Genomic DNA, 84,716 nt, shown 5'->3' with positions numbered 1-84,716 from the left:
AATAGTTGATGTGTTTAAAGTGATTTTTATTTTTTCTTATCAGTTGTTTCTTTTTTTAATGGTGGCGTCGCTGTTAGATAGCAAGGTGTCGTAAAGGAGATGGTGGGGCGATGTGCGATCTAAGTGGCATGTTGGTGGGTGTTAACGTCGTATGTTTAATGTCTGCTCACTTGGTTATCTGAGTGGATAGAGAGCAAAGAAGATCAACATTACATGTTAGATAGTTCACCCAGAGAGCTTCTTCATATCAAAAGTGACCAAAACTCGCGAGGTGATAAATAAATGCTGATCTTGAAAGGCGGTTTGATGTGGCAAGCCGCCCTAATAGATAAAGTAATATAGTTAATTGTTTGCCTGCCGTGACAGGATTTCAACAAAACGCTGGCGTGCCGGTGCAGGCAGGTTGTCGGGCAGATCCTCTTCCGTCGCGGTGGTATCGCCGACTTGAATCAGCATCACCATGCCCATGGTGTAATGTGGCGAGCACTTAATGCCCCAAATGCCCTCGGCATTCAGTGTTACCTCAATCTCTTCGTTAATATTGCCTACAAATGCCTCGCCGCCTTCGGGGATCATGCCGTCAATGGTGGCCGCATTATGCCCCGGGGCGGTGGCTAGAAATTTCACCGTATCGCCAGGTTGAACAATAAGATAGTCCGGTGCGAAAGGCATTGGCCCGGTATCATTGCGGTTCAGCATCTCAACGGTATGTGTGTTGGCTAGAGCCGCCAGCGGTAGCAGACCAAGCAGAACAATAAGTCGTTGCATCATTTTCATAGTGAGTAAGCCCATACATTAATGAGTAAGAAGCGCGCCCTTGGGGCACGCTCAATGTGGCGGCGCAATGCCTCACGGTGATAGGTCAAATTCCGCTAACTGGTTGGCGAGTGCTTCCAGCGCAAAGATCGCTCGAACCGAGGGGTCCATCGCATGGGCATCAATCTCAATAATGCGGCCTTGTTGCACGGCTTCGGTCATGCTGGTGACAGGGTCTGACGCAAGATACGCCCGCTTGGCGGCAATGTCGTCGGCTGGGAACCGACGGCGATCCATTCTGGCGGCAGCAATAAACGTGGGATCACTTCTAACAATGGTTTCCCAACCGACGGTGGGCCACTCCTCTTCTGATGTCACGACGTTAGCGATGCCCAGCTTCGACATCATCCAGCCGGGCACGCTATTAACACCTGCCACGTAAGGGTCGATGCCCAGGTCGGCGGAGGAGTACCAAAACACGCCGGTAGTATCGTCCGGTAAATCAAGAGCCGCCGATTTTTCGATGGCCGCAGCTTCACGCGCCTTCAGTTCGGTTATCAGCTCGTCACCGCGTTCGGCAACATCAAACATCTGCGCAAGCGTCGCGATGCTGTTGTAAAGCAGTTCGGTATCAAACAGCGTTGTGCGGGCGCCGTCCATGCTCTGGTGGTTGCTTTTGCCAATACACTCCGTGGGCATGGTCCAGCTGGGAATGCCCACATCGGCAAACATCTCAGGCGTACCGACCACGCCTGCGGGTCCAATCATCCACTCATAGGCAGATATCACCAGGTCGGGCTTGGTAGCCACCACGCTTTCGTAGCTTGGTGCATCATCCGCCAACCGTTCGACATTAGCGTCAATGTCAGCAAACTCCTCCAGTACCGGGTTAATCCAGAGTGCGGTGCCAGCAACCGTATCTTCAAGGCCCAGCATGTAAAGGATCTCGGTGGGCGCTTGGCCGATACTCACTACCCGCTCAGGGGGCGATTCTAGTGTGATCTCGTGCCCGCAGCTTTCAAGCGTCAAGGGGTAATCGGTGGCGGCATTGGCGGTTTGCCCAAGCCAAAGGCTGGCGACAGCCGCCGTGGTTAATCTCAACATCATGTACACTCCCGTGCATGATGAGCAGGCCGCTGGCGTGTAGCTGGCTAAGTAGCCAGCCGAGCCGACCCGCTCGATGAAGGTTAGGGTGTCGGCAGGTCTCCTGACTGACGGGTCGTCGCTAGCTCACCTTCCCAGACATAGCGTCCAGTGGCATTGTCGAGCATCGCTCGCCGCCTACAGTTGCGGGGGCAGTTCCGTTTCGCGGCCAGGCCACGGCGGATTCTCTATTAGGTTCTCGAAAGAACACCGACGTGGCTATTCTAGGGGGTAACGATGAGGCTTAACATGGTTAAAATTAGCCTGGGATCACCTCTTTCTGGTTGCGATAAGCGCGTGGCGTACCTAACTTGAGGGGAAACTTCCAGGAGCAAGGATGCCATGGCTAGCTACCCCGCCTCATCAGTATTTGATACCCAACGCTCGCTGTGGGCAGCCATTCTGATGGGAATTGGTGTCATGGCCGCTGTCGATGAAATCGTCTTCCACCAACTGCTTCAATGGCACCATTTTTTCGATTTCTCCACACCTGCGTTTGGGATTCTCTCGGACGGTTTGCTGCATGCCTTTGAACTCCTTGCCATCGTGGTTGGGGTGTTTATGCTGCTTGATCTTTCCCAGCGCAAACGGTTGTCGATCCCATGGGCTCAAGCGGGCTTCTTTCTGGGGATGGGCGGGTTTCAGCTTTTCGATGGTGTTATTAACCACAAGATTTTACGCCTGCACCAGATTCGCTATGGGGTTGATCCGCTGATGTATGACGTGGTGTGGAATGGCGCGGCGATAGGATTATTGTTGGTAGGCGTCTGGCTGCTTTTTCGCGCCAAGCATTTGGCGCGTCGTTAAGCATGCAGGCTCACGATCACGCCGCTCATGGGTCGATGCTTGATTGGCTGCCCGTGGCACTGATCGTTCTACTTACGCTGGCGTATCTTCTGGCCGCTTATGCCCAGCGGCAACAAACAGCCGGATGGAGCGTTTGGCGAAGTATCTTTTTTAGCCTGGGTAGTCTGCTGATAGCTATCGCCGTGGCGCCCCCTTTAATGGCTTGGGCGCACCATGATCTAGTGGGCCACATGGTTTTGCATCTATTAATTGGTATGTTTGCACCGCTCGCTTGGGTACTGGCGGCCCCTGTTACGTTACTGCTACGCGCCTTGCCTCAGGCGGGCGGAAGACGAGTCGTCGCTTTGCTACACAGCCGGTTTGTGCGCTTTGTTTCACACCCGGTTAGCGCACTTGTGCTCAATATCGGCGGTATGTACGTGCTCTATTTAACGCCGCTTTATGCGCTATCTCTCCATCACCCGATAGTGCATGTTGTCATACACCTGCACTTTCTTTTGGCCGGGTACCTGTTCTGCTGGACGATTCTGGCCGAGCCTGATGTGTCGCCCCATCGGCTGAGCCTGCTTTTTCGGATGGGCGTACTGTTTGCGTCTATTGCCACTCATAGCCTGTTGGGCAAGCTGATGTACGGCTACGGTTGGCCTCGTGGTACTGGCCATTCGCTTGAGGAAGTACAGGCCGCCGCCCAATGGATGTATTACGGCGGCGACCTGGCGGAAGTGCTGCTGGCCGTGGTGTTGTTAACGCTTTGGTTGCGCACGCCCGTTGAGCGGCGTGAGGGTTTATTGTCAGGCGCTAGGATTGGTTAATACTATGGTTTTAAAGGCTTAGACTTAGGGGGTGCAGTACTCCTCACCAAGTGCTTCTCTTCCCGCATCTAATAGCATTGTACTAATCATTTCAGCATCTTGAGATCCGAACACGCGCCCACCTGTTTGTTCGGCGATGCAGTTTGATAATCCGCTGTTCGAAATATCCACAACGTTAATTTTGAGCCTGGGCTGTTGGCGGGCAATTTCTTGAGCAATAGCGCATTGGTCCTGACCACAGCCATCATCGCCATCAACAAACGCTAAAATAACCGCATCACGCTCTTTGCCATCAACGATATTGGCGGCCTGTAATAAGCTTGCTCCTAGTGGTGTACCGTCATTAGCCAGCAATCGATTAACACCCTTTATGAGCTGTGGGCGTTGCTCTGCAGAGAACATGCCTTGCATAACCGTAGCGTCACACCCTTGATAGGTGATCAGTCCAATATCGACACTGGGGTCAATCGCCTGCACTAAGTCGGTGAAGGCTCCTTGAGCGACAGTGAGACGTGAGGGACTGGCAATTATTTGCTGCATACGTGGATCATTGATCTGAAACTCACGCAGGGCATCGGGCATGTTGAAAAACCACAATTCATCTTCCCTGGACGTTTGAATATTCAGGTTCATGGAACCGGAAGTATCAAAGATAGCTACGAATTCTGGTGGGGGGGTGTTGTCGCTATAGCAGACAAGAGGGATTGTTTCGTCTTCGCTTGGTTGCCAAGGAAGAGAAAACGGTCCCCATCGATTAAAGGCAAGCCACAAGCCAAGCAGTATTAGCCCAACCATAAGCGGTAAGAGTAATAACGGTAATAGCAAGTGATAGCGCCGCCTTGGAGGATCTGCTGGTCGTGCCATTACAGGTTGATTGATTGGCGTTGAGGACGTAACAGGACCTGCCATCGACTGCACGGGTACCCAGTGAACTAAAAGCGGTTCGCCATTTACTGAGTACAGATTTTCGGTGCTGGGCCCCGAGGGCAACTGCCTTAACTCACTCGCAGCTGCGTTGTCTCGTTTTTCCAGTTCAGTGATCAGGTTGCTTAAAGCCAATAAGCGTTGATCAAGACGCTCTTTCAGCTTCTGCTGGTCACTGAGTGGAAGCTCTTTAAAGTGATGGGATTGTCCCGGTAACTCCGTCCACCACTCCAGACTATCGGAATTTCCCGGGCGAGGCGTGGCAAATAAGTTGCCTATGCTAGGAGGGCTGTAGCGATGGACGAGCCTCTGCAACCGCTGTGGTTGCAGAGGGTCTGCCAAAGCAAGCCCTTCCTCACGCAGAATACGCTGCATGGAGGCCCTCCAGCGAGGAGGCCGCTATCTTTTGAATCATCACGGTGCATAGCCCAGGCTTTGTTGAAGTCTGTCTACTTGCTCTTGCAAAGCTTTAAGCCGTGCTTGTCGTTCAGCGAAACTCTCCTCTTCTGCACCAGACGTTGCTAAGTCCGCGTTATTCTGCTGCGCTAACGCGTTCAGTTGATGCTGTAGCCCTAACTGATCTTGAGAGCGGCTCTGTAAGCGCACCATTAAGTGTTCAATCGTACGCTCAAGTTCATATTGTTGCTGATTAGTCACGCGTAGCTCATCTCGTGTAGCACGTTGCTGCTCTGCAATTTGCCGCTGGATATCACGAAACAGTGCATTTTCTTCTTTATCAAGCTGCACTTGCTGCTCGCCAGCATCGATACGTGACCGATAGCCGCCGCCAGCATCACAAGATAGCTTGGTGAGAAGACTGGCTTCTTGGCTGGGGTCACAAGCTTGCGGAGAAGTGGCACAGCCATTAAGTAGTATCAGGCCGCAAGCGACAGCCATAAGTTGAAACTTCATCATAGTGTCTTCTTACCCCAGAGTGATCGCAGAACGCATGCTGTAGAGATCATCGACTTCTTGTTGCAGCGCTAGTACCTGCTGATTCATTACGGCAATGTCTTGCTCAACCTGCTGAATTTCAGAAGAGCTTGCTTCTTGACGCTCTAACTGGGCCACTTCTTCATATTCGGTCACTGTTTTTTGCATGTTTCGAATATCGCGTCGTAGGATCTCGATATTACTGTCGATACCGGCTAAATCGTTTTGAGCCATTTCCTGGTTTATACGTTGCTCAGCCATTTCCTGCTCTAATCGTTCGATACGTTGGCGGTCTTCGGCCATAACTTGACGGGCCGTTTCTGTGCGGGCGATAACTTTCTGAGTATCTTGCTGAATATCTTTGCTCATCATCTGTAAGCGCTCTGCTGATGAAGCATATTCATTACGCCGCTGGTCTAAATAGTAGTTAGCACCCATGGCGACGCCACAGGCACTGATGCCTGCAATAATGGCACACTGAGCTTGGTTGCTAGAGCCACTGAGCATACATCCTATAACGCCAACAGCTGCACCTGCTGCGCAGGCTTGAAAACCAGATTTATTGAAAAACTGAGCATCGTTGCCTTGCGTTAAGCGTGGATCTGCTGATTGGTTGTCAGAACTGTTGAATAAGCTACTACCGGTGCTGGCGCAACCAGATAGAGCAAGTGTGCTTGCTATTGCTGAGCCAACGAGCAGCTTCTTAAAATAAGTGGTGTAGAGCGACATGTGTTGTTCCCTTGCGTTGTTTAATAGTGGTTATTATTTTGCCATGGCTTTACAGTTCTCAAGCCAAGCCCCGGCGGTAATGCTCTGATTGTTTAAAAACTGTTGCTGATGCCCCCAGTAAGTTTGAAGATAGGGTTCAAGCTCGCTTAACTGAGCGTTAAGGGAGAGAATTTCGCTAAATACTTGCACTTGTTCTGCTAGAGAATCGGAACTATATAGAGTGGCGGATTCCACCAAACTGCTTGCGTAATAACGGCTAAGACCTTGAAGGCGCTGTTCTTGATCCTCCAGGCGGGTTTGCCGCATTCCGCAACTGGCATCAGGGTTGTCGTTTTCACAGTTAACCCGATAGTTATCCGCCAGAAAATCATAAAAAACGCCATCGTCTTCTAACTTGGTGCATAGAAAAGCACCCAAGTTGAGGCTGGCACGAATTGCCTGGTTGCGTGCTTCTTCACGACGTTGGTTGCTGGCACGCAACTGGCGCTCTAGTGACTGAAGTTCTTCTTGTAAAGCATCATCTTGTACGCCAGAGGCCAGGGCGGCCAACTGGACTGCCGTATCCGGCGTGCCATCTTCTTCCTCTCCCAGTCCAAGCGCTGCCCACTGCTCTTCGATCTCTGCGATACGCTCTCGGGAGGTAAGTGTCGGTGCTACGACAGCCAGGCGCATGCCGGTAGCACGGCCGCGGGATTGGCCTTCACCATCATAGTACGGCTCTTCACTACGTAAGGCCGTGCGAATGTCTTCACGAGGGCTTAAATAATTGCCACCGCGCACGATAACGCCACCTGCTTGGCCATGCTGGCGGTCAAGCTTGTTAAGTCGGAAGGGTTCAAACATCATTTCACTGGCGTTACCCAGTATGTCATGTAGGCCTAATGGATTAGGGGCCAATAGGCCTGTTAGCTGGAGTCGTCCATTGGAAGACTGAGCGCCTGAAAACCATTCGTAAGCATTAATTCCTTCTGGCATGAGATAACGAGAATCACGATACTCCGCCGTACTTACTTCAAGACCGCCACGTGCAGCGAACTCCCATTCAGTTTCTGTGGGTAAACGCACGAAACCTAACGCACTGTCTTCCTGAGGAAGTGCATCCACCGCATTGTCACGCAGCCACAGGTTGTAAGTATCGCCAACCTGCATGGCATCAAACCAACTAATGCCTACTTTGGGAAGACGCTTACGATTAGAGAGGCCTGGGCATGTGTTTTCCATTAGGGCTTCGTACTGTAGTTCGGTTAGCTCGTACTTGGCCATTAGGTAGTACCGGGAGGTAGCTCCTTGGTCGTCTATAAAGCTACCCGAAATATGTGCTGGACGGCTTTGCTCCACGTAACCCCATCCTGTGCCGTCTTGCCCTACTTGAACGGGAAAGTCATCGAGTGGTTTGCTGACGGGCACATGTACCTGGCGAAACGTCATTGCACCACCGCACGGCATTGGAAGCACCACATCCCCACTCGAAGGGGCTGGGTTGTAGAGTCTTTCAGGCCATTGCTCCGCTTGGGCAATACTGGAAACGCTAAGTCCGGACAATAATAAGATAAGGCAACGTTCAAGCTTCACGTAGACTCTCCGCTGGTTGAATTCCGTAGGCACGTATCACGCCGACCATGACGACCAATAGCCCTACCGAAAAAGCGAGTATTAAAGCGATCACGGCATGGAGGGGGGTAATATGGCTCACAACGCCTGAGGCTAAATGGCTCGTGGCGAGGGCACGGTTAAAAACGACGGAACCCAGCGCAAATAGGCCCAGCCCTGCCACAAAAGCGATTAGCGTTAACACGCTCACTTGAGCGGCTATATAGGTGGCGATAGCCGGGCGTTGAAAACCAAGCAAGCGTAAAACAGCATACTCACGGCGTTTTCGATCAATGTTGGCTAAAAAAGCACCACTCATGGAGGCCATGCATCCAATAATCGCTGTTACGGCAATAACACCGAAAACGAGTTCTAGAACTCTATTGATGGTGCGTACATTTTCAATATCAGCAAGCTGGCTTGCAGTATCAATACGCTGGTTCTCCAACCACTCCACTAATCCCTGTACTGAATCGCCATCCTTGGCGTAAACACGCGCCCGGGCGTATCTCAATGGGTAATCATCTCGCGCTAAGCCATTATTTATGCCTAAAAGGGGACTTGCTTGACCGTCTCGAAAGTGTTCCAACTCAATAAGCAGTGAAAGATCCACAAAAGCAGCCGGACGCGAAAAGCGGGCAGGCTCTAGTACACCCGCAATTTCTACGTTCAGGTGACCACGCTCAAGCTGTTCATCAAGCCTTCTGTTAACCGCTAAAGTAAGAGATTCGCCCTCGATGACGTCAAGGCGCCTGGCCGCTGACTCACTTAAGATGATGCGTGCCCCTTCAGGGTAGCGATCCAGGGTGTTTAGCAACGGGTCGCCAGGTGCCGAAGGAATCAATTCGATGCCCTCCAGGAAGTGCTGACGATCCTTCAGCAAATTGGCTTGAGTATTCAGTGAGCGTGTTTGCCCAATAGCGAACCCTACCTCGGGATGTTCGCGCAGTTTCGTCATCCAGTGATCGTCATAACTACCGCTTGTCAGCATGCGCACTTCGAGGTTTCGTGGGTCATCAAGTAGCTCGCTTTGAAGCTGGCTAACAACGCCATGTTTGAGTCCGAAAAGCAGCAACAGCGGCGCAATCACTGCTACTAAAGCGGCCGCGATACATAACGATACTTGGCGATCATGCCAAAGATCCTGCAACGCTAAACGAGTAATGAGAAAAAATCGGTTACTGCGCGAAGGCAAAACAACACCCCTCTGGCGTTAAGGAGGCTGCCAGTCTTGGCAGTTTGAACTGATCAACCAGCGTGTAGTCATGGGAGACCACGAGTGCAGCCATATCGAGCTCTTTCACAAGCGATACCATAAGGTCAAAAAGCTGAGCCCCTGCGTATGGATCAAGAGCTGCCGTGGGTTCATCGGCCAGTAATACCTGCGGCTCATGTGCCATCGCTCGCACGAAAGCAGTGCGCTGGCGCTCTCCAATGGAAAGCGCACTAGGGCGTTTATCCAACAGAGCGTCCAGGCGCAGCTTGGCACAGGCATGCTGAATGCGTTCACTACTAGCGGGTAGGCCCAATAAGCGCCGGGGGAGCGTAATATTGTCGCGTACGCTCAAGTACGGCAGCAGCCCACCGTTCTGTAGTAAGAAGCCAATGTCTTTCGAGCGAATGCTGGCCAGGGTGTTTTCGTTCCTGTTATGCAGCAAGGCGGCCACGTCGGTCTTTGCCTTCCCAAGCGAATAGCTTTGCAGCGTGCTGGGAGCGAGCAAAAGCCCTATTGCTTCTAGCAGGGTGCTTTTACCACAGCCGCTAGGGCCGACAATTGCCGCTACTTGTCCCGAGATGAGAGCAAGTTCTGGCAAATAGACTTCGTGACGCTCATCGCCCTCACCACGTGCCACACGTAATTCCTTTAGATTCAGCACAGGCTTAAGGCATCATTTCTAGTGGAATCGGATAGACATCATCTCTAGGGTCGGCGCCTTCAGCGAGAGATACCCACCTATCAACGTCTTCGTTATAGCGCTGGTAATGACGTAGTTTAGTGGCGAGGCGTCTGATAAAGCGTTCTTGCTGCAAACCATCCCAACTCAGCCAGGTTTCTTCATCAAGATTAAGCACTTCGCTTTGATAGGGGAGGTCGTCAAGGTACTCGCCCATAAGTCCTAATTCGCTTAAGTGCTGCCCTTCGCTTTGCTGTACTTGATTAGGATCCGCACCCATTGCTGCAGCCACAGAGCGGAGCCGATCAAACATGTCGGTCGGCGAAATAAGCCCAGCATTTGCTGCGTTAAGAATTTCACTGACCACGTCACTCAAATCGCTAAGCTGCCCTTTGGTAAGCAGTACGCGCACGTCGATGGTTGGCACATGTTGAGCAATGAGATCTCGGTCGCTAATCCATGCTTCAAATACGGGTGGAGCTTGGCTTCCCGTTACTTGGCCAAGGTAAGCAAGGCGCATTGCATGGCCAATGACCTGCATATCATCCATCAAACGTTGCTCACTTGGGTCTTCAGTGGGCTCGGCGTTTAAAGCGCTACCGATGGCCTCATCGCCTAAATATGCCGCTTGAACCTGGTCCGTAATCGCGGAGGCTAAAGCATCAACACGCTGTCCAAAAAGTGTTACATCGCCTGTATTAACAGGGTAATAGAGTGAGGTGCCCGTGCCTGCGAACGTAGAGAGGTTGCTGTATTGTGCTTCAGCTTTAGCATGGTCCCCGTTGCTCTCGCCGCCAGGGGTTTTTAAATGCAAGGTATAGACTGCAATACCTTGACGGGCGGCTTCCAGACGAACCTGGTCTGCACTAAACCCTGTCGACGAGCGCTCGCTATCACTGTCAATTGCACTGGCGTCAGTGATTAAAACAATGTAGCGCGCGCCAAAATTACTCCACTCAATCTCTTCGACTGCCTGCATGATGCCCGCATAAGCATCTTCCTCCCAGCCAACGGTAGAAACCTGGGCTTCGCTGAGGCTTGCCACCCGGGCCATAAAATCGTTGCCGCTTTCAATATCAGCAGGATTAGCGAACATACGGGTGACATACTCAATGCCGGGTGCTGCGTCTACGCTGTCGCGATAGGAAACCAGGCCAAATTTTACCTGGTCTGTGAGCTGTTGGTCCTCAATCCTCTGGTATATACGCTCAACGGCTTCACGGGTACGCTCAATGTAGGGTCCCATGGAAGAGGTGGAGTCAATGACAAATACAACACCGGCATTAAACTCACGTAACTGCGCTGAAGGATCCTTCTGGGTATCATCCTGCTGGCCTTCTTCAGCCGCCTCACTGACAGAAGCAACACGCAGCAAGCGTGTCATAAAGCCAGCCTCAGTCATGATCTCTTCGCCTTCAAGAATAGGCAGTAAATAAAACTGTTCTTGAAGATCGACAAAGTACTCAGGCTCTTGGGCGACGATCCCCGAAGCCTCACCATCACGGCGTAGCTGAGCACGTAAGGGAGCTACTTTTCCGGAAGGCTCAAAGTCGTCAAAAATTTGCATCAGTCCGTCACGTTCTTTAAAGAACATCAGACGTTCACGATTAGCAGGATTGGTAAATGACAGTGTGAGCTGCATTTTCCAATCGACCGTACAGGATTCAGGCAGCCAGCCAATGGCGCTGCCATAACTATCGGGGCCCACCTTTAGCCAGTTTTCGCCACTCTTCTCGCTCAACTGATACACATAAAAACGGCTAAAGGCAGGTTGGAGCTCGCCCCCTGCACCGCCTGCATCTTGCACGAGGTGACAGCCTGGCGTTGTCAAAACGCGTTGGTAAAGTGTTTCCTTTCCTTCTTGTAATAAAGGTCGGTCGTCAGCGAGCGCTTGAGTAGCTGCCAACATGCCTACCGTCAGGCTCAGCAGTATCCTGTGCAGTGTCATGGCTGAAGTTCCTCAAGTCGCTGATTAGCTTCTGGATTTGTGGCGTCAATGCCTTGGGCGGTCTCGTACCAGAAGATAGCGGTTTCAGCATCCGCTTCTGGGAAGCAGGTACTGGATGCATGCTGTTCAGGATCAAATTGGCGGGCATAGCCAAGCGCGGCGTCAATATCGCCATTAAGCGCCTCATGGGCGTAAAGACGACGTGCTATGCCGCAACGCTCATTCGCTAGCGCGTCGTCAATCACGCTCAGCATGACGTCAGAATCAATCCCAGCAGAGGTGCAGCTCTGAATAAACTCAAGTTCGCCCTGTTCGGTCATACGCTGAAGAGAGCAGGGAGCGGCAATCCCTTCTGCCGGGCCCTCTTCACCGACCGGAGCTATTTCAGCTTCAGGTTCAGATTCAGGTTCAGGTTCAGGTTCTGGGGCAGCAGGCTCTTCTTCCAACGGCTGTTCAGGCTGACTTTCCTCCTGCTCTGCTTCGCTGGCAGCGTCTGAAGGCGCATTGCGCATCGCTAGGCCGAACCAGGCGGCGGCTGCAAGAAGTGCCAAAAGCACAATAGCCAGTACTATCCAAAGCCATCGCTTATTGCCCTTTTTTGCTGTCTGGGGCGCTTCTGGCGCTGGCGTTGTAACCTCGGCGGGTGATGGCTCAACCGGTATGGGGTCAGGCTCTGGTTCGGGTTCTGGCGCCGCCGGTGAATGTAGGGCCGCTCCTGCGGCTAATGAGGGCGTACTGCCACTGGCGCCGGATGGCATCAGGTCACGGGCTAGCTTTAAACGTGCGCGCCCCAACTCCGTGCCATCAGCAGCGTAAAACCGAACCATATTGGTGGCATGCGGATTTTCGATTAGTGGGTCAACGATCTGCTCATCGACCACAGCCGTCGAGTGGCCGTCCGCATTGGTTTGCAGCGTTGGCAGCGTGAATTTAAAAGAGTGGCTTCCCCACTTTCCATCGGCTTGTAAAAAGTGTTCATCCTGGTTGCGCTGAATGTCTACCGACAGACCTTCGCTCGGAGGAGTGCCACCGATCATTACTAGCTGGGCATAACCGGGTTTAAGATCAGACAGGGGGCGAAGCTCAACTTTACGCATACGCCTTCTCCTTGGTAGTGAATAACGCAAGTACCTCACCGAGGCGCTCATTCTGCTCAATGGTGATTTCGCGACCGCCGCTATGCCCGGCATTTTCTTGAGTCATGAGATAAAGTCCGGATAGCCAGTTGCCAAAATACACCTGCGCTTGATTGACGGGCTGGTCAGGTAGTTGCGGTAATTCGCCGTTGGGTAGGTGGTCACGCTGATAGCCAAATAGGGGACCTTTTCTACCCACAAGGCTTGCAGGCCGCTGATCCACAGGAAGGTAGTGAAAACCGAGCCAGGCAATGAAATCACGCAGCACGAGCTGGGCCGTCAATACTTGCCGTGACACGAGCCGATCCCGGCGGGCGCCGCTTTGAATGCGTTGCAGCAGGGCTTCTTGCAGTTTCTCTTGTACCTTTGACCGGCTGGCACCTGTAATCAGTTCATCGGCCAATAGCTTCATCAAATCACGATCCAGCCCCAGCATGCGTAACAGCCCTTGGCGCTGGGGAAACTCACGCAAGTGACCTACCCAGGCGTGATAGACGGCCTTGGCAAAGCGGTGATCAGCACTTTGCAGCACGGGCGCTCTTGGTGCCTGGGCGGGTATATCGGTTGGTTCGCCAGGACTGTCGCCAAAAGGAAGCGCTCCAAAGTCAGCTTCCAGGCCAGCACTACTGCTGCCATATAGCCCACCATTGTCGACGCTAGCGTCGTCGTCATCTTCTGTGGATGATGACAGGCTGTCTTCGCTGTCACTGAGGTAGAGGTCGCGAACGGTTTCGTCGGGCAGTTCCAGGTGATATTGCAGCTCTCCCATTGATTGCCAGCGCACCTGAAGCTCTTTCCAGAAACGGCCTGCAATGGCGCGCTTCTGCTCTACTTCACCATCGGCGTCATTGAAGTGCCAAGTAGCAAGACGATCCGTGACCAGCGTACGATATGTTTCCTTGAGCTGGCTTTCGATCCGGCCTAATTTGTACTCCAAGCCTGCAATGCGGCCCAGGTAGTCGCCAACGTGGGCCATGCCACCATCATCTAGCGTCAGCATTGCTTGCCAGGCATCGGCGGGTTGCTGAACGTGCTGCTGTACCGTCGGGCTTTCAATGAAGGTATTTTGCATGCTTGCCAAGGCTGCTTGTGTTGCTTCGTTTATGGCAACTTCCCGGCCTTCTTCACTTACCAGGAACGGCACAGGCAAACGCGGTTTGCGCACCAAGAAAGTATTATTAAACGCTTGGCCGGGTGACCACTCCTGCATCCACTCAAAGCTTCCGAAACGCTCCAGCATGGTCATTTTGATCAGACCTTCCCAGCCTTCACGCAACTGGCTTTCGGTTTGTTGCAACGCGCCGGAAATACGCTTATCGAACATGGTGAGCGCCCAGATCAGCCCAGGATCGCGCTGGCCGCGTTCGGCGGCTGTTTCGCCTTGGGTTTTTTCGATCCAGCGGGTTAAGACCGGGCCAACGCTTGTCACATCGCTCTGCTTGTCTGAACTTGTACAGACCACCAAGCCGTTCATTTCCTGGCTGTCCGTGTAGCGCTCGAACAGGTAGGCCACCTTGCCACGCAGCAAGAGTTGAGAAAGGCCTTCCTGGCTTCCTGATTCACCAATATTACGTAGGCTTAAACGGCCGCGATAACCGGGGAAGTCCAGCAGGTCCACCTGCTCTACCCGCGGGTCACGGGTAGGCTCGATCAGAGGAAAGGTCAGTTCCGCCGTGAGTGCTGCGAGTTGGGCAACCGATAAACTAACCGGCGCGGCCAGGGTATCGCCAATTGAGGGGCAAACCTCAAGCGTATAATCCTTTGCGGTACCCAGGCGCTCCAGTATGTCGACGTTCATGATGCTGTCGCGCTGACTAAAGCCGCCTCCATCGCTCACTACCAGGCAGCGAAGCGGGGCATAAACGCGAGCGGCGTGGCCCAAGGCATCCAGGGTCTGGGCGAGTTGGCGATAAAGGTGGGTAAGTTCGGGTTGTTCGCCCCATAAAATGGAGAACAGCTCAGCCCGTTGGTGGCTGGTAAGTTGCGGGGCAAGCTTGACTACCTGCGGCCAGTAGCGGGCGTTGAGTTTGCTGACGGATTTAGGAAAGCTCGCCTGTAGGTAGTCCCAAAGCTCTACCACATTTTCGGGCGTTACACCTTTCGGCGTTATCCCTGATTGGCGCTTTTCATCAGATTCAGCAGCGTAAAGCGACAGCAGGCGCGCGACTTTGCTTTCATCAATTTCGTAAACGTCTTCGCGTTCGTGGTCGAAGTCGTTGAACCAGGCATTCGCCAATACTTTCGCTACTTCCACTTCGCTGAACAGCTTGAGTTCAACCGGGAATTCGCTGGGGCCGGAGCTTGCCGTGCGGCTAAATCGTGTGACCAGGCCGGTCGCTTCCTTACCACCACCGACAGGGTTGATGTGTTCGATAAAGTCTAAACGAGCCGAGCCATAACGCGTTTCCAATTTGCCGTTTTCGCCAGCCGCCAGTGCGGATATAAGATACGACTTACCCGCTTGAGAGAGCCCAAAAAAGCCGACGGTCATTGGTGTCGTGGCGGCATGCGATAAGCTTTTCGCAAGGTTACGGGATCGATAAAGGGCAAGCCCCAGCGTGTCTGCTTCACTGTCGAGGCTGGGGGCGCTTTGGCGCACTGAGTCAATCCACTCCAGGGCTTCACCTGCGCCCTGATAAAAGGACTTCCAGCCTTCGCTGAGCTGTTTCTGTTCTGGCGTCAGCTGTCCTGGTGACAACTGTTCGGGTGTCAACTGGTTCATGTGCGTTTTACGCTCCCGCTGTCCAGCCAGTAGTTGGTATCGCCCAGTCCGGCATCATTAAGTGTATTGAGCTGCAGCTTCAGGTCACGTGAGCTAAAGCTGCCTTCACCGCTCGTTTCAACGCTGGCGATCTTCAGGCGATCACTGATCAGGCTGCCTTTGCTGGCCCGTTCATCCACCGCTAAACGTACCTTCAATATGAAAGCGTGGCCCGTATTGGCTTTGGCTTTTTCGAACTTCTCCGTCCCGGTCGGGGTAAACGTCAGCGTATAGAGCGGAGACGCTGACCAACGCTGAGCGGCTAGCTGGCGAAAGCCGATTCGAAGTGCACCGCGCATTTCGATTGCGGGCGTTTCCCCTGTTTCATCTTCTTGCAGATGAATCATGGTGCCGTCTTCGGAGGTTGTTATATCGCGATAGGTGATATCGGCATCAGGGATCGTATTATTGTTATCAATCAAACCAATATGACGAATCGTTGAATAGGGTTTCAGCTTCGCAGCATCGAAAAAGAAGTTGGACAGATCATGGCGGGTGCACAGTGAGCACAACATCGCGCCTACGGAAGCCGTGGTTTTAGGATCGTCTATACGGCCGTTGCGATGGAAGGGGTACCAACTGCCTGTGCGGTAACCCTGCAGTGGCAGGATGCGCCCCGGTGGTAGTGGCAGCATTTTGCGCAAATAGGCTTGGACACCCGGTAAACGTGATGGGCGGCCGGTAATCAAGAGCATGTCGCACTGATATTGGAAAACCACTTCACACAGCGATGCCAGGGTTTTGCAGATGTTGAAGCGATCTTGCAAAAAGGCACGATGAACGTCCAGCAAGTTGAACGTAAGCGGAATGCTCATCAAATCAAACGTAAGGTCCATGCCCAGCTCGTGCCTTAGTGCCGTTTCGACATAACGGTGCACCGATGTGCTTACCTTGTGCTCGCCTAAGCGTTCACCGTAGGTGAGTGTCTCTGAGCCACAAGGCTGCTCGGGGTTAAAGCTTTCATAGGCCTCAAGTAGCGCTAGGCCGAGCGGGGTGAAAACCTGCAGGTTAAGCTGTTGGCGTAGAACCTGATTCTGGGCATTAGCGTTGTCCTGCCCGCATAGTTGCGACATCATCGAGTCAGGCGATGCTACTCCTGCCTGCTTGAGCGCGGCCTCAAAACTGGGAAGTACGAACAGCTGAATGACATCAAGCAGGATGTCATCTCCGGCGATGCGGAAACCGTCACGAAAGCGCTGCTGTGGTACGACGGAGACATTACTGCCTCCGCTCGTTGATCCACTGCGGTCAAGATGGTAGTCGGTAATGACCAGGTCCGTGGTGCCGCCACCAATATCAATAGTGGCAAGGCTGACCTGCTCACGATGGGGTTTATCAGGGCGTGCAAGCGTTGCGAAGAACTCTTCTGGATGCCCGGCAAAGTTCTCCTTGATTTCCGTATAGAGGTAAACCAACTGGCCGCAGGAGGCTTCGTCCCACTCTACACGCAAGCTCGGCATCGGGACGCGTAAGGTGCCGTCAGCTTCTGCTTCAAACGGATTACTCTCTTCTTCACCGTGATCCCAGCCCAGGCTTTTCCAGATCAGGGCAACCGCTTGCTCAAGCCGTGATACCAGCAGGCTGCGTTCTGCCTGTGGCAGCGCTGGAGGCACTGTCAGGGTGATAGAGCGTAGCTGGCGAGGGCGGTTGGTATGCCCTTGCCGGGCACGCTGAGCGGGGCTGTTCATCTGCATCAATGCTTGTGCCAGCACTTCTGACAGCATGAAGGTCATCAGCGAGCTGCGCGAGTAGTGCGGCTTGAAGACAGGTAGCTGATCTTCTTCATCCAGCGTGTAGAGCGCATCCCCCAGCTCGTTAATCAGATGAGAGAAGGGGGCGGCGGTGGCATGTGGCTCCGTGTCGGTACGCACATACGCACTGTTAAAGCGCCAACCGTGGTGATATGTCTCATCGTCCCACAGGTAACGTTTGGGGCTGGATAGACCTGTGGAGCCTTCGGTGCCCCGCCGCCGTCCGGCCAAACGTCCTGCTTCCACGCCAACCCGGGCGATGGTAGGCCATAAGAAAGCGTCATGACGGCCACTCTTGACGGATAAGTGGTCTTTGCCAAAAAAGGTCTGTGAGAATTCAATACGACTATCAAACGGGTCTCTATAAACCCGCTCAGGATCGACAAGGTCACGCAGCTCAAGCACATAGTTGTGTCTCAGCCCCATGCCCGACTGGCCGTGATCTTCTATCAGAATCCCGCACGTACGCGAGTTGCCGACATCGAGCACTAGGTCGACGGGAATTACCCCTTCTTTCTGGGCGATAACCTTGATGTCAGGAATATGAACGCGTTTGCCCTGCTTGCTGTGCTCTTCTTCGATAGGCTGGCGCAGCAGGCTAAGTACGTTCAGGTAATGTGCAAAATGCTGGCACTCTTCAAGAGCGTCACGCATTTCCTGGCTATCAAGCTTGGGATTGGCTTCGCGGAAAAGCTCTTCAAGCCATTCTCTTACCCAGGATTGGTCAAGAAACCAGCGCATGTTCGACGTGCTGGTGGCCAGGCGGAAGTTGGTGCCTGAGTTGACGTCATCCGTCGTTGGGCAAAGGTATGCGGTGTTATCACGACGCGGCAGCGTTTGTGTATCAAAGGCTAACGTCAGGCGATGAGTATGGCCGTCGATATCGGGCTCATCCAAGGCCGTCAAGCGCATGCGGGCCCAGTTGGCAGGGCCTTCATCAAACTTGCTTGGCGGCCGAAAACGGAAAAAGGGGAGCGGGAGCCAGGCTTTATCCAACTGCTCAAGACTTGTCGACATCGCCATGTCGAATTGAGGGCGTTTAACGATTTCAAACTCGCCAGGCTCTACTTCATGAAATAAAGAGCCATCTTCTTCATTAACCAGCAGGCGAGTCAGCATCTTGTCCGTAGTGGCCAGATACATGAACTCCCCAGCTGGCTCCTTGCGAGGCTCCAGTGTTAAACCAAAGTCCAGGAACTGAACGCCGGAGTGGCTAACCAGAGTTGCCACCTCTTCGAAATTAATAATCTCAGGTAACATAATCCGTTTACCGTCCTATTCGCTGGCTTTCTGAAGCCGCATGGGAAAAGGTTCATCGTCATAGCTGGCTGCGCAGTCGGCCATTTCGCCCTCGTTTTGATGGCACTCTACGCGCGGCATTTCGTAATTACTGCCGTCTTCACAGCGAGCACGCTCTTGGGCTTCAACCTGGAGTTCACCACTTTGCATCACGGCAGTCACAGGACCTGAACACATCACACCAGCCTGCCCACCGCGGCGAATAAACATCTGTCCTTCGCCTTGGTTGAATGCGTAGCGTACTTGAAGAGGCTGACCACTCTGGCTATCCATTACGCCTGCGCCTTGCCAATTACCGTCGAGAAAAGCAGCTGTTCCATCTGGCGTGTTGGCAGGAAGGTTTAGTGGCTCAGGGAGGGCTGTTGGGCTCTGGGCTGTATTGGCTCTGCCTGCTGGCGGCTCTGTGGCACTGGGTGATAACGCGTTGACGGGCAGCTCACTGACAGGTGGCAATGGCTCAGAAAGCGCTAAATCCATATTTGATTGAGATGGCATCGTGTTTGCCAAGCTGTTATCAGATAACGCTATAGCAGGCGTTCCAGTTGAGCTTCCCTGGGCTGGCATGCTGGCTCCAGCGTTTAACCCAAAAACGCCATTTGGCAGCGCAAGATTTTTAGGGCCGATACTAAAAGGCCAAGTATTCAAGCCCTGCGAGGGCAGTTGAGGAACAGCAAAAGAAGGCGTTTGGACCGTCGGTAGACTTAGCTCAACCTTGGGTTCTAGCGGCGGTGTAGAACAGCGTTTCAATCCCAGCAGCAACAGCAAGCCTAAAAGTAAAGCCAAGGGCAATAGCCACCATAAACGGCGCCACCAAGGGCGCGGTTTCACAGCAGTGGGCTCATTGCTAGGCACGGCAGCCGCTAGTGGAGCTAGAGGCGGGGATATGGGCGCAGGAGCCTGTGCTGGCTCAGTCTCGGGATAGAGGCACTGCAAAGGATTAGCGTGCCGGTCGGCTTCAGGATGTATAAAGCCCCAAAAGGTGAGTACCGGAGTGCCGTCCACCAAATAAACATGGTTTTCATCTGGGAAGTGACAAGACCATTTGACTAAGCGTGCGAATACTTCGTGGTCACCGCCCTGGCCGTCACCGGGCATTTCGACAGCTTGAATCTCTTTTTTAAAAGATTCCAACTGAATACGCGCGTCCTCTCGTTCACCTTCAGTAGCATTCTTCCAAGGCACTACGTCACCGGGGATGCCACTGTACCAATCGACGCCTTCTCCCTGCTGGTCGCGTTGTGGTATAGCAAGGTGGCGCTCTTTTCCTTTTAGGCGGCGTGCAATAGTTTTACGTAATTGAAGCGCAGAGTGAAAAACCGGCTGCCCCGTCTCGCCAAGGGCGCGATATTGGTCTGTCTTACCGCTATGCAGCAACAGAGATGTCATGCCTATACCTTACTTTGAGGAACCACTCATTGACTGGTTCAGATAAGCCAGCGTTAAAAAAGTGGTTTCAATAAAGCAAGATCAAAAGAAGCTTGGCATGGAAGTGAAGTTGAATTTTTCAAAACCAGCGTTCCCTAACGAATTTTAATCGATTTGATTAGTTTTCTAAGCATCTTAACAAGGTTAATTTAGTAAAAAAAGGAAAGTTAGATTGGCAAGCGAGATGCTTTCTAAAAAGCCTGTTAATAGCGGATTTTAGATAGGATTTTTTTCGGGAAGGAAAACGCTGAAACGTGCACCAAAATCTCTTTTGCGTCATGTTTTTGAAACAAATTTTTAAGAGCCTTGGATTGGAAATAGACCATAAAATTCGCCCTTCTTGAGGACCATGAAGGGCGATAGTTCTTTATATCAACTTTTAGCAGTAAGTCGGTCGACATACCGCCACATACCGGTGTGCCGGTGCACGGTGCAAATGCGGGGTCGAGCCTATCAATACCTGCGCGGCCGAAAAACTGCACTTAAGCCAGTTAGCGCTCAGCCATGCACTAAAGCGGCTTCGCGAGGCGCTGACTAGCGAGTACTTACGAGTTAGTGAATAAAGCGAACATAAATATAACCCAGTGACAGAAGCGCCAGGGTAGCGATTGCTAGCCAGCTCCAGGCATTAATCAGGCGTGAAGGGCGCTGGGACACCGGCACGGTTGAGCCGTTTGCCGTCAGGTGGTTGAGGGTAGCCAGCACCGGGCTTATCAAAAACGCCACGACCATGACAAAGTCCATAAACAGCCGGAAGCTGCCCATCAAGGTATACAGAATCACCACGGCCAGTAGTGATAAGCCCACCATGCATATAAAAAATGCGCGGCTGCCCTCAATCGTACGGCTCTCTTCCGTGGCGCCTTCCGGGCGTGTAAACGTATAGTAAGAGGCCGTGATCATGCGTGGAAAGCCATCCAGCACGGTCAGCAGTGTGGTGAGCATGACGGTAAACGCGGAAATACCCACGACCACGCCGCTCCACTCGCCCAAGGTGTTGGTATAAAGGCCAATCACTTGGCTTGCGAAAGCGACGGCACCATCGGCGGGCGTTATTGCCTGGCTGTGCATCACGCCAGCGCCCATTACGACAAAACAGGCCGCCAGAACGGCCGCGCCGATATAGCCGATATTGAAGTCGATTTTTTCGGCGGCAGTGCCGCTGCGCACGCCCTGATTTTTATTACGCGCCTCTGACCACAGTGAGTTCATCACCGCGAGCGTAATGTCAGACGGCATCAAGCCAAGCACCGCTACCAGGGTAATAAAGGTGGCTGTACTAAAAAGCGGAGAGACGGCTGTCGCGGGGTAGAAGGTCCAGTCGACCAGGGGCACGGCCACCAGGGCAGCCAACAGGGTGGTGACGCTTAAGATGACAATAAAGACTTTATTGACCCAATCAAGTAGCTTGTAACCGCCTGCAAATGTCAGTACGCAGCACAGGGCAATCAGTATCACGGCGATGGCTGGCGGGCTTAACGTCATAGGCACGATACTGCCGGCAAGACCTGCCGTGGTAATCGCAATGGCGGCAATAATAATCGCCGAGACAGGTATTTGGACCAGCGCAAACAGCGCCACCACGGATTTACCAAAGGTCTGGCGGTAGCCCTCAACCAGCGACTTGCCTGTGACGCTGACATAAAATGGCCCGAAGAAAAAAGACGGATACTTAAGCAGTATGGCAAGTAAAATAAAGACCAGTAAGCCGATGCCATACTCCGCCCCAGCACGCGTTGATTGAACAACGTGAGACGTGCCAATGGCTGCCCCCGCAAATAAAAAGCCGGGGCCAAGCGCGGCCAGGTATTTGGCATACATGGATGTGACCGGAGGAGAAGCCGTCAGCGTGCTGGATTCTTGAGGGGGCATGGTGGGCTCCTTGTGAGCGAGATTTTATTGAAATGTCATTATTGTTTTAAGCGATTCTGATCGCGGGCCGCTATGTTAGCTCAGTCTTTGATGGCTTTCATGCGCTATGCGCTGTATGACGCTACTCACGTATAGCAAAATCATTAAGGTTAGCTAAATGGCGAAGGCGTCACGCGAGCCGGGTTTGCTTGCGCTGGGTCAGCCTTTAAGCTGATATGTATTTATCGTAACGTTCTGAGTCTGTACTGAAACGGCAGTGCAAGGCAGAATTCAAAAACGCACAGATGGCGAGCAGGACATTCGTTAACCAGACGTCAGGCTGTTAGAGTAATAAAACGTTTAAGAGGCGCGCTACTATGCTGACTGTTTTCATTTATTTTATGATTTTTATAGGTGTCACGGCCGCTTTATACCAGGTGTATGAGGTTAACTATAATATTAACTTTGCCAACGACTTGAAGCTCTCAAGCGGCGATAAAGAGCGCTTAAGCGAGCTTTCGCATAAAGCATTGTTGGCGAAACAAGCAGTCGGGTCAGCCGACTTTGACCAGGCGGTCGCTCAAACATTTGGGCCTCAGATGGATCATCACATGGCGCTCCTGGCGTTTACTGAGGAAAAAGCGGGCACCTATGCCATTCCACTTCTGCGCCGCAGGGAGCAGCTTGATGTCAGCGGCGAGTTACGTGTGCGGCATTTATCATTGTGTAAAACCCGGCTACCCACATGGGACACCCGCGTGCTGATGATTTCACTGGTGATTGTGAACAGCATGCTGGCGCAGTTCCTGGGGGGAATGAGCATCTATACGCTGTTATACCCTGTTGCATCGCCCGCCTTTACCTGGCTGAATGAACCTGTGGTGCTGATGCTATTAACTTTCGTGCTGATCGCCATCTCTCACGGCATTTCCCGGCTTGATATGTATCTACACGACCTGTATCAAATTGGAAAGCTGGCCCGGTTAACATCGGCAGACAATCGTCATCTGCATAGCCAAAAGGCGTAAGTCGCTAAAACGAGCGTCTGAAAATGGGCATCTGACACCTGACAAGCAGCGCCTAACAAGATGCCAGCATTGCTCTTAGCTGTTCGCCCAAAAACGCCATGGCCTCTTCGCTGCGCGGTGTCCACGGGTGGCCATAGCTTAAGCGGGCGCAGTTCTGATACCCCTGCGTGGCAGAGAAAATAGGCCCAGGTGCAATGCTGATCCCGTTTGCCAGGGCTATTTGAAACAGGCGCAGTGAGTCCACCGGCTTGGGAAATTCAAACCACAGAAAGTATCCGCCCGCAGGGCGTGTTGCGCGGGTATCCTCGGGAAAGTAGCGTGCCGCCGCCGAGAGCATACGGGCTTGCTGAAATTCCAGCGCCAGGCGCAGCTTGCGCAAATGGCGGTCGTAGCCGCCGTGCTGAAGGTAATCTGCAATGGCTACCTGAGCGGGCACCGAGGGTGAAATTGTCGTCATCAGTTTCAGCCGGGAAATGCTTTCGGCGTAGCGCCCTCCGGCTACCCAGCCGACCCGATAGCCGGGCGCCAGGCACTTTGAAAACGACCCGCAGTGAATCACCAGCCCTTCATCATCAAAGTGCTTAACCGGCACGGGGGGCTTGGCGCCAAAATAGAGCTCGGCATACACATCATCTTCGATCAGCGGTACCTGATGCTGCTTCAACAGCCCATACAGCGCCTGCTTTTTGGCCGTACTCAAGCTCGCCCCAAGCGGGTTTTGCAAATGGCTCATCAGCCAGCAGGCTTTAATTGGGTACTTGGCAAGGCTGTCTGCCAGCTTGTCCAGGTCGATTCCTTCCCGTGGATGAACAGGAATCTCGACCGCCCGTAACTTCAAACGCTCCAATACCTGAAGGCTTGCGTAAAAGGCCGGGGACTCGATGGCGACAAGGTCACCAGGTTCAGTCACGCACTGAAACCCCAGGTTGAGGGCTTCCATGGCGCCATTGGTAATCACCAATTCCTGAGGCGGTAGGTGTACGCCTGCCAGCCGATAACGCAGGGCGATCTGGCGGCGCAGTGCCGTATCGCCTGCAGTCATATCGGTGATGATGGCGTTGGGAGAAAGCTCGCGCAGCCCTTTGGCCATGCTGCGCGCCAGGCGGGGAAGCGGAAACAGCTCAGGGCTTGGAAAGGCCGAGCCAAAAGGCACCGTATCGACATTTTGAAGCGACCCCAGCACTGAAAAAACCAGTTCACTTACCGCAATGTCGGCCGTTTCAGGGTGGCCCAAGGTCATTTCGGGCTCGTTGAGAAACTGCTGCGCCTGTTCGCGGACAAAGTAGCCCGAGCGTGGCCGCGACACGATTAGCCCCTGCTTCTCCATTAGGTAGTACGCTTGAAACACCGTCGATGGGCTAATGGCGTAGTGGCGGCTGGCCTGACGAACTGAGGGCACGCGTTCCCCCGGCGCCAGCACACCACTGCGGATCAGTTCGGATATTTCCTCGGCAAAGCGTTCGTAGCGTTTCATGTTCTTCCGCCGCTAAAAGCAGGCCAAGAGGATACGCGAACGGCGGTAAAAAACCGATGGCCAAGCGCTACATCTGGCTGATAATCAGTGCCGCGTTGACGCCACCAAACCCAAACCCATTGCACAGCACATGCGGGGAGGGCTGGGTGCGCGTTGTTAGCGGGATAAAGTCCAGATCCTGCATATCTTCATCGCAGTGCGTCAGGTTAAGTGTGGGCGGCAGCTGGCCCGTCGTGGCAGAAAGCGCTGAAAATATACTCTCAACACCGCCCGCCGCCCCCAGCAAATGGCCCGTTGCCGATTTGGTGGAAGAGATCGGAATGTGTGGCAGTTTGCTACCAAACACACGCCGTAAGGCGGCAATTTCTGCCCGGTCGCCCACGGGCGTGGAGGTGGCGTGAGCATTGATATAGCCAATCTCATCCGCGTTAAGCCCCGCCATTTTCAGCGCCGAATGAATCGCCGCGGCGGCGCCGTTACCGTCCTCTGGCCCGGCAGTAATATGGTAGGCATCGGCACTGGTGCCGTAGCCGCTAATGACGGCCAGCGGCGTGGCGCCGCGCGCTTGTGCATGTTCAAGTGTTTCAATCACCAGCAGGCCCGCACCTTCGCCCATCACAAAACCGTTGCGGGTGCTGTCGAAGGGACGCGATGCACTTTCAGGCTGTTCATGCTCGGTGGAAAGCGCTTTGAGCGCGTTGAAGCTCGCTAATGATAGTGGATCAATACACGCCTCGGCGCCGCCTACTAACGCCACGTCGGCTTCACCGCTACGGATTAGACGCATGCCGTCGCCAATCGCTTGCAGGCCCGCCGCACACGCCGTCACCGGGCAGCCCAAAGGCCCTTGAAAGCCATAGCGAATCGACAGGTTGCCCGCCGCCATATTGGCTAGAAACGCGGGTACAGTAAACGGCGACACCCGACGGTAACCTTTCTGCTGTAGCGTTTGCTGGGCCTCGGTAATCGTGGGGAACCCGCCAATGCCGGAACCGATAATGGTCGCCGTGGCGCGGCGTTGTGCTTCGTCCGTTGGCTGCCAGCCAGCCTGCTCAAGCGCCTCTTTTGCCGCTGCCATGGCGTAAAGGCTGAACAGGTCCAGCTTGCGGCGCTCTTTGGCATCTGCGATACCATCCAGACAAAGCCCTGCCTGCGGGTCATCAGTTGAGTGGGCAACCGCACCGGCAATTTTGATAGGCGTTTGAGCGGTATCAAAGCGGGTAATCTGGCGAATCCCTGAACGGCCTTGCAGCAGAGTGTCCCAACTTGTCTTGACGTTGCATCCCAGCGGGCTGACCATGCCCATGCCGGTGATAACAATAGGTGAGTGCATAGCGGCTCCTCAGTGCTTTAAATACGGCTACGCTAGCAGTACGCATTATATGATCAAGATAATATTTAGCAGGATTATTTAGCCAAACAATTTAGCCGAACGATTTAGCAGTACATAACGAGGTCAACATGCCTTATCCCAAAAGCCATAAGGCGAAAACCCGAGAGCGTATCCTGGCGTCAGCCACTGAACTGTTCAGCCGATACGGCTTTAATAAAGTCTCCATCGGTCAGGTCATGAAGCTGGCTAGAATGACCCACGGGGCTTTTTATTCCCACTTCGCCTCCAAAGAGGCGTTGTATGATGCCTCGGTGCGTAAAACGCTGGATGGCAGCCGGGCGGCACGCTTGGTAAAAGGGCCGCTCTCCTTGCAGCACCTAACGGAGCTGGTCTCTAACTACTGGAATCTCCAGGAGCTTGAGCGTAAGCAACAGCCAGGGCCGGAAGCGGTGCTGTTTAATGAAATAGGCAGCGAGAAAGCCGAGATTCGTACCATGTTTGAGGCGTCTTACCTGCGGATGAAAAAGATGCTTGAAATGCGCTTGCTTGCCCTGAGTAAGCTAAAAAAACTCCCCTTTGCCCACGACCGCGAAGTGATTGCCGATAAGTCGCGGGTTATTCTGGCCGCGCTGGTGGGGGCCGTGGCCATTGCCAAAAGCCTACCCGGTGAGGAAGAGCGTCAGCATGTGTTATTGGCGACCCAGCGCCAGATTTTGCTAATGCTGGGAGTAAGTGAAACGGAAGCAGAAGGGATGCTGCAACGCGTGATGTCGGCCTAGGCCCGCCAGTGGGCAGGGAGAGTCTCGGTGAGAAACTGCTGAAACGCCAGGACCTTGGGCGTTAATTCACGCCGATGCCGGACACAAAGATAAAACTCTAGTGGGTCAACCTCCAGGGGCTCATCAGCCGCAAACGGCGGCGTAAACAGTGCGACGAGCTTGCCCTGCGCAATTAACGGTTCTGCAATAAACGCCGCTAACCGTGTGATGCCGCCACCTTCAATGGCCATCTGGGCCAGTGCATCAATGTCGTCGCTGATCATACGTGCCTTCACCGGCACATCGAAACGTATGCCGTTGCGTACCGCACCCCAGCCGAGATAGCGCCCATCCAAAGGAAACCGAAATATCAGGCAGCCGTGCTCCAACTCCTTTCACAAAGCTCTCGATGCCACGTAACGCAACCATAAGCCATACCTTAATCTTTAGCGATATTCGTAACATTAACTTACGGCTGTACTTATCGTGAGCGTGCTTCTGAATTTTTCCAAGCCACTGTAGAGTGCACAAACACGTTTGATAGATAAGGTAATTAACCCATGACAACCCGCCGCTACCCAGAACAGCGCCTGCTTGCAGCGCGCAAGCTGCACCCACGTTTTACGCCGATCATATTTGCATTATACATGTCGACGATTATGGCATTCTTAATGACCCTGGTTATTACCGCGGTTAGTGCGGGGGTGAGTCACCACTATTTCAGCCAGGTATGGCACGCCTACCGGGTGGCCATGCCCAGCGCCTTTGTGTGTATTTTGGTAGTACGCCCACTGGTTGCCCGTCTTGTACAGCTTACGATCAGGTCGCATTGAGGTAATTATACCGTTTGATTTTTGCGCATACTGCTCCTGCCGGTGACGATGTTTGGAAAAGCTCATGCCATGCATACATCAAAGGTTGAATGGCTTTATTAAAACGCAACATGAGAACCTGTAACGTTTTATAAAGATGTGGTGGTCGAAATCAACCGCCGTCAAGCGGGCTGTACTTGGCATCAAAACAAACCATGACAGCTTATTGTCGGCTTTCAAACCGTAGGGAGTACTCGTGTGAGAATAGGCGCACCTAAGGAAACGAGTCGGGGAGAAGCACGTGTGGCGCTTACCCCTGAAAGCGCAAAGCAGATCCAAAAGCTGGGCCACGAGTGTCTGATTGAAACAGGCGCTGGTCTTGCGGCGGGCTTTAATGACAACGCTTATCGTGATGCTGGCGTTACCGTAGTGGATAGTGCTGACGCTCTTTGGCAGGGCGCTGAGGTGGTCATTAAAGTCCGCGAGCCTTCTGATGAAGAAGCGGCACGACTACGAGAAGGACAAACGCTGATTGCGTTTTTCTGGCCCGCTCAAAACGAAGCGCTGCTTGAGAAGTGCCGTGCCCAAGGTGCCACCGTGATCGCCATGGACATGGTGCCGCGTATCTCGCGGGCCCAGAAGATGGACGCGCTCTCCTCCATGGCCAATATCGCCGGTTACCGCGCGGTAATAGAGGCAGGCAATAATTTTGGCCGCTTCTTTACCGGCCAGGTAACTGCTGCGGGCAAAGTGCCTCCGGCTAAGGTGCTGGTAATTGGCGCAGGCGTTGCCGGGCTTGCGGCCATTGGTACCGCCACCAGCCTGGGTGCTGTGGTGCGTGCCTTTGATGTGCGTCCGGAAGTCTCCGAGCAGATCGAGTCGATGGGAGCTGAGTTCCTGTTCCTGGATTTTGAAGACAGCGAAGACAGCCAGGATGGCTCGGCAAGCGGCGGTTATGCCTCGCCCTCAAGCCCCGAGTTTCGCGAAAAACAGCTGGCTTGTTTCCGCGAACAGGCGCCTGATGTGGACATCGTTATTACCACTGCGCTGATCCCCGGGCGCCCGGCGCCCAAGCTGTGGCTTGAAGATATGGTCGCGGCCATGAAGCCCGGTTCGGTGATTGTCGATCTTGCGGCTGAAAAAGGCGGCAACTGCGATTTAACCCAGCCCGATGAGCGTATCGTCTCCGATAACGGCGTGATTGTGGTCGGCTATACCGACTTCCCCTCGCGCATGGCGACCCAGTCGTCCTTGCTGTATGCCACCAATATTCGCCATATGCTGACCGATTTAACGCCTGAGAAAGATGGCGTGATCAATCACAATATGGATGATGACGTGATTCGTGGCGCGACGGTGACTTACCAGAACGAAGTGACCTTTCCGCCGCCCCCGCCCAAAGTAAAAGCGATTGCTGCGGCCAAACCGAAGAAGAAAGAAAAAGAGCCGACGCCTGAAGAGAAAAAAGCCACAGAAGCGGCGACGTTCAAAGCCCAGACCAAGCGCCAGGTCGGCATATTGGCGATCGGCGGTGCGTTGATGCTGTTGCTCGGTCAGGTGGCGCCCGCGTCTTTTATGCAGCACTTTATTGTCTTCGTGTTGGCGTGTTTTATCGGCTTCCAGGTGATCTGGAAAGTCAGCCACTCGCTGCATACGCCGCTGATGGCGGTGACCAATGCGATCTCCGGCATCATTATTTTGGGGGCGATTTTGCAAATTGGCTCAGGCAGCGCAGTGGTTAGCGTGCTGGCGGCTATTTCGGTACTTATCGCAACGATCAATATTGTGGGTGGCTTCCTGGTGACACGCCGGATGCTGGCCATGTTCCAAAAATCCTGAGCGGCGGAGAGACGATATGTTAGGTCAAGGATTCGTATCTGCCGCGGCGATTGCGGCAAGCGTTTTGTTTATTTTATCGCTGGGTGGGCTTAGTAATCAGGAAAAAGCCAAGCGCGCGGTGTGGTACGGCATTGTCGGGATGGCCGTTGCGGTGTTTTTCACCGCTTTTGGGCCGGGCATTGGCGGCTATTGGTGGTTGATCCCGATGATGATTATCGGCGCAGGCATCGGTACCTATATGGCGGGTAAGGTCGAAATGACCGAAATGCCCCAGCTAGTGGCCGCTCTGCACAGCTTTGTGGGTTTGGCGGCCGTGTTTGTGGCATGGAGTGCGGACCTGGAGCGCCGCCGAGTGCTGGCTGCCCGTGCGGCTGATGGTGTCATGCAAGAGTTTTCGGCGTTTGCCGCGCTGGTGGCTACCAAGGCCCCCGATGAGCTGACGTTTTTGCAGATTGAGGTCGTGCTGGGCATCTTTATCGGTGCGATCACCTTTACAGGCTCCGTGATCGCCTTTGGCAAGCTGGCGGGTAAGGTGGATGGCAAACCGCGTCAACTGCCTGGCGGGCATCTGCTGAATGCTGGCGCGGCAGTGCTTTCACTGCTGTTGGCGGTGCTTTACCTCAACGGGGCAGGTTTCTGGACGCTGATTTTGCTAGCCGCACTGGCCTTCTTCATTGGCTATCACTTGATCATGGGGATTGGCGGTGCGGATATGCCGGTGGTGGTGTCGATGCTCAACAGCTATTCCGGCTGGGCAGCGGCGGCTATCGGCTTCACGCTCTCTAATGATCTATTGATCGTGACCGGCGCGCTGGTGGGCTCCTCGGGGGCGATTCTCTCTTACATCATGTGTAAAGCGATGAACCGCAACTTCGTTAACGTGATTCTGGGCGGCTTTGGCGGCACTACGGGGCCTGCGGCGGAGATCGAAGGCGAGCAGGTGGCGATTGATGCTGGCGGCGTGGCCAGTGCCCTGAACGATGCCGACAGCGTGGTGATTGTGCCGGGTTACGGAATGGCTGTTGCGCAGGCCCAGAGTGCGGTCAGCGATTTGGTGCGCAAGCTGCGTGCGGCGGGCAAGAACGTACGCTTTGGTATTCACCCGGTGGCGGGCCGTTTGCCAGGGCACATGAACGTGCTGCTGGCAGAAGCCAAGGTGCCTTACGACATCGTGTTGGAGATGGATGAAATCAATGACGATTTCACCAGCACCGACGTGGTGATCGTGATTGGCTCCAACGATATCGTTAACCCGGCCGCTGAAGAAGACCCGAACAGCCCCATTGCCGGTATGCCGGTCTTGAAAGTTTGGGAGGCCAAGCAGGTGTTTATCTGTAAGCGCGGCCAAGGCACCGGCTACTCGGGTATCGAAAACCCGTTGTTCTTCAAGGAGAACAGCCGGATGTTCTACGGCGATGCTCGCGATAGTCTGAATGCATTGCTGCCGTTGGTCGATTAACGCTCGACAACGCAGTGCAACCCAACGAACAGGGCGCCCAAGGGCGCCCTGTTTACGTTTAAACGGCATGTCTCGTTTGCTGTCATGTTTATTGAAATATGGCCTTCTTGCGTGTGAATTAAAAATTACTATCAATCTGGTCGCTAAATGCAAATTGTAGCTATAGCTAATGTGCTTTAAAACAGCCTCATGTCAATGAGTCACCCGCTCGCGCGTTTTGAAAGCGTCATGTTGAGAGACGTCATTGGGTGTTCCTCTGGTCACGCCAGGGGTAAGAGCAATAAGGGGAGATGAACGCATGAGTGGTAAATGCCCGGTAATGCACGGCGGTAACACAGCCGCCAGCAAGTCCAACACCGACTGGTGGCCTAACGCCCTGAACCTGGACATCCTGCACCAGCACGATACAAAAACGAACCCGCTGGGTGAAGAGTTTAACTATCGCGAAGCGCTGGAAACGCTGGATGTAGAGGCACTGAAAGCGGACCTTCGCGAACTGATTACCCAGAGCCAGGAGTGGTGGCCAGCGGACTGGGGCAGCTACGTAGGCATGTTTGCCCGGGTGGCCTGGCATGCAGCAGGTTCTTATCGCCTCGCGGACGGCCGTGGCGGCGGCGGTACCGGCAACCAGCGTTTTGCACCGCTGAACTCCTGGCCGGATAACGCCAATACCGATAAAGGCCGCCGCCTGCTGTGGCCGATCAAGAAGAAGTACGGCAACAAGATTTCCTGGGCCGATTTGATGATTCTCTCCGGCACCATGGCCTATGAAGTCGCGGGTTTGAAAACCTTCGGCTTCGCGTTTGGTCGCGAGGATATCTGGCACCCGGAAAAGGACACCTACTGGGGCGCTGAAAAAGAGTGGCTGGCACCGTCCGACGGCCGCTATGGCGACGTGGCAAAGCCCGACACCATGCATAACCCGCTGGCCGCCGTGCAGATGGGCCTGATCTACGTGAACCCGGAAGGCGTGAACGGCCAGCCTGACCCATTCAAGACGGCCGCCCAGGTGCGTGAAACCTTCAAACGCATGGCGATGAATGATGAAGAGACAGTGGCCCTGACGGCGGGTGGCCACACTATCGGCAAGTGCCATGGTAACGGCACGCCCAGCGATCTAAGCCCGGAGCCCGAAGCGGCTGGGCCTGAGCTTCAGGGTCTTGGCTGGATGAAAACCAAGGGCCGTGGCATTGGCCGTGACACCTTGGTAAGCGGTATTGAGGGCGCCTGGACCAAGAACCCGACGCAGTGGGACATGGGCTACTTCGAGATGCTGTTTGGTCACGAATGGGAGTTGAAGAAATCCCCCGCCGGGGCTTGGCAGTGGGAGCCTGTCGACATTAAGGAAGAGGACATGCCGGTAGACGTGGAAGATCCTTCCATCCGCTGCATGCCGATCATGACCGATGCCGATATGGCCATGAAGGTCGACCCAATTTACAACGAGATCTGCCAGCGCTTCATGGCGGATCCGGCGTACTTTGATGATGTCTTCGCCCGCGCCTGGTTCAAGCTGACCCACCGTGACATGGGTCCGAAAGTGCGCTACGCAGGCCCAGATGTGCCTCAAGAAGACCTGATCTGGCAAGACCCGGTGCCCGCTGGGCCGGCCGATTACGACGTTGACGCCCTGAAAGCGCGTATCGCCGCTAGCGGTTTGAGTATCAGCGACATGGTTAACACCGCCTGGGACAGCGCACGCACTTATCGTGGCTCTGACATGCGCGGTGGCGCCAACGGCGCACGCATTCGCCTGGCGCCCCAGAATCAATGGGAAGGTAATGAGCCCGAGCGCTTGGCCCGCGTGCTGGCAGTGCTTGAACCCATTGCCCAGGAAAGCGGCGCAAGCCTTGCCGATACCATCGTGCTGGCGGGTAACGTAGGTATCGAACAGGCAATAAAAGCCGCTGGCTTACGCGCCACGGTGCCCTTTGCCCCCGGCCGTGGTGATGCAACGGATGAAATGACCGATGCCGAGTCGTTTGAGGCGCTTGAGCCTTTGGCGGATGGCTTCCGCAACTGGCAGAAAGACGCCTACGTGGTCAGCCCCGAAGAGATGCTGCTGGACCGCACTCAGCTGCTCGGCCTAACCGCAGCGGAAATGACCGTACTGATCGGCGGCATGCGCGTACTGGGCACCAACCACGCAGGCACCCAACATGGTGTGTTCACCGAGCGCGAAGGCGCATTGACCAACGACTTCTTCGTGAACCTGGTGGATATGGCTAATACCTGGCATCCGGCGGGCGACCATTATGAGATTCGTGATCGTCAAACCGGCAAGGTTAAGTGGACAGCCACCCGCGTTGACTTGGTGTTTGGCTCCAACTCGATCCTGCGTGCCTATGCTGAAATCTACGCCCAGGATGATCACGACGAGAAATTTGCCAGCGATTTTATCGCCGCTTGGACAAAAGTGATGAACGCCGACCGCTTTGATGTAGCGTAACGCCACGCGCCCCAGAAGGGGCGCGTGAGCAGTAAGTACTATTGATGTACCCAGTCTTGCCCGCATCGAAAGATGCGGGCTTTTTTAGGTATAAGGAAAGGCTTAAAACGCTTCCCACTCAGGTTCGGCGACGGCCTTTTTGGGCTTGGGTGCTGAAGGTGTAGTGGATGCGGCCGGTAAGCGGGGGCTGCTTGCTGGCGGAGTAGCGCTTGCCGTGATGGATAGCGGCTGCGAATCGCCCAGCACGAACTCGCTCATCAACTGGTCCAGGCGCTCGGCGTTTTTACGCATCTGCGCGGCAAGAGAGGCATTCTGGCTGACCATGGAGGCATTCTGCTGCGTCATGGTATCCATTTCGGCAACGGCAGTATTCACCTGTTCGATGCCTGCGGTTTGCTCGCGAGCGCCAGCGGTGATTTCGCCAATCACGTCAGATACCTGAGTAATGCTGCGATGGATTTCCTGCATCTGCTGGGCAGCGGATTTAACGATATGGTTGCCTTCCTTGGCATGATTGACCGACACATCAATCAGCGCGCGGATATCCTGCGCCGCAGTGGCCGAGCGGCTGGCCAGCGTACGCACTTCGTTGGCCACCACCGCAAATCCGCGCCCCTGTTCACCGGCTCTTGCGGCTTCGACCGACGCGTTAAGCGCTAGGATATTGGTTTGAAAAGCGATGGAGTCTATCAGGCCGATAATATCGCTGATCTTGTTGGACGACTCGCTGATCGCGCCCATCTTGCTTTCCATCTGGGTCATGGATTCAGTGCCGCGTTTAGAGGCGCCGGCGGCTTCAATCGCCAGACCATTAGCCTGCTCAGAAGCTTGCGACGTGTGCGCCACCGTTGAGTGGATCTCCTCCATGGAGGCGGAGGTTTCCTGGATATTGGCGGCGGCCTGATCGGTACGTGAGGAGAGTTCGTGAGTGCCATCCGCCATGTCGCTGGCACCGGCGAGTACCGTTTGGGCGTTATAGCGCACTTCCTGGAGGGTGCCCTGCATACGTTCAACGAACGCATTGAAACCACGCGCCAGATCACCGATCTCGTCTTGTGATTTAACCTCCAGACGGCGGGTCAGATCGCCCTTGCCCTGAGCGATATCGGCCATGGCGCTAGCCGTATGCTTGATTGGCGCAAGCGAGCGGCGTGCCGCATAGGCAGCTACCACCAGAAGCAATATCAGCAGCAACCCGCCCGCCAGCAGCAGGGATTTCAGCAAGCTGTTGGTTACGGCGGTAAAGGCGGTCATCGGGACGGTCACGCCGACAACCCAGGACGTGCCCTCCACCGGACTCCACATAAGCCGGGTACGTTCGCCACTGGGCATGGTGATTTCACCGGAACCGGGGGCGCCGCTGAGAATTGACTGACTCAGCGCATCCAACCCCTGATACCCCTGAGTGCGGTCGGCGTCGGTATAGTTCAGCGACATGCGGTACTCTTCCACCGGGTGGGCAATGACCTGGCCCTGGCTGTCAATAAGCCAGCCGTAGCTCCCCTCACCGACATTGATTGCCGAGGTGATATCAGACACCGCCGCCATGGACACGGTGATGCCGAGTAGCCCTGCGCGATTGCCGCGTTCATCGAAAACGGTATCGACTACTAACGCCGTTGGCAGCCCGCTGACCATGGAGATCACCGGGTCGACAAGCAGGCTATCCTGGCTGCCTTCAGAAATGAGTGTCTTGAAGTAGGAACGTTCCGAGATGTCTAGCGGCACGCCAGCATGGGTTATCGTGTCGCCCGAGGCATTAGAGAAAAAAAGCGACTCGATGGTGCCGCCCGGAGGGTAGCGTTTGGCGAGCCAGTCAAGATGCGTAGCGACAGGCAGATCTTCGGCGAGACGCTCATCTTCCGCCAGCACCGCATTCCAGTTACGGTAGCCGTTGATCCAGCGGCCTATCTCGTCGGCGCGTGCCTCAACTTGCCGTGTACCGGCATTGTCGATTAGGTCAGGAATGGCTCGATTGAGCTGCTGATTGACGATAATGCCGAGAACGATGGCAACAAGCAGTAAAGGAAGAGCGACTGCGCTCAGCAATTTTTGTGTTAACGACAGACGAGAGAACTTGCTCATTAAAAGCCTCGGTGGTTAAAGGTTGGCCATCACTGGCCGATCATGATCCACGCAGTTTTTTATGGCGCAGAGATCGTTTTTATTGCTGGCGCAAAAGTTAATAACGACCGTTTTACGATTAACTTAAGTGTAATTACCATTGGTATAGGCCAGTAAACGTTGAGGATGCTTTTATCAAAAGCGTTGGATACGCTACTGACTATCGATGTGTTACCGCTTGTCATGTCATTTTCCCCTGTAGACACGCAGAATATCGGCCATGGTCGCCAGCGCGATCTCCGCCGGTGTCTTACTTCCCAGGTCTAGGCCAATCGGCATCACGATCCGCGCGATATCGGTGTCGGTCAAACCGCCGGAGCGCCGTAAGCGTTCGGCACGTTGGGCTGAGGTTTTCTTCGACCCCATGACGCCGATATAAAAAGCGTCAGTGCGTACAGCTTCGATCATCGCCAGATCATCAATACGCGGATCGTGCGTAAGGGCGACAATCGCCGTGGCTGCGTGGCAGGCTCCTGAGGCTATGAACAGCGAAGGCAACACCGCCTGTACCTCGACACCAGGAACATTGAAGCCGCGCCGCATCTCCTCGCGTGGGTCGCAGACAATGACTTCAAATCCCAGTGCCTGAGCGAACTGGGCGCAAGGAGTAGCGATGGCGGAAATACCTGCGATTACAAGGCGCAGTGACGGGCCAATACGAAGATAGGCGGCATGCTCATCGCACGTGACGGCAGGTCCCGGCCCTTCGGGCACGATGAAGCGCTTGCGAGATCCGTCCAGTAACACATGACGTATCAATGGCCGTCGCCCCATCAGCGTGGCATGCATGACTTCAAGATGGATCAATGTGTCGGCGCTGGGCTCAAGCCGTTCTACCAGCACATCAAGACGTCCGCCGCAGGGCAGGCGAACGGTTTCATCACTTTCGCCACCAAAATGAATCAGTTGAACCGGTGAGGATGAAAAAGCCCCTTTTTCCAGGCGTTCCAGAAAGTTCTCTTCAACGCACCCGCCTGATAACGAACCAATGAACTGCTCTTTTGAGCACGCGGCCATGATGGCTCCGGGCTCCCTGGGTGACGAGCCAAAGGTCGACAGCACCGTACACAGCCAGACCACACGGCCTTGGTTAGCCCACTGGAGGGCCCGCTCGACAACCTGAAGATCAAGGTGCTGCATTACAGCGCCACCTCGGCGCGTTTTTCTGTGGGTCTATTGCCCTGCCCAAGCCGCCGACGCACGGTCTCTGCGGTAAACGGAGGGTGTGTAAAGCGAACCCCGGTCGCATCGAACAGCGCATTGGCAATGGCCGGGGCGCCAGGCAGCGACGTGGATTCGCCGACACCTAGCGACGGCTGGTCCGTTCGGTCCAGCATTAGAAGCTGAATATCCGGAAGCTCCGAAAAGCGCAGGATGGGGTAGCTGCCCCATTCGCGATTCATGGGCAGTCCCTTTTCGAAGGTCACCCGCTCTTTCAGGGTTCGGCTAAGCGTCTGGATGACGTTGCCATGCACCTGGTGGCGTACGCCATCGGGGTTGATCATGAGTCCGGCATCCTGGCCCACATACAGACGTTCGATAATGATCCGGCCACTGGCGGTATGCACTTTGAGCTCGACGACCCAGGCCGCCAGCGCGGCGCCGAATCCGGGGAATTTGCTATGCACGTACTGCGCGTAGGCAAACCCCCGCCCGTAATGCCAGCCCGCTTCGGTACGAGGGGCAGGGTACGCTGGGCGAGGCTGCCAATGGGCACGTTCTGCCAGGGTCTTGACGAGTTCTATCGCGCGCGTATCGGTCAAGTGCCTAATTCGGAAGGCAACGGGGTCTTCCCCGGCCAGGTAAGCCAGCTCATCAATGACACTTTCATGCGCAAAAGCGTTCGGCATGGCGGAAACGCCGCGTAGCCATGAGGCGCGTACGAGCGTGGGCACATCGTCACAGGCAATACGCCGATGCGGATAGCCATAGGGCGGAACGGACGTACGATCACCCATCTGGAAAGGCACGTCGCTGGGTGGCTGTGCGCCTGTCAGCAAAAGCGCCAGAGTCGGTGCATTGTTGGAAGGGTAGCGAGCCACGAAACGGTAGCCTGTCAGATTACCGTCGGCATCGATACCGGCTTCAACATCCATCCGCTGGGCAGCTCCCTTGGGTTCCCAGAGATGCTCCTGCTCGCGGGTGAGCTGGACGCGCACAGGGCGACCAACGGCCCTTGATAACAACGCCGCATCAGCACCCACATCATCGGCACAGTTGCGGCCGTAACAGCCAGAGGCCTCCATACGCGTGACGGTAATGGCGCTTTCATCCAGCAGCATTAGACGTGACAGATCGGCACGCAAGCTGTGAGGATTCTGCGTGCCCGACCAGACGTGCAGTTGATCGTCACGGTAGTGGGCAACCGAGCATGAAGGCCCAATTGAGCCATGCAGTTGAAAGGGCCAGACATAAGCGCGTCGAACACGATGTTGAGCACTTTTGAGGGCATCGTCGACCTGGCCTTCTTCAAGCAGCAGGCGTTGTTGCACCGGCAGTTCGTCCAATGCCTGCTCAATGTTATGCATGGGGGGCAGCGTATCGGGCTTGCGCCAAACGATGTTGAGTTTACGGGCGATAGCGGCCGCCTGCTCTTCGCGTTCAGCCACAACGCCGACAAAGTCGCCAATCGTCACGACGCTGACCAGCCCTGCCATGCCGGCTACTGAGTTTTCATCAACGGATACCAGTGAATTACCGACGAAATCGCCCCGGTCATAGCCACTGTAAGGAGGTCGAATCACGTGGCCGTAGAGCATATCCGGCAAACGAAAGTCATGTACGAACGTCAGTGCGCCCGTCACCTTGCCGGGAATATCAACGCGAGGCGCTGCCTTGCCCACCAAGCTGTATTGATGGACAGGTTTGAGGGGCACCTCATCGGCAAGCTTCAGAGCATGTCGGGCGCCGACGAGCAGTTCGCTATAGCCGATGGCGGGTAACGTGTCGTCTAACGGTGAAATATGACCTGCACGACAAAAGAGCTTGTGTTGAGGTAGACCAAAATGCAGGGCGGCTCTGAACAGTAAATATTCACGCGCCTGAGCGGCAGCACGACGAAGCGGCTCGGCAGTAATCTGAATAGTGGCGCTTGCAATCGTCGGCCCCTGATTGGGTACCTCGAACGGATCACCCAAAACCATGGTGACGGATTCAAGCGCTACCTCAAGCTCTTCCGCCACGATCTGGGCAAGCGCAGTGCGTATGCCTGTGCCAAGATCCACATGACCGTTGAACGCCAGCACCTGGCCCGCGCTCAGGATAGCAATAAATATTTCGGGCTCAGTAGGTACGAAATTAGAATGTGTACCCGGTTGTCCTGGTGCGGGCTTGGGAGGCGTAATCGGATCTCGATACACGATAAGATGATCTGGATCATGCAGAAGGGCTTGTCGATCATAGACTTTCTTGCCGGTCATGTGGCCTCCTTGGTTTTTTTAGATGCTCAGGTCTTTCATGTATCGCGAGAGGTTGCTTGAGTTTAATATAAACTTATAATGTGTACGCCATAAATTGACGGTGAATCAGGCGGTAATTCTCGCGTTATACGTAAAGTTCTCCCTAACCTTTTTCCACTGCCATACTTCAGTGACATCATTGCACATCAGCAAGGAGTTTGAATGACATCGGATCGTTCCCTCGACGTCCAAAAAAACGCACACCCTACACCGTCTGAGCAGGGGTACGATTTTTCAGAACAGGTAGGCCATCTGTTACGTAAGGCCTATCAGCGCCACATTGCCATTTTCCAGCGCCACGTCTGCGATAAGCAGCTAACGGCCATTCAGTTTGTCGCTTTGTGCACAGTGATGGAGCGAGGGGCCAGCTCCTTAACCGATATCGTTAACGCCACGGCCATTGACCCGGCCACTGTTCGGGGGGTGATCAAGCGTCTCAAGGCCCGTGAATGGGTAACGCTGACCACCGACCCCAACGATCAACGCAAGGTGATGGTGGTGATTACCGAAGCTGGGGCCGCCATCGTTGAGGCAATGGTGCCCAACGCTCAACAGATCAGCGATGCGACGATGCAAAACCTCAACCCTGCCGAGCGGGTGGCGCTGATGCACCTGCTGGAAAAAATGAATGCAGACCCCGTCCCATAGTACGAGGGGCCGTTTGGTGATCGCGACAGTCAGCGCATCCTTACGCGCTTTATGTCATTGCCAAGCCGCACCCAGAGTGGCGCCAAAAGCGGCAGTATGATGGCCAGTAATGACAGACCAAACAGGCCCATGGCAATGGGGCTGTGCAAGAATACCTCCCAAGAGCCGCGACCCAGCAGCAGGCTGCGGCGCAGATTCTCCTCAAGCAGCGGCCCCAGAATCAAGCCGAAGGCCAAAGGGGCAGCGGGTAGCGACAAGAGATATAAGGCGTACCCTACGGCGCCGAAGAAGAGCATGATGTAGACATCTGCCATGCTGCTGCGAATAGCATAGGCGCCTACCACGCAAAGCAGCGCAATGCCGATGAGCAACGTATGCGAAGGGATGCGCAGTACCCAAGGCAACCAGCGCATCAGCAAAAGGCCGATGACCAGCGTGAGCAGTAGCGCAAGGAAGAACCCGGCGTAGAGGCTCGAGACGAAACTTGGGTTTTCGGCGAAGAGCATTGGCCCTGGCCGCAGCCCATGGATTAACAGCGACCCCATCAATACTGCCGTGATGGCATCTCCAGGTACGCCCAGCGTCATCATTGGTATCAGCGTGCCACCGATGCTCGAACTATTAGCGGCCTCGGGCCCCACCACACCCTCGACGGCGCCATGGCCGAAGCGCTCGGGATGCCTTGAAAAGCGCATCTCCTGGGCGTAGGCAATAGCCACTGCGATAGCCGACCCGGCAGCGGGTATAGCGCCGACAAATGCGCCAATAAAGGAACCGCGCAACATCGACGCCCAGCGTCCAGCGATCGCGCGCAGATTCGGTAGAGGCGATTGGGTAGATTGCATGTCGAACTCAGGCGTGGCGCGATGAGAGTCGTGCAGATTCCTGAGAACCTCAGCGAGCCCGAACAACCCTACACATAGCGGTACTAGTTCGATGCCACCTTGCAGGCCACGTGTATCGAAAGTGAAGCGCGAGACGTCGGTTAAAGCATCGAACCCTACCATTCCACAGAGTAGACCGACGGCGCCGACCAGCAATCCGCGTACCGTTGAACCTGGCGAAGCGTAGGCAAGTAGCACCAAACCGAATACCGCGATAGCCGTGAACTCGGGGCTTTTAAAGCGCATCGCGATTGAGGCCAGCATCGGAGCGGTGACCACCAGAAGCGCCAGACCGATGACGCCCCCTACGCTCGAGGCGATCAGCGCATAGACCAACGCTTCCTTAGCTCGTCCTGCACGGGCAAGAGGGTGACCGTCCAATTGAGTGACGATTGCACCCGGCGTGCCTGGAATGTTGATCAGGATGGCGGAGATTGAACCACCGTAGACACTGGCAACGAATACACAGAGTAGAAAGAGAATGGCAAATGCGGGGTCCATACCGAAACTCAACGGTAGCAGAATAGCTAGCGCCATGGTGGAACTAACGCCCGGTAGGGCGCCGAGTACGATGCCAAGCAGAGTGCCCAGCACAGCAAGCATCAAACCCCAGGGCGATGCGAGTGTTGCTAGGAGCGAGGTAAAGAAACTGTCGATCAGCATGGTAGTCTCCTGATCGCGGGCGTCATAGCGCGACGCCCAGCAGGGTGATGAAGATCAGATACAGCGCAAGGCTTAGTAACGAGGCGGTTATGATGCCGAGCAGTAGGGCACGATGCAGGCGATGGCAGCGACGATATTCCAGCCAGATGAGCCAAGGGGCGGCGAAAAGCCAGGTCGCTGGCAAGAAACCAAGCGATGTCACCACGCTTGGCAGCGCCAAAAGAGAAACAAGCAGGGCTGCCGCGTGCGTGTGACGGCTTAGAGGAGCGTCACTTTGGGTCGGCGTCTGCTCGGCTGTCTTGCGCAAGTGAAGTACCCAGCCGGCCAACCCCTTGAGAAGGAGAATGCCCCCTCCCAGCAACATGAAACTTAGAACGGTCAGCGGCAGCAGTGCGGGACCTGGGTCAGGGCCTCGGCCCAGCGTGTTCATCAACATCGTATTGCCGCTTACGTCGATGAGCCCGACAAGGGCGATGCCACTGAAAAGCAGTCCACAGGCAAGATCGCGCCCGGCGGCGCGATCAAGAAAACTGTTAAACGAACGCATGGCGTCTCTCCTAAGTCGTGAGTAGGAGCCGTCAGCGCGTCAGCGCGGCATCCACCAGATTGGAGGAAGAAAGGATCTCATAGACCTCATCGGCACGCTGGGTAAGATAATCTGAGCTTACCTCTTGAGGTTGCGGAGCAATCACTAAGCCCGCCTCGCTTGCCGCCGACTGAAACGCTTCGTCTTCGAGCAGTGTGTAGAAAGCCGACTCCAACGTGTCGCGGCGCTCATCGGGTACGCCTTGTGGCAGATAAAGCATAAAGAAGTCCTCCGCCGCGAAGCCATAACCTTGCTCCTTGAAGGTAGGAGCATCCGGCGCAAAGGGATGACGCGCATCTGTGGCCACGCCCAGTATCTGGAGTTGCCCCGAGGCGTGCTGGTCAGCTAGCAACGGTATTGGCAGCAGGACAGACATGACCTCACCAGAAAGCAATGCCGAGAGGGTGGGGGCGTAACCCTGATAGGGGATCTTCGTCAGCGTAACGTCGAACTGTGACTCGAGCATGCTGGCTGCGATATAAGAGAAGCCGCCGGGCGAGTCGTTACCGTTGACAATTGCGCCGGGCGATTCCTGAAGTGTTTGCAGATAGTCATCAAGATTCGTGATGCCCGTATCGCTGCCCACTGCGAGCGCGGCTGGCTCGGGGCCGATGAATACCAGCGCCTCGAGTTCGTCCAACGGCGTGGCGTTGGGGTTCATGTAGCTTTGGGCGATGGCATGGGTACCCATCATACCTAAAGTATAGCCATCTGGATCGGACTCAGCTACGTGGCGAATACCCGTAGATCCGGCCGCCCCCGTCACGTTTTGAACGACGATGGGGACAGAGAGTGCCGTGCCAGCATGCTCGGCCATTAAACGGGCCGCTAGGTCATAGGCGCCGCCAGCGGGCCAGGGAACGACGAGGGTGAGTGCACGCTCGGGAAAGTCATCGGCGAGAAGTCCAGAACTCAAGGGTAGAGTGAAGCCCAAAACGGACGCTATCATCAAACGGCGAAGTGTCATATGAGTTACCTGTTGTGTTGTCAGTAGATCAAAGCGAAGCGTTTTATTGTGGTTTGTTGGTTTTTCCGAGCTGGCGAGCGTTGAGGGACTTTCTCCTTTTTTAATGAATGCTATAGAAGCCCAAAGGCCGCAAGTCGGCCTTTCAGAAGCGCTGTTCAGCCTCCCAACAGATGATCGATTGCGGTCTGGCGGTCGATAACGTCACCGTACTTGCTGTCGATGTCGAACAGATTCGCCTCGTGCGGGTCGGGGTGACGGTCGCCCACGCAGTCGCGTATCACCATCACGCGAAAGCCGTACTGCAGGCCATCGACGGCGGTGGCGCGAATGCAGCCGCTGGTTGAGCAGCCGGTAACGATGATCGTGTCCACGCCCATGGCTACCAGCATGGAAGCGAGCGAGGTGCCAAAGAAGGCGCTCGCGTACTGCTTGGTGATAACCGGCTCCGTTGAGTCCGGCACCACTTCAGCACAGAACTCGGCGAAGGGGTTGCCAGCCACCATGGCGCGCATGACCGGCGATTTCTTCACCCAGATGCCGCCGTCGACTTGATCCGGCGCATGGTAGAGAATATTGGTGTGGATGACCGGAGTTCCACTCTGTCGAGCGGCATCAAGCAACGGCGGCATGTTGGCCACGGCCTCGACGACGCCGGGCGCGTAGAGTGGCGACTCCTCACGCACGTAGCCCTGCATGAAGTCCACAACCAAAAGTGCCGCCTTGCGCCCGAAGCCGATGCGCCCGTCCCAGACGCCCCGATAGTTCTCTTGAGCCGAGTTCTCCTGGGCCGATTTTTCCTCATGACCCGAGCCGTTTTGAAGCGAGCTGTCTTGAATCGCATCAGGGGTTGCCATGGGTACGCTCCTAGTAGGCGCCGGAAAGCAAAGCGCCAGCTCCAGGCACCACCGGCTCCAGATCCAGCGCCTTGAGCATGGCGTAAGTGGTGGCGATGGCGGCGGTCACCACCGGCTTGCCGGTCAGCGCCTCGACCTTGGCGACGGCCGGTAGTGAGGGCATCTGTACGCAGGCCGAAAGCACGATGGCGTCGATATCGCTCAAGTCTAGACTGGCAACGATCTCGGGCAGCTTGGCCGGGTCATGACGCGCCACGTCCAGGTTGTTGGGAATTTCCAGCGCCCGGTAGTCGACCACCTCGATGTTTTCCTGACGAATGTAATCCACCACCATTTCGGTCAGCGGCTTCATGTAGGGGGCTACCACGACTACGCGTTTGGCTTTCATGACGTGCAGGGCATCTACCAGGGCGCCGGCGCTGGTGACGACAGGCGTATCGCAGCCGTTTTCTTCAGTGCGGCTGCGTAGTCGCTTCTGGGACTCACGATGATAGCCCGGGCCCATGGACATGATGGCCACTAGGCAGGCGTACCCCATGACGTCCACGGCGGCATCGGAAAGCTCCAGCGCGCAGCGATCAGATTCGCCATCCATAGCGGCCAGTTCGTCCTTACTGACCGTTTTCATCCGCATGCGACTGGAGTGAAAAGTGAATCGCTCAGGACGAATTAATTGCCTTGCGGCGAGCATGGCAGGGATTTCCGTTTCCATAGTGATATTGGAACTCGGCACGATCTGGCCGATACGATAGGTCTTGGTTTCAAGCGTCATGGCAATCGGTCTCTCAGAGTGGGGTGCCGAGGAAGTCTTCGAAGGCAGTGAAGAAGCCTTCGAAGTCATCCCAGGGAATCATGTGGCCCGCATTCGCGGCGGTAGTGATACGAATCGACGGCAGCAGAGTTTGGATCTCTTCGCGATCCTCCTCCTGGATCACGCCGCCCTTGCCGGCGCAGATTAGAAGCGTCGGTATTTCAATAGCAGGGAGGTCTTGGTGGATATCCACGCTGTGGAACTCCTCGAACGCCTGCACGATAGCCGGTGTATAGCAAGTGTGCAGCCACTCGGCGCGCAGGCGCAGCTGCTCCTCGCTCCAGGTGGGGCAGTAGGTGCGCATGGTGTCGAGGCCAGCGCCCTGGGAGCAATCACGGATGGAGTCCACGTACCAAGGCAGCTTGCTGGGATACTCCCGGCGGCCGGGGCCGGAAACGGGCGGGTCGATCAGCACCAGTTTGTCGATGCCTTTTGCGCCACGCGTCATGGCGCGCAGGGCAAAGCGTGCGCCCATGGAGTGACCGGCGAGAATCACGTTTTCAAGCCCCAACGCTTCGATGAAAGCGATGACATCGTCGGCACAGGTGTCGATATCGTAGTCCAGATCGGGTCCCGTGGAGGAGAGCCCACGCCCACGAACGTCCAGCACGTAAGTATCGAAGTGACGGCCAAGGCGCTCGGTGACGAAGGCCCAAGTGACCGCGGGGCTTGTGATGCCCGGAATCAGCACCAGTGGCTGCCTGGTGGAGGCCGAGTCACCGCCAAAGCGCAGGTAGTGCTGGCGGATGTCGTTGGCGTGAATATTGGCGCCGTAGCGGTACGTACTGGTAGAAAGCGTGTCGGTCATGCCGGGTTCTCCTCGCTAACGGCTTCAGGCGTTTGCAGCGGCGTCTCGAACACGTCATAGCCGAAGACCCAGGCAGGATCTTCATCCTGGCGCAGCCAGGTATTGTCGTGGGAGACCTTCTGTACGCGGGAAGCCCGTTCGAAGCGATTGGTGCGGTAAAGCTCAAAGGCTTCACGATAGCCGTGGGCACCTACTTCCTCCAGACAGCGCACCAGCATGGCAGCATCCTCGATAGCCATGGCGGCCCCTTGGGCCATGTGTGGCTTCATCGGATGGCAGGCATCGCCCAGCAGTACCAGACGGTTGTCGTGCCACAGTGGTAGGGGAGTGCGTTCCAGAAGCGGCCATTTGGTGACCGTTTCGGTGCAATCGATCAATGCCTGCACCGTGGGGTGGTAGCCCTTGAAGGCCTCGCGCATTTCCTCCTGGGAACTGTCGACGAAGGACGTACCGTGACTCCACTCGGGCTCCGGTACACCGGTGACGTAGTAGTACTCTTTCTCGTCGCCGGTGACGAAGTAAACCATCATGTGACGGTCTTCTGACCACCACTTCACGCAGGCCTCGAAATCCAGATCATAGGCCTTGAGCTTTTCGGCGGAGATGATCGCCCGGTGCGCTACCCAGCCACTGTAGGTTGGTGCTTCGGACCCCAGTAGTTTTTCGCGAATTTGCGAGTTGACGCCGTCGGCGCCAATCACAAGGTCGGCCTCCTCTGTGGTGCCGTCTGCAAAGGTCATGCGCACTTTGTCGCCCTGATCGTCGACATCCATCAGGCGTTTGTTGAAGAAGAGGTTCTCCTGATCGAGTGTGCTGACCATCAGCTCGTGCAGATCGCCGCGGTGAACGGTGATGTAAGCCGCCCCGTAGTGTTCGCGGGCAAAGTCGCCAAGAGGAATGCGCGACTGATACTCGCCGGTCAGGCCATTACGGCTGAACCAGTAATTGGGATGCGAGCCCATGGAATTGAGCTTTTCCTCAATACCGATGCGCCGCATCACCTTCATCACGTTAGGCCCCAAGTGGATGCCGGCACCCAGGCGGGAAAACGCTGGCGCCTGCTCGTACACCTTGGTGGGGTAACCGGCCTGCTGTAGCAAGGCGCCAGCGGCGGCGCCGCCAAGGCCTGCGCCAATCACGGCGATGGTGGGTTTGTTATTCATAACGTAATTTCCCTCGTTTTATTGGCATAACGCACAGGGGGGGGGGCAATAGCCAAACCTTTGGAAGAGTCTTTGAAACGTTATAAAGCAACGTATACACCATTTATTTTTTGGTCAAGAAAAAATAAACCTAAATCAGAATAAAATTACTAGCCACCCGGATTTTTGTGTAACCTTATATTAAATATATGTATTTTTATTTTTTAAGCTGTTTTAATAAAAAACTTGCTCGATGCGAGAGTAGGGTGCTATATGTTTTATAGTCGCGCACTTATAGGGTGTGCGCTATTTTTAAGCAAGTTGAGGCAGGTATGCACCATGCAGGTGCATCGAAGCTGGGAGCGACCCCGGTAGATTAGATATGGTCAAAAAATAATTAACAATTACCTTAGTGCTGCTAGTTAATAGTGCTAGTAGCTAATAGCGCTGTCAGTTAATAGTGCTGCCAGTTAATCAGAAAGCTCTAAATAAAAATTTGCTTTAACAATAATGATGATAATTCCCTATGACGCTGAAGCTAAAAGTGAATGGACAGAAGGTTGAGCTGACCATTCCGCCTACAACACCGCTGCTCAACGCACTGCGTAACGACCTGTTGCTGAACGGCCCAAAGTATGGCTGTGGGCTGGGCGAATGTGGTGCGTGCAGTGTGCTGGTGGATGGCATGGCTGCCAGAGCCTGCGTGCTCACGGTCGCCTCGGTGGTTGGACGTGAAGTGACGACGCTGGACGGGCTGGCCGATAAGGGCCGCCTGGATCCAGTCCAACAAGCGTTCATTGATGCGCAGGCAGCACAGTGCGGCTATTGCCTGAATGGCATGATTATCAGCATTCGCTCGTTGTTAAATCACACCTCGGCCCCCTCTTCAGAACAGATCGGGGCGGCGCTTGAGCATCACCTTTGCCGTTGTGGCACGCACCTGGAAATTTTGAATGCCGCCCATCGTGCCGTTGCCCTCAACGCTGCGGCGTTGGGAGACGCTGATGACTAAGCCCCATACCACGGTGCAGCCCCGCCAGGTTGCCTGGCCTGACGGTTTCGAGCACCTGCGCTACGGCGTTGTGGTGCGTCCGCCTTACTACCGTTGGAACGGCGAACATTTCACGTGTGACCGGTTGGCGCATGTCGATACCTCGATGCTGAAGACGTTGCCATATGACGCAAAGGCGGTGGTCGAGGGTAATTTTGTGGGGGTTGTGGCAAGTAGCATTGAAAACGCGCGCGATGCCGCTAAGTGTCTGGTTCTAAGCTGGCAGCCACACGGCCAAATATCGGCCGCGCCAACACAGCAAGTACGCGCAAGCGAAGAAAGCCGTAAGACGCCCGACCACAAAAAAACTGGCTTAGCTGATGTCGACGGTGACCACGTTGGCAGATATGAGTGCGACTACGGTTGGCCCAGCCGTATGCGCTGGGGAGAAACCGAAAGCTGGGTGGTTGCCGAATACCGAAATAACTGTCTTGAGGTTTGGACGCACACTACAACGCCACAAGCGCTGCGCCAGGATTTGAGTACCCTAACGACGCTGGGTATGGATCAAATAGCGCTTTATACCAGCGAAGGAGAACAGTGGGAGGGGGCAGAACGGCACGTGGCCAGCGGCCTTGGCCGCCATTGTGGTGACGATGCCGCCGTCGATGCTGCTTTGATGGCAAAAGCGCTGGGCCATCCGGTCGCGGTATGGCTGGATGCGCAGTACAGCACGGATGTTAAGGCATTGGGGCAGGCGCAACGCCTATCGCTAAGCGCTGTCTTTGGTGAAGGGGATTACATAGAGCGGTATCGCTACCGACAAGCGCATGCCAGTGGAGAGGTGGCGGCCGTCGGCCTGTTTCTGAGTGGGCGAGTCGCCGCACAAGGTGTTTCAGAGGAAGCCGAGCAGCCGCTATATTCTCCTTATGCCTTCCATAACGCCCATCTGTCGGCGCATACCGGGCGCCCCTCAGGGCAGCCGTTAAACGATACCCTGCTGGGTATTCAGCAAACGTTCGCCCGTGAGTCATTTCTTGATGAAGTCGCTCATGCGCTCGGCCAGGACCCGCTGGCGTTACGCCTAGGCTATCTTAACGACGCACGTGGTCGCGAGCTTATTGAATCGGTTGCCAAGCGAGCCAACTGGCAAGCAGATGCCCCTTCTCGTGAGGCATCGATTGATCTGTTACGGGGCCGTGGTTTGGCTTATGCACAGCTACCCGGCCGCCAGCAGCGTCTGGAAAGTGGCGTACGCTCTGCCTGGATTGCCGATGTCGAGGTTAATCGGGTTACGGGCGCTGTCCAGTTGACGCGACTGGTCGTGGGCCAGGATTCGGGTATTGAGGTTGATACAGCGCGTTTGCAACACACGCTTCAAGCGCGAGTGTTAGGCGAAGCGCGGCCGCTGCTGGGCAGTGAGCCGGCTTTCGATGAGTGGGGCGATGGTCGTTTAGAAGCCAAAAAAGAGTCGCCATTGGCCCGGCGCCAGTCTTCGTTTGAAAGACAGGTGGTGACGCCAAATGAAGCACCCTCGACGTTGCCGGCTAGCCTTGCGGATAGCGAGCTTTCACCTAGTGTCGCAGTTATCGCCAACGCGTTGTTCGATGCCACAGGCATACGTTTTCGGCAGCCGCCTTTTACGGCCAACCGGGTGCGGCAGGCGTTACAAGAGCAGGATCTGGAGGCATCTAAAGGCCGCAGTAGCCTGCTTTTATCCCGCAAAGGCATATCGCCGCGTCGCCAATGGCTGGCGGCCGCCGCTTTTATGACGGTTGCCGGTAGCGCGGCTATGGCTTGGCCCTGGAAAGGGGCGATTGCACCGGTCTCCCGGCCTGCGGCAACTCTTTATTCCGCTGAAACTATCGAGCGTGGACGGCTAGTGGCGGCGGCGGGCGATTGTGTCGCTTGCCACACCGTTGAAGGTGGCGCGACAAATGTCGGCGGCCATGCTTTTGACACGCCGTTCGGCACGCTTTACAGCACGAATATTACGCCTGATGAGACAACCGGGATCGGCCGGTGGTCGTATGCGGCATTCGAGCGCGCCATGCGTCACGGTATCAGCCGTGATGGCCGCCACCTTTATCCTGCGTTTCCCTATACGGCGTTTGCCAAAACCAGCGATGCCGACCTTCAGGCGCTTTATGCTTATTTGATGGCTCAGCCTGCCGTATCGGCTCCTGCGCCCCAGAACGATCTATCGTTCCCTTTCAATGTGCGTGCGCTCATGGCGCCCTGGAATGCGCTTTATCACGATCCGAAACCGTTTCAACCGGACCCTGCGCAAAGCGAGCTCTACAATCGCGGCGCTTATCTTGCCGAAGGGCTGGGGCATTGCAGTGCCTGCCATAGTCCGCGCAATGCGATGGGCGCGGAAAAGGACGGTAAGTACTACTTTGCAGGTGCCATGGTAGATGGGTGGGAAGCGCCTGCCTTGAACACGCTTTCGCGATCACCCATTGGCTGGAGCGAAAGCTCGCTATACGACTACTTACGCCACGGCGAGTCAGCGTTACATGGCGTGGCCTCGGGGCCAATGGCGCCCGTGGTCGCCGGGTTGAGCGAACTGCCCGAGTATGATGTTCGCGCCATTGCTCATTATGTAGCGCAGCAGATGGAAGCGCCGGTTGGGGACAGTGAAGTACAGCAAGCCGACGCCCAGCAACGCTTGGCCGCAGCAGCGGTTAGCCCTAGTGGCATGGAGGAGGGCGAGCGCCTGTTTGAAGGTGCCTGTGCCGCCTGCCATCTGGATAACGGCTTGCCCTCGTTTACCCGAGCCCGAACATCGCTTGCGCTGAATACCAATCTGCACAGCGATCGTCCCGATAACGTTATTCAATCGATTTTAGGCGGTGTGCATGCTGACACCGTCCCTGGTGTAGGTAACATGCCCGGTTTTGCTGACAGCTTCAGCGATACGCAAGTCGCTACCCTGGCAAGCTATCTTCGGGCACGTTTCGCGCCCGGCGCACCTCCCTGGCAACAACTTGAACAACGTGTTGCCGCAATACGCCAGCCTCATCACAACAATACGCACTCTTCTCACTGACAATACAAAACGAGGTGGATCATGAAACGCAGCAAGTGGATATGGACAGTCTGGACAGTGGTTCTTTTGAGCTGTCTTGTGCCCTACACCCTACTAACGAATATTGCGGCCTGGTATGGCAGCTTTCTCTTCTGGACCTGCGCCGGGCTCGTGGTTATTGCACTTAATGTCTTCATTACCAAAGATTTCGAGGAGCACGACCATGACTGAGTCAATGATCTGGTGGTCAATTGCCATCTATCTACTGATCGCGGTCGGTATTGCTTTCCTCTCCCGTCAGGGACCGGCGGAAAGTATGTCGGGCTACTTCCTTGGCAACCGGCAGATGAACGGGTTTGTATCGGCGCTGAGCTACAGCGCTACAACCTATAGTGCTTTTATGATGGTGGGCTTGGCGGGGCTGACCTATGCCGGTGGCGTCGGCGCGCTAGGCTTTGAGATCATCTATTTTGCCGGTGTTTCTCTAGTGGCCGTTTTCGGCCCGCGTTTTTGGGCTGTCGGCAAGAAGTTTGGCTTCGTCACGCCCAGTGAAATGTTGGGAAACCGTTATAACAGTAAGCATGTCGCGATGGCTGTCGCGATTGCCAGCTGCATCTTTTTGATCCCTTACTCTGCCGTTCAACTGGCCGGGGTTGGCTACCTGCTGGACGGCATGACCAATGGTGCCATCACGTTTACCACTGGGGTGGTAATGGCAACGGTGATAGCCGTTTTCTTCTCCTATATTGCCGGTATTCGTTCAGTGATGTGGACCGACTCCTTACAGGCCTTGATGATGATCGTTGCCTCGACGCTGGTCGCCTTTTTGGTTGTTCAAGGGCTTGGCGGCTTCAGCGGCTTGTTTGGTACGCTTGTAGCTGAACATCCCACCTCGCTTAGCGTGCCGGGGTCAGGGCTTTTTAGCCTGGTAACCTTCTTGGGCTTGAGCATTCCCTGGTTCTTCTTCAGCCTATCCAACCCGCAGGTCAGTCAGCGTCTTTTCATGCCGTCGTCCTTGCGCTCTATGCGTCAGATGCTGATCGGTTTTCTGGTGTTCGGCTTCATTTATACATTGGTATCGGTGCTGTGGGGCTTCTCGGCGCTTGCTGCATTTCCCGACCTTGCGCGTGCCGACCTTGCAACGCCGGCGCTGCTCGCCTCTGACTTTATCCCGCCGGTTCTGGGTGTCATCGTCATGATCGGTATCATGGCCGCTGCCGTCTCAACGATCGATTCGATCATGTTGACCCTAGCTTCCATGCTGTCTCGGGATGTCTATGCCAACGCTAAACCGGGCGTGGGTGAAAAACGCCAACTGATGGTGGGCAAAATCGTCGTCCCGGTTATTGCTTTGTTGGCGCTGGGTTTTGCTGAGCTGCAGCTGGACTTGATCGCTGTACTCTCAGTGGCGGCTTCATCAGGTCTGGTCGCCATGGTGCCTGCCATTATCGGCGCTTTCTACTGGAAGCGTGGCACGGCCGCCGGTGCGCTGGCAAGCATCATAGGTACCAGCGTTTTCGTGCTGTTGATGTATGCCACGGGTAATTCCCTGCTGGGTTTACCGTCCGGTATCTGGGGCATCTTTGTCTCGACGGCCCTCTTCGTTGGCGTAAGCCTTGTAACCAAGCCGCATAAGGCCTCAACCGATGCCTTCCTGAACGCTATTTCCGAAGAGTTGGGACGCAAAAAGAGCGCTCCGGTCAGTGCGCCGTCATCTCAGAAAGCCGCTGTGTAGGACTATTCCTACCAACGCTATCTCTCGATAACCGTCTGTCTTGATGCTGGACTGGCAAATACAGCTAGCGTCAGTGCAGGGGTTACCGCCTTCACGTCATGCTGACGATATGCAGGAGTAGTTATGGATCACGCAAGCTTTACGGAAATCTGCCTTCACCAGTTGAAAATGTCCGGCGTTCAGTCCGATGAAAGGCTCATCGTACTGACTCAGGGCAACGACCGGCTCGATTATGCCGATGCTTTCATGGCCGCCGGACAACGTTTAGGCGCCAATATGTACCATATGCGCCTGCCGTCACCGCCTCTTGTGGGTGGTTGGAACGTCGGCACTACCGGGCTTGCTGCGATGCCCGAGGCGGTGGAAGCGCTCAAGAACTGCGATATGCTCATCGACTGTATTTTCCTGTTGTTCTCCCCTGAACAGATGGCCATTCAGGCGGCAGGCACGCGGATTCTTACCGCGGTGGAACCGCCTGAACTGCTGGCGCGTATGCTGCCAACCCAGGAACTCAGAGAGAAGGTCGAGATTGCCGCCGAGCTATTAGCTAAGGCCAAGGTAATGCGCATTACTTCCGCCCATGGCACCGACGTGACTTACCAGTTGAATACCTATCCAACGGTTGCCGAATATGCGTGTACCGATGAACCGGGCCGCTGGGATCATTGGCCCTCCGGTTTTGTGTTTACCGGCGGTGATGACGATGGTGTGGACGGCACCATTGTCGTGGCGCCCGGCGATGTCCTGTTGCCTCAGAACATGTATGTCCGCGAGCCGATCACCTACACCATCAAGAAGGGCTGGATTACCGGTATTCAAGGTGGCTTGGATGCCGAGCTGGTTAAATCCTACATGGACAGCTTCAACGACAAACGTGGCCTGGGCATGAGCCATGTTGGCTGGGGCATGAACCCTGATGCCAAGTGGCACCGTATGGTGCCCGGTGAGTTTCCGGGCGGGATGGGCATGGAGCCACGCAGCTTTTATGGCAACGTGATGTTCTCCACCGGCCCCAACAACGAATTGGGCGGGCCCAACGATACGGCCTGCCATCTGGATATTCCCATGCGCAATTGCTCGTTATTTTTGGACGACGAGCCTGTTGTGGTTGATGGCGATATCGTAGTAAAAGATATACAGATGCTTCGAAACTGACCGTTAGCGGGCAGTTCAATACAAAAGGCACCCCAGGGTGCCTTTTGACATTTGAGCGCTTCTTAAAGGCTCACTCCCACACGGCCAGCTGGCGGCGGTGAGTAACCTGAGCCTGAGTAGCGCTAACCGGCTGTAGCCACACCTCGGTGCCGGGCAGGCACTGGGAGAGCAGGGCACAGGCGCTGGGGGTAATCGCGCCCATGCGTGGGTAGCCACCAATGGTCTGGCGATCATTCATCAAAATGATCGGCTGGCCATCGGGCGGTACCTGTACAGCTCCCAACGGGATGCCTTCTGAGATCACGCCGCTTACTTTACTTTCAAGCGCTTGCCCAGTAAGTCGAATGCCCATCCGGTCAGCGCGCTGATCAACGTGCCATGGTTGATTAAATAATTGATAGAGGCTGCGGCCCGCAAAGAAGGCCGCCTGGGCACCTAATACCATTGGCAGTAGGCAGCGACCGTTGGGGATCGGCAGTTGAGCGCTTGCTGGAAGTCGGCGTGGCATCACGGACGCGCCCTGCCAGTACAAACGGTCATTGAGCTGTAAGGGTTTGCCATTCTCATAAAGCCCGCCAAGCTGCTCACGGGGCGTGCAGGCGCGACTACCCAATACCACTGGCGCCTCAAGCCCACCGGGAAAGGCGAGGTAGGCACGCAGCCCGGCGCGTGGCTGGCGAAACGTGAGTGCTTGCCCAGGGCGTAGAGTGAAGGGCGCGTTAACCGCCAGCGGCTTATCATCAATACGCGCGTCAAGGTCGGCACCGGCTAAAGCCAGGCACACGCTTGCGTCGGTTTCCAACGTCAGGTTGCCGCCCATCACAATCTCTAGCGCGGCGCTCTCAAGCGGGTTGCCCAGCAGCCAGTTGGCCCAGCGAAATGAGATCCAGTCGGCGGCGCCGCTTTGGGTAATGCCCAGGTGGCCGACGCCGAAGCGCCCGGCATCCTGAATAAGCGCAAGGGGGCCTGCCTGCTTTACGGTGATGCTGGCTTGGCTCATGCGCGCTCCTCCAACGGGGTTGTATCACCTCCGGCAGCTTCAAATTCGGCTTGAGAGATGGCCTTGAAGCGTACCTTATCGCCGGGTCGCAACAGCGGTTCGCCACGTTTTGCGTACTCAAAAAGCGGCACCGCCGTGCGGCCGAGAATATTCCAGCCGCCAGGCGAAAGCAGCGAGTAAATCGCCGTTTGGCGCTCGGCGATGCCTACGCTCCCAGCCGCCACCCGGCGTCGTGGGGTTTTCAGGCGAGGGGTGGCCAGGTCTTCATCCACCAGCCCCATAAAGCCGTAACCCGGCGCAAAACCAAGCGCAAAAACGCAGTAGTCGTGACCGCAGTGGCGCGCAATCAACTGTTCAATACTTAACCCGGCGCCTTGGGCCACTGCCGGTAGTTCAGGCCCCACGCTTGCGTCGTACCACACCGGGATCTCATGCAGCTGGCCCTGCTGTGTATCGGCAGGCTGAAGGCCCTTGAGGGCTTCGCGGATTCGTGACGTTGCCTCAACGAAGGTCATGCGTTGGCAGTCGTAGTGAACGAGCAGGGTCGTATAAGAGGGAATAAGATCGATCAGCGCATCGTTAAAGGCGTGGCGAAGGACAGTGTCCGCAGCCATGATCCAGCCCATATTGCGCTCATCAATCTCATCAAAAAGACGCACCGTAAGGGCGTCCATGGCAGCGGTTTCAAGACGCAGTTTCACGCGATCTCCAACACCTTGAAAGCTTCACGGATCGCACGTACGGCGGCAATCGACTCAGGGTTGTCACCATGAACACAGAGCGTGTCGCAGGGAAGCCGCAGCGATGAGCCGTCGCGGGCCGTTAGAGCGTCGCCTTTAGCAAGCGCGATTGCCTGGGCCACGATAGTCGATTGGTCGTGGTGAACGGCACCCGGCAGACGCCGCGATGCCAGGTGGCCGTTGGCCTCATAGGCACGGTCGGCAAATGTCTCAAACCACAGCGTCACGCCCATACTGGCGGCCAGTTCACAAAACGGCTCGGGCGCGGCCGTTGCCATGACCACTAGCGGCAGGCGGGCATCAAAGGCCCGAACGGCGCGCATTGCACCTTCCAGCAATTCAGGGTTGGCGGCTATGTCGTTATACATCGCCCCGTGGGGCTTGATGTAGGAAAGCTCAGCGCCTTCCGCGCGGCAAATACCGGCCAGTGCGCCGACCTGGTAGAGCATCATATCTTCAACTTCAGCCGCCGAGCAGGCCATGGAGCGTCTCCCAAAACCCATCAAGTCAGGATAGCCTGGGTGAGCGCCGATCCGCACCCCATGCTGAACAGCCAGTGCCACGGTGCGACGCATTACGTGGGGGTCGGAGGCGTGGTAGCCACAGGCGATATTGGCGCAGTCAACAAAAGGCATGACCTCAGCGTCCAGCCCAAGCGTCCAGTTACCGAAGCTTTCGCCCATGTCGCAGTTGAGTAGGGGAATGACCATAACGACTCCAATTATTATTACAGAGGTTATTTGGGATGCGTTATTAAACCCAAACTAATATAGGGGAGAGGCTCTTTCATTTACCAATCGTTTTTCACGATACTTAATATCGGCAGCTTCTATCGTATTGTTATTTCTTATAAAAATAGTTGACGATAGGAAGTAATACGATTATCAACTAAATAAAGCACTCGATAAAAAATAAAGAAAAACGCGTATTTGACTCAAGCTACTCACAATAAATGGGTCGATAAAAAAGCATTTTCCGGAGTGAATCATGTACTTGCCAGCCACGCATCATCAACGGGGCGTTTTATTGCCACCGTTGGACTTGAAATTACATTGCAGTGATCGCTTGCTCTGTGGGCCAAACCGCTGCTCTGTGAGTCGACGCGCTTCGATAGGCAGCGCCGATACCTTTTGGTCATTCCACGCGTGGATTAGGCAACATTATGCTCGATTTCAAAGAACTTGAAGCCTTTGTTTGGGCCGTCAAATTGGGGTCCTTTCGCAAGGCGGCCGTACGCCTGCATTTGACCCAGCCATCAGTCTCAGAACGCATTTCGCGCTTAGAAGCGACGGTAGGCGAACTGCTGCTGGAGCGCTCGGCCCGCCCGGTGCAACCCACGATGCGTGGGCGTGAGTTTTTCTTGCATGCTGAACGTATGCTCAGCCAGCGTGATGAAGCCATGAAACTCTTCGACAGCGAAGAGGACTACTCGGCCCCCCTTCGACTCGGCACTATCGAAACCATTGCCCACAGCTGGTTCCCTGAGTTCATGCGCCAGCTTACCGAACGTTATCCGCGTTTAACCATCGAGCTTACGGTGGATTACTCACCAGCGCTCAACGAGCGGCTGATGGGTAATGAGCTGGATATCTTACTGGCCATGAATGGCTACCTACCGCCTAAGCAGATCGAATATGAAGCGTTAAGCCCGTATGAAATGGGCATGTTCGTATCTCCCCAGCATACAGGGATGCTCAATGAAAGCGACGAAGCCTGGTGTAAGAAGCTGCCGTTTATTTCGTTTGGCAAACTGGCCCGCCCTTATGAAGAGCTGGTTCAGTACCTGGCCGAGCAGGGCGTTACCAGCCCGCGTATCCATAGCGTTAGCACCCTGATGACGATTGTGCGCATGACGATGGAAGGTTTGGGTATCGGTGCGCTGCCGGTTGCCACGGTGCTTGATGAATGGCGGCGTGGCGAGCTCTTTCGCTTGGCATTACCGGTACCGCTACCGGCGATGAACTATGATGTGATATGGCGTCACGCCAATCATCCCCGCTTTTGTAGAGGCGTTGGCCGTTTAGCCCAAAAAACGGCCTGTGCCTACGCGCAGGAACGCCGTGTCGAGATGACCAATGCGTTATTTCCAGGGCACTGGGTCCAGCCAAGTGCTCTCGTTACCAACCCCAACGCAACACCTCCACTAATATGAATAAGAGGACTTACCCCATGCGTATGCGCATTGCGACCCCCCTACTGTTTGCCACAGCCTATGGCCTGGCAGCGACAGCCTCTGCCCAAGCAGCTGAATGGAATATGGCGACACCTTACGGTGACGCTAGCTTCCACACCAAAAATACCAAGCAGTTTGCTGAAGATGTTGCTGAAGCGACTGATGGTGAACTGACCATCACCGTGCATAGCGGTGGCTCGCTCGTCTCCCACGGCGAAATCAAACCGTCGGTACGCCGCGGCACGATTGATGCTGGTGAAGTGTTCATGTCGGTGCTATCCAACGATGACCCGATTTTTGAAGTGGATACGCTGCCCGGCGTGGCCGGTAGCTACGATGATGCGTACGCGTTATGGCAAGCCACCAAGCCCATGATTACTGAACTATTTGCCGATGAAGGCTTGATTCCGCTTTACGCCGTCGCGTGGCCGGCGCAGGGGATTTATACCGCCAATGAGCTGACAGATCCTGCGCAGTTTGAAGGTTTACGGGTGCGAGCCCCGAATATCAATACCCAGCGGTTTGTGGATAACCTCGGCGGTAGCCCCACCGAAACTGAAGAGTCGGACATCCCCACCGCGTTCAGTACCGGCCGTGTAGACGCCATGATTACTTCAAGCTCTACCGGTAACTCCATGACGGCATGGGACTACGTGTCCTATTACACCGATGCCAACTTATGGCTTCCGAAAAACATCGTGTTTATCAGCCAGCGCAGTTTTGACCGCCTGGATGAGGCGACTCAGGAGGCCTTGATGGAAGCGGCTGAACGCGCTGAAGAGCGTGGCTGGCAGATGAGCCGTGACGATAACGACGCGAGCCTCGCCGCGCTTGAAGAAAACGGCATCACTGTATCGACTCCGAATGAAGAGGTCGCCGCGGCCCTTCAGGAAGCGGGCGATAAGCTCTTTCAGGACTGGCTAAGCCGTGCTGATGACGAAGCGGAAGCTGCCTTGGAAGGTTACCGGGAGCAGCAAGGCAACTAAACGGCATAAGACCTTTCTGGAGGCGGCACTGGCCGCCTATTTTCACCCACGCGCTCGGTGAGATAACGAACATGACGTTTAAATTCGACAGACTCTACCGTTTAGGTGCTTGGGGTGCCGCGGTGTGTATGATCGCGATTTGTGCACTCATTGCACTGCAGGTGGCTTTTCGTGCCATCGATGCGCTGTTGATACTGGTGGGGCTCAACCGCCTGGGCATCAGTATCACAGGTGTTTCCGAGATGGCGGCCTATTTACTGGTGGGCGCCACCTTCCTTGGCTTGGCGTATACCTTCGTGCATCACGCCCATATTCGCGTGACGCTGTTGATTTCACGACTACCTTCGGCCATTCGAGTGTGGTTTGAAGTGGTCGGCCTGCTGATTGCTTTAGCGATTAGCTTGATACTCGGTTATGGCCTGATTGGGTTGGCAAGAGAAAGCCTTCAATACAACGATGTGTCATCGGGGTTTTTATCCATACCGCTGTGGATACCCCAAAGCGTCCTGGTCATCAGCGTAGGGCTACTCAGCCTTGCCTTGATTGAGGCGCTGATTATCGCACTGCGGATAGCAAAGCGTGACCCGTCCAGTTTTCGCGAAGCGACATCCACTGATGACAGCGAAATGCACTAACTCTCTGCCAGCGCTGCTTGGCCTCGTTATGTTGGAGAAGACCTCGTGTTAACACTCAGTTTGGCAACGATTTTTACATTATTGCTTTTGCTGGGCGGGGGCGTATGGATCGCTTTTGCCCTAATCGGTACCGCGTGGGTGGTATTGGCATTCTTTAGCCCGTTTGACCCAGGGCCGATTCTTGCCTCTGATTTTTGGGGAGCGAGCTATGGATGGGATTTAACGGCGCTGCCGATGTTTATCTGGATGGGCGAGATCCTGTTCCGCTCTGGGCTTGCGGACAATATGTTTCGCGGTCTTTCGCCCTGGCTCAACCGCCTACCTGGGCGTTTGCTGCATACCAATATTATCGGCAGCGGTATGTTTGCAGCGGTGTGTGGTTCATCAGCCGCTACCTGCGCCACCGTGGGTAAAATGACCCTGCCGGAGCTTGAACGCCGCGGCTATGACAGCAATATGGCTATCGGTACGTTGGCTAGTGCCTCAACGCTAGGTTTGTTAATTCCACCCTCCATCATGCTGATTGTTTACGGTGTGGTGACCGAGCAATCCATTTCACGGCTATTCATGGCAGGCGTCGGCCCAGGCCTAATGATTCTGGCGATGTTTATGGTCTACCTCATACTTTGGGCACTTATTAAAGGTAATCGGGAAGGCCTTACCGGCGAAGATGAGTCAGACATGAGCTTCGCTGAGAAGCTACGTAATACCTGGGCATTAATGCCAATTCTGCTGTTGATTGGCGGTATCATCACCTCGATCTACGGCGGGCTGGCGTCACCTACGGAAGCCGCAGCGGTAGGGGTGGTACTATCCATGGCCATTGCCCGCTGGAACGGCCACTTCACCATTCAGATATTTAAAAGCTCGCTATTCGCGGCCATTCGTACGGCGTGCATGATCGCGTTTATTATTGCCGGCGCCTCGTTTCTTACCTCGGCGATGGGCTTTACCCAAGTCCCCATGCAGTTGGCGCGCGCGATTAGCGAGATGGGGTTATCACCCACCATGCTGCTTATTGCTCTGACAGCACTCTTGCTGATCATGGGCTGCTTTTTAGACGGTATCTCGCTGATTCTACTGGTAACCGCGATTATCATGCCGGTGGTCAGCGCTGCTGGGTTCGACCTTATCTGGTTTGGTATTTATCTGGTGGTCGTGGTGGAAATGTCGCAAATCACCCCGCCGGTAGGCTTTAACCTGTTTGTCATTCAGGGGCTGACCGGCAAGGATATTTTAACTATCACCCGCGCGACGCTGCCTTTCTTCCTACTGATGCTGCTGGCGATTGCCTTGATGCATGTTTTCCCCGCGATAGCGCTTTATCTGCCTTATGCGATGAATAGTTAACCTGACAGGCTGCGATCGCGCGGCCTGTTTTTAGCGTTAACCTGCGCACTGCTTAATCCGTTTTTTTATTCCTGCGTGTTAACCCTGAGTGGCGAATGGCTACGGCCGCATCGCGCAGACTCTGCTCTTTCTTTTGTAAGGCATCAGGATAACGTAGCGAGGTCAAAGCCTGTTTCTGGTTATCCAGCTGAGTGCCCAGTGCCAAGGTGTGTTGAAAGAGTAGCTGCTGAGCTTCCGCCAACAGGGCCGTGCTATCGACCTCTATGGGCGCGTTCATGTTCATCACATTGGCAATCAGGTTAGTCTGATGTTGAACATTATAAAGCACTTCGTCTAGCTGCAGCGTGTCGGCATAGCTAACGGTCTTGAGTTGATATAACAAAGCTGCCAGTTGAGATGCTGGGTTATTGGATAGCAAGGCATCGGCAATGGGCCCTGACAAGCGAAGGCAGAGGAGTGCTTTATCACTGACTAAAAAGCTTTCATGGCTTTGGCGTATAGCCATCGCCGCGTGATTGGACATTCCCCATTTAGAGGCTAGCCAAGCGCCAACCAGTGTATGGTCGCAGCCAAAGCAGCATTGCTCTGCTTGCGTTATTTCAGCATGTGATAAGGAAGTATCGGTATAGAGTTTGTCGGCTTCTTCAGGGTAGGCTGCCTGTAACGCTAATATGCCAATATCTTGTAGTAGCGCCTGTGTAAATACGCTGCCACTTTCGTCAGGGCATAGCTGCTCAGCCAAATAGCGGGCTACCAGGGCAGCAGTGATGGTGCGTTGCCAAGCCTGATGACGATTAGGCGCTTCTTGAAACAAACTAAACCCTAATATAACGGGCAGCGTTGCGTTTATTCCAAGACGCTGCATGGCTTCAATACAGGTTTGAACAGGTGGCGCTGAGCGCGTGTAATAGGCGCTATTCGCGAGCGCAATGAGGCGCAGTGTTAACGCCGGATCGTGTTCAATCGCTTTGGCGTAATCGCTCAAGGTTGAACTTGATGAACGGGCTATATCAAGCACTTTAAGCGCTACAGACGGTAGCGTTGGTAGGCTCTTGCACTGTAAAAGTGATTGGCTCAAAAACGCTGGCAGTTCATCAGTCAGTGTTATGTAGAGCGTATCGACTGATACTAAAGGGCCCGTCATGGGATAATCTCCTTGTGTGTTGTCAGCGTAGCGGGCAGCGGCTGTCAGTACTTTCGTCAATCATATACCCCGTAGGCGTCGACGTCTTCCATGCTGATGCAATGAACAGCGCTTGTACAGCGGGTGAGTAACAACGAATGGCTTGCGGTTGTCATCTTTTTGCCATGATTCGTGGCATATCCTGCGCGCCGTCAATCCGCGACGATAGGAGTGCTTTATGCGGCTGGCCTTGTTTGACCTTGATGATACTCTCTTGGATGGAGATTGCAGCGACCGTTGGAATTTATGGATGTTCGAGCAGGGTTGGATCAGCGGTGCCGAAGCCTTTCTCGCCCGAGCTGAGCAGATGCAGCAGGCTTATCATGCGGGTCAATTAAAGTTGGAAGAGTATCTGGCGATGACGCTGGCGCCGCTTAAGAACAGGCTCGTTACTGAGGTAGAAAAAGAGGTAGAGCGTTTTGTTGCGACGCATATCCAGCCGCGTATATTCGCTCAAGCCTTGGCCTGCCTGGCTGATCATCGTCAGGCGGGCGATACATTAGTGTTGATTTCTGCCTCGTCGCGCCACTTGGTCGCGCCTATTGCCAAGATGCTGGGAATTGCCCACGTGCTGGCGGTGGATCTTAGTATTGATAAAGAGGCAGAAGAAGCGCGTTATACCGGTGAGAGTGAGGGCATTTTCTCTTACCGCGGCGGTAAAGTGCTGCGCTTACAGCAGTAGCTAATGGAGCATCAGATTACCCCCAGCCACACCATGTTCTACTCGGACTCCCGCAACGATTTACCGCTTCTGCAATATGTCGATTGCCCCGTGGTGGTTAATCCCGACCCTGTACTGGCTGAGGTCGCGAGTCTTGAAGGGTGGCAGAGGCTGGACTGGCGAACCTGGCCGCTACCAGGTTTTCAGTTGTAAAGACACCCTACGCATACATTGTATTGGGAGGCGTTCATCTCTTAAGGCGCCAACGCCTGCCAAATTAAATTAATGCCCACCAGAAACATGGCCAGTATTACCAGGCGATAAAACAACTGCTCATTAACCCGGCTCTGTAGCCAAAGGCCGCTGCGCACGCCTACCCAAGCGATCGGCACCAAGAGTAGCGATGCCCAGGCGCTGGTCATATTGATTTCGCCAAGCCATAGGTACGGGCCCAGTTTAATCACGTTAACCGCAGTAAAGGTGACAACGCAGGTGGCGATAAAGGTCTCTTTGGGCAGTTTTCGTGGCAGCAGGTACAGGTTAAGTGGAGGGGCGCCTGCATGGGCAATAAAGCTTGTGAAGCCACACACGCTGGCGGCAGGCAGCGCCCAACGCGTTGAGATAGGCTTGGCGGCCAATGGCTTTAACAGCATATACGCAGCAAACACTACCGAGATACCCCCCAGCACCAGGCGAACGCCCTGTTCGCTTAGGCTGCCAAAGAGCAGCGTGCCCACCGCAACACCGACGAAGAGCCCAGGCAGAAATCGCCATACTTCGCCCATGTCATGCTTGCCCCACCATGCTTTCACTGCCAATACGTCCATTACCAGCAGTAGCGGCAGCAATAGGCCTGCGGCCTGCGTGGGGCTAATCACCAGTGCCATCAGCGGCACCGAAAGCGTGCCAAAACCACCAGCAAAGCCGCCTTTTGAGACGCCCGTCAGATACACCGAAAATCCGATCAATAGCCAAGCGATAATGGAGTAATCCGGCAGCATGGCAATCCCTTAAAAGTCTGAAGTCGAACGCTTAACGCGAAAACCCCGCGCAGGCGGGGCATGGAAGGATAGCATTTGGTGAACGTTGCCAGGCACAGAGCAGGCCGATTTAGCGGTTAATCAACCACTCATGGTCGGGGTCATTGTGAAATTGCCAGGCGCGTTTAGGCCCTGCCATCACGTTCAAATAGTAGAGCGAGTAGCCATGAGGTGCGCCCACTGGATGATAGCCTTTGGGTACCAGCACACAGCAGCCGTTTTCCACGGCCATGGTTTCATCAAGCGAGCGGTCGTCGGTATACACACGCTGAAAGGCAAAGCCCTGGGAGGGATTGATGCGGTGATAGTAAGTCTCTTCCAATAATGACTCGTGAGGCAAGTTATCTACATCGTGTTTGTGTGGCGGATAGCTCGACCAGTTACCCTCAGGCGTAAACACCTCCACCACCAGTAGGCTATCGGCGGGTTCGTTTTCCGGCAGAATATCATGCACATGACGAACGTTACTGCCCTGCCCACGGGTGCTTTTTTTAATGTTATCCGGAGCGATCAAGTGCGGTGCATGGTTGCCCAGCCCGGGGGCAGCACATACCGCAAGCTCCAGGTCGGTAGTGGCTTCTACCTGATAGCTTGCGCCATTGGGCAAATAAACGGCGTAGGGTGGAATCTGTTCAAAGATATCCATCCGCTCGCCGATATCTTCAAAGTAGTGCTCGCCGCTGACGACATTGGCACGTCCGGTTAGCAGTACCAGGCAGACCTCCTGGTCACCCGTGCTGGCTTCAATTCGTGCACCCTTGGCAAGCGTGTGGACCCGAAAGCCAACGTGTTCCCAGCCCGCTGAGGCGGGAGTCACGTTGATGATAGTGCCCTGCTCATCAGGGGCGGTGGGACGTACCAGTAGTGAAGCCATATATCGCTCCTTCTAAAAGCTAGCGCTTTGAGCGCTGCTAGACGTTTTGAGTAGGTAAGAGGTGAGCAAGAAAAAATTGAGCGGATGTTTAAACTGCTGCCTCCAGCAGTATTTTGCGCCCCTCTCGCAGTGAACGCTCCGCCGCATCAGCTAAACGCAGGGCTTCCAAGCCGTCCTGAGCACCTGCTAGCGGTGCGCGCTGCTCTTTCCAAGCATCCACAAAATCACCGATCTCTAACCGGTAGGCTAGCGCATAGCGCTCCAGGAAAAACCACTTAGGCTTTTCTTCCACTTGGCCAGAAGCGCCTGTAAAGCGCAGCCGTGTGTCGCTCTCGTTTTGCGCCTGCAGCATGCCTTCGCTTCCAAAGGCCTCAATACGCTGATCATAACCATAGCAGGCGCGTCGGGAGTTGCTGATTTGGCAGAGCTTTCCGCTCGCAGTGGTGAGCGTGACCATGGCAGTGTCGATATCGCCTGCTTCGCCAATGGCGGGGTCGATCAAGCAGCTGCCTACAGCAAAGATGCTTTCGATCGGCTCATCAAGGAGCCAGCGCGCCATATCCAGATCATGAATCATCATGTCGCGAAATAGCCCGCCCGAGTCACCCACGTACTCAGCAGGTGGCGGTGAAGGGTCACGGCTGATGATCGTCAAGGTTTCCAACGCGCCAATACGCCCCTGAGCAATCGCTTCTTTAAGCGCTGCAAATTGAGGGTCGTGACGGCGGTTAAAGCCGAGCGCGCAGGTAACCGGATGTTCACTAAGCACTTGTAGCGCGTCCCGAGTGCGCGCCAGGTCAAGCGCGATGGGCTTCTCGCAGAGAATCGCTTTACCTGAGCGTGCCGCCCGCTCCAGGTACTCCGCGTGCGTTGGGGTGCTTGAGGCGATCAAAACGGCATCAATGGTAGCGTCTGCAAAAATTGCATCGACATCAACGGCGAGGCTACCGTACTGCGTGGCCAGCGCTTCGGCAGCGGGCGGATGGAAATCGGCCACTGCGGCGAGGGTAATGTCGGGGTGTAAGTCGATAGCTTGGGCATGCACCTTACCGATGCGCCCAGCGCCGATGAGTGCGAGTTTCATAATCCCTCCTGTTTTATTCTTGGCATTCAGGTGTGTTGGATTGCTGGGTATGACGTGTCTTTTTCTATGTCTATGTCTTTTATATCTATATCGGTGCTGCTGTAGCGCTCTTTTCGCGTGCCTTGTCCTGGCGTACACCCAAAGAAATCGCCAAGGCTTGGGTCAAACATAGTGAGGCGGTCAAACCGCGAAAACTCTTCACTTCTGCCTCCTGCACCACAAAGACAACGTCCGCCAAACGGGCGAGTGGGCTTAAGCTTGAGTCGGTAATCACGATAATGGGCAGGTTACGCTGCTTGGCATATTCGCACGCTTGCTGGGCCTCCTCAGCATAGGGCGCAAAGCTAATCGTTAGCAGGGCGTCGTGCTGGCTCATGGCACGCAGCTGCTCCCGGTACATGCCTCCCAAGCCACCCACCAGTAAGGCGGGTTTATCCACATGGGCCAAGGCATAGGTCATATAGCTTGCAACCACAAAGCTACGCCTGGCACCCATAACGTGAATCGCATGTGCTTTTTCAAAGATATCCAGTGCTTCTTCGAGGCTTGCAGGGTCAATACGGCTCGGTAGCTGCTCCAGGACGTCGCGATTGGCATCCGAAAATTCCCATAGCAACTGTGTGCTATTCGGCGTTTCTCCCGTCGCGCTACGCACTGCACGAATACGTTCAGTGTAATTGGGTAGTTCATTCACTAAGCGGCTACGAAACAGCTGCTGCATTTCGGAAAAGCCCTTAAAACCTAAACTGTTGGCCAGGCGAATCAGCGTAGAGGGCGTGACGTCCGCCTGTTCGGCAATTTTAGCCACAGTGGCTAGCGCCACCTCTTGAGGATGATCAAGCATGAAGCGTGCAGTTTGCTGGAGTCGTTTGCTTAGCGATCCATACTCGGCAGTGAGTAGCACTTCCAGCTCACGATAACTTTGTGGTGGCTGCTGCATGAACGTTCCTCAGCGTTTAATCGTAGGCCACCGGTCAACTATGCCCAGTGGCGAGCTAAAATGCAGTCTAGTTGATTGAAATAAATATTCCATCACTACCAAAGTTTAGAATAAATAATTTGCTACTTTTTGTTTTCAGAATCTATATTTCATAGCGCCAAGGCATTTAATGCCACTTCCCAACCAACAATGATAATGCTAAGAGGAATTAATTATGGCACGTCTATCTTGTGGTGTAGCGCGATGGCTATCGGCTGCCGCCGCTGCTGGTTTGATGAGTTCTGCCGCGTATGCAGAAAGCAGTCGCTTTGTCATGGTAACGCACGGTGTCCCGTCTGATCCCTTCTGGTCCATTGTAAAAAATGGCGCGGAAGCGGCGGCTGAAACGGTGGGTGCAACGCTTGAATACCGAGCACCTTCTACGTTTGATATGGCCCAGATGCAGCAACTCGTGCAAGCGGCGATAGCCTCTGACCCAGATGGCTTGATTCTGTCTTTCACCGACGAAAATGCCTTGGGCGGCGTTGTCCAAAGCGCGGTTGATAACGGCATCCCTGTGATTACGATCAACTCGGGTGGCGACGTGGCGCGCAATTATGGCGCCCGGCTTCATGTAGGACAAAGTGAATACGAGGCGGGTAAGCAAGCGGCTGAGCGCATGCAGGAAATGGGTGTTGAAAAAGGCGTCTGCATCAACCATGAGCAGGGCAACCAGGGACTTGATCAGCGCTGTGATGGTTTTGTTGACGGTTTTAACGGTAATGCCGAGCAGCTCGCGACAACGTATGACCCTACCAGTATTCGCAATGCCATCATCGCTTACCTGAATCAGAACGAAGATGTTCGCGGTGTACTAACGCTTGGACCGCTTTCCGCCGAACCGATGATCCGCGCCATGCGTGATCAAGGGGCAACCGATATGTTCACGCTTGGCACCTTTGACCTTTCTCCCGGCATCCTGGAAGCCCTTGAAGCGGGCGAGCTGGATTTTGCGATCGACCAACAGCAATACATGCAGGGTTACTTGCCCGTCATGTTCCTTGATCAGTTCGTTAAGAACGGCCTGCTACCGGCAGGTGACGTAGCTACCGGCCCCGGTTTTGTAACCCAGGAAAACGCCGCACAGGTCGTTGAGCTGAGCAGTCAGGGTATTCGCTGAATATTACCTATTCAAAAGGCTCGACGGTGCCGAGCCTTGGGAGTCGATCGCCATGAATTCCAATGAAGTCAAACAGCCTGCTACGACAGCGGATGTTCCCCAGGACGAACGTATCCAGAGAGTCTCATTTTGGAAGAAAGCGCTAAACCGGCCGGAACTGGGAGCCTTGGCGGGAGCTGTTTTGGTTCTCTCTTTCTTTATCGTTGCCTCTAGCGGCACCGGCATGTTTACGCCTGCGGGGATCATTAATTTTCTTGAAGTAGCCGCTCAGCTCGGCATTATCGCCACCGCTGCGGCGCTACTAATGATTGGCGGCGAATTTGACTTGTCGATTGGCTCAATGATTGGGTTGGCGGGCATTCTGATCGCTATCCCCGCAGTGGAGTATGGCTGGCCGCTGTGGGCCGCTATCTTGTTGGCGTTTAGCTGTGCGGGCCTGGTCGGTTGGATTAACGGCAACCTGGTTAATCGCACTGGGCTGCCTTCCTTCATTGTAACGCTGGGGTTCCTGTTTATTTTGCGTGGCCTGGCGATCGGTGTCAGCCGTTTACTCACCGGGCGGACCCAAGTGGGCGGGGTGCATGAACATATCCCCGGCGACTGGTTTGCAGCGCTCTTTTCGGGTGAAGTCGCGACCGGACTCTTCAGTTGGATGGCCACTAATGGTTGGATAGCGACCAACTTTGCGGGCAACCCCGTGGTCTCGGGAATTCCCGTCTCAATCGTCTGGTGGCTGGGCTTAACTGCCTTGGCAACCTGGGTGCTGTTGTGTACTCCTTACGGTAACTGGATCTTCGCCAGCGGCGGTGACGCTAACGCGGCACGTAACTCGGGCGTGCCGGTGCACCGGGTTAAAATCTCGCTGTTCATGTTTACCGCCTTCTCCGCCACTATTTTTGCCTGCATCCAGGTGATGGATACCGGCTCAGCGGACACTATTCGCGGCATGTTGAAGGAGCTTGAGGCCATTATTGCCGTGGTGATTGGTGGGGCTTTGCTGACCGGTGGCTACGGCTCTGCCATTGGCGCGGCGCTGGGTGCACTGATCTTCGGCATGGTGCAGATGGGCATCTTTTACACCGGTGTTAACACCGACTGGTTCCAGGTTTTCCTTGGCGTCATGCTGCTAGTGGCTGTGCTGTTCAACAATTACATGCGCAAGAAAGCAATGGAGGCCAAGTAATATGACAACACGTACTCCAATGATCGAAATGCGCAGTGTCAGTAAGCACTTTGGCAGTGTCATCGCCTTAAGTGACATTTCCATGCAGGTGTATTCCGGTGAGGTAATGTGCCTGCTCGGAGACAACGGTGCCGGAAAATCCACGCTGATCAAAACGCTTTCCGGTGTTCATCAACCTACCCAGGGTGAAATGCTGCTGGGGGGCGAGCCGGTGCATTTTAAATCACCTGCTTATGCGCTGGATGCCGGTATTGCGACGGTTTTCCAGGATCTGGCGATGGTGCCACTGATGTCGATTACCCGTAACTTTTTTATGGGGCGTGAGCCCACCGTAGGCTGGGGACCGTTAAAGCGCATTAACTGGAAATACGCCGACCGGATCGCCAAAGAAGAGATGTCAAAGATCGGTATTGATGTACGTGACCCCAGCCAGCCTGTCGGTACCCTTTCCGGTGGCGAGCGCCAATGTGTCGCCATTGCTCGAGCGGTTTATTTTGGGGCCAAAGTGCTGATTCTGGATGAGCCCACATCAGCGCTTGGTGTCAAACAGGCCTCGGTGGTCTTGCGTTATATCGCTAAGGCACGTGCGGATGGGCTGGCGGTTATCTTTATCACTCATAACGTCCATCACGCTTACCCCGTAGCCGATGCGTTTACCTTGTTATCACGTGGCGGCAGCTTGGGATCCTATCGTAAAGAAGACGTTACCCGCGAAGAAGTGCTCAATATGATGGCCGGTGGGGCTGAACTTGAGAGCCTGGATGCTGAGCTCGCTGAGTTTCAACGCTGTGACCGCGAAAAGAAAGCCAATGGCGATGCCGCTAGCCAGCCCGGTTCCCTAGTCGGTGGAAGAAGTGCTGATGACCCCGTCAAGGAACATGTGGCAGGCGGCTACTAAGGAGCCATGATGAGCATATCCACTTCATCGTCGCCATTTACGCTGGCCGTTTGCGCTGAAATGGTCTTCTGCGATCAGCCAATGATTGAGCGCGTTAAGCGCATCGACGAGCTAGGTTTCAACGTGGAAATTTGGGACTGGACTCGGCATGACATTGAAGCGCTGGCCAATAGTGGCGCAGTGTTCTCATCCATGACCGGTTACGTCTCTGGCACTCTGGCAGATGATGCTGGCGCGGATGAGCTACTGCACACGGCGGCTGCGTCGGTCGAGATAGCCAAGCGACTTGGTATTCCACGCCTTAACCTGCACGGCACTGGATTGAATGCTGAAGGCCTTCCCGTAACACCTTGCTACCAGTTGACCGGAGCCATGTGGCTCAAAGCGCGGGAAACCTTGAACCGACTGGCGGATTTAGGTGAACAGCACGGTGTCACTTTTGTGCTGGAAAATCTCAATACCGACGTTGACCATCCCGGCGTGCCGTTTGCCCGTTTGGCGGACGTGCTGGCGCTTGTAGAAAGTGTTGATCGCCCCAGCCTGCGCATCATGTTGGACGTTTATCACGCCCAAATTGGCGAAGGTAACCTTATTGAGCTGATTCATCGCTGTGCTCCCTACATTGGAGAAGTGCAGGTAGCCGATGTGCCGGGGCGCTGTGAACCGGGAACTGGCGAGATTAACTACGCAGCCATAGCCAGCGCGCTGAACGACATAGGCTACCGCGGCACGGTGGGGCTAGAGGGCTGGGCATCGGGTGATGATGAACTTGCGCTTGAAAGATTCCGAACGGTCTTTTCACTTTAAACGCCACTGTATGCCTTCTGGATAAGTGTCTATCGGCAACTGCCCAAAGCACTTCTATAAACCCGGGACCTAGTACTTGATACTCAGTACCACCACGAGTGACGTGGGGAGACGTTTATGCTGAATAATAATGGACAACAACAGCCACTTGATCTGATTTGTTTGGGACGTGTGGCCGTTGATCTTTATGCCGAGCAAATTGGTAGCCGCTTGGAGGATGTGGCGAGTTTTGCCAAGTACCTGGGCGGGAGTTCCGGCAATGTCGCCTACGGGACTGCCCGCTTGGGGCTGAAGTCGGCCATGCTTTCACGGGTGGGCAACGAGCAAATGGGCCACTTTGTGCGTGAAGAGCTTTCGCGAGCAGGAGTGGATACTTCCGCGCTACAAACCGATCCTGAGCGCCATACGGGCTTGGTACTGCTGGCCTTGAAAGACCGTGAAAGCTTTCCGCTGCTGTTTTACCGGCGCGATTGTGCAGATATGGCTATTGATGCTGCAGCCATTGATCCTGACTTTATTGCGAGGGCCAAGGCGCTTGCGATTACCGGTACTCACCTTTCAACCGAAACCACCCGAAAAGCATGCCGAAAGGCACTGGACGCAGCGGCCCGCGCGAATGTTAAGCGTGTGCTGGATATCGACTATCGCCCCGTACTGTGGGGGCTGACCCACCCCGGCGATGGTGAAACCCGTTTTATTGCTGATGACAAAGTGACCACGGACCTGCAGCAATGGCTGGTTGATTTTGATCTGATTGTCGGCACGGAAGAGGAGTTTCACATTGCGGGCGGCAGTACGGATACCCTGGAAGCCTTACGCAACGTACGCCAGGTAAGTGCGGCCACGTTGGTGTGCAAACTGGGCCCATTAGGTTGCGTGGTATTTGAAGGGGATATTCCTCCACGTATTGAAGACGGCATTTTGATCGAAGGGGTACAGGTAGAGGTGCTCAACGTACTGGGCGCGGGCGATGCCTTTATGAGCGGCCTGCTGCGTGGCTGGCTGCGTGATGAGTCTTGGCAAACCAGTGCTCAGTACGCCAACGCGTGCGGTGCGCTGGTGGTGTCTCGCCATGGGTGCGCGCCCGCTATGCCAACCGAGGATGAACTGTTTGATTATCTGGCACGCCGTGATGATGTACCTCGGCCGGATGTAGATAAACGTTTAAATCACCTGCACCGTGTAACAACGCGTGTGCCTGCTCAATGGCCTGAAGTGCTTGGTTTGGCCTTTGATCATCGTCGCCAGCTCACTGATATGGCGCGTGATGAGCAAGCGGAGGTCACCCAATTACCCAAGCTTAAAAAACTCCTGGTAACGGCCGCCGAGGAGGGCGCAAAACGCGGTGGCCTCGCCACGCCAGCGATTCTGGTCGACGATGTACTTGGCCAGGATGCCCTCAATCAGGCAAGTGGACAGGGCTGGTGGATTGGCCGCCCCGTTGAGCTACCCGGCTCACGCCCGCTACGTTTTCAGCATGGCGATGACTTGGGCTCATGCCTGCGCCATTGGCCCCGCGAGCAGATTATCAAGTGCCTCGTTTTCTACCACCCGGACGATGCCTTACCCCTGCGCTTGGAACAGGAAGAACGCCTTCGCCAGCTTTATCAATCAGCCTGTTCACAAGGTCTGGAGCTGTTGATTGAGGTCATCCCGCCGGCCGATATGACCTGTGATGACACAACGCTGCCGCGTAGCCTGCAACGGCTTTACAACCTAGGGATTCGCCCCGACTGGTGGAAGCTACCCATGATGTCTGGCGCTGCATGGAAAGCCGTTGGCGAAATTATTAACCGTGAAGACGCTTACTGTCGTGGTGTTGTCCTGCTGGGGTTGGACGCGCCTATGGCGGAAATGAAGCAGGGTTTTATGGAAGCGGCCAGGCACCCTTGCTGCAAGGGCTTTACGGTAGGACGCACGCTGTTTGCGCATGCAAGTCGCGAATGGTTGGCAGGCCGCCTTGATAACGTCAGTTTGGTCCAGGAGGTGGCCAGCAATTATGCCGAATTGATTCACGCGTGGCGGCAGTTACGAAATAGCCAGCCGCAAACGCTGCCCTATACGGAGGAGGCATGAGATGAGAACGATCCGACTCACCATGGCCCAGGCGTTAGTCAAATATCTGGCAGCTCAGCGTATTGATATAAATGGCATCGATGTGCCGTTGTTTGAAGGTGTATTTGCGATTTTTGGCCATGGCAATGTAGCCGGTTTGGGCGAAGCGCTTTATCACGTCAAGGAAACGCTGCCGACGTATCGTGCCCATAACGAGCAAACCATGGCTCATGCGGCGATTGCCTTTGCCAAAGCGAACGGGCGAAAACGCCTGATGGCCGCGACCAGTTCCATTGGGCCAGGCGCGACCAATATGGTGACGGCGGCAGCACTTGCTCATGCCAATCGCCTTCCTGTTTTGTTATTACCGGGCGACACGTTTGCCACGCGTGCTCCTGACCCGGTGCTTCAGCAGGTCGAGCATTTTGGTGACCCGACGATTAGTGTTAACGACTGTTTTCGTCCCGTGTCACGCTATTTTGATCGCATCAGCCGCCCTGAGCAGCTGCTCACTAGCCTGCCTCAGGCAATTGCCACACTACTTGACCCTGAACACTGTGGCCCGGCAACGCTTGCCCTGCCGCAGGATGTGCAAACATTTGCCTACGATTATCCAGACGCTTTTTTTACTCCCAAAGTACACCGCATTCGCCGCTCGCCACCTGCGCTTGACGAGTTACAGCAAGCTGCTGCCGCACTTAAGCAGGCAAAGCGGCCGCTAATCATTGCTGGGGGCGGGGTGCATTACGCCGATGCCTGCGAAATGCTGGCGAACTTTGCACAAGCGCACGGTATCCCTGTCGCCGAGTCACAGGCGGGGAAAGGCGCGTTAGCGGATAGCCATCCGCTCGCCGTAGGAGCGATTGGTGTCACCGGTAGCGCCGCCGCCAACCGTTTGGCTGAACAGGCGGATGTTATTTTAGCAATTGGAACTCGCTTGCAGGATTTTACGACTGGATCCCGGGCGCTGTTTGAACGTCGTGAAAAAACGCTTATCGCCCTTAACGTTGGTCGTTTTGATAGCCTCAAACATCACGCGATACCGTTTATCAGCGATGCGCGCGTTGGCTTACAGCAGCTTGACGGTGAGCTGGGTGAATGGCGTGCATCGGATAGCTGGCGAGAGAAGGCAGTAGCGCTAAAGCGTGAATGGGCTGACGTGGTTAAACGGGTGACGGCAGATAAAGGCCTTCCATTACCCACCGATGCTCAGGTAATCGGCGCTGTTAACCGCCAGGCAGGGGACGACGTAACCGTGGTGTGTGCGGCTGGCGGGTTGCCGGGGGAACTGCATAAGCTATGGCAGTGTTCGGGCCCTGGAAGCTATCACGTGGAGTACGGCTTCTCGTGCATGGGGTATGAGATTGCCGGCGGCTTGGGCGTCAAAATGGCCAAGCCTGAGCGCGAAGTGGTCGTCATGGTTGGTGACGGTAGTTACCTGATGCATAACTCAGAGCTCGCCACCTCGGTAATGTTGGGTCATAAGTTGATCGTCGTTGTATTGGATAATCGCGGCTATGGATGCATTAACAGGCTTCAGCACGCAACGGGAGGAGAAGGGTTCAATAACTTGCTTAAGGATTGCCGCAGTGTCGAGGTGGGCGCACCCAAAACCGATTTTGCGGCCCATGCGAAAGCACTGGGTTGTCAGGCTGAATCGGTTACGGGGATTGCCGAGCTGGAGCAAGCGCTAGTGCGCGCCCGTCAAGCGGCTACTACCTATGTGATTACCCTGGACACGGACCCGATCCCCAGCACCGAGGAAGGCGGCGCCTGGTGGGAAGTGGCCGTGCCCGAGGTCTCTTCCCGAGAGCGGGTCACATCCGCTTATCAAGGCTACCGCGATGCCAAGCAGCATCAAGCGCGCTGAGCCTGTTTAATCATCCAATAACGATAAGGATACATGCTATGCCAACCGTTACGCTGGGGATCAATCCACTCACTTGGACCAACGATGACTTACCCAGTTTGGGTACTTCGACACCATTGGAAACCTGTTTGCAGGAAGGTCGCGAAGCGGGCTTTACAGGGTTCGAACTAGGCAACAAGTTCCCGCGAACACCGGATGCCTTGGGTAAGGTGTTAAAGGATCATGAACTGGCTCTGGTATCCGGCTGGTACTCCGCCCATCTGTTGGAAAGGAGCCCTGAGGAAGAGATTGCGGCCGTTCAGGACCATTTGAACCTGCTCAAGCAGTGTGGGGCCAGCGTTATGGTGTTCTGTGAAGTATCTCGGTGCGTGCACGGTGACCAACAGCGCCCTCTTTCTCAGCGCCCACATCTTTCTGAAAACGATTGGCAGCGTTTATGCAGCGGTCTGGATATCGTTGGAGATTACCTTAAGTCACAAGGCATCCAGCTGGTGTATCACCACCATTTAGGCACGGTGATTGAAAGCCAGGCAGACGTTGAGCGTTTGATGGATAGCACCGGGGATGGTGTGGGTTTACTGCTTGACTTTGGACATTTGCGTGGCGCAGGGGGCGACCCATTAATTATCGCCCAGCGTTACAGCACACGTATTCATCATGTGCACTGCAAGGACCTACGCTTCGCTGTACTTGAGGCTGTGCGTAACCGCGATAAAAGCTTTTTAAATGGCGTGCTGGATGGTCTTTTTACCGTGCCTGGTGATGGCGATGTGGATTTTTTACCGGCGTTAACGCACCTGTGTGAACAGGGCTATCAGGGCTGGCTTGTTGTGGAGGCAGAGCAAGACCCCGAAGTTGCTCACCCATTGACGTATGCCCGCTTGGGCTACCGTAATTTGCACGATCTTGCCGAGCAGGCAGGCTTCGATGTTGCCAATGCCACTCATTAGTCAGTGCCAGGACTATCCGTTAAACAGGAGCTTGCATGAAGACGTTATCCCATTATCTTAACGGCCAGCTTACATCTGGTAGCAGCGAACGCTATGCACCGGTGTATAACCCAGCGACCGGAGAGCAGAGTGCCCAGGTCTTGTTGGCGACCGCCGATGAAACGCGTGAAGCCGTGCGCATCGCTGATGAAGCCTTCACGGAATGGTCAAAAACACCGCCGCTTAAGCGTGCTCGCATTCTCTTCAAGTTTAAGGCATTGGTAGAAGAGCACATCGACGAACTAGCGCGATTGATTTCCAGTGAGCACGGCAAGGTGTTGTCCGATGCCAAAGGTGAAGTGACTCGCGGCCTGGAAGTTGTCGAGTTTGCTTGTGGTATCCCTCACTTACAAAAGGGCGAGCACTCCATGAACGTGGGCACCGGGGTGGACAGCTACTCGATGATGCAGCCGCTGGGCGTCTGTGCGGGTATCTCGCCGTTTAACTTCCCCGCCATGGTCCCCATGTGGATGTTCCCCATTGCGTTGGCCTGTGGCAATACCTTTGTCATGAAGCCCTCTGAAAAAGACCCCTCAACGCCGCTGCGCCTGGCGGAACTACTCACAGAAGCGGGCCTGCCCGATGGCGTCTTTAACGTCGTCAACGGCGATAAAGAGTCCGTTGATGTGCTGCTCACCGATGAACGGGTCCAGGCGGTCAGTTTTGTCGGCTCTACGCCGATTGCCGAGTACATTTACGCGACCGCATCGGCCCATGGCAAACGCGTTCAGGCGTTGGGTGGGGCTAAAAACCATATGGTGATTATGCCCGATGCGGACCTTGATCAGGCGGTGAGCGCGCTGATGGGAGCAGCCTATGGGTCTGCTGGCGAGCGCTGCATGGCTATTTCCGTTGCGGTTCCGGTGGGTGAAGACACGGCGAATCGTTTAAGAGAAAAACTAATTGCTGAACTGGCCAATTTGACTGTCGGGCCGGGCCTGGTCGATGGCCCCGACAACGATATGGGCCCGCTGATCACCCATGAGCATCGCGATAAGGTCGCTGACTATATCCAGGTCGGCGTTGATGAAGGGGCCGAGTTAGTGATTGATGGCCGCCAGACCGATATTGAGGGTGCGGGAAATGGCTATTTTATTGGTGGAACGCTTTTCGACCATGTAACACCAGCCATGCGCATTCATGCTGAGGAGATCTTTGGGCCCGTTTTATCCATTGCCCGTGCTGCAAGTTTTGACGATGCCGTGGCGATGATCAACACGCATGAGTACGGCAATGGTACGGCGATTTTTACCCGCGATGGTGACGCCGCACGTCAATTCTGTGAGCAGATCCAGGTCGGCATGGTGGGCGTCAATGTTCCTATTCCTGTGCCGATGGCATTCCATAGCTTTGGCGGCTGGAAGCGTTCTCTGTTTGGTCCTTTACATATGCATGGCCCCGATGGCGTGCGCTTCAATACACGTATGAAGACGATTACCCAACGCTGGCCGAGCGGTATTCGTGAAGAGACCAACCACTTTTCAATGCCCACCATGTAATGGCTAACGAAGAGTAAAACTAACGCCGAGCGCTGCTCGGCGTTTGCTTATGGCCTGCCTGGTTCACAGGAATAATGACAATGAAAACGCTCACTATTGGTTTAATCGGAACAGGTTTTATGGGCAAAGCCCATGCCATAGCGTTTAATGCAGCGCCCAGTGTCTTTGATCTGCCTGCAAGACCAGTTTGTGAACTGCTGGCGGACGTGAATCTTGAGGTAGCGCAAAGCCGGGCAAATGCCTGGGGGTTTGCTCGTGCTACTGATAACTGGCGCGCACTGGTGACGGATAGCGCCGTCGATGTCGTGGATATTTGCGCACCCAATTTTTTGCATAAAGAAATGGCGTTGGCAGCCATTGCGGCGGGTAAGCATGTTTACACCGAAAAGCCGTTGGCGCTCAGCACGGCTGATGCGCAGGAGATGACCACGGCTGCCGAACAGGCAGGCGTCAAAACACTGGTCGGATTTAACTACATTCGCAATTCAGCCACACAGCTGGCACGCGATATTGTGGCAAGCGGCGAAATTGGCGAGTTGATCCATTTTCGTGGGCGGCATAATGAGGACTATCTACTTGATCCTCAAAAGCCCCACGATTGGCATACCCAGCGAGCCACCGCCGGTGCTGGCGCCTTGGGCGATGTAGGCTCGCATATTATCAATATGGCCGAGTTCCTGACCGGTCAACGCATCACTTCGGTGTGTGGTCAGCTACAAACGGTGATTGCCATGCGCCCCACAGCGGATGGCACAGGTATGGCTAAGGTTGAAAACGATGACCAGGCCCAAGCAATGTTGCGCTTTAACAATGGCTTGATTGGAAATATTGAAACCTCACGAGTAGCGGCAGGCAGAAAGATGGGGCTTGCCTATACGCTGACGGGCACCAAAGGAGCGATTGTCTTTGATCAGGAACGTATGAGTGAGCTGCAACTCTACCGCCACGAAGCGAATAGCGGTCGACGCGGGTTTACCACGCTGCTGACCGGCCCTGAACACCCTGACTATGCCGCCTTCAGCCCTGCACCCGGCCATGGCTTAGGCTATAACGATCAGAAAATTATCGAGGTGCGCGATTTGGTGGAAGGTATTATCAACGACCGCCCGCTCTACCCTGATTTTCGAGAGGCCGTGCGTGTGAACCGCTTGATCGATGCCATCGAAGCATCGCATCAGGCGGGGCGTTGGATTGAAGTATAACTGTTAATCTCTCGGAAACCGGGCTTCCAATTCAGCAACCTGTTCAGGCGTCAGCACACGCGGGTTTTCGCCGCGCAACAGCAGAAACAGCTTGGCCGTTTCTTCGAGCTCTTCGGCGGCATACACCGCCGCTTCAAGGTTTTTACCGGCGACAACCGGGCCGTGGTTGGCGAGTAGCACGGCGCTGTGCTTGCCTGCCAGGCCGCGTACCGCTTCGCCCAGCTGTTGGTCGCCCGGGATGTGGTAAGGCACTAGGGGAAGCTTGCCTACGCGCATGGCGTAATAGGCGGTGAGCGGCGGAATGCAGTCGCAAGGGTTGATACCCGGCAGGCAGGAAACCGCCACCGAATGCGTGGAGTGCAGGTGCACGATAGCGCCGGACTGAGGGCGCTCATCGTACATCGCCATATGCAGAAACTGCTCTTTGGTGGGCTTATCACCGCTGATTAGCTGGCCTTGGGTATCCAGGTGCGAGATGCGTGCAGGGTCCAGACGCCCAAGGCAAGCGTTGGTAGGCGTCATCAGCCAGCCGCCGTCATCCAGGCGCAGGCTGATATTGCCACTGGAGCCCATGGTCAGGCCTCGATCGAACAGCGATTTCCCCAGCGTGCTGATCTGTTCACGCAGGCAGTTCTGGTCGTGAGTACTCATGCCAATACCTCAAACGCGCGTGTGAAGAAATCCACACTGCCAAAGTTGCCCGACTTGAGTGCCAGAGAAAGCGGGGCCTCGCGGTTGGCAAGTGTCGCCTGTGTCCAGGGCACGCCGGGATTGATCTGCTCGCCGATACGTAGCGCGGAAATGCCCAGGGCAGACACCACCGCACCTGAAGTTTCGCCACCGGCAACTACCAGTCGGCCAACGCCTTCATTGACCAGAGTAACGGCAAGCTGGCTTAGCGCTTTTTCGACGATAAGGCCGGCCTTATCGACGCCCAGTTCCACCTGAGCAGCCTTGACCTTTTCAGGATCAGCTGAGGCATAGATCAAGGCAGGTGCATCTTGTTCAAGACGCTCGAATGCGAAGGCCAGGGCTTGTTCCCATTGTTTGTCGTCTTTCGCCAGAGCCTGCGGGTCAAGCGCAAAACCAGCGCCAGGATGGCGTTCGAGGAAATCAGCAGCCTGGGAAAGCGTTGCCCGTGAGCAGCTGCCAGACAGTGCCAGCATGTTACCCGAGGCGGGTTGAAGACGCCCGGGCTCGGCTATCTCGGCAAGCCAACCCTGTTTGCGGTACTGGGCAGGCAGGGCTTGACCTAGCCCCGAACCGCCGGTTACCAAGGGCATCGTTATCGTTGCCTCCGCCAAGACGTCCAGATCGCTGTCATCGACGGTATCACAAATCACGTGGCGTACGTTTTTAGCCGCCAGAGCGTCAAAGTGTTGGCGAGTGGCTTCGGCCCCTTTGGCTAGCGTGGAGCGGCTGGCCAAGCCAACGGAGTGGGAAGTCTGGCGCGAAAGCACGCGTACAAGATCCGCATCGGTCATGGGCGTCAGCGGGTGGTGCTGCATGCCGCTATCGTTAAGCAGGCGATCGCCAACGAACAGATGCCCTTGATATACCGTCCGGCCATTAATCGGAAATGCCGGGACCATCACGGTTTGCGAGACGCCGAGTCGATCAAGTAGTGCATCGGCAACTGGGCCGATGTTGCCCTTATCGGTTGAATCAAAGGTCGAGCAGTATTTAAAAAATATCTGCCGGGCACCCTGTTCACGTAACCAGTCAAGTGCTGCCAGTGAATCGCTAGTGGCCTCTTCAACCGGGCAGGAGCGCGATTTAAGCGCCACTATCACGGCATCCACGTTGCTTAAATCGGGCGAGGTGGTCGGCACGCCAATCACTTGAACGCAGCGCATGCCGCCGCGTACCAGGTTATTGGCAAGGTCAGTGGCGCCGGTGAAATCGTCGGCGATAGCGCCCAGTACGATGGTCATAGCATTCTCCAGGATACGGGCTTCAGGTAGTGGCCTTACGACGTGCGCGTTTGATCAGCGGCGTAATCAGCGTGACGGCCAGCAAAAGGAAAGCAATACTCAGTAGCGTGGCGCTAATAGGACGCTCAATAAAGATGCTGAAGTCGCCTTGTGACATGGATAGCGCACGGCGCAGCTCGCTTTCTGCGATAGGGCCCAATACCAGTCCCAAAATGATGGATACCAGAGGGAAGTTGATCTTCTCAAGCAGATAGCCCAGTACGCCAAAGCCCATCATCAACCATACATCAAACATGGAGTTGCGCACCGAATAGGTACCCACGATGCAGCACATGATAATAATGGGGCCGAGTGCGGAATAAGGTACATTCAGCAGCTTGGTAAACAGCACGATGAACGGCTTTGAGAAAAGCAGAATCATGAAATTGACGATAAATAGCCCGGCAAACACCGCATAGATCAAGTCACTGCTAGTCAGCATAAACATTGGTCCAGGCTGCAGGCCGTGCATGATAAACGCGCCCAAAATAACGGCCGTAGTGCCGCTACCCGGAATACCCAGTGCAAAAAGCGGTACCAGTGCACCCATGGCCGCTGCGTTATTGGCAGACTCAGGGGCGGCAATACCTTCCGGCGCACCCTTGCCAAATTTCTCGGGATGCTTGGACCAGCGGACCGTTTCGCTATAACTCACCATCGCCGCGGTGCTGGCCCCGATACCCGGCAGGATACCGATGACGACCCCGATAATAGATGAACGCGACAGGGTCATGCCGATCTGGCGCAGGATAGGAAGATCGAAAATCTTGACCTTCACCTTTTTCAAGGGCTGATGGCTTTCATGGTCCAGTGTACGTTTCATGACTTCTGAAACGGCAAACAGACCCACAATGACCGGAATCAAGCCCACGCCTTCGGTCAGATTAAGATTGCCAAAGGTAAAGCGGCTGGTGCCGGTGAGCGGGTCAATACCAATGGTCGCAATGAATAGGCCTAGCGCCGCACCAATCAAGCCAAATATGAGACGACCGCCTAGTGAAGCCACCACTGTTAAACCGAGTACCGCCAAGGCAAAGTACTCAGGAGATGAAAACTTCAAGGCCATCTTGGCTAGCATGGGCGTGAATATAATAAGCGCGACGGTGCCCACAAGCCCGCCGATAGCCGAGCTTAAAACGCCGATGCCCAAGGCTTTGCCTGCCTCTCCACGCTGAGTCATGGGATAGCCATCAAACGCCGTCATTACCGCTTCAGGCGTGCCTGGGGCACGGTATAGAATGGCCGTAATCAAACCTGAAAAGACCGTTGCGCCATAGATGGCGGTCAGCACCATAAAGGCTGTGGTCGGCTCCATGCCATAAGTAACTGGCAGCAGGATAACCACTAGAATAACGCCGCTAACGCCGGGCAGTGCACCACCGATAAAGCCGATAAACACGGCAGAGGTTAAGAGCAGTAGATTGAGTGGCTGCATCACCACGGCTAACCCGGCCAAAAAATGTTCTAGCATGGTCGACTCCCTGGAAGGTTGGGTCTGTTATGGATCAGCCTTACGGCATGGGAATGCCAAGCAGCGACACGAAAACGCCCTGCATCAGTACAGCGGCAAGAACTAACGTAATGGCAATGTTCGTCCACGAACGGGCGCCCAGCAACAGCGTACCGATAAACGTAAATATCAGGCTGGCGATTAAAAAGCCGATGCTTTGTATCAATAGCGTGTAGGTGATAGCCGCTGCTATAAACCACCAATGGCGGGTGCGGCCAAGGGAGAAGCATGATGAGATTGGTGCCGTTTCAGTTGGGGGGGGCGAATCAGCTTGGGGGTCGCTGACCAGTGCCTGTTTGCGGTCACGCCACGTAATGGCGAGCAGGACAATTCCCAGCACAAACAGAACGATCAGCAGGGTCAGCGGCCAAACGCGAGGGCCGATAAACGTGGACACCTGCGCAGAGCTTGGGAATTGCAGCGTGGGATAAAGACTCACCATCGCGAGTGACACGACCCCAAGCGCAAAAAGAGTGATCCTAGCGTGCATGGTAAACCTTGATGGGGATAGTGGAAGAACGGCCCCGCGAGGCCGATCTTTCAGATGGATATAGGAGGGGACATGCCCTTCCACCAACCAGTAGCTACTGGTTTAGTCGTTTTGCAGCAAACGCGAGTAAAGCTCGTAGTTGCTCTCAAGCCGCTGACGATACTCGTCGCTACTCATCCAGCCTTCACGGTAATCAAGGTTTACGCGCTCTGCGTAGCTTTGGTACTCCTCAGAGTCATATACGTCTTTAAAGGCATTTTCCAGACGCTTCATGATCGGCGCAGGCGTATCAGCATGCACAAATATGGCGCGATCGTTACCGTCTGTCAGGTCCCAGTCGTTTTCAACCGTGGTCGGCACATCTGGGTAGTCTTCAAGGCGTTCATCGCTGAAGACCAAAATTGGCATCATCTGGCCGGCTTCGATGTAGCTTAATAGCGGGCTTAGCGAGGTGGTGGTCGCATCAATATTACCGCCCAGCACGTTGGCAGTGGCGTTGCCGGTGCTGTCGTAAGGGATAAAATTTATGTCTAGCCCGGACGCATCACGCAGCGACAGGAAAGCTACATGATCTGGGCTTGCCGTATGGGTGCCCCCAACGGTGACTTTACCGGGGTTTTCCTCAGCGTATTTCATGAAAGAATCAAAATCAGGAAAACGCTCAGGATTAACAAAAAGCGCCATTACGTCAGACTGCATACGCGCAACCGGCGTTAACTGGTCCAGACCCACGGGGTTTTGGCCCGCCGCAAGTGAGGTCACAAGCGTAGTGGACGCAAAGTCTAGAGTGTGGCCATCAGCCTCGCTCGTGGCGGCACGCTGATGGGCTAAAGCGCCGGACGCGGCTGGCAGGTTAACCACTGTAATACTCGCGCCGCCAATGGCTTCTTCAAACATCGGGCGAACGACCCGAGCAAAGTTATCAGTACCACCGCCAGCACCTGCGGCTACCAGGAACTGGATTGGCTTGCTGGGGAAGTTGTCGGCATCGCTGGCGCTGGCGCTGGTAGCCGCGCCGAGCATGGCAAGACCTAAAGTGGCGTATTTAACATTATGTTTGATAAGCATAATTTTCTCCAAGGTGATTATTGTTGCTTTTAGGGTCCATCAATATGCGAAGTGGAGCACCTTAAAGGCGCTCTACCGTTAGTTACTGGCTGTCGCCTGTATAAAACAGCTTGTCCTGTTTAAGTCGCAGCTTATGTAGTCGAGAAGGTGGTAACGTGACATCGGCTAAAGTAATGGGTTGGTTAGGTGCGATATCGCGAATAACTTCGGCGCCTGGTAACAGATAAAAAGGGACTTTGGCGTCATCTGAAAGCGCCGCAGCGGGGTGAATCTCCGGACGCAGCCCTTCGATGTGCCGATGATGGCCCTTCATCTCGAGCCGCTGGCCCGCCTTGATCGCTTGGGTGGCGCGCGCAGTCAGGTCGAATTTAGGGGTGGTGGCATGGCCGCCACCGGACGTTAAGCCGTTGAGTACCACATCCAGCAGCGAGATGGGCGCTTCCAGGCCCAGCAAATGGCGTGGCAGATATACCATGGCGCTATTGCCGCTGCGGCTTAGTACGTGACCTTTATCGCGTAGCAGTGTCCAGACATGCGGGTCTTCACAGCGCACCACTACAAACACACCGCCAGCAAAGCTCAGCTCATCTGGGCGGCGCAGGCAGTTAAAGACTTCAAGGCGCTCATTACCTTTTAGAACACCGCCTTCTGCTTGGGTATCCAGAAGTGTGGGCACTTCTATGGTTCTGAGCACCATGGCATGAAATTCAGGCAGATCTGGCTGTAGGCCTGTAGCGTTGGCAACATTGACCATCTCACACAGGTCAGGCACGGAAATCTGCGGAATAGCTGACAAGGCCTCGCCGCGGGATTTGACTGTGGCGCGTGCATCGCTATCGTCAAGCTTCCAGAGGGCGGCAATTTCAGTGGCATCGTACTGGGTGCCATTACAGGTCACGGTGCCTTGCGCTTCATCCCAGATAAAGTCGTATTCGCTGCTCTTGCCAGCAGAAATGATCTCAAACCCCAGCGTTTTGGCCCATGTGACAAGGCCAATCAGCAGGCTTGGCTGGTCGCCATCCAGCGGCGTGAAAAGGCGTCCTTGGTCTTCGGCCAGGCGAGTCAGGTAGGGTCCGACAACCGACTCGGTTTCCTTGGTGGCAATACCGACATGCTTACCCGCCAGTAAGGCCGCTTCTGCATAATGGGCGCCGACATCAGGAATGCCGGTAGACTCAACCAGAATATCGAACGGAAGTGCCGCGACCGTATCGAAAGAAGCCGTGGCAATGAAAAAGCCTTTCTGCCAAGCGTCTTCGGCATCGCTCGTGGAATGGCATACCATTATTTTTGTGCTGGGAAAACCCGCGTGGCGAAAGGCTTCAGCCGCCTTTTCAGGATTGATGTCGATCGCAATACGCGCTGACAATCCTGGCATCTGGCGGGCTTGACGCAATACGCCACGACCAAAATCACCAGCGCCCGCGATACAGACTTCAACTACTTTGGTCGTATGAAAGTGTTGTAAGTAATTCATAAATAATGGCATTCCATGTTTGGCAAAAGTATTTTTACAGTGGCCATGAACTTATAGATGCTTCTTTTTTTCAACGTAGGCGTAATATATAGATGTGAAATTTAGTGGTATACCATTAGAGAGGTCAACGCTAGAGGGATGATACTTTAGTCGTTGGTAGATTTGTTTTTTCTTTAAATCAAGGGTTTAAGTGTTTTTTAGGGAGTGTTTTTTATATGTAATTATTTGAAAAGAGTTTTTTGGTATGCCATTATTAATAGACGCTAATCAAAGTGAACAACTCCATGGAAGATATCGCTCCAACCCATAACGCCGGGCTTGTTGAAAAAGTCGCGCATTATTTGCGCGAACATATCGTCATGGATCATTTCCAACCGGGACAGCGGTTACCCGAGCGCACGCTGGCAGTTGAGTTACAAGTGTCGCGTACGCCGCTACGCGAGGCGCTCAAGATTCTTGCGACAGAAGGTTTAGTGGTGATTTCCCCCAACCGCGGGGCTGTGGTTGCGGATGTCAGCGCTGCGGATATGAAAGAAAAGGCCTATGTATTAAGCGTCCTTGAGCAGTCAGCCGCGCAACTGGCGTGTGTCAGGGCTAGCGACGAAGATATTGCTGAGTTACAGGCGCTGCATTACGAAATGAAAGCTTCGTTCTTAAGAAGGGATCGGCAGAACTACTTTCGGCTTAATCAAGATATCCACAACCGGATCGTGGCGCTTTCGGGGAACGCGACCCTAGTTGATATACACGCCAACCTCAGTCGGCAGCTTTATCGGGTGCGCTATCTGTCCAATCAAAAGACCGATAAATGGGCGAAAGCCATGGAGGAGCACGAGGCCATCATGGCGGCCTTGGAGGCCCGCGACGCCGCACGCGTCGGCGATGAACTGCGCAATCATCTGGGTAAAACGTGGATCAAATATGCTAATGGGGAGCCGGTTAACGGCGAGGCATCATAAGCCGGTTTGTATAAATGAACGGCTGTTGGCCGATCAAGCTGTCCTGTGGACAGAAAGCACTAATCCCGAGTGGCGGGTTCTGGCCGGGTGATAAGCCAAGCCGCCACCCCAATCAGCAGTGCGATAATGACCCAACGTAGCC

71 protein-coding genes, 1 pseudogene and 1 riboswitch (1 of these 73 running past the window's edge) are annotated in these 84,716 nt (G+C 55.0%); of the genes and pseudogenes, 29 read left to right on the top strand and 43 right to left on the bottom strand.

Annotated features, from left to right (window positions below):
• Positions 1-342 precede the first annotated feature (342 nt).
• Together ACT3TY_RS01185 and ACT3TY_RS01180 are read right to left on the bottom strand one after the other, a co-directional pair.
• On the bottom strand, positions 343-768 hold the full coding sequence (locus ACT3TY_RS01185; protein WP_225733914.1) for a pseudoazurin: 426 nt from the start codon (positions 766-768) through the stop codon (positions 343-345).
• Between the two features lie 81 nt (positions 769-849).
• Positions 850-1,863, bottom strand: a complete 1,014-nt coding sequence (locus tag ACT3TY_RS01180) for an ABC transporter substrate-binding protein (protein ID WP_444627138.1) — start codon at positions 1,861-1,863, stop codon at positions 850-852.
• Positions 1,864-1,936: 73 nt separating this feature from the next.
• Positions 1,937-2,129, bottom strand: a riboswitch (cobalamin riboswitch).
• A gap of 112 nt (positions 2,130-2,241) precedes the next feature.
• Here ACT3TY_RS01180 and ACT3TY_RS01175 point away from each other — a divergent pair.
• Both ACT3TY_RS01175 and ACT3TY_RS01170 read left to right on the top strand, forming a co-directional pair.
• Entirely contained in the window at positions 2,242-2,706 is a 465-nt protein-coding gene (locus ACT3TY_RS01175; protein ID WP_087110788.1) for a DUF2243 domain-containing protein, read from the top strand.
• 2 nt (positions 2,707-2,708) lie between these two features.
• The gene (locus tag ACT3TY_RS01170) at positions 2,709-3,518 is read left to right on the top strand and encodes a cytochrome c oxidase assembly protein (protein ID WP_192528424.1); all 810 of its coding nucleotides are present in this window, start codon (positions 2,709-2,711) and stop codon (positions 3,516-3,518) included.
• A 24-nt stretch (positions 3,519-3,542) separates the two neighbouring features.
• On the opposite strand, the gene ACT3TY_RS01165 is transcribed toward ACT3TY_RS01170, so the two are convergent.
• The 13 genes and pseudogenes from ACT3TY_RS01165 to ACT3TY_RS01105 form a co-directional block, all read right to left on the bottom strand.
• Entirely contained in the window at positions 3,543-4,817 is a 1,275-nt protein-coding gene (locus ACT3TY_RS01165; RefSeq protein ID WP_192528423.1) for a VWA domain-containing protein, read from the bottom strand.
• A 39-nt stretch (positions 4,818-4,856) separates the two neighbouring features.
• Entirely contained in the window at positions 4,857-5,357 is a 501-nt protein-coding gene (locus tag ACT3TY_RS01160) for a hypothetical protein (RefSeq protein WP_225733913.1), read from the bottom strand.
• Between the two features lie 9 nt (positions 5,358-5,366).
• Positions 5,367-6,104 carry a hypothetical protein gene (locus ACT3TY_RS01155; RefSeq protein WP_192528422.1) on the bottom strand — a complete coding sequence of 246 codons (738 nt, stop codon included), beginning with the start codon at positions 6,102-6,104 and terminating at the stop codon, positions 5,367-5,369.
• A gap of 33 nt (positions 6,105-6,137) precedes the next feature.
• The gene (locus tag ACT3TY_RS01150) at positions 6,138-7,532 is read right to left on the bottom strand and encodes an SUMF1/EgtB/PvdO family nonheme iron enzyme (RefSeq protein ID WP_226913386.1); all 1,395 of its coding nucleotides are present in this window, start codon (positions 7,530-7,532) and stop codon (positions 6,138-6,140) included.
• Positions 7,533-7,665: 133 nt separating this feature from the next.
• Positions 7,666-8,889: an ABC transporter permease gene (locus tag ACT3TY_RS01145; RefSeq protein ID WP_225733911.1), complete on the bottom strand. Its 1,224-nt coding sequence runs from the start codon at positions 8,887-8,889 to the stop codon at positions 7,666-7,668.
• The gene (locus tag ACT3TY_RS01140) at positions 8,873-9,547 is read right to left on the bottom strand and encodes an ABC transporter ATP-binding protein (protein WP_287076923.1); all 675 of its coding nucleotides are present in this window, start codon (positions 9,545-9,547) and stop codon (positions 8,873-8,875) included. Before ACT3TY_RS01140 ends, ACT3TY_RS01145 begins: the two co-directional genes overlap by 17 nt.
• A gap of 28 nt (positions 9,548-9,575) precedes the next feature.
• Positions 9,576-11,537 (bottom strand): vWA domain-containing protein, encoded by a 1,962-nt coding sequence (locus tag ACT3TY_RS01135; RefSeq protein WP_192528420.1) that lies wholly within the window; start codon positions 11,535-11,537, stop codon positions 9,576-9,578.
• Entirely contained in the window at positions 11,534-12,634 is a 1,101-nt protein-coding gene (locus ACT3TY_RS01130; protein WP_192528419.1) for a hypothetical protein, read from the bottom strand. The genes ACT3TY_RS01135 and ACT3TY_RS01130 overlap by 4 nt, the downstream gene beginning before the upstream one ends.
• The gene (locus tag ACT3TY_RS01125) at positions 12,627-15,395 is read right to left on the bottom strand and encodes a putative virulence factor (protein ID WP_444627137.1); all 2,769 of its coding nucleotides are present in this window, start codon (positions 15,393-15,395) and stop codon (positions 12,627-12,629) included. Before ACT3TY_RS01125 ends, ACT3TY_RS01130 begins: the two co-directional genes overlap by 8 nt.
• Positions 15,392-18,445 (bottom strand): virulence factor SrfB, encoded by a 3,054-nt coding sequence (locus tag ACT3TY_RS01120; RefSeq protein WP_193053188.1) that lies wholly within the window; start codon positions 18,443-18,445, stop codon positions 15,392-15,394. Before ACT3TY_RS01120 ends, ACT3TY_RS01125 begins: the two co-directional genes overlap by 4 nt.
• A 15-nt stretch (positions 18,446-18,460) precedes the next feature.
• Entirely contained in the window at positions 18,461-19,870 is a 1,410-nt protein-coding gene (locus ACT3TY_RS01115; protein WP_192528416.1) for an SrfA family protein, read from the bottom strand.
• A 413-nt stretch (positions 19,871-20,283) separates the two neighbouring features.
• Positions 20,284-20,367, bottom strand: a pseudogene (locus ACT3TY_RS01110) (arginase family protein); the annotation flags it as partial.
• Positions 20,368-20,461: 94 nt separating this feature from the next.
• Entirely contained in the window at positions 20,462-21,781 is a 1,320-nt protein-coding gene (locus tag ACT3TY_RS01105) for an NRAMP family divalent metal transporter (protein WP_193053189.1), read from the bottom strand.
• A 356-nt stretch (positions 21,782-22,137) separates the two neighbouring features.
• Here ACT3TY_RS01105 and ACT3TY_RS01100 point away from each other — a divergent pair, with 356 nt between their 5' ends.
• The gene (locus ACT3TY_RS01100) at positions 22,138-22,788 is read left to right on the top strand and encodes a hypothetical protein (RefSeq protein WP_193053190.1); all 651 of its coding nucleotides are present in this window, start codon (positions 22,138-22,140) and stop codon (positions 22,786-22,788) included.
• A gap of 52 nt (positions 22,789-22,840) precedes the next feature.
• Here the strand turns inward: ACT3TY_RS01100 and mapR are convergent, their stop codons facing one another.
• Both mapR and fabF read right to left on the bottom strand, forming a co-directional pair.
• Positions 22,841-24,262, bottom strand: coding sequence for a GntR family transcriptional regulator MpaR (gene mapR, locus ACT3TY_RS01095; protein ID WP_172117814.1), 1,422 nt, complete (start codon positions 24,260-24,262; stop codon positions 22,841-22,843).
• A 67-nt stretch (positions 24,263-24,329) separates the two neighbouring features.
• A complete protein-coding gene (fabF, locus tag ACT3TY_RS01090; protein WP_444627136.1) occupies positions 24,330-25,595 on the bottom strand; it encodes a beta-ketoacyl-ACP synthase II in 1,266 nt (421 codons plus the stop codon).
• Between the two features lie 128 nt (positions 25,596-25,723).
• Here fabF and ACT3TY_RS01085 point away from each other — a divergent pair, with 128 nt between their 5' ends.
• Positions 25,724-26,374, top strand: a complete 651-nt coding sequence (locus ACT3TY_RS01085) for a TetR/AcrR family transcriptional regulator (protein ID WP_444621613.1) — start codon at positions 25,724-25,726, stop codon at positions 26,372-26,374.
• Here ACT3TY_RS01085 and ACT3TY_RS01080 read toward each other — a convergent pair.
• Positions 26,371-26,742: a LysR substrate-binding domain-containing protein gene (locus ACT3TY_RS01080; RefSeq protein ID WP_444627135.1), complete on the bottom strand. Its 372-nt coding sequence runs from the start codon at positions 26,740-26,742 to the stop codon at positions 26,371-26,373. The genes ACT3TY_RS01085 and ACT3TY_RS01080 overlap by 4 nt on opposite strands.
• Before the next feature lie 171 nt (positions 26,743-26,913).
• Between ACT3TY_RS01080 and ACT3TY_RS01075 the strand changes: the two genes are divergently transcribed.
• The 4 genes from ACT3TY_RS01075 (at position 26,914) to katG (ending at position 32,912) form a co-directional block, all read left to right on the top strand.
• Entirely contained in the window at positions 26,914-27,186 is a 273-nt protein-coding gene (locus ACT3TY_RS01075) for a DUF2798 domain-containing protein (RefSeq protein WP_444627134.1), read from the top strand.
• Positions 27,187-27,423: 237 nt separating this feature from the next.
• Positions 27,424-29,004 carry a Re/Si-specific NAD(P)(+) transhydrogenase subunit alpha gene (locus tag ACT3TY_RS01070; protein ID WP_444627133.1) on the top strand — a complete coding sequence of 527 codons (1,581 nt, stop codon included), beginning with the start codon at positions 27,424-27,426 and terminating at the stop codon, positions 29,002-29,004.
• Between the two features lie 16 nt (positions 29,005-29,020).
• Positions 29,021-30,463, top strand: coding sequence for an NAD(P)(+) transhydrogenase (Re/Si-specific) subunit beta (locus ACT3TY_RS01065; protein ID WP_444627132.1), 1,443 nt, complete (start codon positions 29,021-29,023; stop codon positions 30,461-30,463).
• Between the two features lie 298 nt (positions 30,464-30,761).
• Entirely contained in the window at positions 30,762-32,912 is a 2,151-nt protein-coding gene (gene katG / locus ACT3TY_RS01060; RefSeq protein WP_444627131.1) for a catalase/peroxidase HPI, read from the top strand.
• 102 nt (positions 32,913-33,014) lie between these two features.
• On the opposite strand, the gene ACT3TY_RS01055 is transcribed toward katG, so the two are convergent.
• The 3 genes from ACT3TY_RS01055 to ACT3TY_RS01045 form a co-directional block, all read right to left on the bottom strand.
• Positions 33,015-34,997, bottom strand: a complete 1,983-nt coding sequence (locus tag ACT3TY_RS01055; protein WP_441678585.1) for a methyl-accepting chemotaxis protein — start codon at positions 34,995-34,997, stop codon at positions 33,015-33,017.
• 225 nt (positions 34,998-35,222) lie between these two features.
• A complete protein-coding gene (locus tag ACT3TY_RS01050; RefSeq protein ID WP_441678587.1) occupies positions 35,223-36,176 on the bottom strand; it encodes an XdhC family protein in 954 nt (317 codons plus the stop codon).
• Positions 36,176-38,455, bottom strand: a complete 2,280-nt coding sequence (locus tag ACT3TY_RS01045) for a molybdopterin cofactor-binding domain-containing protein (RefSeq protein WP_441678589.1) — start codon at positions 38,453-38,455, stop codon at positions 36,176-36,178. Before ACT3TY_RS01045 ends, ACT3TY_RS01050 begins: the two co-directional genes overlap by 1 nt.
• Positions 38,456-38,656: 201 nt before the next feature.
• Between ACT3TY_RS01045 and ACT3TY_RS01040 the strand changes: the two genes are divergently transcribed.
• Positions 38,657-39,142, top strand: coding sequence for a MarR family winged helix-turn-helix transcriptional regulator (locus ACT3TY_RS01040; protein ID WP_290982284.1), 486 nt, complete (start codon positions 38,657-38,659; stop codon positions 39,140-39,142).
• 29 nt (positions 39,143-39,171) lie between these two features.
• Here ACT3TY_RS01040 and ACT3TY_RS01035 read toward each other — a convergent pair whose 3' ends face one another.
• The 7 genes from ACT3TY_RS01035 to ACT3TY_RS01005 all read right to left on the bottom strand — a co-directional run bounded on the left by ACT3TY_RS01035 (position 39,172) and on the right by ACT3TY_RS01005 (position 45,878).
• Positions 39,172-40,689 (bottom strand): tripartite tricarboxylate transporter permease, encoded by a 1,518-nt coding sequence (locus ACT3TY_RS01035; RefSeq protein ID WP_441678591.1) that lies wholly within the window; start codon positions 40,687-40,689, stop codon positions 39,172-39,174.
• 22 nt (positions 40,690-40,711) lie between these two features.
• Entirely contained in the window at positions 40,712-41,236 is a 525-nt protein-coding gene (locus ACT3TY_RS01030; RefSeq protein ID WP_444627130.1) for a tripartite tricarboxylate transporter TctB family protein, read from the bottom strand.
• Between the two features lie 31 nt (positions 41,237-41,267).
• Positions 41,268-42,242, bottom strand: coding sequence for a Bug family tripartite tricarboxylate transporter substrate binding protein (locus ACT3TY_RS01025; RefSeq protein WP_441678595.1), 975 nt, complete (start codon positions 42,240-42,242; stop codon positions 41,268-41,270).
• Between the two features lie 155 nt (positions 42,243-42,397).
• On the bottom strand, positions 42,398-43,096 hold the full coding sequence (locus ACT3TY_RS01020) for an N-carbamoylsarcosine amidohydrolase (protein WP_441678597.1): 699 nt from the start codon (positions 43,094-43,096) through the stop codon (positions 42,398-42,400).
• Positions 43,097-43,106: 10 nt separating this feature from the next.
• Entirely contained in the window at positions 43,107-43,868 is a 762-nt protein-coding gene (locus ACT3TY_RS01015) for a maleate cis-trans isomerase family protein (RefSeq protein ID WP_444627143.1), read from the bottom strand.
• A 13-nt stretch (positions 43,869-43,881) separates the two neighbouring features.
• Positions 43,882-44,715: an alpha/beta fold hydrolase gene (locus ACT3TY_RS01010; RefSeq protein ID WP_441678599.1), complete on the bottom strand. Its 834-nt coding sequence runs from the start codon at positions 44,713-44,715 to the stop codon at positions 43,882-43,884.
• Entirely contained in the window at positions 44,712-45,878 is a 1,167-nt protein-coding gene (locus ACT3TY_RS01005; protein ID WP_441678601.1) for an FAD-dependent monooxygenase, read from the bottom strand. The genes ACT3TY_RS01010 and ACT3TY_RS01005 overlap by 4 nt, the downstream gene beginning before the upstream one ends.
• A 505-nt stretch (positions 45,879-46,383) precedes the next feature.
• On the opposite strand from ACT3TY_RS01005, the gene ACT3TY_RS01000 reads away from it, so the two are divergent.
• The 4 genes from ACT3TY_RS01000 to ACT3TY_RS00985 all read left to right on the top strand — a co-directional run bounded on the left by ACT3TY_RS01000 (position 46,384) and on the right by ACT3TY_RS00985 (position 52,769).
• Positions 46,384-46,869, top strand: coding sequence for a (2Fe-2S)-binding protein (locus tag ACT3TY_RS01000; RefSeq protein ID WP_441678603.1), 486 nt, complete (start codon positions 46,384-46,386; stop codon positions 46,867-46,869).
• Positions 46,862-49,900 (top strand): c-type cytochrome, encoded by a 3,039-nt coding sequence (locus ACT3TY_RS00995; protein WP_441678604.1) that lies wholly within the window; start codon positions 46,862-46,864, stop codon positions 49,898-49,900. Before ACT3TY_RS01000 ends, ACT3TY_RS00995 begins: the two co-directional genes overlap by 8 nt.
• 202 nt (positions 49,901-50,102) lie before the next feature.
• Complete coding sequence (locus ACT3TY_RS00990) at positions 50,103-51,614, top strand: sodium:solute symporter family protein (protein WP_441678608.1); 1,512 nt, start codon at positions 50,103-50,105, stop codon at positions 51,612-51,614.
• Between the two features lie 123 nt (positions 51,615-51,737).
• Positions 51,738-52,769, top strand: coding sequence for a leucyl aminopeptidase (locus ACT3TY_RS00985; protein WP_441678610.1), 1,032 nt, complete (start codon positions 51,738-51,740; stop codon positions 52,767-52,769).
• A 70-nt stretch (positions 52,770-52,839) separates the two neighbouring features.
• Here ACT3TY_RS00985 and ACT3TY_RS00980 read toward each other — a convergent pair whose 3' ends face one another.
• The 3 genes from ACT3TY_RS00980 to ACT3TY_RS00970 are packed head-to-tail and all read right to left on the bottom strand — an operon-like array spanning position 52,840 to position 55,219.
• Positions 52,840-53,769 carry a biotin-dependent carboxyltransferase family protein gene (locus ACT3TY_RS00980; protein WP_444627129.1) on the bottom strand — a complete coding sequence of 310 codons (930 nt, stop codon included), beginning with the start codon at positions 53,767-53,769 and terminating at the stop codon, positions 52,840-52,842.
• Positions 53,766-54,470, bottom strand: a complete 705-nt coding sequence (gene pxpB / locus ACT3TY_RS00975) for a 5-oxoprolinase subunit PxpB (RefSeq protein WP_444627128.1) — start codon at positions 54,468-54,470, stop codon at positions 53,766-53,768. Before pxpB ends, ACT3TY_RS00980 begins: the two co-directional genes overlap by 4 nt.
• Positions 54,467-55,219 (bottom strand): 5-oxoprolinase subunit PxpA, encoded by a 753-nt coding sequence (locus ACT3TY_RS00970; protein ID WP_444627127.1) that lies wholly within the window; start codon positions 55,217-55,219, stop codon positions 54,467-54,469. The genes pxpB and ACT3TY_RS00970 overlap by 4 nt, the downstream gene beginning before the upstream one ends.
• Before the next feature lie 452 nt (positions 55,220-55,671).
• Between ACT3TY_RS00970 and ACT3TY_RS00965 the strand changes: the two genes are divergently transcribed.
• The 4 genes from ACT3TY_RS00965 (at position 55,672) to ACT3TY_RS00950 (ending at position 59,653) form a co-directional block, all read left to right on the top strand.
• Positions 55,672-56,661 (top strand): LysR family transcriptional regulator, encoded by a 990-nt coding sequence (locus ACT3TY_RS00965; protein WP_444627126.1) that lies wholly within the window; start codon positions 55,672-55,674, stop codon positions 56,659-56,661.
• A 17-nt stretch (positions 56,662-56,678) separates the two neighbouring features.
• A complete protein-coding gene (locus tag ACT3TY_RS00960; protein ID WP_444627125.1) occupies positions 56,679-57,668 on the top strand; it encodes a TRAP transporter substrate-binding protein in 990 nt (329 codons plus the stop codon).
• A gap of 71 nt (positions 57,669-57,739) precedes the next feature.
• A complete protein-coding gene (locus ACT3TY_RS00955; RefSeq protein WP_087110864.1) occupies positions 57,740-58,303 on the top strand; it encodes a TRAP transporter small permease in 564 nt (187 codons plus the stop codon).
• A gap of 45 nt (positions 58,304-58,348) precedes the next feature.
• Entirely contained in the window at positions 58,349-59,653 is a 1,305-nt protein-coding gene (locus ACT3TY_RS00950) for a TRAP transporter large permease (RefSeq protein WP_444627124.1), read from the top strand.
• A gap of 52 nt (positions 59,654-59,705) precedes the next feature.
• Here ACT3TY_RS00950 and ACT3TY_RS00945 read toward each other — a convergent pair whose 3' ends face one another.
• On the bottom strand, positions 59,706-60,797 hold the full coding sequence (locus ACT3TY_RS00945) for an HDOD domain-containing protein (RefSeq protein ID WP_444627123.1): 1,092 nt from the start codon (positions 60,795-60,797) through the stop codon (positions 59,706-59,708).
• A gap of 217 nt (positions 60,798-61,014) precedes the next feature.
• Here ACT3TY_RS00945 and ACT3TY_RS00940 point away from each other — a divergent pair, with 217 nt between their 5' ends.
• Both ACT3TY_RS00940 and ACT3TY_RS00935 read left to right on the top strand, forming a co-directional pair.
• Positions 61,015-61,518, top strand: coding sequence for an HAD family hydrolase (locus ACT3TY_RS00940; protein ID WP_444627122.1), 504 nt, complete (start codon positions 61,015-61,017; stop codon positions 61,516-61,518).
• 3 nt (positions 61,519-61,521) lie between these two features.
• Entirely contained in the window at positions 61,522-61,710 is a 189-nt protein-coding gene (locus ACT3TY_RS00935; protein WP_444627121.1) for an HAD family hydrolase, read from the top strand.
• A 41-nt stretch (positions 61,711-61,751) separates the two neighbouring features.
• On the opposite strand, the gene ACT3TY_RS00930 is transcribed toward ACT3TY_RS00935, so the two are convergent.
• The 4 genes from ACT3TY_RS00930 to ACT3TY_RS00915 all read right to left on the bottom strand — a co-directional run bounded on the left by ACT3TY_RS00930 (position 61,752) and on the right by ACT3TY_RS00915 (position 65,435).
• Positions 61,752-62,498 (bottom strand): sulfite exporter TauE/SafE family protein, encoded by a 747-nt coding sequence (locus ACT3TY_RS00930; protein ID WP_444627120.1) that lies wholly within the window; start codon positions 62,496-62,498, stop codon positions 61,752-61,754.
• Positions 62,499-62,607: 109 nt separating this feature from the next.
• Positions 62,608-63,411: a 5-deoxy-glucuronate isomerase gene (gene iolB, locus ACT3TY_RS00925; RefSeq protein ID WP_444627119.1), complete on the bottom strand. Its 804-nt coding sequence runs from the start codon at positions 63,409-63,411 to the stop codon at positions 62,608-62,610.
• An 88-nt stretch (positions 63,412-63,499) separates the two neighbouring features.
• Positions 63,500-64,495, bottom strand: a complete 996-nt coding sequence (iolG, locus tag ACT3TY_RS00920; protein WP_087110874.1) for an inositol 2-dehydrogenase — start codon at positions 64,493-64,495, stop codon at positions 63,500-63,502.
• An 85-nt stretch (positions 64,496-64,580) separates the two neighbouring features.
• Positions 64,581-65,435: a MurR/RpiR family transcriptional regulator gene (locus ACT3TY_RS00915; protein ID WP_087110876.1), complete on the bottom strand. Its 855-nt coding sequence runs from the start codon at positions 65,433-65,435 to the stop codon at positions 64,581-64,583.
• Between the two features lie 214 nt (positions 65,436-65,649).
• Between ACT3TY_RS00915 and ACT3TY_RS00910 the strand changes: the two genes are divergently transcribed.
• From ACT3TY_RS00910 to ACT3TY_RS00870, 9 genes are all read left to right on the top strand, one after another.
• Positions 65,650-66,594 carry a sugar ABC transporter substrate-binding protein gene (locus ACT3TY_RS00910; protein WP_444627118.1) on the top strand — a complete coding sequence of 315 codons (945 nt, stop codon included), beginning with the start codon at positions 65,650-65,652 and terminating at the stop codon, positions 66,592-66,594.
• Between the two features lie 52 nt (positions 66,595-66,646).
• Entirely contained in the window at positions 66,647-67,777 is a 1,131-nt protein-coding gene (locus tag ACT3TY_RS00905; protein ID WP_444627117.1) for an ABC transporter permease, read from the top strand.
• Position 67,778: 1 nt separating this feature from the next.
• Entirely contained in the window at positions 67,779-68,675 is an 897-nt protein-coding gene (locus ACT3TY_RS00900; protein WP_444627116.1) for an ATP-binding cassette domain-containing protein, read from the top strand.
• Positions 68,676-68,684: 9 nt separating this feature from the next.
• Positions 68,685-69,482 (top strand): TIM barrel protein, encoded by a 798-nt coding sequence (locus ACT3TY_RS00895; RefSeq protein ID WP_444627115.1) that lies wholly within the window; start codon positions 68,685-68,687, stop codon positions 69,480-69,482.
• 117 nt (positions 69,483-69,599) lie between these two features.
• Positions 69,600-71,558, top strand: coding sequence for a bifunctional 5-dehydro-2-deoxygluconokinase/5-dehydro-2-deoxyphosphogluconate aldolase (locus ACT3TY_RS00890; protein ID WP_444627114.1), 1,959 nt, complete (start codon positions 69,600-69,602; stop codon positions 71,556-71,558).
• A 1-nt stretch (position 71,559) separates the two neighbouring features.
• On the top strand, positions 71,560-73,407 hold the full coding sequence (iolD, locus tag ACT3TY_RS00885) for a 3D-(3,5/4)-trihydroxycyclohexane-1,2-dione acylhydrolase (decyclizing) (RefSeq protein WP_087110886.1): 1,848 nt from the start codon (positions 71,560-71,562) through the stop codon (positions 73,405-73,407).
• Positions 73,408-73,445: 38 nt separating this feature from the next.
• On the top strand, positions 73,446-74,357 hold the full coding sequence (iolE, locus tag ACT3TY_RS00880) for a myo-inosose-2 dehydratase (RefSeq protein ID WP_444627113.1): 912 nt from the start codon (positions 73,446-73,448) through the stop codon (positions 74,355-74,357).
• Positions 74,358-74,392: 35 nt separating this feature from the next.
• Positions 74,393-75,895 carry a CoA-acylating methylmalonate-semialdehyde dehydrogenase gene (locus tag ACT3TY_RS00875; protein ID WP_444627112.1) on the top strand — a complete coding sequence of 501 codons (1,503 nt, stop codon included), beginning with the start codon at positions 74,393-74,395 and terminating at the stop codon, positions 75,893-75,895.
• An 80-nt stretch (positions 75,896-75,975) separates the two neighbouring features.
• Positions 75,976-77,097 carry a Gfo/Idh/MocA family protein gene (locus ACT3TY_RS00870; RefSeq protein ID WP_444627111.1) on the top strand — a complete coding sequence of 374 codons (1,122 nt, stop codon included), beginning with the start codon at positions 75,976-75,978 and terminating at the stop codon, positions 77,095-77,097.
• A 3-nt stretch (positions 77,098-77,100) separates the two neighbouring features.
• On the opposite strand, the gene otnC is transcribed toward ACT3TY_RS00870, so the two are convergent.
• From otnC to ACT3TY_RS00840, 6 genes are all read right to left on the bottom strand, one after another.
• On the bottom strand, positions 77,101-77,748 hold the full coding sequence (gene otnC, locus ACT3TY_RS00865) for a 3-oxo-tetronate 4-phosphate decarboxylase (RefSeq protein ID WP_444621599.1): 648 nt from the start codon (positions 77,746-77,748) through the stop codon (positions 77,101-77,103).
• A complete protein-coding gene (gene otnK, locus ACT3TY_RS00860; protein ID WP_444627110.1) occupies positions 77,745-79,031 on the bottom strand; it encodes a 3-oxo-tetronate kinase in 1,287 nt (428 codons plus the stop codon). Before otnK ends, otnC begins: the two co-directional genes overlap by 4 nt.
• A gap of 22 nt (positions 79,032-79,053) precedes the next feature.
• The gene (locus tag ACT3TY_RS00855) at positions 79,054-80,541 is read right to left on the bottom strand and encodes a tripartite tricarboxylate transporter permease (RefSeq protein ID WP_193053379.1); all 1,488 of its coding nucleotides are present in this window, start codon (positions 80,539-80,541) and stop codon (positions 79,054-79,056) included.
• A 40-nt stretch (positions 80,542-80,581) separates the two neighbouring features.
• On the bottom strand, positions 80,582-81,070 hold the full coding sequence (locus ACT3TY_RS00850; protein ID WP_444621597.1) for a tripartite tricarboxylate transporter TctB family protein: 489 nt from the start codon (positions 81,068-81,070) through the stop codon (positions 80,582-80,584).
• A 102-nt stretch (positions 81,071-81,172) separates the two neighbouring features.
• The gene (locus ACT3TY_RS00845) at positions 81,173-82,138 is read right to left on the bottom strand and encodes a tripartite tricarboxylate transporter substrate binding protein (protein WP_193053381.1); all 966 of its coding nucleotides are present in this window, start codon (positions 82,136-82,138) and stop codon (positions 81,173-81,175) included.
• Positions 82,139-82,220: 82 nt separating this feature from the next.
• Positions 82,221-83,615: an NAD(P)H-dependent oxidoreductase gene (locus tag ACT3TY_RS00840; protein ID WP_444627109.1), complete on the bottom strand. Its 1,395-nt coding sequence runs from the start codon at positions 83,613-83,615 to the stop codon at positions 82,221-82,223.
• A 284-nt stretch (positions 83,616-83,899) separates the two neighbouring features.
• Between ACT3TY_RS00840 and ACT3TY_RS00835 the strand changes: the two genes are divergently transcribed.
• Positions 83,900-84,574, top strand: coding sequence for a GntR family transcriptional regulator (locus ACT3TY_RS00835; RefSeq protein WP_444627108.1), 675 nt, complete (start codon positions 83,900-83,902; stop codon positions 84,572-84,574).
• A gap of 59 nt (positions 84,575-84,633) precedes the next feature.
• Here the strand turns inward: ACT3TY_RS00835 and ACT3TY_RS00830 are convergent, their stop codons facing one another.
• A protein-coding gene (locus tag ACT3TY_RS00830; RefSeq protein WP_444627107.1) for a YbaN family protein crosses the window boundary here: on the bottom strand, positions 84,634-84,716 show its 3' portion. The gene runs 346 nt beyond the window's last position; only the last 83 of its 429 coding nucleotides appear in the window; its start codon lies beyond the right edge, outside the window — the gene reads right to left on this strand; its stop codon occupies positions 84,634-84,636.

It is taken from the genome of Halomonas sp. AOP22-C1-8 (genome assembly GCF_052378905.1).
Lineage (GTDB): Bacteria > Pseudomonadota > Gammaproteobacteria > Pseudomonadales > Halomonadaceae > Vreelandella > Vreelandella citrativorans.
This window is presented reverse-complemented; position numbering and strand designations above follow the sequence as displayed.

Bases quoted from the DNA above. Each gene is read 5' to 3' on its own strand.
- ACT3TY_RS01185 (WP_225733914.1), bottom strand. From the start codon at position 768: ATGCAACGACTTATTGTTCTGCTTGGTCTGCTACCGCTGGCGGCTCTA.
- ACT3TY_RS01180 (WP_444627138.1), bottom strand. From the start codon at position 1,863: ATGATGTTGAGATTAACCACGGCGGCTGTCGCCAGCCTTTGGCTTGGG.
- ACT3TY_RS01175 (WP_087110788.1), top strand. From the start codon at position 2,242: ATGGCTAGCTACCCCGCCTCATCAGTATTTGATACCCAACGCTCGCTG.
- ACT3TY_RS01170 (WP_192528424.1), top strand. From the start codon at position 2,709: ATGCAGGCTCACGATCACGCCGCTCATGGGTCGATGCTTGATTGGCTG.
- ACT3TY_RS01165 (WP_192528423.1), bottom strand. From the start codon at position 4,817: ATGCAGCGTATTCTGCGTGAGGAAGGGCTTGCTTTGGCAGACCCTCTG.
- ACT3TY_RS01160 (WP_225733913.1), bottom strand. From the start codon at position 5,357: ATGATGAAGTTTCAACTTATGGCTGTCGCTTGCGGCCTGATACTACTT.
- ACT3TY_RS01155 (WP_192528422.1), bottom strand. From the start codon at position 6,104: ATGTCGCTCTACACCACTTATTTTAAGAAGCTGCTCGTTGGCTCAGCA.
- ACT3TY_RS01150 (WP_226913386.1), bottom strand. From the start codon at position 7,532: ATGACGTTTCGCCAGGTACATGTGCCCGTCAGCAAACCACTCGATGAC.
- ACT3TY_RS01135 (WP_192528420.1), bottom strand. From the start codon at position 11,537: ATGACACTGCACAGGATACTGCTGAGCCTGACGGTAGGCATGTTGGCA.
- ACT3TY_RS01130 (WP_192528419.1), bottom strand. From the start codon at position 12,634: ATGCGTAAAGTTGAGCTTCGCCCCCTGTCTGATCTTAAACCCGGTTAT.
- ACT3TY_RS01125 (WP_444627137.1), bottom strand. From the start codon at position 15,395: ATGAACCAGTTGACACCCGAACAGTTGTCACCAGGACAGCTGACGCCA.
- ACT3TY_RS01120 (WP_193053188.1), bottom strand. From the start codon at position 18,445: ATGTTACCTGAGATTATTAATTTCGAAGAGGTGGCAACTCTGGTTAGC.
- ACT3TY_RS01115 (WP_192528416.1), bottom strand. From the start codon at position 19,870: ATGACATCTCTGTTGCTGCATAGCGGTAAGACAGACCAATATCGCGCC.
- ACT3TY_RS01105 (WP_193053189.1), bottom strand. From the start codon at position 21,781: ATGCCCCCTCAAGAATCCAGCACGCTGACGGCTTCTCCTCCGGTCACA.
- ACT3TY_RS01100 (WP_193053190.1), top strand. From the start codon at position 22,138: ATGCTGACTGTTTTCATTTATTTTATGATTTTTATAGGTGTCACGGCC.
- mapR (WP_172117814.1), bottom strand. From the start codon at position 24,262: ATGAAACGCTACGAACGCTTTGCCGAGGAAATATCCGAACTGATCCGC.
- fabF (WP_444627136.1), bottom strand. From the start codon at position 25,595: ATGCACTCACCTATTGTTATCACCGGCATGGGCATGGTCAGCCCGCTG.
- ACT3TY_RS01085 (WP_444621613.1), top strand. From the start codon at position 25,724: ATGCCTTATCCCAAAAGCCATAAGGCGAAAACCCGAGAGCGTATCCTG.
- ACT3TY_RS01075 (WP_444627134.1), top strand. From the start codon at position 26,914: ATGACAACCCGCCGCTACCCAGAACAGCGCCTGCTTGCAGCGCGCAAG.
- ACT3TY_RS01065 (WP_444627132.1), top strand. From the start codon at position 29,021: ATGTTAGGTCAAGGATTCGTATCTGCCGCGGCGATTGCGGCAAGCGTT.
- katG (WP_444627131.1), top strand. From the start codon at position 30,762: ATGAGTGGTAAATGCCCGGTAATGCACGGCGGTAACACAGCCGCCAGC.
- ACT3TY_RS01055 (WP_441678585.1), bottom strand. From the start codon at position 34,997: ATGAGCAAGTTCTCTCGTCTGTCGTTAACACAAAAATTGCTGAGCGCA.
- ACT3TY_RS01050 (WP_441678587.1), bottom strand. From the start codon at position 36,176: ATGCAGCACCTTGATCTTCAGGTTGTCGAGCGGGCCCTCCAGTGGGCT.
- ACT3TY_RS01045 (WP_441678589.1), bottom strand. From the start codon at position 38,455: ATGACCGGCAAGAAAGTCTATGATCGACAAGCCCTTCTGCATGATCCA.
- ACT3TY_RS01040 (WP_290982284.1), top strand. From the start codon at position 38,657: ATGACATCGGATCGTTCCCTCGACGTCCAAAAAAACGCACACCCTACA.
- ACT3TY_RS01035 (WP_441678591.1), bottom strand. From the start codon at position 40,689: ATGCTGATCGACAGTTTCTTTACCTCGCTCCTAGCAACACTCGCATCG.
- ACT3TY_RS01030 (WP_444627130.1), bottom strand. From the start codon at position 41,236: ATGCGTTCGTTTAACAGTTTTCTTGATCGCGCCGCCGGGCGCGATCTT.
- ACT3TY_RS01025 (WP_441678595.1), bottom strand. From the start codon at position 42,242: ATGACACTTCGCCGTTTGATGATAGCGTCCGTTTTGGGCTTCACTCTA.
- ACT3TY_RS01020 (WP_441678597.1), bottom strand. From the start codon at position 43,096: ATGGCAACCCCTGATGCGATTCAAGACAGCTCGCTTCAAAACGGCTCG.
- ACT3TY_RS01015 (WP_444627143.1), bottom strand. From the start codon at position 43,868: ATGACGCTTGAAACCAAGACCTATCGTATCGGCCAGATCGTGCCGAGT.
- ACT3TY_RS01010 (WP_441678599.1), bottom strand. From the start codon at position 44,715: ATGACCGACACGCTTTCTACCAGTACGTACCGCTACGGCGCCAATATT.
- ACT3TY_RS01005 (WP_441678601.1), bottom strand. From the start codon at position 45,878: ATGAATAACAAACCCACCATCGCCGTGATTGGCGCAGGCCTTGGCGGC.
- ACT3TY_RS01000 (WP_441678603.1), top strand. From the start codon at position 46,384: ATGACGCTGAAGCTAAAAGTGAATGGACAGAAGGTTGAGCTGACCATT.
- ACT3TY_RS00995 (WP_441678604.1), top strand. From the start codon at position 46,862: ATGACTAAGCCCCATACCACGGTGCAGCCCCGCCAGGTTGCCTGGCCT.
- ACT3TY_RS00990 (WP_441678608.1), top strand. From the start codon at position 50,103: ATGACTGAGTCAATGATCTGGTGGTCAATTGCCATCTATCTACTGATC.
- ACT3TY_RS00985 (WP_441678610.1), top strand. From the start codon at position 51,738: ATGGATCACGCAAGCTTTACGGAAATCTGCCTTCACCAGTTGAAAATG.
- ACT3TY_RS00980 (WP_444627129.1), bottom strand. From the start codon at position 53,769: ATGAGCCAAGCCAGCATCACCGTAAAGCAGGCAGGCCCCCTTGCGCTT.
- ACT3TY_RS00970 (WP_444627127.1), bottom strand. From the start codon at position 55,219: ATGGTCATTCCCCTACTCAACTGCGACATGGGCGAAAGCTTCGGTAAC.
- ACT3TY_RS00965 (WP_444627126.1), top strand. From the start codon at position 55,672: ATGCTCGATTTCAAAGAACTTGAAGCCTTTGTTTGGGCCGTCAAATTG.
- ACT3TY_RS00960 (WP_444627125.1), top strand. From the start codon at position 56,679: ATGCGTATGCGCATTGCGACCCCCCTACTGTTTGCCACAGCCTATGGC.
- ACT3TY_RS00955 (WP_087110864.1), top strand. From the start codon at position 57,740: ATGACGTTTAAATTCGACAGACTCTACCGTTTAGGTGCTTGGGGTGCC.
- ACT3TY_RS00945 (WP_444627123.1), bottom strand. From the start codon at position 60,797: ATGACGGGCCCTTTAGTATCAGTCGATACGCTCTACATAACACTGACT.
- ACT3TY_RS00940 (WP_444627122.1), top strand. From the start codon at position 61,015: ATGCGGCTGGCCTTGTTTGACCTTGATGATACTCTCTTGGATGGAGAT.
- ACT3TY_RS00935 (WP_444627121.1), top strand. From the start codon at position 61,522: ATGGAGCATCAGATTACCCCCAGCCACACCATGTTCTACTCGGACTCC.
- ACT3TY_RS00930 (WP_444627120.1), bottom strand. From the start codon at position 62,498: ATGCTGCCGGATTACTCCATTATCGCTTGGCTATTGATCGGATTTTCG.
- iolB (WP_444627119.1), bottom strand. From the start codon at position 63,411: ATGGCTTCACTACTGGTACGTCCCACCGCCCCTGATGAGCAGGGCACT.
- iolG (WP_087110874.1), bottom strand. From the start codon at position 64,495: ATGAAACTCGCACTCATCGGCGCTGGGCGCATCGGTAAGGTGCATGCC.
- ACT3TY_RS00915 (WP_087110876.1), bottom strand. From the start codon at position 65,435: ATGCAGCAGCCACCACAAAGTTATCGTGAGCTGGAAGTGCTACTCACT.
- ACT3TY_RS00910 (WP_444627118.1), top strand. From the start codon at position 65,650: ATGGCACGTCTATCTTGTGGTGTAGCGCGATGGCTATCGGCTGCCGCC.
- ACT3TY_RS00905 (WP_444627117.1), top strand. From the start codon at position 66,647: ATGAATTCCAATGAAGTCAAACAGCCTGCTACGACAGCGGATGTTCCC.
- ACT3TY_RS00900 (WP_444627116.1), top strand. From the start codon at position 67,779: ATGACAACACGTACTCCAATGATCGAAATGCGCAGTGTCAGTAAGCAC.
- ACT3TY_RS00895 (WP_444627115.1), top strand. From the start codon at position 68,685: ATGAGCATATCCACTTCATCGTCGCCATTTACGCTGGCCGTTTGCGCT.
- ACT3TY_RS00890 (WP_444627114.1), top strand. From the start codon at position 69,600: ATGCTGAATAATAATGGACAACAACAGCCACTTGATCTGATTTGTTTG.
- iolD (WP_087110886.1), top strand. From the start codon at position 71,560: ATGAGAACGATCCGACTCACCATGGCCCAGGCGTTAGTCAAATATCTG.
- iolE (WP_444627113.1), top strand. From the start codon at position 73,446: ATGCCAACCGTTACGCTGGGGATCAATCCACTCACTTGGACCAACGAT.
- ACT3TY_RS00875 (WP_444627112.1), top strand. From the start codon at position 74,393: ATGAAGACGTTATCCCATTATCTTAACGGCCAGCTTACATCTGGTAGC.
- ACT3TY_RS00870 (WP_444627111.1), top strand. From the start codon at position 75,976: ATGAAAACGCTCACTATTGGTTTAATCGGAACAGGTTTTATGGGCAAA.
- otnC (WP_444621599.1), bottom strand. From the start codon at position 77,748: ATGAGTACTCACGACCAGAACTGCCTGCGTGAACAGATCAGCACGCTG.
- otnK (WP_444627110.1), bottom strand. From the start codon at position 79,031: ATGACCATCGTACTGGGCGCTATCGCCGACGATTTCACCGGCGCCACT.
- ACT3TY_RS00855 (WP_193053379.1), bottom strand. From the start codon at position 80,541: ATGCTAGAACATTTTTTGGCCGGGTTAGCCGTGGTGATGCAGCCACTC.
- ACT3TY_RS00850 (WP_444621597.1), bottom strand. From the start codon at position 81,070: ATGCACGCTAGGATCACTCTTTTTGCGCTTGGGGTCGTGTCACTCGCG.
- ACT3TY_RS00845 (WP_193053381.1), bottom strand. From the start codon at position 82,138: ATGCTTATCAAACATAATGTTAAATACGCCACTTTAGGTCTTGCCATG.
- ACT3TY_RS00840 (WP_444627109.1), bottom strand. From the start codon at position 83,615: ATGAATTACTTACAACACTTTCATACGACCAAAGTAGTTGAAGTCTGT.
- ACT3TY_RS00835 (WP_444627108.1), top strand. From the start codon at position 83,900: ATGGAAGATATCGCTCCAACCCATAACGCCGGGCTTGTTGAAAAAGTC.